Origin of the sequence: Paracoccus sp. J55, from assembly GCF_000513975.1 — a bacterium.
Taxonomy (GTDB): Bacteria; Pseudomonadota; Alphaproteobacteria; order Rhodobacterales; family Rhodobacteraceae; genus Paracoccus.
Genome location: NZ_AZVA01000002.1, coordinates 1 through 109,882, shown reverse-complemented (window position 1 = coordinate 109,882; position 109,882 = coordinate 1). Strand labels below are relative to the sequence as shown.

Here is a 109,882-nt window from a genome sequence, read left to right as displayed (position 1 = left end):
CCGGCTCCGATGCTTCTCGCAGCACAAAAGCGCGCAGTTCATCGTATGCGGCCCTTTGCCGGCGGCCGAGAGATCGCCGACGCTGCAGCGCGGCTTTCCCGGACCGGACGCCCGGCTTGCCGTTTCCCAGGCCAATGCCACCGATACGGGACAAAGCTTCCATTGACGCATCAGGATCTTCTACCCCTTCCGGGGCGCCCGGTGGCCGAGCCCTCTGCCAAGCGGCCGCCATCCGATCGCAGTGACCAGCGAGATACCGGCTGCGGCCACCCAGAATGGGGCGGTCAGGGCCGAGTCGCGGGCGACCACCGCCTCGGCTGCGCGCACGACAATGCCGGACAGCAGCAGGCCAAGCGGCATCATCCCCCAGGCCAGCAGCCGGTAGAGGCTGTTGACGCGGCCGAGCAGGCGGTCGGGGATCATCCGTTGCCGGGTCGAGACCGAAACCGTGTTCCACACCAGCCCGCAGAACTCGAAGATCGCAAGGATCAGGCCCAGCACCCACGCGCTCGGGGCCAAGGCGATGGCTGCAAAGGCGGGAATCGAGGCGAAGAGCATCCATTGGGCCGCCGCTCCGGCACCCATCCGCCGCACGACGCGCTCGCCGAGCAATCCGCCAGCGATGCCGCCGACCGCCCCCGCCGCCAGCACCAGCCCATAGCCGGTGGCGGACAGGCCGAGATTCTCCTGCACATGCAGGATCAGGCCGATCATCACCATCTGGAAAAACAGGTTCCAGAACCCGGTGAGCCAGGCGAGCAGCCCCAGGATCGGGGCAGCGCGCAGAAAAGCCATTGCCTCGGCCAGTTCACTGCGCCAGTTCCTCCTGTCCGCGTGGCGTGGCCGGAAGCCCCCCGCGATCCCCGCAACGATCAGCGCCGCAAGGCCGTGGCTCACGCCGTTGACGACGAACGGCAGCGGCAGCGCCATCGCCACCAGCACTGCGCCGAGCGGGGGGCCGACAAGCGCGTTGCCGGTCAGTTCCACGCTCCACAACCTGCCGTTTGCCGCCTCCAGCCGCTCATGCGGCACCAGCGAGGGCAGCATGGTCTGCGCGGCATTGTCGCGAAAGACCTCGGCCCCGCCAACGGTCAGGGCTGCAAGGATCAGCGCCGCGAAAGCAGGCATCGAGGAGACCCCGACCTGCGGCGCGTCCGCCAGCGGCAACGCCGACCAGAGCGCCACGGCCGCCCCGCCGAAACCCGCAGACCGAAGCACATCCATGCCGAGGATGAGCCTGCGCCGGTCGGCCCTGTCGGTGACGATCCCGGCCGGAATCGCGAAGATGGCCCAGGGCAACCGCAGCGCCACGGCAACCAGGGCGATCAGCAGCGGGTCACGCGTCAGCAGCGACGCCGTCCAGGCCCAGGCGACGGTAGCGATTCCGTCCGCCAGATTGGTCAGGCCGCTCGCCGCGATGAACCGCGGGAGCGGCCCGCCGCTGATCGTTGCGGGTGGCTGCCGAACATGCTGCCCCATGATCCCTCCCTCGCGCTTTCGGCCGGTTCCGCGGATCGTGCATCCTCAAGTCCCCTGGAAATCAAGCCGAATGTCGCAGGCAGAAGGCAAAAAATCCCGCGGGCCTGACCGTCGGGCAGATGTCGGCACGCTCATCCTCGATCGGGAGCGACCCCCGACATGAACGATGCATGCTCGCGGCTTGAGCGCCATGCTTTTGCGCTGGGGATAGTGGAGACAGAAACGGGGAAAGGCGGCAGGAAGCCCTCCCGCATCGGGCGTACCGCGTGCGGCATCGGTCGAAGCCTGATCGGCGGGCATTCACACGCATGCCGGATGGTTCTGCCACGCCTCTTGCCCGGGCAGGGCCAGCGTCCTATCTTCTGGGGCGAAAGGACGATTACATGCATCAGTCGATCCGCAAGCGCTAAGGACCCGGTTTCCGGTTTCGCCACCCTGCCTGCCGGCGGGGGGTATTCTTGCACTTGCTGGACTGATATCATGAAAACCTTTCAGACTTTCGACAATCCCGATGGCTGGGCTTCTGCCGCCGAGGCCTTCCGCGACGACTTCGCCGCCGGCGAGCGCATCCAGATCGCGCCATGGGGAGGTTATGCCATCCTGGGCCACCGGGAACTGGTCAGCCTTGCCCGCAATCCGCTGGCCGACGGCATGGCGCCCGATCCCGCCGCGATGGCGGAGACGCCCGCGCTGCTGGCGCTGCTCGACCGGGCGCTCTTCACCAAATCCGGCGAGGTCCATCGGACCGAGCGGGCCGCACTGATCGCCGCCTTCAACACCGTGCCGCTGGCCGGCATCACCCGCGAAGCGGTGCGGCGGGCGCTGCCCTCCGGCCCGGCCAGAATCGACCTGAGGACCGGGCTGATCGCGCCGGTCGTGCGCCGGGTCTGGGGCGAGATCATCGGTCTTGACGCGACTGCGGCCCTGCAGATGGAGGATGCGGTGCGCGACCTGGCCCATGTCCTGTCCCTCTCGCCCGATCCGGCAAAGGCCCATCTGGCCGAAGCGGCGGCCGGCAGGGTGCGGGACCTGTCGCTGGCGGCGCTGCAGGGCGGGGCGCCCTTCTCGCGGAACCTGCGGGACCGGCTGGGCGACGGGCTGGCCGCCGACCTGATCGCCGGCATGGCCTTCGACGCGATCGAGTCGGCCGCCACCGGGCTGGATGGGGCGCTGCGGGTGGCCTTTGCGCATCGGGACCAGGTCACGGCAACGGCGCAATGCGCCAATGAATGCCTGCGCCTGGCCAGCTCTACCCCGATGACCATGCGGCTGGCGACGGGCAGGATTGCCCTGGGCGATCTGGTGGTGGAGGCCGGGACCGTCCTGTCGATGGTCTGGGCGGCGGGCAATCACGACCCGCTGGCCTTCCCTGCGCCGGAACGGTTCGATCCCGATCGCGAGGGCGCGCGCCCGCTGATGTTCGGCATGGGCCAGCACGCCTGCCTGGGCCATGCGATCATCCGGGCGACCTTGGTGCAGCTGCTGGGCGTCCTGGAAACGCTCACCCCCGAGACCGGCACCCTGCCAGCGCGCTGGTCGCCATTTGCGAAGGACTATCTTCCCGTCCTCGGCATCCGTTTCGAGGGCTGATCGAGGGGGGGCGGGTCGCAGCTTGGCCGTGGTCTTTCCTTGGGGTGATGCAGATCGCGCCTTGCTTGCGCCGCACCTCGCCCGAGTGCCCGGCCTGACGGCTTTCGCCGCAGGGGCTGCGGCCGATGCGCGATTGGCAGCCCGCATCGGCCGTGCCAGAGTGAGAGCGGATGCGCCTTACAGTGGCCCCCGCCGGCCGGATGGGCGCCACGCTCGTGCGGCGGGCCCCGTCTCGTCGCCATCCTCATGCGTCAGGTCGAAGGGAAGGCGGATGAGCGAAACAGGAAGGATAGCATCATGAAGGAACTGCCGCTGAGCCGCGCCTTCACCCTGATCGAGCCGGGACCGGTGACGCTGGTCACCACGCATGACGGCGCAAGGAACAACGTGATGACCATCACCTGGACCATGGTGATGGATTTCACCCCGCGTTTCGCCATCACCACCGGGCCATGGAACCATTCCTGGACAGCACTGCGCGAGACCGGGGAATGCGTGATCGCCATCCCGACGCTGGACATGATCGACACGGTGATCGGCATCGGAACCTGCTCGGGCGCCGAGGTGGACAAGTTCCAGCGGTTCGGCCTGACGCGCCTGCCCGCAACGCATGTCCGCGCGCCGCTGATCCGCGACTGCCTTGCCAATATCGAATGCCGGGTGGTCGATATCGTCGAGCGGCACGGCATCGTCGTTCTGGACGGATTGGCGGCCTGGTTCGACACCAACCGCACGGAAACGCGAACCCTGCATGCGGTGGGCGACGGCACCTTCGTCATCGACGGAGACAGGCTCGACCGAAGGGAGGCGATGCGATCGAAGCTGCCCGAGGGGGTATAGGCAGAACCTTGCGGAGACAGTCGGCCCTGGCAGCAGGCCGCACGCGGTTTCTCCGCAACTGCCGCCTGAACCTGGCGCAGCGAAAGCGGTCCGAAGGTCACCGCCTGTCCGCACCGCTGTTAAGCCCGGCCGGTTACCCGTTGTTCGGCAAGGAAAGAATTGGTGACCAGCATCGTCGGAAAACCCGACGGCGCGCTCCCCGCCGTCCAGTTCCCGGGCGTTCGTTTTCGCTATGGTCTCATGCAGTCGCGAATGGGCGGATTGCCGTGCATCGAGCGCGCCACGGCCTGGTCGAGCGCCGTCTTGTCCAGCCCACCGAATTGAGGAGCCGCCTCCTTGATCGCCCAGTAGAGCCGGCGCATCACCGGGCTGTCGCCCCGGCGCGCATAGCCCCTGGCATAGCGCGGCATCCCTGCCTTCGACACATCGACATGGTGCTTTGCAGCCCCGGCGGCTGCAGGGTTTTGCAGCGCCTCGGGCATAGGGGTTCGCCGAAGGCACGAGCGCCAATGCAGCCCAAGAAGCGGATGCTGATATTCGAACAGGACCGCTCGCCTTGGCCCCGGCATGGGCTGCCGGTCCTGCAGCCAGCGCATCAGCGTGCCGTCGTCGCCTGCCTCGTCCGGCAGCTGCAGCGGTAGGCCGCCGGTCTGCTGGGGGGCAAGATCCATCGGCGACACAGAGCCCATCGCGCTGCCTTTCAGTTCCGGCAGATGCACCGCGACGGGCGTACGGACTGGCCGGACACCTGTACAGGGTCGAGGATTTTCTGTCGATGCACCGTGCGGCGCTGCATCATCCCTTGCGCGGACAGGATCGCGACGCTGGTCGGTGCCGTGGCGGGAACCTCCGCAGCCCGGGATAGGCTTGGCCTCTTTCCGGGAACGGATCGCCGAGCGGCGGCTGAAGCAGCCGCGGATGACGTCCGCGGACCGGGAGGATCCTCGCCTAGGAAGGTCGGCGCCGCAAGCCGGTGCGCCGGGTGCTCTCGCCGGGGCGATCCCGTTCCTGATCCCGAGGCAGATCGGCGGCTGAAGCAGGGAAGGGAGGGGAAATACCCCGGCCCATGGCGCGCGAAATGACCGCCCGCGGGCGTTTCGCCCGATCCCCTCCAGCCGAAGGCGCGACCGGCCGGCTTTCCCGGCATGGCGAAAAGGCGACCCGCCCAGGGCCGATGCCCGCGCCTTGCCGCCGCCGCTTCGGTCCGCCGGAAGCTGGCAGCGCGGTTTCTCGGCCCGGGGATGCCGGTGCCGGCCGGGGCAAGGCCGCCCCGCCCGCGGCCGGCCGGCGGCGCGTCAGCGCAGCTGCGCCTTGTGCGGGGGATTGAGCTTGAAGATCCGCTCTTGCGCCAGCCGCCAATGCGCCAGGTCACCGACGCATTTGCGCACCTCGCTCAGGCTGCCCTCGACCCGGATCGTGCCGGGCACGACCTCTTCGGCCGGCAGCGGCTTCAGATGGTCCAGCATCTCGGCCGTTTCCTCGCGGCTGGGATCGCGGTCGTCGGAATAGACGAGCATGCAGCTTTCGGTCTTCTTGCGTTGCGCCTTCATTGCCATCATCCTTGGCCCTGGTTCTGGTCGATCAGCCCCGCACCTTCGTATTCCGGGCCGAAGCCGATCGGAACGGCATGGCTGTTCGCCATCTTGATAATGTCGTCGGAACGCTGCTGGTTGCGCTCGGCCGACAGGAGTTCCGGGGTCGCGGACAGCAGCCGGGCAATCAGCCCCGCCACCGCGGGACAGGCCATCGAGGTGCCGTCCATCACCCCTTTCGAGGTCTTGCTGACCCAAGATATAATCCCCACGCCGGGCCCGATAAAGTCCACTTCCGGTCCGATATTGCTGAATCGGGCGAAAAAGCGGTCCCCGACGGGGGCGGGATCCGTTGCGACGTTGCGCCCGGTGACTGCGCCCTCGGGCCAGGCGTCCAGCACCCCGCCGGCCGAAACCGCCACCACCGTGCCCGAGCGCGCCGGGTATGAGACCGGCGACATGTAGTCGTTGCCCGAGGCGGCGACGCAGACCACGCCCATTGCCCGCGCCCGCCGCACCTCGCGCGAGATCGAGACCGGCTCGGAGCCCTGGCCGAGGCTGAGATTGATCAGGTCGCAGCCGTCGTCGACGGCCTGGCGGATGGCGCGGGCGATGGCGAATTCGCTGGCTCCGCCCGCATCCTTTTCGAAGACGCGATAGGAATGCAGCGCGACCTAGGGCGCGACGCGCGCCACGATGCCCGCGACATGGGTGCCGTGCCCGGTGCCGTTGTCGAACCATTCGTCGGCGGGCTCGGTGCCGGTGGTGTTCAGCCCGCGTTCGAGCTTCAGCCCCTTCGCGGGATCGACCCCGGTGTCGACGATGGCGACGCGGACGCCGCGCCCGTCGGCCTTTTCCGCCGGCGCCAGCATCCGCGCAAGCCCGTCGGGGAAATCCGCCCGGATGGGCGCCAGCGACAGGGTCAGCTCGGTCGGGCCCTTGTCCCTGACCGCGATATCCTCGGCCCCGCCCGGCCAATGGTCCGCGAAGGGCTGGCAGATCACCGCGTCGATGCGGGTCTGCCCGGCCGGCAGCGCGGTGCGGTAGCGCCCGTCCCGGTCCGTCACCCCGTCCGAGATGCCGAAGCCGCGCCGGCTGTCCAGCACCACCACGACCGAGGCCCCGGCGACCGGCTTGCCGCTGGCCGCATCGACGCAGCGCAACTCAAGCTCCTTGGCTGAGCGAAAGGCCGAGGGCTTGGCCTCCTTGCGGATGATGTCCATCTGGCCGTAGCGCAGCGGGTAAAGCCGCAGCTCGCGCCGCACGCGCAGGCCGGGATAGGCGCGCTGCAATTCGCGCGCCTGCTCGGGCCTCATGCAGACCAGCGATGCCTCGTTCTCGCCGATCGAATCGATCAGCCGGATGCGGCCGACCTCGGTGTCGAGCAATCGCAGGCGCGGCCGGATCGCGGGCGCCGAGCCCTCGCCGGCGCCCTGCGCCACGCTGCCCGCGGGCCGGGCGCCCGATGCCCGGAACAGCCGGTGATGCATGGCGCGGAACAGCCGGAAGCTGCTGGTCTCCATGCTGTCGTTGAAGACGTTGTCATCGGGGACGATGACATAGCGGGCGGTCTTTCGGGACATGCGCTTGTGCTCCTTCCTGCCACCGCAAGGCTACACCGCCCGGCCGGTTTCGCCAAAGAATTGTCCATCACGGCCCCGGCCGCCGCTTTCGCGGAGGGCCGGAACCATGGAACCGGGCTTGTCGAGGGGTGCCGACCGGGCGAAGGGCGGCGCGGGGGAATGAGGGCCCCGGCCGGACGGCGGCGGGTCCGGGTTCAGTCGGCGGGAGCGGGCTCCGGCACCGGCTTGCGGACGTATTTCGCGTTCATCCCGGCTTCGATGACCGCGATCTGCGCGGCGATCTCGTCCTCGGTCAGGTTGCGCCAGCCCGACGTGTCCTCGATGAGGCCGAGCGCCTTCAGTTCCTGCCCGACCTGCCCCAGATCCACCTCGCCCCAGGACGAGCGGCCGATGCGCGGCAGGCGTGCATGCACGTGATTGGCGACCAGACGGTCGATCACCGTCACCTGGCTGCCGCCGAAGGATTCGAGATGCTGCACGATGTCGTCGACCGCATTCATCGAGCGCCGCTTGATGATGGCGATCTGCTGATGGGGCTGGGCGACATAGGCCAGAAGATGCAGCGGCGAGGCGTCGACCGAGATGATCTGCCGGGCGGCGCGATATTGCGCGACCTGCTCCTCCTTGCTGCAGCGATGCGGCAGCCAGATCCGGTAGCCCTCGCGCTCCAGAAGCGCCTCGACCAGCGTTTCGCCCAGGATGGTGCCGCGGTCGAGGGGCAGGTCGCGGCGCGAGATGTAGAGCTTTTCCGCACCGGCCGGCGCGACCTTCTCCGCCGCGCTGCGGGCGAAGGCGACAAAGCGTCCGCTGCCCGAGATCAGGTCCGGGCCCAGGCCGAATTCCTGTCGCGGCACCACCAGCCGCTCGACCCGCGTCGGCCCCTTGGCGACCCGGATCTCGGCCGAGATGCCCAGGGCGGCAAGCAGCGCGGTCTGGGCCTTGATCGCCGCATCGTTCACCGGCCCGGCCTTGGGGATGTAGAGCGCCGAGCGGGTTCCGAAGGCCGGATCGTCCAGCGCCCAGAGCCTGCCGGTCGATTCCGTGATGAAATGGCCGAAATGGCCAAAGAAGATGCCGCCGAAGATATGGGTGCCCGGAATGAACTCCGGCGCCTCGGGGGCGCTGTATTCGACCGGGGCGTGCCGGGGGCGGCCATGGGTCAGCGAGACCGCGATGTCGACCGGCCTGCCGTCCCTGTCGAAAACGCCCGAGGCGTTTTGCAGGCGGCCGTTCTCATACTCGCTGGGCGGCAGAATTATCGCATCGTCAACAATGATATAATCAACTGATTCGGACATATGGGCACCTTGAACGGCTTTGGCGCCACATTAGCCACGCGCGCGGCCATCGGCCAGCGGTAAAGGGCCGCGCATGCCGGCACGCCCCCGGAAAGCCGCGGAACGTGCCGGCCCATAGGTCGGCGAAACTTGACCGTGCCGCGGGAATGCGGGATCAATCCTGACGGGTCCGGCCCCCAGCAGGGCACCATCTGGAGAAGAAACCTCTTGGCTAGCGGCGCACAATCGGTTCGGCGGACAGGCGATCGGCTGCGGACGATCGTCTGCACGGTGAAGAACGAGGGGCCATTCTTTCTGGAATGGCTGGCCTATCACCGCCTGATCGGCTTCAACCGCTTCGTCATCTTCTCGAACGACTGCACCGACGGCACGCACGAGATTCTGCAGGCCCTGGACGGCGCCGGGCTGATCCATCACTTCGACAACAGCGAGCTGTCCACAGACCTGCCCGAGGACCCGCAGGTCCGCGCCTATACCCGCGCCAACCGCATGGAGATCGTGCGCGAGTCGGACTGGATCATGGTGATTGACGGCGACGAGTTCCTGCAGGTCAAGGTCGGGGACGGCACGCTGGACGCGCTGTTCGCGGCCATGCCCGACAACGCCGATGCCATCGGCCTGCCCTGGCGGATCTTTGGCTCGGGCGGGGTGATCGAATTCAGCGACCGGCTGCAGATCGACACCTTCCGCCGCGCCGCGCCGCTGGACTTCGCGCCCAGCCCCAACCATCTGGCGATCAAGACGCTGTTCCGCCCCGACCTGGTGCAGCGTTTCGGCGTGCATCGCCCGGTCTACAAGGGCACATCGGGCACGCCGCGCAATCCGCTGCTGTTCGTCAACGGCTCGGGCCAGGACGTCACCGAGCATTTCCTGCGCGGGCGCTGGTGCATGCCGCCGGCGCTGGCGGGGTTCGATCTCGCGCAGGTCAATCACTACATGATCCGGTCGCACGAGGTCTTCCTGATGAAGAAATGGCGCGGCACGGCGAACAGCGCCAATGCGCAGCGGATCAATTTCGAATATTTCGACAAGTATAACAGCAATCACGACGTCGATCGCGGCATGCTGCGCTGGGTGCCCGCCGTGACGCAGGAAATCGCAAGCCTCACCGCCGCGCTGCCCGAGCTGACGGCGCTGGGCCGGTCGGCCTTCGATCTTTATGCCGGCCAGATCGCCGAGCTGAAATCCCGGCTGCTGCGGGAATCGCCGCAAGAGCACGACCGCCTCTTCGACCCCGAGGTGGTGCAGGCCGAGATCGAGGCGCAAGAGCGGCGGATCGCGAAGCTCCGCGCCACCGTGCCCGCCGCGGACCGGGTGCGGATGATGCCGCCCGAGCGCCCCTCGCAGGCCGGCCCGGCGCCGCAGGCCGGCAAGGGCGACGCCGCTGCCCGGGCCGCGGGCGGGGACGATGCCGCGCCGCCGCCCGTTCCGGCGGCACCCGGCTGGCTTCTGGAGCTGCGCGGCGATCCGGCGCGGCGCGGGTTCTTCCAGTCCTTCGAACAGACCGGGCTGCATTACGTCCAGCGCGACACCGACCAGCTGGTGATCAGCTTCGACAACCTGTCGGCGGTCAATATCGACCCGGTCGACCGCGAAAGCTGGGGCTACGGCTTCATCAGGAAGAACGGCTGGTCGCATCTGGGCGTCTTTGCCTATGCCGCGAAATGGTTCCGCGAGGATGCGCTGTTCGACTACCTGTCCGGGCTGGCGCGGGACGGGTTCTTTGCCCGGTTCCGGTCGGTGGCGCTGATCGGCACTTCGATGGGCGCCTATGCCGCCACCGCCCTGGCGCCGCTGGCTCCGGGCTGCACGGTGGTGGCGTTTTCCCCGCAATCGACGCTGAAGAAGGGGCTGGTGCCCTGGGAGAAACGCTTCAGCTCGGGGCGCAAGGCCGACTGGTCGGGCGATTTCGCCGACGGCGCCGAAGGCGCGCGGGCCGCGGGCAAGCTGTGGCTGGTCTACGATCCGCGCATCGAAGAGGACCGCCTGCATATCGAACGCTATCAGGGCGAGAACGTCTCGTTCCTGAAGGCGCGCTATGCCGGGCACAAGACGGCGCTGTTCCTGCGCCGGGCCGGCCTGCTCAGCACGGTGGTGCGCGAGGCGGTCACCGGCACGCTGACCGAAAGCCGGTTCTACGACCTCTATCGCCAGAGCCGCTCGATGCCCTGGTATCTGAACAGCACCGCGAACCGCATCGCCGAATCCGCGCATCCGCGGCGGCTGCAGCGGCTGGACGCCTATCTGAAGAAGGTCGAGAAGCCGCAGATTTCCCGCAACCTGCACGCCCGCTTCCCCGAGATCATGTCCTCGGCCTGATCCGCCGGGGCGGCGGCTTCGGCCAATGGCCGCCGTTCGTCACCAGGATCCGCGCGGTCTTGGCGTCCGGCGCCGCGACCATACCGGCTGCCGGCTCGCGCTGCCGAAGATGCGGCCGACCGTCTGGACATTTCCCCTGACCGGGCGAAGAGGTCGGATTGACAGGGCAGGGCGCAAAACCCAAGCTGGCCGGCGGGGTGACGCGGGTTCCCCGCCGCCGGAGCCCCTGCGCAACCGCCGCCATTCCGAAGGATCCATGGACCCCCGCAGCGCCCTTCCCTCGATCGACAGGCTTTTGCGCCAGGCCGAGGCGCGGGAAATGATCGCGCATCACGGGCGCGACAATGTCGTCGGGATGCTGCGCGAATTGCTGCGGGACCGGCGCATGGCGGCGGGCCGCGGCGATGCGGCGGCGGGCGAGGGCGTGCTGGAGGAATGCGCCCGGCGGCTGGCCGCGCAGGCCCGGCCCTCGCTGCGGCCGGTGCTGAACCTCACCGGCACGGTCAACCACACCAATCTGGGCCGGGCGCTGCTGTCGCGCCGCGCCGCCGAGGCCGCCTTTCAGGCCATGGTCAATGCCACGAACCTGGAATACGACCTCGACGGCGGCGCGCGCGGCGACCGTGACAGCCATGTCGAGGCGCTGATCTGCCGGCTGACCGGGGCCGAGGCGGCGACGGTGGTGAACAACAACGCCGCCGCGGTGATGCTGATGCTGAATACCCTGGCCCTGGGGCGCGAGGTCGTCGTCTCGCGCGGGGAGCTGGTCGAGATCGGCGGCGCCTTCCGGGTGCCCGACGTGATGGCCCGCGCCGGCTGCCGCCTGCACGAGGTCGGCACCACCAACCGCACGCATCTGCGCGACTATGCCAATGCGGTGAACGAGGACACCGCCGCCTTCATGAAGGTCCATGCCAGCAATTACGCCATCGAGGGCTTTACCGCCGAGGTGCCGCAGGCCGATCTGGCGGCGCTGGCCCGGCGGCACGGCATCCCCTTCCTGATCGACCTGGGCAGCGGCTCGCTGATCGATCTGGACGCCTTCGGCCTGCCGCCCGAGCCGACGGCGCGGCAGGCGATCCGCGACGGCGCCGATGCGGTGACCTTCAGCGGCGACAAGCTGCTGGGCGGGCCGCAATGCGGCATCATCGCCGGCTCGCGCGCGCTGGTGGACCGGATGCGGGCCAACCCGCTGAAACGGGCGCTGCGGGTGGACAAGATCATCCTGGCCGCGCTGGCCGAGACGCTGCAAAGCCATGGCGATCCCGAACGCGCCCTGGCCGAAATCCCGACCCTGCGCCTGCTGACCCGGTCCCGGGACGAGATCCGCGCCCTGGCCGAGCGGCTTTGCCCGCAGGTCCGCGCCGCGCTGCAGGGCGCGACCGAGGTCTCGGTCGTCGACTGCCTGAGCCAGATCGGCAGCGGCGCCCAGCCCGTGGACCTGCTGCCCAGCGCCGGGCTGGCCTTTGCCGAAACCGGCGCCGTCTCGGCCGCGCGCATCGCCCGGGCCTTCCGCGACCTGCCGCTGCCGGTGATCGGCCGCATCCACAAGGGGCAGTTCCTGCTGGATCTGCGCTGCCTCGAAGACCCGGCGCCCTTCCTGGCCCAGCTCGACCGGCTGCACTTCGGGGGGCCGGCCGCGTGAATGCGGGCCATGCGCGGCGGAGTGCGGGCCGGCGGCAAGCCGACCAGGCCCCCGGCGCCGCGCCTTGAGGCGGGCCGCCCGCCGTGGCAGGGAGGGCACGCCGCAAGGGATGACGAGATGACGCAACCCGGTCCTGGACAGGAGAACGAGCCATGGAATTCAGCCTGAAACGCCGACAAGTCATCGCGGGCCTCGCCGCCTGCGCCGCGATCGCCCCCGGCCTGGGCCGCGCCGCCGAGGTGCTGCGCTTCTCGGCCATCCCGGACGAGGACGCGACGAAGCTGATGGGCCGCTTTACCAAGGTGGCCGAATACCTGTCCGGCAAGCTGGGCGTTCCGGTCGAATTCGTGCCGGTGAAATCCTATCCCGCCGCCGTGGTGGCCTTTCGCAACGACCAGATCCAGCTGGCCTGGTTCGGCGGGCTGTCGGGCGTGCAGGCCCGGCTGGCGCTGCCCGGCTCGGTCGCCATCGCCCAGGGCGAGGAGGACGCGGCCTTCGTCAGCTATTTCATCGCCAACAAGGCGGCCGGCCTGACCGAGAGCCCGGATTTCCCGCAGGCGGCCCAGGGACGCAGCTTCACCTTCGGCGCCAAGACCTCGACCTCGGGGCGGCTGATGCCGGAATACGAGATCCGGCGCAACACCGGCATGGCGCCCGAGGCGTTCTTTTCCCGGGTCGGCTTTTCCGGCGATCACACCAAGACCGTCGAGCTGGTGCAGAGCGGCGCCTACGAGATCGGCGCGGTCAATTTCACCGCCTATGACGACATGGTGGCCAAGGGCCAGGTCGATCCCGCCGAAGTTCCGGTCATCTGGCGCACGCCCTCCTATCCCGACTACAACTTCACCCTGCGCGGCGATGCCGACGACCGGTTCGGCGCAGGCTTTACCGAGCGGCTGAAAGCGGCGATCCTCGGCATGGACGATCCGGAGATTCTCGGTGCCTTTCCGCGCAGCAAGTTCATCCCCGCCAGCAACGCGGATTATGAGCCCATCGAAGAGGTCGCCCGGCAGCTCGACCTGCTGGACTGAGGCCGGCTGATGGTGGAACTGCGCGGGCAGACGCTGGCCTACGGCCCGACCGTGGTGCTGGAGAACGTGACGCTGGCGATCCGGCCCGGCGAGCGGGTGGCGCTGCTTGGCCGCAGCGGGGCCGGGAAATCCACCCTGCTGGCGGCGATCCGCGACAGCGCCATGGCGGCGGGCGAGGATGTGGCGCTGGTGCCGCAGGAAAACGGGCTGGTGCCGCAGCTGAGCCTGTTCCACAATGTCCATATGGGCCGGCTGCACCGGCATTCGGCCTTCTACAATCTGGTCACGCTGCTGCGCCCCTTTCGCCGCGACCGGGCCGAGGTGGCCGCGCTGGCGCGCGAGCTGGGGCTGGAGCCGCTGCTCGACCGCCCGGTCGAGCGGCTGTCGGGCGGCCAGCGCCAGCGCACGGCGGTGGCCCGCGCCATCCATGCCGGCGGCGGCTTCCTGCTGGCGGACGAGCCGGTCTCGGCGCTGGACGAGATGCAGGCGCCCGAGGTGCTGCGGGCGCTGCTGTCGCGCTTTCCGACCAGCGTGATCTCGCTGCACGATATCGGGCTGGCGCTGGCGCATTGCACCCGGCTGGTCGGGCTGAAGGACCGGCGCATCATCTTCGACCTGCGCACGGGCGAGCAGAATGCCTCCGACATCGACCGTCTCTACGCCGCTTGAGCCGCCGCGGCCGCGCCGGCGCGACAGGCCGCTGCGGCGGCTGCAGGTGGTGTGGATCGCGCTGACGCTGGCGGCGCTGGCGCTGTTCGCGGCCGATCTGCAGGTCAGCGCGCCCTCGCCCGGGGCGGTGCTGAAGGCGCTGGCGCTGGGCTTCGCGCGTCCCGATTTCCTGGCGCTGGAGAATCTGGGCCAGGCGCTGCTGCTGACGCTGACCGTGGCCTTCGGCGGGGTCGCCATCGGCGCCGCGGCGGGCTTCGCCATGGCGCTGGCCTGGAACTGGCGGGCGGTCCGGGTGCTTTCGCTTTGCCTGCGCAGCGTGCACGAGCTGATCTGGGCGCTGTTCATCATCACCGTGACCGGCCCGGTGGCCATCGCGGCGGTGATGGCGCTGGCCCTGTCCTATAGCGGCATCTTCGCCAAGGTCTTCGGCGAGATCCTGGACGAGGCCGACCCCGCCCCGCGCGATGCCCTGCCGGGGCGCGGCCTGTCGCTGTCCGGGCTGATCTATGCCAAGCTGGTGCCCAGCCTGCCGGCCTTCTGGAGCTATTTCTGCTATCGCATCGAATGCGGCATCCGCTCCAGCGCGGTGCTGGGCTTCGTCGGCCTGCCGACCCTGGGCTTCGAGCTCGACACGCTGTTCAAGCAGGGCCGCTACGACGGCGCGGCGGCGGTGCTGCTGCTGACCTATGCGCTGATCATCAGCCAGTCGCTGTGGCTGCGGCGGCGGCTGGTGCCGCTCTATGTGCTGGGGGCGCTGGCCTATCTTGCCGCGCTGTCGCCCGGGCAGGTCTCAGGCTTCGGGCTGTGGCAGCTTCTGGCGGTGGACATGGTGCCCGCGCCGCTGCGCGACGCCGACCTGACGGCGGCGGGGACCTGGGGCGCCTTCGGCGACTGGCTCTGGCGGCTCGTCTCGCAGCAGGTCCTGCCGGGGGCCTGGGCCACGGTGCTGGTCAGCTACCTGGCCTTCGTGCTGTGCGGCATCGTCGCGCTTGTGGCATTCCCGCTGATCGTCACCGCGCTGGCCGGCCGGATCGGCGCCGGGCTGGGCCATGTGGCGCTGGTGATCATGCGCTCGACCCCGGAATACATGCTGGTCTTTGTCGGCGTGCAGGTGCTGGGCCCCTCGATGCTGCCGGCGGTGCTGGCGCTGGGGCTGCACAACGGCGCCATCATTGCCCATCTGGTCGGGCGGCAGGCCGAGGGCATGGTCCCGACCCTGCGCCCCGACCGGCCGGGCGGGGCCGGGCTTTATGCCTATGAGCTGGTGCCGCGCGTCTCCTCCGGGCTCATCGCCTATCTGTTCTATCGCGGCGAGATCATCCTGCGCGAAAGCATGATCCTGGGCATCCTGGGCATCGCCACGCTGGGCTTTTACGTGGACAGCGCCATCGCCACGCTGCGCTTCGATCGCGCCGCGCTGCTGGTGGTGGCGATGATCCTGCTGACGGCGCTGGCCGACTGGGCCTCGCGGGCGCTGCGCCGGCGGCTGAAGGTCGGCGCCGTCTCGACCCGGCCCTTCTGCTGAGGTCCTAGCCGGCGCCCGGGGCCGGAAAGCCGCTGATCCGCATGGCGGCAAAGCGTTCGCGCAGCCAGCGCGCGGCCGGGCCGCTGGGACGCTGCTTGTGCCAGACCAGTTCCAGCGCCACCGGCCAGTCGGCGCCGTCGAATTGCAGCGCCGGGGTGACCAGATCGTCCCGCACCGGCGATTCCTCGATGATGTGGTCGGGCACCAGCGCCCAGCCGATGCCGCGGCGCACCAGTTGCAGGATCACCCAGTGGCTTTCAACCCACCAGACCTCGGCCGCCGTGCGCAGGCGCTGCTTTTCCGGTCCCTCGCTGCGCACCGCGACCATCAGCTGGCGGTGGCGCTTCAGGTCCTCCCAGTCCACCACCGTATGGGCCAGCGGGTGGTCCTTGCCGCAGACCAGCTTCAGCGGCACCCAGCCCAGCGTGTGGAAGGCGATCTCGGTCGGCAGCACCTCTTGCCGCCACATCACGCCGATATCGGCCTTGCCGTCCAGCACCAGCCGGCTGACATCCTCCATCATCGGGAACAGCAGTTCCAGCTCGACATGCGGGAAGCGCGCGGCGAATTGGGCGAACAGCGTCGCCAGCGGCTCTTCGGGATAAAGCTCGTCGATGGCGACGACCAGCCGGTGCTCGACATGCGCGGTCAGGCTGGCGGCGACGCCGATCAGGTGCTCGCGGCGGTCCAGCACCACGCGGGCCTCGGCCAGCAGACGTTCGCCCGCAGGCGTCAGCACCGGGTTGCGTCCTTCGCGGCTGAACAGCGCCACGCCCAGGTCGTCCTCGAGATTCGAGACCTGGGTGCTGATCGCCGACTGCGCCTTGCGCAGCGCCCGGCCGGCGGCCGAGAACGAGCCGTGCTGCGCGGCGGCGACAAAGGCTTCCAGCTGGTCCAGCGTGACGGTCATCTATCCGCAAATCCGATGGTATCTAACTTTGTATTCTGGAAAATACAGATAGAAAGCGCAGCAAGCAACGATGAGGAATCACGATGACGATGCGCAGTTTCCCGGACCGGGTCCGCCACGCGGTAAGCTTCGAGCTGATCGGCCTGGCGATCGTCACCCCGCTGGCCGCCTGGATCTATGACAAGCCGGTGTTCGACATGGGCGTCGTCGGCGTCGGCGCGGCGACGCTGGCCACGGTCTGGACTTTTGTCTTCAACCTGGGCTTCGACCACGCCATGCGGCGCTGGGTCGGCCATGTCGGCAAGTCGCTGCGTCACCGGCTGCTGCATACCGCGCTGTTCGAGCTGGGCCTGCTGGTCATGCTGCTGCCGCCGATGGCCTGGTATCTGGGCATGACGCTGTGGCAGACGCTGCTGCTCGACCTGTTCATCGTGGCCTTCTATCTGGTCTACAACTTCGTCTTCAACATCGCCTATGACCGGATCTTCCCGCTGCCTGCCGCGCCGCAGGGTCGCGGGCGGGATCACGGGCGCCGCCAGCCGGCCTAGCCCGGATCGCAGGCGATCTCGTCCAGCAGGAAGGCGCGGAACTTGCGGATCGCGGGACGGTTGCGGCGGCCCTTGGGATAGACCAGCCAGAAGCTGCGGCCGTTCTGCGCCACCAGCGGAAAGGGCTGGATCAGGCTGCCGGTCGCCAGCTCGAAGCGGAAGAAGCGCGGCGTCAGCAGCGCCACGCCGTAACCCTCCAGCGCCGCCCGCGCCTCGTGCAGGTCGGTCGAGAGCGTCAGGCCGGGCTTGGGCGGGGCCTCCCAGAAATCCACCCCCGCCTCGCGCATCCAGACCGCCCAGTTCGGGTCCACCCGGTCCAGCAGCGGCAGCTTCAGCAGGTCGGCGGGCTCGCGCAGCTCGTGCTTCCTGGCCAGTGCCGGCGACAGCATGGGGGTGTATTCGATGGGCATCAGGAAATGCTCCTCGACCCCCGGCCAGCCGCCCTCGCCGGCGCGGATGGCGACGGTGATGTCCTCGCGCCCGAAATCGACCAGATTGTCGCTGGTCTCCAGCCGCACCGCCAGGTTCGGGTGGTTCATCTGGAACTTGCCCAGCCGCGGCGACAGCCAGGCCCCGGCGAAGGTCGGCACGGTCGAGATCGACAGGGTCGAGACCGAATCCGCCGAGGGGTCGGCAAAGGCTTCGCGCAGCATGTCGAAGGCGTCGATGGTCGGCCGGGCGAACAGCGCCCCGGTCTCGGTCAGCACGATCTCGCGCGGCTTGCGCAGGAACAGCGGCGTGCCGAGCCGTTCCTCGAGCAAACGGATCTGATAGCTGACCGCGGCCTGGGTCATGCCCAGTTCCTCGGCGGCGCGGGTGAAGTTCAGGTGCCGCGCCACCGCCTCGAAGGCGCGCAGGGCGGCAAGCGGGGGAATCGACATAAGCCTGCCTTATGGATGCTTGCCGAGGCTTTGTTGGTCATTGCCGTGGAAACCTAGCATGATCGAAGCGTGGATCAACCATGACCACCGAAAGGAGGGCAAAAATGTCCGATAATTCCGTATGCGATCGCCAACGCCCCTTCCTGCCGGGCCTGACCCGGCTGCTTTTCGGTGTGCTGCGCCGGGATAAGTCCAGCCTATCGCCATGCGAGGGGCGCATGGCGGCGCTGGACCATCCCGCGACCCGCAAGGCGCTGGCCGATCTGCCGGCGCATCTGCTGCGCGACATCGGCGTCGCCGACACGCGCAGCGACACGGCCGCCCCGCCGCAGGAAGGCGACGCGCTGCGCCGGCATCTGTGGTAAGGCGTCAGCCCGCCGCGCTTTTGCGCACGGTTTCCCCGAACTGCTTGCGATAGGCGCGCGCCAGCGTGGCGGGCGACGAGAACCCGGTGCGCGAGGCGATCTCGCCCAGCGTCAGCTTGGTCTCCAAGGCCAGCGCCCGGGCATGGGACAGCCGGATCTGCCGGTAATAGCCGCCGGCCGACAGGCCCAGATGGGCATGGAACAGCCGGTCCATGCTGCGCGGCGACAGCGCAGCGCGCTCGGCGATGCGGGGCAGGGGCAAGGGCTGCTCGGCGGTCTCGCGCATGGCGACGATGGCGCGCTGCAGCGACGGCGGCAGCGCGCTGTCGGTCATGCGGCTGGGCAATTGCCATTCCACCGGATCGGTGCTGCGCCCCATCACCCGGCCGAACATGTTCGCCACGTCGAAGCGCAGCGCCTCGCCCGCCTGCGCGCCGATCAGGTCCAGCGACCAGCTGAGCACGCTTTGCGCGCCGCCGCAGGTGACGATGTTGCCGTCCGCAACATAGGGGTCCGGCACCACGGTGATCTCGGGGAAAGCCTCGGCCAGTGCCCCGCGCTCCATCCAGTGGATCGCGGCCCGGCGCCCGGCCAGCAGGCCCATGCGGGCCAGCAGCCACGCCCCGGTATCAAGGCCCCCCACCACCGGTAGCCCCCGCGCCTTGCGCAGCACCGCCTGCGCCGAGTCGCGCTGCAGATGGTCGCGCATGCCATAGCCCGAAACCAGGATCAGCGCATCCGTCGCCCCCACCCGTTCCAGCGGCAGATCGACCGAGATCGCCAGCCGCGAGGAACTGGTCACCGCCCCGCCGTCCAGCGAAGCGACCTGCCAGGAAAACAGCCGCCGCCCCGACAGGTCGCGCGCCGCCCGCAGGGGCTCGATGGCGCTGGCCAGCACCATGTTCGAGAAGCCGTCGAACAGCAGGAAGGTCAGGTGCAGCGGCGATTTTGGCGACATAGGCAAAGATTATGGCGTAAATTGCACATCATGCCAGCCAAATAGCTGTCAGGCTGCGGTGAAATCACATATTGCCGGAGCCATGAATGAACCGTGACGTCTTCATCACCTGCGCGGTGACCGGATCGGGGCAGAGCCACAAGAAGTCCGACCTGGTGCCGATCACGCCCCGGCAGATCGCCGAAGCCTGCATCGAGGCGGCGAATGCGGGCGCGGCCATCGCCCATGTGCATGTGCGCGATCCCCAGACCGGCGCGCCCTCGCGCGATCCGGCGCTGTATCGCGAGGTGGTGGACCGGGTGCGTTCCGCGGGCACCGACGTGGTGCTGAACCTGACGGCGGGCATGGGCGGCGACATCGTGCTGGGCTCGGCCGAGGCGCCGCTGCCGCTGTCGCCGCAATCCGACCTGATCGGCGCCAGCGAGCGGCTGGTGCATGTCGAGGAACTGCTGCCCGAGATCTGCACCCTCGATTGCGGCACGATGAACTTCGCCGAGGCCGATTACGTCATGACCAACACCCCCGGCACGCTGCGCGCCATGGCGGCGCGTATCCAGGCGGCGGGGGTGCGGCCCGAGATCGAGGTCTTCGACACCGGCCATCTGTGGCTGGCCAAGACGCTGGTGGAGGAGGGGCTGATCGACGATCCGGTGATGATCCAGCTGTGCATGGGCATCCCCTATGGCGCGCCCGCCGATCCGAACAGCCTGATGGCGATGGTGAACAACATCCCGCCCGGCTGGGTCTATTCCATGTTCTCGATCGGGCGGATGCAATTGCCTTACGTCGCGCAGGCGGCGCTGGCCGGCGGCAATGTCCGTGTCGGGCTTGAGGACAATATCTGGCTGGACAAGGGCGTGCCGGCCCGCAACGGCGATCTGGTCGAGCGGGCGGCGACGATCCTGAATGCGATGGGCTGCTGCATCCTCGGCCCGCAGGAGGTGCGCGACACGCTGAAGCTGACCCGGCGCTGAGCCGCAGGCCGAACCAATCCATAACACAAGACAGGGGGTCCATCATGAGCATCAATCTGACGAGTCGGGGGCTGACAAGGCGGGGCTTGCTGGCCGGCGCGGCGGGCATGGCGGCGGCGGGGCTGATCCTGCCGCGCGGCGCGCGGGCGCAAGAGGCCAGGCGCGGCGGCAGGCTGCGCATCGGCCATCTGGGCGGCGCGACCTCGGACACGCTGGACCCGGCGACCTATGCCGCCGGCCCGGTGGTGACGGCGATGCTGGCGGTCTGCAACAACCTGGTCGAGATCGACGCCAAGGGCCAGGCCGTGCCCGAACTGGCCGAGTTCGAGCCCGATGCCGAGGCCCGGGTCTGGACCTTCCGCCTGCGCGACGGCGTCACCTTCTCGGACGGGCGCAAGGTCACGGCGCGGGACGTGATCGCGTCCTTCGACCACCATCGCGGTGCGGATACCAAGTCCGGCGCCAAGGGCTCGCTGGAGCAGGTCAAGGAGATCCGCGCCGATGGCGACAATGTGGTGGTGTTCGAGCTGACCTCGGGCAATGCCGATTTCGCCTATCTGACTTCGGACTATCACTTCGTCATCATGCCGGCGAACGAGGACGGCACGCTGGACTGGCAGTCGGGCCTGGGAACCGGCGGCTATGTGCTGGAGAATTTCGAGCCGGGCGTCCGCATCACGCTCAAGCGCCGCGACGATTACTGGAAGCCCGACCGCGCCTGGTTCGACGAGGCGGTGCTGCTGACCATCAACGACGCCACCGCCCGGCAGAACGCGCTGATGACCGGCGAGGTCGATGTCATCAACTCGCCCGACCTCGCCACGCTGCACCTGTTGCAGCGCCGTCCGGGCCTGCAACTGGTCGAGGTGACGGGGACCGCGCATTACACCATGCCGATGTTCTGCGACCAGGCGCCCTTTACCGATCCGAACCTGCGGCTGGCGCTGAAATACGCCATCGACCGGCAGGAGGTGCTGGACAAGGTGCTGCGCGGCCATGGCCAGATCGCCAATGACAGCCCGATCGCGCCGGCGAACCGCTTCTTTGCCGGCGACCTGCCGCAGCGGGCCTATGACCCGGACAAGGCGAAACATTACCTGAAACAGGCCGGCATGGAGGGGCTGAAGGTCGAGATTTCGGCCTCGGACGCGGCCTCGGTCGGGGCGCTCGACATGGTGCAGCTGTTCCAGCAATCGGCCAAGGCGGCCGGGATCGACCTGACCGTCAAGCGCGAGCCGGACGACGGCTATTGGTCCAACGTCTGGCTGAAGAAGCCCTTCTGCGTCAGCTACTGGAACGGCCGCCCGACCGAGGATGACATGTTCAGCCTGGTCTATGCCCGGGGCGCCGAGTGGAACGAGAGCCACTGGGACAACGAACGCTTCAACGAGTTGCTGCTGAAGGCGCGGGCCGAGCTGGACGACAGCCTGCGCGCCGAGATGTATCGCGAGATGCAGGGGCTGGTCTCCGAGGACGGCGGCACCATCATCCCGATCTTCGTGAACTATATCGACGTGGCCAATGACAAGGTGGCGCATGGCGAGGTGGCGTCGAACCGCTTCCTCGACGGCTGGAAGATCGTGGAACGGTGGTGGCAGGCATGAAGATCGCGGCAATCGGCGGCGGGGTCATCGGCGGCGGCTGGATCGCCCGCTTCATCCTCTCGGGGCATGACGTGGCGGTCCACGACCCGCATCCCGAGGCGCAGCGCATCGTCGGCGAGGTGCTGGCGAATGCCACCCGCGCCTGGGAAAGGCTGTTCCAGGCGCCGCCGCCCCGGCCGGGGCGCATCCTCTGGGCCGGCTCGGTCGCCGAGGCGGTCCGGGACGCCGATTACATCCAGGAAAGCGTGCCCGAGCGGCTGGAGCTGAAGCACCGCATCATCGCCGAGATCGAGGGCGCCGCGCCCGGGACGGCGCTGATCGGCTCCTCGACCTCGGGCTTCAAGCCGTCCGAGTTGCGGCAGGGGGCGCGGCATCCCGCCCGCATCCTCGTCGCCCATCCCTTCAACCCGGTCTACCTTTTGCCGGTGGTCGAGGTCGTGGGCGGCGGCGAGGCGGCGGATCGCGCCTGCGAGATCCTGACCGAAATCGGCATGAAGCCGGTCCGGATCGCGCGCGAGATCGACGCCCATATCGGCGACCGCCTGCTGGAAGCCGTCTGGCGCGAGGCGCTGTGGCTGGTCCATGACGGCATCGCCACCACCGAGGAGATCGACGACATCATCCGCTTCGGCTTCGGCCTGCGTTGGGCGCAGATGGGCCTGTTCGAGACCTATCGCATCGCCGGCGGCGAGGCCGGGATGCGGCATTTCCTCGGCCAGTTCGGCCCGGCGCTGAAATGGCCCTGGACCAAGCTGATGGAGGTGCCCGACCTCGACGAGGCGCTGATCGACCGTATCGCCGGCCAGTCCGACGCGCAGTCGGGCCGGCATTCGATCCGCGAGCTGGAGCGGATCCGCGACGACAACCTGGTCGGCATCTTCCAGGCACTCAAGGCGAACGACTGGGGTGTCGGCAAGACCGTGCGCGCGCAGGAGGACGGCTTCTATGCCCGCGCGCCCGTGCGGGCCGAGGGCTATCCGCTGCGCATCCATCAGGCCCGCGTGACCGGCGGCTGGGTCGACTACAACGGCCACATGACCGAGTTCCGCTATCTGCAGGTGCTGGGCGATGCGACGGACGCCTTCCTGATCCATATCGGGCTGGATGCCGATTACCGGGCGCAGGGCCGCTCGGCCTATACGGTCGAGACCCATATCCGCCATCTGGCCGAGGTGAGGGCCGGCGAATTGCTGACCGTCGAGACCCGGCTGCTGGGCCATGACGCGAAACGCTTCCGCCTGCATCACGTCATCCTGCGCGAGGACGGGACCGAGGCCGCGACCGGCGAACACATGCTGCTGCATGTCGATACCGGCGAGGGCCGCGCCATCCCGATGCCGCCGGCGCTGCTGGAGGCGCTGGACCGGGTGGCCGCGCAGGACGGCGCGCCGCATCCCGACCATGCCGGCGCCGGCATCCGCCCGATCCGCCAGAAGGAGGCCACCGCATGAGCGCCGCCGAGGCCCGGCGGCGGCCCATCCTGAGGATGATCGCGGGTCGGCTGGGCATCGGGGTCTTTACGCTCTTCGTCATCTCCGTGCTGATCTTCCTGGCCGTCAGCCTGCTGCCCGGCGACATCGCCCAGCAGGTGCTGGGCCAGTCCGCCACGCCCGAGACCGTCGCGGCCTTCCGGCGCGAGCTTGGCCTCGACCAGCCCTTGGCCTGGCGCTATCTCGACTGGGTCGGCGGGGTGTTGTCGGGCGATTTCGGCCGTTCGCTGGCCAATGGCCGGCCGGTGGCGGACCTGCTGGCCGCGCGGCTGGGCAACACCCTGTTTTTGGCCGCCTATGCGGCGGTGATCGCGGTGCCGCTGGCGGTGGGGCTGGGCCTGCTCGCCGCTTTGTGGCGCGGCAGCTGGTTCGACCGCATCGCCAATGTGGCAACGCTGTCGGCGATCTCGTTTCCGGAATTCTTCATCGCCTATATCCTGATGTTCTGGCTGTCGGTCAGGATGGGCTGGTTCCCCTCGATCGCCGATCCCGGCGCCTCGCCGCGGCTGGCCGAGATGCTGGGCCGCGCCTTCCTGCCCGCGATCACGCTGGTCCTGGTGGTGACCGCCCACATGATGCGGATGACGCGGGCGGCGGTGGTCAACGTGCTGGGCGCGCCCTATGTCACCATGGCGCGGCTGAAAGGGGTGTCGCGCTGGCGCGTCGTCACCCGCCACGCCCTGCCGAACGCGCTGGCCCCCATCGTCAACGTGGTGGCGCTGAACGTGGCCTGGCTGATCACCGGCGTCGTCATCGTCGAGGTTGTCTTCGTCTATCCCGGCCTCGGTCAGCTGATGGTGGACAGCGTCACCAACCGCGACATTCCGGTGGTGCAGGCCTGCGCGCTGATCTTCGCCGCGGTCTATATCCTGCTGAACCTGCTGGCCGACGTTCTGGCGATCGCCACGAACCCCCGCCTGCTGCATCCGAGGTAAGCCCATGATCCGGATGCTGAAAACCATGCCGCCGACTGCGATCCTGGGGGTTCTGGTCATCGCCGCCTATGCGGTGATCGCGCTCTTCGCGCCGCTGCTGGCCCCCCATGCCGAGGCGCAGATCGTCGGCGCCCAGTTCGAGCCGTGGAGCGCCGCCTATCCCCTTGGCACCGACACGCTGGGCCGGGACATGCTGTCGCGGCTGATCTGGGGCGCGCGCAATACCGTGGGCGTGGCGCTGGTCACCACGGCGCTGGCCTTCGGCATCGGCGCCATTGCCGGACTGCTGGCGGCGGCGCTTGGCGGCTGGGTCGATCTGGCGCTGTCGCGGCTGGTCGACGTGCTGATGGCGGTGCCGGCGCTGATCCTGACGCTGCTGGCCCTGTCGGCGCTGGGGCCGGGGGTGGCGAACCTGGTCGTGGTGGTGGCGATCCTCGATTCCACGCGGGTCTTTCGCCTGGCCCGCGCCACGGCGATGAACGTCATGGTGATGGACTATGTCGAGGCGGCGCAGCTGCGCGGCGAGGGCACCTGGTGGATCATCAGCCGCGAGGTGCTGCCGAACATCTCGGCGCCGCTGATCGCCGAGTTCGGGCTGCGGTTCTGCTTCGTGTTCCTGACCATCTCGGCGCTCAGCTTCCTGGGCCTCGGCCTGCCGCCGCCGATGGCGGACTGGGGCGCGATGGTGCGCGACAATGCGGCGCTGATCACCTTCGGCGACATCACGCCGCTGCTGCCCGCCGCCTGCATCGCCGTGCTGACGGTCTCGGTCAATTTCGTGGTGGACTGGATGCTGCACCGCGCCTCGGGTCTGAAGGACTGAACCATGCTGCTGAACATCGAAAAGCTGAAGGTCGAGGCGCGGGGCGAGGAAGGCTGGACCCCGATCCTGCACGGCGTCGACCTGCAGGTCGCCCGGGGCGAGGTCGTCGGGCTGATCGGCGAATCCGGGGCCGGGAAGTCCACGCTGGGCCTTGCGGCGCTGGGTTTCGCGCAGGGCGGGCTGCGCTTTGCCGGCGGGCGGGTGATCCTCGACGGCACCGACCTGCTGCAATTGCCCGAGCGCCGGCGCCGCGCCTTTCGCGGCCGCCGGGTGGCCTATGTCGCGCAATCGGCGGCGGCAAGCTTCAACCCGGCATGGCGGCTTCTGGACCAGTTCTGCGAAGGGCCGGCGATCCACCACACGGCGGACCGCGCGGAATCCGAAGCCTTCGCGCGCCAGCTCTACGCCGCCATGCACCTGCCCGACCCGGAGCATTTCGGGCTGCGCTTTCCGCATCAGGTCTCGGGCGGGCAGTTGCAGCGGGCGATGGTCGCCATGGCCATGGCCTGCAAGCCCGACCTGATCGTCTTTGACGAGCCGACCACGGCGCTGGACGTGACCACGCAGATCGGCGTGCTGGCGGCGATCCGGCAGGCGGTCGAGACCACGGGCACGGCGGCGATCTACATCACCCACGACCTGGCCGTGGTCGCCCAGATGGCCGACCGCATCAAGGTCATGCGCCACGGCCGCGAGGTCGAGGACGCACCGACCCGCCGGATGATCGAGGCGCCGGCGCAGGAGTACACCCGCTCGCTCTGGGCGGTGCGCGAGTTCCGCCGGCCGCCGCGCACCCTGCCGCAGGCCAGCGCGCCGACGATCAGCATCCGCGAGGTGACGGCGGGCTATTCCTCGCTGGACGTGCTCAGCGAGGTCAGCTTCGACATCCCGCGCGGCGCCACCGTGGCGGTGGTGGGCGAATCTGGCTCGGGCAAGTCCACCACGGCGCGGGCGATCACCGGGCTGCTGCCGCCGCGCGCCGGCAGCATCGCGCTGAACGGCACGCCCCTGCCGCCGCGCCTGGCGCAGCGCAGGCTGGAACAGAAGCGGGCGGTGCAGATGATCTATCAGATGGCCGACACGGCGCTGAACCCGCGCCAGACCATCCGGCAGATCCTGTCGCGGCCCCTGCAATTCTACCTGGGCCTGACCGGCCGCGCGCGCGAGACGCGGCTGCATGAGCTGATGGAGCAGATCGAGCTGGAACCGGCGCGCTTCCTCGACCGCCTGCCGGGCGAGCTGTCGGGCGGGCAGAAGCAGCGCATCGGCATCGCCCGCGCGCTGGCCGCCGATCCTGAATTCATCATCTGCGACGAGGTGACCAGCGCGCTGGACCAGCTGGTGGCCGAGGGCATCCTGCGGCTGCTCAGCAAGGTGCAGGACGAAACCGGCGTCAGCTACATGTTCATCACCCATGACATCGCCACCGTCCGCGCCATCGCCGACGAAGTGGTGGTGATGAAGGGCGGCCGGGTCATGGACAAGGGCTTGAGGTCCGAGGTGCTGGACCCGCCGCGCCATGCCTATACCCGCGAATTGCTGGCCTCGGTGCCGCAGATGGACCCGGACTGGCTGACGCGCCGCATCGCCGAGGGCCGCATCGCCGAGGGCGCGGCATGATCCGCGATCCGCAGGTGCTGGACTTCATCGCCCGGACCGAGGCCGCCTATCCGCCCGAGGCGAACGCGGCCAGCGCCGCCGAGAACCGCCGCTTCTACGATGCGATGTGCACTGTCTTTCGCGCCCCGCGCCCGCCCGGCCTGAAGGTCGAGGATCGCCGCATCGGCGGCGTGCCCTGCCGCGTCTATGGCGCGGAGACCCGCGTGGCCGTGGCCTATGTGCATGGCGGCGGTTTCGTGGTCGGCGGGCTCGACAGCCATGACGATATTTGCGCCGAGATTGCCGATGCCACCGGCTTGCAGGTCGTCGCGGTCGATTACCGGCTGGCGCCCGAGCATCGCTGGCCGGCGCAGATCGCGGATGTGCAGGCGGTCTGGGACGCGCTGGACCGTCCCGCCGTCATCGCGGGCGACAGCGCGGGCGGGTTGCTGGCCGCCGCGCTTTGCCTGTCGCGTCGCGGGGCGCGGCAGCCGCTGGGGCAGGTGCTGGTCTATCCCGGCCTTGGCGGCGACGGCAGCGCGCCCTCCTATCGCGAGAATGCCGAGGCGCCCCTGCTGCGGACCGAGGATCTGGCCGGCTATCACACCGCGCTGCATGGCAAAGGCCCCGTCGATCCGCTGGCGCGTCCCCTGCAGGCCGACAGCCTGGCCGGCTTGGCGCCGGGTTTCGTCGTCACCGCCGATGTCGATCCGCTGCGCGACGACGGGCGCGACTATGCGCGGCGGCTGCGGGTCGAGGGCGTCGCGGCGCATTGGCGCAACGAGCCGGAGCTGCCCCATGGCTATCTGCGCGCCCGCCGCCGCAGCGACCGGGCGCGGCGCAGCTTCCAGGCGATCCTGGTCGCGATCCGGCAATTCGCGGACCGGGCCTAGTCGCGCTTGCCTGCCAGCGCGACGATTTCCGAATGCGGGCGGTCCAGCCTCTGGTGCAGCCCGTCGCGGAAGGCGCGCTGCAGGATCCTGCGATAGCGCGCCGCGTCCGGGCCGTAATGCCGCGCCTTGCCGCGCCAGCGCAGCGCCAGCACCGGCAGAAGCGGCCAGAACCACGGTCCCGCCGCGACGCGATAGGCCAGAAGCGCGTTGCGATACATGTAATAGACCTTCCACATCGGCCGCAGCACCAGATGCCCGCCGGACTGGATCGAGCCGGTGTCATGCTCGAACCGGATCTCGGGCAGGAAGCCGATGCGCAGGCCCTTGCGGCGCATTTCCAGCGTATAAAGCTGGTCGTCGCCATAGATGAACAGCCGCTCGTCGGGATAGCCGGCGCGGGCGATGCTGGCGCGCGACAGGAACAGCCCGACAAAAGAGGTCATGTCGATCTCGACCGGTCCGCTTTCGGGGCCGTAATCGTCGTCGCCCAGGTGAAAGCCGCGCCGCCAGGCGCCGGCGAGGGTGCGCAGGAATTCCGGCAGCCGCCAGAACGGGTTGCGATAGGGCCGGTTCATCTCGCAGACCTGGCCCCCGGGCGTCAGCACCGCCGCCCCCAGCGCGTCCCAGCCCCGCAGGTCCAGGCTGCGGAAATGCGCGATCTGGCCCGGGGCGGGGCGGCCGTCGTCGTCCATCAGCACCACCCAGTCGGGGTCCAGCGTCTCGACCACCTGGCGCAGCCCGCGCGCGAAACCGCCGGCGCCGCCCAGGTTGACCGGGTGATGCACGGCGATCAGCCGGGGATCGTTGATGCCGCCCAGATAGTCCCGCGTGCCGTCGCCCGAGGCGTTGTCGAAGACCAGCACATGATCCAGGTCCTCGGCCAGCAGGCGCGAGAGCGTGACGCGCAGCCGCTCCAGCCGGTCATGCGTGACGACCAGCGCCGCGATGATCTGGCGTGCGGGGACCGCGCTGGCGGGCGGAATCTGGTCTGGACGCATATCCGGTTCGCTGTTCAGGACTACGCCACGGATCGCCGGCCTGCGCCCGCCCCGGATCGTAATGAACAGCATACATATCGAAGGATAGCGTCCGGAACAAGCGCGCCCGCACCAGAGCGACGGGTCCGGTTCAGGCCGGATCCGGCCGGCGAAGCCCCAGCGCCAGCATGGCCAGCGTCACGAGCCCCGAGCAGACATAAAGTCCAATCAGCCCGACAGGGCCGATGCCGGCCAGACATCCCGCCATGGCCGCAAGCTTGGCGATCAGCACGGCAAGGATCAGGATCGGCATGCCGCCCCGCGCCCAGCCGGCCGGTTCCGCCGGAGGCCATGCGTTCTTCCCGATGATCCCCGTCCCGATAATCCTCGCCCTTGGTCCTGCCGCATGCCGTTTCCCGTCGATTCGCCCGTGTGCGAATCAAGCTATATCGGCAAAAGATTGACGGAGTCCTGACGGCGTGGCGTCAGCAAGGGGGCGGTTGGCGTGAAACCGCCGAGTCCCGGGCCGCCCCGCGACCGGGCGGGGCGCCTGATCGGGCTTACAGGTGGATCGCGGCGAATTTGGCTTCGTCGATGCCCAGGCGGCGCAGGTCCGCGGCCGCCGGGCGGCGATGCGCTTCAGCCGCCGAGGCGACGGCGATGGCGGCCCGCAGGGTCGAAAGGGCCGAATGGATGGAATGGAAGGCGCGGTGCATTTTTCTGCCTGTCTGTATGATCGTTTCCGATGACAGACAGATGGGCGCCGCAGGCCCGTTCTGCAACGCAGCAAAAGGACAAGGCGGCCATGCCGCCAGAACATGGCAGGCCCCGGCCCTTGCGGGACCGGGGCGGTTTTTCGGTCAGTCCTCTTCGCCGGCGAGCTGGCTCAGCACCTCGCCCTTGCCGCGGGCGCGCAGGATCAGCGGCACGATCAGCGCCAGCGCGGCGATGCCCAGCAGCGCGGCCGCGATGGGGGACTGCACCAGCGTGGTCCAGTCGCCCTGGCTGATGGACAGCGCCCGGCGCAGCTGCTGCTCGGCCAGCGGGCCAAGGATCAGCCCGACCACGATCGGCGCGATCGGATAGCCGAAGAGCCGCATCACATAGCCCAGCACGCCGAAGCCCAGCAGCATCCCCAGCTCGAAGGCCGAGGGGTTGGCGCCGATGGTGCCCAGCGTCGCGAACAGCAGGATGCCGGCGTAAAGCCAGGGCTTCGGCACCGTCAGCAGCTTTACCCACAACCCGATCATCGGCAGGTTCAGCACCAGAAGCATGGCGTTCGCGATCAGGAGCGAGGCGATCAGCCCCCAGACCAGCGTCGGGTTGGTGGCGAAGAGCAGCGGGCCGGGCTGCAGCCCGAACTGCTGGAAGCCCGCCAGCATGATCGCCGCCGTGGCCGAGGTCGGCAGGCCCAGCGTCAGCAGGGGCACCAGCGTGCCGGCGGCGCTGGCGTTGTTGGCGGCCTCGGGTCCGGCCACGCCTTCGATGGCGCCGTGGCCGAATTCCTCGGGATGCTTGGTCAGCTTCTTCTCGGTGGCATAGGACAGGAAGGTGCCGATCTCGGCCCCGCCGGCCGGCATGGCGCCGATGGGAAAGCCGATGAAGGTGCCGCGCAGCCAGGGCTTCCAGGACCGCGCCCAGTCGCGCGCGCTCATCCAGATCGAGCCCTTGACGGCCGTCACCTCGTCCTCCTGCTGGTTGCGCTGGCCGGCGATGAACAGCGCCTCGCCCACGGCGAACATGGCGACGGCCATGGTGGTGACTTCGATCCCGTCCAGCAGCTCGGGCGTGCCGAAGGACAGCCGCGCCTGCCCGGTCAGCTGATCGATGCCGACGCAGGCCAGCGCCAGGCCCAGGAACAGTGAGGTCAGCCCGCGCAGCGCCGAATCGCCGAAGGCGGCCGAGACGGTGACGAAGGCCAGTACCATCAGCGCGAAATATTCGCGCGGACCGAAGACCAGCGCCAGCTTGACGATGCTGGGCGCCAGGAAGGCCAGAAGCAGCGTCGCGATGAGCCCGGCGATGAAGGACCCGATGGCCGCGGTGGCGAGCGCCGGCCCGCCGCGGCCCTTGCGGGCCATCTTGTTGCCTTCCAGCGCGGTGATGATCGAGGCGCTTTCGCCCGGCGTGTTCAGAAGGATCGAGGTGGTCGAGCCGCCATACATGCCGCCGTAATAGATGCCGGCGAACATGATGAGCGAGCCAGCCGGGTCCAGCCGGTAGGTGACGGGCAGCAGCAGCGCCACGGTCAGCGCCGGACCGATGCCCGGCAGCACGCCGACGGCGGTGCCCAGCGTCACGCCGATCAGCGCGTAAAGCAGCATCATCGGCTCGGCGGCGGTGCCGAGCCCCTGCAGCAGGAATTCGAATGCGCTCATGGTTCAGCCCCGCGGAAAGACCAGATGCTCAAGCGGCCCGGCGGGCAGGTGCAGCATCAGAAGTTGCGAGAAGACGACCCAGACCACGAAGGCGAAGACGATGCCGACGGGAATGGTCATCGCCAGGTTGCGCTTGCCGAAGGCCCGGGCGGTAAAGCCGAAGAGAATGCCGGTGGCGATGGAAAAGCCGGTCGTGTGCAGCAGCATCAGCTGCAGGGCCAGGCCCGCGACGATCCACAGCACCGGCGCGGCGTTCTGCGGCGGGCGTTCGGGGAAATCGCCGCGCAGCGCCTCGATGGCGGTCCAGACGGCCAGGCCCAGCAGGCCGAAGCCGACCACGCGCGGCACGCTGGCCGGGCCGATGCCGGAATAGCCGCCCAGATCGGCCAGGCGCGCGCTGTCCCACAGCATCACGCCGCCGGCCACCACCAGCCCGGCGGCGATGATCAGCGCCGCCGTATCCCGGCGGCGCGGCGGTTCATGGCGGGGCGCGCTCATTTCACCAGACCGATGTCCTTGAGGATCGCCTCGGTCGCGGCGACGTCCTGTTCCAGCTGGGCCTCGAATTCCGGGCCGGCCAGATAGGTGTCCATCCAGCCCTTGTCGGCCAGCTGCTTCTGCCAGCTTTCCGATTTCGCCATCTTCTCGATATCGGCGGTGACCTTGGCCTTCTGCTCGTCCGAGAGGCCCGGCGCGGCGGCGACCATGCGCCAGTTTTCCAGCACCACGTCCAGCCCGGCCTCTTGCAGGGTGGGCGCATCGACGCCCTCCAGCCGCTCGGGCGAGGTGACGGCCAGCAGCCGCAGCGTGCCGGCCTGGATCTGGGCCTCGAACTCGCCCAGCGAGGAGATGCCGGCCGTCACCTGGTTGCCCAGGATCGCCGCCAGCGCCTCGCCGCCGCCGGAATAGGCGATATAGTTGATCCTGGTCGGATCGACGCCCGCCGCCTTGGCAATCAGCCCCACGGCGATATGGTCGGTGCCGCCGGCCGAGCCGCCGGCCCAGCTGACCGCGCCGGGATCGGCCTTCAGCGCCTCGATCAGCCCGGCGATGTCCTGGATGGGCGAGGCGGCGGGGACCACGATCGCCTCATATTCGCCGGTCAGCCGGGCGATGGGCGTCACGTCCTTGAGCGAGACGGGCGAGTTGTTGGTCAGGATGGCGCCGACCATCACATAGCCGCCGACGATCAGCGCGTCGGGGTTGCCCTTGTTCTGGCTGGCGAATTGCGCCAGCCCGATGGTGCCGCCGGCGCCGGGCACGTTCTGCACCTGCACCGAGCGCGACACGCCCTCTTCCTGCAGCACGGTCTGCATGGTGCGCGCGGTCTGGTCCCAGCCGCCGCCGGGATTGGCCGGGGCGATGATGGTGTAATCGGCCATGGCGGGCAGGGCCGTGGCCGCCGCGAACAGGCTGGCGAGAACGAATTGCTTCATGGTCTTCCTCCGCATCGACCGGGCGCGTCCGCGCCGGTCCGGTTATCCGTTTTTCCGGTTCTGGCCCGCATCTCTCCCGGAATGCGGGCGGCTCCTCCGCGGGTCCGCGCGCAGGCGGGCCCGGTGCCTTTCCAGCACAGAAAGCTGTCACGGACCTGACATCGCGGCGAAAAACTATTCCCCGGCCAGCGCCTTGTTCCAGCGCGCAAGCAGCCTGGCCCGCGTCGCCTGGTCCAGATAGGCCAGAAGGCCGGGGCTGACCGGCACCGGCTTCAGCCGCAGCCCGGCCAGATCCTGCATGCCGCCCGCCGGGCCGGGCTGGCCGGCCACCTCAAGGCTGACGGCCGACAGCCGCAGCGTTCGGGACAGCAGGCTCTGGCCCTCGGGCGACATCAGGAAGGCCAGGAAATCCGTCCCCAGCCCCGGCTGGCGCGCCGCCGTCGGCACCAGCGCCACGCGCGAGACGACCACGGTGAAATCGCGCGGCAGGATCACGCCCACCTCGGGATGCTGGCGCGCCCAGTCGGCGGCATAGGAGCCGAGCAGGTTGTAGCCCACCGCCAGCCGCCCGTCGGCGATCCGCTCCAGCAGCTCGGCCGAGGTCGGGAATTGCTGCACGCCGGCGCGGCCCATCGCCTGCACCACCGACCAGATGCCGGGATAAAGCTCCTGGTCGCGGGCCAGGAACAGATAGCCCACGCCCGAGCGCGCCACGTCATAGGTGCCGATCCGGCCCTGCGCCTCGGCCGGATGTTCGGCCATCCAGCGGATCAAGGCGGCGCGGGTGGCGGGCGGCTCGTGATCGGCGAAGCTGGGCTTGTGATAGGCAAAGACCGCCGGCTCGAAGGTCAGCGCATAGGCGGTGTCGCGCCAGTTTGCCCAGTTGGGCCAGCCGGGCGTGTCCGGCGTCGCGACCGGCCGGGCGTAGCCGTCATTCGCCAGCTTGACCTGCAGGTCCATGGCCGAGGAAAAGGCGAAATCCGCCGTGCCGCCGCCCGCCTGCGTCTCGGCCACGATGCGGTCGTGCAGCTCGGTCGTCAGCAGGTTCTCGTAGCGCACGGCGACGCCGGGATGGATGCGCTGGAAGGCGGCGACCAGCGGCGCGGCCAGATCGTCGTCGAGCGAGGAATAGACCGACAGCTCGCGCCCGTCGCCGGCCGGGGCGGGAAACAGCGTCACCTGGGCCGATGCGTCGCCCGGCCACAGCGCAAGGGCGGCGGCGATGGCTGGCATAAGGCGGGCAAGCAGGCGCATGATCGGCGACTTTGCCAAAGCGGCAGCCCGTTCACAAGTCCGCCCCGCGCCGCTAGGCTGCAGGCGAGGGGGAAAACCATGCGCATCCTGCTTGTCGAGGACAACCTGTCGCTGGCCGAGGGGCTGACCGCCCTGCTGCGGCAATCGGGTTATGCGGTGGACGTGGTGCATGACGGCGCCTCGGCCGAGGCGCTGGCGGCGGCGGAAAGCTTCGACCTGGTGATCCTGGACCTGAACCTGCCGCAGATGGACGGGCTGGAGGTGCTGCGGGCGATGCGGGCGCGGCGCAATCCGGCGGCGGTGATGATCCTGACCGCGCGCGGCGCGCCCGAGGAGCGGGTGCGCGGCCTCGACCTGGGTGCCGACGACTATCTGATCAAGCCCTTCGACATCGGCGAGTTCGAGGCGCGCATCCGCTCGCTTCTGCGCCGTCAGGCGGGGCTGCGCAACTCCACCGTCAGCTTCGGCGATCTGGTTCTGGACCAGACGGCGCGCAGCTTCCTGCTGGCGGGGCAGCCGCTGGACCTGCCGGCGCGCGAACGCGGGCTGCTGGAGCTGCTGATCATGCGCGCCGGCAAGGTGGTGGCGCGCGAATCGATCGTGCAGTCGCTGACCTCGCTGGAGGACGACCTGTCCGCCAATGCCATCGAGCAATATGTCAGCCGGCTGCGCAAGCGGCTGGCGCCGGCGGGGCTGACGGTCCGGACGGCGCGCGGCATCGGCTATTTCCTCGACCGGGCGGTGCCTTGATCCGGCGGCCGTTTTCCCTGCGCCGCCGCCTGCTGGCCTGGCTGCTGCTGGCGACGCTGGTGCTGGGAACCGCCGCGCTGATCGACACCTGGCGCGAGGCGGTGCGCATGGCCAATGCGCTGGCCGACCGGGTGCTGGCCGGTTCGGCGCTGGTGATCGCCGAGCGCGCCTCGCTGGACGATCAGGGCCGCATCGCCATCGAAATCCCCTATGGCGCGCTGGAGATGCTGAGTTCCGCCGCGCAGGACCGGGTCTTCTATCGCGTGGACGGCCCGCCCGGCCATATCGTCACCGGCTATGGCGACCTGCCGATGGCCCCGGCGCGGCAGGGCGGCGAGCCCGCCTATGCCGACGGCGCGTTCCGGGGCGAGCCGGTGCGGGTCGCGAGCCTCGCCCGCGCCGCCTCGACCGGCATCGACGAGGTGCCCTTCGTGGTGACCGTGGCCGAGACCACCAATGCCCGGCGCGAGCTGACGCGGGCGATCCTGATGCGCTCGGCCCTGCGGCTGGTGCTGATGATCGCCGGCGCGGCGCTGATTGTCTGGATCGCGGTGACGGTGTCGCTGCGCCCGCTCTACCGGCTCAGCGAGGAAATCGCCGCGCGCAGCCCCGACGACCTGAGCCCTATCGGGACGCCGGTGCCTTCGGAGGTGCGGGGGCTGGTCGGCACGGTGAACTCGTTCATGCGGCGGCTGGGCGCGGCGCTGGACGGGATGCGCAACTTTACCGGCAATGCCGGGCATCAGCTGCGCACGCCGCTGGCCGTGGTGCGCACGCAGCTGGCGCTGGCGGCGCGGGCCGCCACCCTGTCCGAGGCGCAGGCCGCCGCCAGCAAGGGCGACGCTGCCGTGGCCCATGCCGAGCGCATCCTGGCGCAGCTTCTGCTGCTGGCCAAGGTCGATGCCGCCGAGGGCGCCGGCCGGGGCACGGTCCTGGACCTTGCGGCGCTGGCGCGCGACCTGACCGCCGAGCATATCCCCGCCGCCGCCGAGGCCGGCATCGACCTGGGCTTCGAGGGCGCGGGGCCGGTGATGGTCCGGGCCGAGCCCCTGCTGCTGGGCGAGGCGCTGAGCAACCTGATTTCGAACGCGCTTCTGCATGCCGGCCGCGCGGCGGTGGTGACGGTGCGCGTCCGGCGCGATGCCGGCGAGGCGGTGCTGGAGGTCGAGGACAACGGCCCCGGCATCCCGCCCGAGGCCCGCGCCGCCGCCGTCAGCCGATTCGCCCGCGGCCAGACCTCGGGGCCGGGCATGGGGCTGGGCCTGCCGGTGGCGCTGGAGATCGCCGGCCTGTTCGGCGGCCGGCTGACCCTGGCCGAGGGGGCCGACGGACGCGGGCTGCTGGCGCGCATCACCCTGCCGGCGGCGGCCCCGGCCCGGTCCGTGCAAGAAAATGCCGGGATCGGCACGGAACCCTTGCAATCGTGACCCGGATTCGCCATCTTTTGCGCGTTCGCGTCTTCGTGAACGCAGTTTGATGGCCGGGCCCCTCTGGCGGACGTGGCGGCACGTCCGTGATGTCGGCATCGATCTTTGACCAGCCGCCTGGACTTGTTCTTAACATGCAGCAAGGAAACAACCCGTCCGCGGGGGGCTCGACGAATGGAACCCATCGTCCGACCCTGCACTATTTCAAGTGGTCCTTCATCGTCACCGTGCTTGGCCTCGCCCTGGGCGCAGTGCTGGGATGGCAGACGACCGGAACCGTCGGCGGCACGCTGACGATCTTTTTCATCTGCGCCGTGCTGGCGGTGCTTGAAATCTCGCTTTCCTTCGACAACGCCATCGTCAACGCCAACAAGCTGAAAGAGATGACCCCGAAGTGGCAGCGCCGCTTCCTGACCTGGGGCATCCTGATCGCCGTCTTCGGCATGCGGATCGTCTTTCCGCTGCTCATCGTGGTCATCGCCGCCAATATCGGCCCCTGGCAGGCGATGGTCCTGGCCGCAAGCCAGCCCGACGAATATTCGCGCATCATGCACGAGGCGCATCTGCCCATCGCGGCCTTCGGCGGCACCTTCCTGATGATGGTCGGCCTCAGCTTCTTCTTCGACCACGAAAAGGACGTGCATTGGGTGCGCTGGCTGGAACATCGCATGCAGCGTTACGCCACCGTCCGCGGCATCGAGGTGGCGGTGGTGCTGGTCACGGTGCTGATCTTCTCGCGCTTCCTCGAAGGGGCCGATTCGCAGGTGTTCTTCCATTCCGCGATCTGGGGCCTTCTGACCTTCCTGCTGGTCGAGGTGCTGGGCGGCCTGCTCGACAGCTCGCAAGAGGCGATGCAGGCCGGCGCCAAGGGCGGTATCGGCGCCTTCCTTTATCTGGAAGTGCTGGATGCCTCCTTCAGCTTCGACGGCGTGATCGGGGCCTTTGCGCTGACGCATAACCTGTTCGTCATCGCCATCGGCCTGGGCATCGGCGCCATGTATGTGCGCTCGATGACCATCATGCTGGTCGAGCGCGGCACGCTGGCCGAATACCGCTTCCTGGAACACGGCGCCTTCTACGCCATCATCGCGCTGTCGGTGATCATGTTCGTGCAGCCCTTGGTGCATATCCCCGAGGTCATCACCGGCCTGGGCGGCGCGACGCTGATCGGCATCTCGTTCTGGTCCTCGATCCGCTGGAACCGCAAGAACCACGCGGTCGAGGCATAAGCACTGCCTGAAAAGCCTGTCGGCCGCCGCCTTTCGGGGCGGCGGCCTTTTTGCTATCCCTGATCCCGTGGTTCGGAACGAGGGATGGACATGCGTTACCTGCTTGCCCTGCTGGTCGTCGTCGCGCTTGCGGCGCTGTTCTACTGGCGCCATGCGCAAAGGGCCGGGGCGGTGCCGGATGACGGCGCCGATGTACAGGCGCTTTACCAAGCGGGCCGGGCGCTGCCGCAGGGACCGCTGCGGGTCTATCACCTGGGCCACAGCCTGGTCGGGCGCGACATGCCGGCGATGCTGGCGCAACTGGCCGGGCAGGGGCACGATTACGCGCTGCAGCTGGGCTGGGGCACGGCGCTGCGCGAGCATTTCCAGGGCCCCGACGCGATCAACGGCTACGAGCAGGAAAACGCCACCCCCCGCCACCGCGAGGCGCATGAGGCACTGCAAAGCGGCGATTACGACGCCTTCGTCATGACCGAGATGGTGCGGCTGCAGGACGCGATCCAATACAAGGAAAGCCGCCTCTATGCCGGGAAATGGGCGGCCGAGGCGGCGGCGGCCAATCCCGAAGCGCAGATCTTCCTCTACGAAAGCTGGCACGCGCTGGACGACCAGCCGGACTGGCTGTCGCGCCTTCCCGACGACTTGGAGACGATGTGGAAGCCCGCCCTGCTCTGGCCCGCCGCCCGCGCTGCAGACAGGCCTGTCTGGCTGATCCCCGTGGGGCAGGTCATGGCCCGGCTGGTGGCCGAAGCCGAGGGCAAGGGCGGCATCGCCGAGATGACCTCGCGCGAGGACCTGTTCGCCCGCAATCCCGACGGCTCGCTGGACAGCATCCATCCGAACGACCTGGGCGCCTACCTGGTGGCGCTGACGCATTACGCGGTGCTTTACGGCAAAAGCCCGGTCGGGCTGCCGCATCAGCTGCTGCGCGCCGATGGCAATCCGGCCGAGGCCCCCTCGCCCGAGCTGGCGCGGCGCATGCAGGAGCTGGTCTGGGAAGTGGTCAGCGCCGAGCCGCTGACCGGCCTCTGACCCGCACGGAACCCGAATTCTGCTTTTACAGATCGTTGAAAACATTCCCATTGATCCGGCGGCGATTCTGCCCTCTTGGCAGGCATGGCTGATCGCATTCCGGGCAATTGCCCGATCCGCGGTCAGGCTTGCGCAGGAGGTCCAATGCTTACCGGGTTCGTGCTGTTCTATGTCGGCGCCGTGCTGTTTCTCAACGGCCTCTGGCTGATGGGCCGGATCGCCGATCGCGAGATCGTGGTCATCAACATCGTCACCGCGCTGGTTTCGGGCGCGGCAGTCCTGCATGACGCCTTCGGCGCCGGGGCCGGCGCCGCCAGCATCCGCAACGGCGCGCTGAGCCTCTTGTTCTGCACCACCTATCTGTGGGTCGCCTATAACCGGTTCAGCGGCGCCGACGGGCGCGGCCTGGGCTGGTTCAGCCTGTTCGTCGCGGTGACGACCGTGCCGGTGTTCCTGCGCGGGCTGGCCGAAGCCGCGACTGCGACCGAGCTTTGGCTGGCGGCGAACTGGGCCGTCTGGGGCGTGCTGTGGTTCCTGTATTTCCTGCTGCTGGCGCTTGGCCGCCCGATCCAGCGGCAGACCGCCTGGGTCACGCTGCTGGCCGGGATCTTCACCGGCTGGCTGCCGGGCTTCCTGCTGCTGGACGGGCTGATCTGATCACCAGAACAGATGCGCCTCGTCGATGGCGCGGCGCCAGAAGGCGTCGCGGTCGGCCTCGGGCGCCCAGCCCAGCAGGCGCTTGGGCTTGGCATTGTCGAAACGCGACAGGTGCCCGCGCGACTTCCAGTCCGCCAGCGAGGCGGGCGCCGCACCCTTGCGGCGCAGGGCATGGCGCTTCAGCCCCTGCTTGACCGCATCGACCGCCCAAAGCGCGGTCAGGTTCGAGCCGCTGACCTTCAGCCGCGCCCCGGTGCGGCGGTGGATGGCGTCGAAATAGTCGCGGCCGGAAAACATCGGCTCGCCGATCAGGTTGAAGCTTTCGCCGATGGCCTCGTCGCGCTCCATCATCGCGATCAGCCCGTCCGAGACGTCGTCGGCCAGCACGAAGGGCAGGATGTTGCGGCCATTGCCCCACAGCCGCACCGCCCCCGCCCCGTGCCAGCGGCCGATGCCCCAATGCTGCAGGGGCCCGCCGTCGCCCAGCACGATGCCGGGCCGTGCGATCACCAGCCGCAACCCCTGCGCCTGCATCGCGATCAGCCGGCGCTCGCCCTCGGCCTTGGACCGGGCATAGATGTTGCGGCTGTCCATCTGGCCGAAATCGCTGGCCTCGGTGATGGCGCGGGCCGGGTCGGACATGTCGTATGAGGCGATGGTGCCGGTATGGACCAGCCGCCCGATGCCGGCGCGGATCGCGGCGCGGCCGATGCGCTCGGTCGTGGCCACGTCGTTTTCCAGCGCCGCCTGCCAGCTCTTGTCGGTGGATTTCGCCAGGTTGAAGACGCAATCCATGCCCTGCATGGCCTGGGCCAGCCCGTCCTCGTCGCGCAGCGACACGGCCAGCGTCTCGACATGGTCGGCGATGTCGGGAAAGGGACCGTTGCGGCCGCGCGACAGCACCCGCACGTCGTGGCCGCGCTGGACCAGCCGCCGGGTCAGGTTGCGGCCGATGAAGCCGGTGCCGCCGATCACCATGACGCGCGGCCGCGGCGTGCCCACGGGCCGAGCCGGGACCGGAGGCAGGGCGGGCAGGCTGACCAGCGCATCCTCGATCCCCTGCATCACCGCCCGGGCCGAGGCGGGCGCAAGGCGCGGGTCGGGTTGCCCGGCGCGGATACCGTCGTAGAAGGCGGCGATGGTGGCGCGGAAGCTCAGCCCATAGGGGCTTTTCTGGTTCAGCGAGGCGGCCTGGCGGAAGGCGTTGCGCAGCCCCTCGCGCAGATGCGCCCCGGCGCGGGACAGTTCCTTGATCAGCGGGTTCAGCACCAGATCGGCGGTGTTGTCGCGCGTGACCACCAGCGCATCCGCCGCATAGTCCAGCCGCGCCATGCCGGAGGAGCCGCGCAAGCTGACCGAACGGTCGTCGAAGGTCTCGACCAGCGACAGGGCGATGGTCACGTCCACCTTGCCGGCGCGGGCCAGGATGCGCCAGCTTTGCGGCCGCTCTTCGCCGCCGGGCAGGGTGATCCATTGGCCCAGGCTGACATGCTCGACATCCAGCGGGCCGAACAGGTCCACCGCGAACGAGAAGGGATGCGCGCCAAGCTCCAGCAGCAGGTTCTGCGTCTCGCGCAGCATCCACAGCCCGTAAGGCCCCGAGCGCAGGGGCACCAAGGGCAGCGCCCAGTTGATCTGCGCGGCCGAGACCAAGCCCAGATCGCCCGCCTGCACCGCCTGCTTGAGCCGGCCGTAGCCGGGCAGGCCCAGAAAGTTGTGGCAGGCGCCCAGCTGGCGGCCGGCGGCCCGGGCCGCGGCCTCCATCTCGTCGATCTCGGCGACGGAGAGCGCCACGGGCTTCTCGACCAGCACATGCAGGCCGGCGCCCAGGCATTTCACCGCCAGGTCGCGATGCAGGTTCGGCGGCGTCAGGATATGCACCAGGTCGCAGACCCCGGCGGCGATCATCTGGTCCAGGTCGGCAAAGGCGGCGACGCCATGGCTGGCGGCCAGCGCCTCGGCCGCGTCGATGGCGGGGTCGCAGATCGCGACCAGCCGCGCGCCCGGCGCGGCCTTGATCGCATCGGCATGCCACGAGGCGATGTAGCCGGCCCCGACAATGCCGACGCGCAGGTCCGAAGTCATGAAAAACTCCTATTTATACTCGATAATACGCATGGCGTCGCCCTTGCGGCGGCGCCGGTGGTAAGTCATCATTCCCAAAAGGTTAGGGATCTTGGCCAGCGTCAGCAGCGCGGCCTGCCCCGCCGCCATCGGCCGGCCCTTCAGCCCCTTGAGGGTCTTCCAGAAGGACAATGCGTAAAGCCCCAGCACCGCCAGCGAAAGCCAGAGGCTGGTAAACAGCCCCAGCAGGAAAAGCAGCGGCAGCGCCAGCCCATAGACCCAGACCCGCATCTGCTCGCGCCGGAAATGCGGCGGGTGCATGCGGCCCACCTGCGCGAAGCCGTGGCCGTTGCGGATGGTGCGCTGCCACCATTGGGAAAAGCGGGTCATGTCGGCATCGTGCCAGGTCATCTGCACCGGCAGGCGCTGCAGCTTCCAGCCGGCCTTGCCCAGGCGCAGGCAGAATTCGTCGTCCTCGGCCGCGATCACCGCCGGGTCGAAGCCGCCGATCTCGCGGAAAGCCGCGACGCGCACCATCATGTCGCCGCCGCAGGCCACGATCGGGCCGGCGGGCCGGTGCCAGTCCACCTCGCACATCTGGTTGTAGACCGTGGCCGTGGGGTGGATCTCGGAGCGCCAGCCGGTGACGAGGCCCAGCCCGGGGTCGTCCTGCATGGCGGCGATACCGGCCTCCAGCCAGCCGGGCTCGACCCGGCAGTCGCCGTCGACGAATTGCACCAGGTCCAGCGTGCCGCCGGCCAGCAGCGCGTCGAACCCGGCATTGCGGGCGCGGGCGGCGGTAAAGGGAACCGAGCTGTCCAGCTCGACCACGGTGACGCCCAGGCTGCGGGCGAAACCGACGCTGTCGTCGCGCGAGCCGCTGTCCACATAGACCACCCGCTCGCAAAGCGGCACCAGAGAGCGCAGGCAGGCTTTCAGCCGCTCGCCCTCGTTGCGGCCGATCGCCACGGCGCCGAGCGTGGGACGGGTCATGATTCCCCCAGGGTTGTTCCGGTCAGGGAAACCTATCCCTGCCGGGCCGCTTTCTGCAATGCGGCGCGGCCTGTCGTTATCGGCATGTCCGGGCGGGATCAGGGTGCAGGCAGGTCCTGCCGCAGGCTCTGGCGGGCCAGGGCCGAGATCAGGTCGGTCTGGGTGACGATGCCGACGATGCGCGGCCCGTCCAGCACCGGCACCGCGTCGCATTCGCCCGAGGCCAGCATCGGCAGCAGCGCCCCGATGGGGGTATCGGGCGCGACATGCGGCGGGTCGGTCTGCATGATCTCTCGCGCGCGGGTCGGCATGCCGCGCCTGGGGTTCAGCAGGTCCGACATGGCGACGGAAAACCGCCGGTCGTGGCGAAAGGCGTCGTCGCGGGCGCGGCGGATCAGGTGCAGCTGGAAGATCACGCCCAGGAACCGGTCGCCGTTCTCGACCACCGGAAGCGAGGTGAAGCCGTGCCTGCGGAAGATGTCGGCGACGCGCACCAGCCGGGTCTGCGGGCCGACGGTGACCAGGTCCCGCGACATCACGTCCGCTGCGGTCAGCGGTCCGGTGCGGTGGGTGGCGGCCTGCAATTCCGCGGCGCCGATCAGCCGGGCAAGGTCCTCGACGCCCAGGTTCAGCGACTGGCGATAGCGTTGCAGGATCTCGGTCAGCTCGTCCTTGGACAGGCCCAGCCGCTCCATCGCCGGATGGTCGGCGGTGCCATGCGGCCCCGGCTCGTCGAACTGGCGGAAGGGATAGCGCCGCCCGGTCAGCCGCGCATAGATCATCGCCAGGCCGACCAGGGCCAGCGTGCCGACCAGCACCGGCGCCAGCACGAAGTGGAAGCCGAGCTCGCGGATCGCCTCGGGGTTCAGCGCGGCGGTCATGGCGACCGCGCCGGCGGGCGGATGCACGGCGCGCAAAAGGATCATCGCGGTGATGGTGATGCCCACCGCCAGCGCGACGCAAAGCGCCGCGTTGGGCGTCATCATGCAGGCCAGCACCCCGACGGCCGCGGCGACGCCGTTGCCGACCACCGCCGACCAGGGTTGCGCCAGCGGGCTGTTCGGCACCGCGAAGACCAGCACCGAGGTCGCGCCGAAGGGCGCGATCATGTAAAGCCCCAGCCGCAGGTCGGTTGCCGGCGACAGCAGGAACAGGCCCGAGACGCCCAGCCCCACCAGCGCGCCGATCCCCGCCCGCAACGCCTCGCGCGGCGAGCCGGGCGCGATCGCCGGGCCGAGGGCCTGCGTGATCTGGTGCAGCACGGCCCCGGCCGGTCTGGTCATCTGATCTGTCCTTCGCGCCTGCCCGGAAAACGGGCTTCCGATGTGCTTAATTGTCGCAGGAACGGGCAGGGCGCAAGTCCCCGGTAAGGCTGACCTGCGGCGCCGTCAGCCCAGCCGGGCAAAGGCCTCCAGCACGGCGCGCTCGGACTGGGTCAGGTAATCCTCCAGCATGCGGGCGGCGCCGGCCGGGTCGCCGGCCTCCAGCCTGCCCAGAATCTCGGCATTGCGCGAGATATAGGGGCGGTGCAGCAGCTCGGGGCTGTCCAGCAGGCCGAAGGCCAGCCGCAGCTCGGCAATGATCTGGGTGAAGAACTGGATCAGCCGCGGGCTGTCGGTCAGCGCCACGATGGCGGCGTGGAATTCCATGTTGGCGCTGCCGACGCCGCGCCAGTCGGGGATCGCCTGCAGCGCCTCGGCCCGCGCGACGGCGGCGCGCATCCGGGCCACGGCGGCATGGCCGGGCCAGGCCTGGGCCAGGGCCGGCACCTCGATCAGCCGCCGCACCCGGTAGATGTCCAGGATCGAGGCCATCGAGGGCACGGCGACGAAGACCCCCCGGTTCGGCTCGTGCCGCAGGATGCCCTCGCGCGTGAGCAGGCGGAACACCTCGCGCAGCGTATTGCGCGAGATGTCCAGCTCGGCCGCCAGCCGGGCCTCGGACAGGCGCTGGCCGGGCACCAGCGTGCCGCCGGTGACCTGGTCGCGCAGCCGGGCGGCGATGCCTTCGGCGAGGCTGGCGGCGGGGCTGGGGGCGGGTTCGCGGGCTTCCGCCATCGCGGCAGGTTCCTTGGTCATGGGGGCGGATGTCGTCAGGGCGTCGGTGCGGTTTCGCGGATCGGCCGATCTTGGCCGAGAGGCCGGGGGCAAGGCAAGGCGGCCCGCGCCGATTCGTCCGGTTTTCGGCATCCTGAAGGGACGGTGGCCGCCCCCCGAGCGGGCAGGACGGGCCGGAACTGCCGATGATCCGGGCAGATTATCCCTGCTTTGCAAGCATGTTGTTCAACAATTTAATCATACATGTCAAATTATCGTTGACGGATTGTCTTGTTGAATTCACAGTCGAGCTATTCCCAAGACGCACTCCACCCTTGCAGCAGGAGCAGACCGATGGCCGAATCCGTCACCTCCCCCTCTGCCGCCTCGGCTGCCGCGCGCGGCGGTTTCATGGCGGCGATCTTCCTGATGGCGACTTCGGCCATCGGGCCGGGCTTCATCACCCAGACCGCGACCTTCACGGCAAAGCTGGGCGCCGCCTTCGCCTTTGCCATCCTCGCCTCGATCGTGATCGACTTCGTGGTGCAGCTGAATATCTGGCGCATCACCGCGCTGACCCGGCGCAACGCCTCGGACACCGCGAACGCGGCGATTCCCGGTGCGGGCTACCTGCTGGCGGTGCTGGTTCTGGTCGGCGGGCTGGCCTTCAACATCGGCAACATCGCCGGGGCCGGGCTGGGCCTGAACGCCATGTTCGGGCTGGACCCCAAGATCGGCGGCGCGCTGTCGGCGGCGCTGGCCATCGGCATCTTCCTGTCGCGCCGGGCCGGGCTGCTGCTCGACCGTTCGCTGATCGGGCTGGGCCTGCTGATGATCGGCATGACGCTGGTCGTCGCCCTGGTCTCGAACCCGCCGGTCGGCGATGCGATGCGGCAGATGGTGCTGCCCGAGATCGTCGATTTCGCCACCATCACCACCATCGTCGGCGGCACGGTCGGCGGCTACATCACCTATTCCGGCGCGCACCGGCTGCTCGACAAGGGGCTGGTGGGCGAGCAGAACCTCGCCGCCGTCACCCGCGCCTCGCTGACCGGGATCGCGGTCACGGGCGTCATGCGCTTCATCCTGTTCCTGGCCATCCTGGGCGTCGTCGCCTCGGGCGTGACGCTGGACCTGTCCGGGCAGGCCGCGAACCCCGCCGCGCAGGCCTTCGCCGTGGTGCTGGGCGAATGGGGCATGCGCATCTTTGGCCTGATCTTCTGGGCCGCCGCCATCACCTCGGTCATCGGCGCGGCCTATACCTCGGTCAGCTTCCTGGTCGCCTTCCGCACCATGGGCGACCGCGACCGCAACATCGCCACGGTGATCTTCATCGCCATCTCGCTGGCGGTCTATCTGTCGCTGGGCACCGCGCCGGCCGCCATCCTGGTCTTCGTCGGCGGCTTCAACGGGCTGATCCTGCCCATCGGCCTGACGATCTTTACCTATGTCGGCTTCGCGCGGGCCGACCTGATGGGCGGGCATGTCTATAACCGGCCGCTGCTGATCGCCAGCGCCGTGGTCTGTGCGCTGACCTGGTATATGGGCTTCAACTCCATCGGCCCGATCTTTGCCTTCCTGGCCGCCTGAGCCATGATCGCGGCAGGCCCCTCGCGGGCCCGCCGCCCAACGTCCCGGAGGAACACATGACCCGCAACATCGACCTGAACAGCGACCTGGGCGAGGGCTATGGCGCCTGGAAGATGGGCGACGACGCCACCATGCTGGGCATCGTCAGCTCGGCCAACGTCGCCTGCGGCTTTCATGCCGGCGACCCGCTGACCATCCTGGCCACCGTGCGCGAGGCGGCGGCGCGGGGCGTGGCGGTGGGCGCGCATGTCTCCTATCCCGACCGGGTGGGCTTCGGCCGCCGGCCGATGGACGTGACCCATGCCGAACTGGTCGCGGATGTGATCTATCAGATCGGCGCGCTGCAAGGCATCTGCGCCAGCGCCGGCACCCGCGTCAGCTATGTCAAGCCGCATGGCGCGCTTTACAACACCATCGCCGTGGACCCGAAACAGGGCGCGGCGGTGATCGAGGGCATCAAGGCCGTCGATCCGGGGTTGGCCATGATGGGCCTGGCCGGGACGCAGATCCTGCGGCAAGCGGCCGAGGCCGGCTTGCCCACCATCGCCGAGGCCTTCGCCGACCGCGCCTATCGTCCCGACGGCCAGCTGGTCTCGCGCCGCGAGGCCGGGGCGGTGCTGCACGACCCCGAGGCCGTCGCCGCCCGCATGCTGCGGCTGGCGACCGAGGGCGAGATCGAGGCGGCGGACGGCTCGACCCTGGGCCTGCAGGCCGACAGCATCTGCGTGCATGGCGACAGCCCCGGCGCCGTCGCCATGGCCGCCCGCATCCGCGAGGTGCTGCTGGCGGGCGGCGTCTCCATCGCCCCGGCTGCGGGGGGCGCGGCATGACCCTGCTGCCCGATCCCGCCTCCGCCCGCGCCGCCCGGCTGGCCTGCCGCGAAGGCGCGCCCCGTCCCACGGCGGGCATGGCGCCGGGCTTCACCCAGTGCAACATGATCTCGCTGCCCAAGGACTGGGCCTGGGATTTCCTGCTTTACGCGCAGCGCAACCCCAAGCCCTGCCCGGTGCTGGACGTGACCGATCCCGGCAGTCCCCGCACCGCGCTTGCGCCGGATGCCGACCTGAGGACCGACATCCCGCTTTATCGCATCTGGCGCGACGGCGTGCTGGCCGAGGAGACCCCCGACGCCAGCGCGGCCTGGGCCGAGCATCCCGATCTGGTGACCTTCCTGATCGGCTGCTCGTTTACCTTCGAGACGCCCCTGCAACAGGCCGGGATCGAGATCCGCCACATCGCCGAAGGCTGCAACGTGCCGATGTTCCTGACCGACCGCGACTGCCGGCCGGCGGGGCGGCTGCATGGCAAGATGGTGGTCTCGATGCGGCCGATCCCGGCGGGGCGGGTGGCCGAGGCGGCGATGATCTCGGGCCGCACGCCGGCGGTTCACGGCGCCCCGGTGCATATCGGCGCGCCCGAGGCCCTGGGCATTGCCGACCTGTCGCGTCCCGATTTCGGCGACCCGGTGCCGATCCGGCCGGGCGAGGTGCCGGTGTTCTGGGCCTGCGGCGTGACCCCGCAGGCGGCGCTGATGGCGTCGAAACCGCCCTTCGCCATCACCCATGCGCCGGGCTACATGTTCATCACCGACGTGCCCGACACGCATTGGCAGGTGTGACCATGCGCTTCCTGCCCATCGGACCCCGGACCCTGCTGGCGGAACTGGACGACCTGGACCAGACGCTGGCGCTGTTCGACGCGCTCGTGGCCGATCCGGTGCCCGGCGTGGCCGAAATCGTCCCGGCCGCCCGCACGCTGATGATCCGCACCGCGCCGGGCACCGCCGCCGACGCGCGGTTGGCCGGCGCGGTCCTCGCCCGCCAGCCCGCCCCCGGCACGCCGCCCAATGCGCGCGCCAGCGAGACGGTCGAACTGCCCGTGACCTATGACGGCGAGGATCTGGCCGATGTCGCGGCCCATATGGGCGTGACCGCGGCCGAGGTGATCGCCGCCCATCAGGACACCACCTGGCAGGTGGCCTTCTGCGGCTTCGCGCCCGGTTTCGCCTATATGACCTGCGACGATGCCCGCTTCGACCTGCCGCGCCGCCCGGCGCCGCGCACCCGCATCCCGGCGGGTTCGGTGGCGCTGGCCGGGCGCTTCTGTGGCGTCTATCCGCAGGAGACCCCGGGTGGCTGGCAGCTGATCGGCCGCACCGAGGTGCCGATGTGGGACCTGTCCCGCGACCCGCCGGCGCTGCTGCGCCCCGGCGTGCGCTGCCGCTTTGTCGCGCGCAGGGCCGAGGTCCACGCCTCGGCCGCCGTCCCGCAATCGCAGCCCCAGCAGGGCCTGCGCGTGCTGTCCACCGCCTTTCCCATCGTCTTTCAGGACGAGGGGCGGCCGGGGCAGGGCGGGCAGGGTGTCTCGGCCTCGGGCGCGCTGGACATGGGCGCGGCGCGCCGGGCCAATCGCGCCGTCGGCAACCCTTCGGACGCGCCGGTGCTGGAGATCACGCTGGGCCCCGTCCGCCTGCAAGCCGACCAGCCGATGACTCTGGCCCTGACCGGTGCGGCGCAGGCCAGCATCGCCGGCCATGCCGTGCCACGCGGCGCGGCCTTCGCCGTCGATGCGGGCGACGAGATCGCCATCGACCCGCCCGGCGCGGGCATGCGCAGCTATCTCGCCCTGCGCGGCGGGTTCCGGGTCGCGCCGGTCCTGGGCTCGGCCGCCACCGATACGCTGGCCCATGTCGGGCCGGGGCCGATCACGGCGGGCGCGGTGCTTGCCCCTGCGAACCGTCCCGCCGTCGCTGCTGCCGCCGCGGAAGCCGAACCCGCCTTGCCGAAACCCGGCGATCTGGTCGAGCTGCCGGTGACGCTCGGCCCCCGCACCGACTGGTTCACGCCCGAGATGGTCCGGCATTTCCTGACACAGGAATGGCTGGTGACGCCGCAAAGCTCGCGCGTCGGCATCCGCCTGCAGGGCGATGCGGTGACGCGCGAGGATGCGACCGAGCTGCCCTCGGAAGGGACCGAGACCGGCGCCATCCAGATCCCGCATTCCGGCCAGCCGGTGCTGTTCCTGGCCGACCATCCGCTGACCGGCGGCTATCCGGTCATCGCCACCCTGCGCCCCGAGGCGCTGGACCTGGCCGGGCAGATCCCGCCCGGTGCCCGCATCCGCTTTACCGCCAGCGCCGATTTCGCCCCCATCACGCCAGAGAGGCCCGCATGACCATCTTTGCCACCGGCCCCACCCGCCCCATCCGCCGCCTGCTGATCGCCAACCGGGGCGAGATCGCCGTCCGCGTGATCCGCGCCTGCCGCGACGAGGGTATCGAAAGCGTCGCCGTCTATGCCGATGCCGACCGCGACGCGATCTTCGTGCGCATGGCCGACCAGGCGCGCGCTCTGGGGGGCGACAAGCCCGCCGAGACCTATCTGGATGCCGGCAAGATCATCGCCATCGCCCAGGCGGCGGGGGCCGACGCCATCCATCCGGGCTATGGCTTCCTGTCCGAGCGTGCCGAATTCGCGCAGGCGGTGCAGGATGCCGGGCTGATCTGGATCGGCCCCGATCCCAAGGTGATCGAGGCTCTGGGCGACAAGATCGAGGCCCGCCGCATCGCCGAGGCCGTCGGCGCGCCGCTGGTCGCCGGCACCCCCGGGCCGGTCGAAAGCGCCGCCGAGGCGCTGGCTTTCGCCAAGCAGCATGGCCTGCCCATCGCCATCAAGGCCGCTTTCGGCGGCGGCGGGCGCGGCATGAAGGTCGCCTGGCGGCTGGAGGAGGTCGAGGAGCTGTTCGAATCCGCCACCCGCGAGGCGCTGACCGCCTTCGGCCGTGGCGAATGCTTCATCGAGCAGTTCCTCGACCGTCCGCGCCATGTCGAGGCGCAGGTGCTGGCCGACAAGCACGGCACCGTCAAGGTGATCGGCACCCGCGACTGTTCCCTGCAGCGCCGCAACCAGAAACTGGTCGAGGAAGCGCCGGCGCCCTTCCTGACCGACGAGCAGCGCGCCCGCATCCACGACTCGGCCCGCGCCATCTGCGCCCATGCCGGCTATTCGGGGACGGGGACGGTGGAATACCTGCTCTCGGCCAATGGCACGATCTCGTTTCTGGAGGTGAACACCCGGCTGCAGGTCGAGCATCCGGTGACCGAGGAAACCACCGGCATCGACCTGGTGCGCGCCATGATCCGCGTGGCGCAAGGCGCAAGGCTGGCCGACGAGACGGTGCCCGAACCGCGCGGCCACGCCATCGAGTTCCGCATCAATGCGGAAGACCCGGCCCGGGGGTTCCTCCCCACTCCCGGGCCGGTCGAGGTCTTCGATGCGCCCTCGGGGCCGGGCATCCGCATGGATAGCGGCGTGGCGCAGGGCTCGGCGGTGCCGGGCAGCTTCGATTCGCTGATGGCCAAGCTGATCGTCACCGGCGCGACCCGGCAGGAGGCCCTGCAGCGCGCCGAACGGGCGCTGCGCGAGTTCCGCATCGAGGGCGTGGCCTCGGTGCTGCCCTTTGCCCGCGCCGTGCTGGCCCAGCCGGATTTCCGCGCCGAGGACGGGGATTTCCGCGTCCATACCCGCTGGATCGAGACCGATTTCGCCGAGGCGCTGGCCGAGGCGGTCGCCCCCCATGCCCGCGTCGCGCCGGCCGCGCCGGCGCCGCTGCTGCGCCTTGCCGTCGAGATCGACGGCAAGCGGCACGTGCTGGGCCTGCCCGCGAACCTGCTTTCGGCGCTGCCCGCGGGCGGCGGCGGACCCGCCCCGCAACCCGCGTCCGAGGCGGATGAGGCGCTGCTGACCGCCCCGGTCCCCGGCACGCTGACGCTGTGGCAGGCCGAGGACGGGGCCGAGGTCGAACAGGGCCAGGTCGTCGCCGTCATCGAGGCGATGAAGATGGAGACCCGCATCGAGGCGCATCGCGCGGGCAAGCTGACCCGCATCGCCGCGCAGGGCGAGGTGCTGGGATTCGGCGCGGCCCTGGCGCGGATCGGCTGAGCCGCTTTGACATTCCCCGGCGGGCCGTGCCAATTCGGCCTGCCGGCGCGCGGGCGCCGGATGCCTGCCGGGAATGACGATGAGCTTGCCGAAACGCCGTATCCTGACCTTCGTTCTGGCCGCCCTGGGCGGCGCGGCCTTCCTGCTGCTGCATCTGCCGCTGCCCATGCTGCTGGGGCCGATGCTGGCCTGCCTGATCGCGGCGCTGGCCGGTGCGCCCCTGGCCGGGGCCGGCCAGTTCGGCATCTTCATGCGCACCATCCTGGGGGTGGCGGTCGGTGCCTCGATCACGCCCGGCGTGCTGGCGGAGCTGCCGGATGTGGCGGCATCGCTGCTGTTCGTGCCGGGCTTCATCGGCGTGATCGCGCTGGTCGGCTATCCGCTGTTCCGCCGCGCCTTCGGCTTCGACCATGCGACGGCCTGGTATGGCGCCATGCCCGGCGGCTTGCAGGACATGCTGGTCTTTGGCGAAGAGGCCGGGGGCGACATCCGCGCGCTGTCGCTGATCCATGCGACGCGGGTGCTGGTGATCGTCACCGTCGCGCCGCTGATCATGACCGGCTGGTGGGGCGTGGACCTGTCGCAGCCGCCCGGCGCGCCGATGCGCGCCACCGGCGCGGCCGAGATCGCGCTGATGCTCGCCGCCGGGCTGGTGGGCTGGAAGGGGGCCGAGCGGCTGGGCGTCTTCGGCGCCTCGATCCTGGGGCCGATGGTGCTGACGGCGGCGCTGTCGCTGTCGGGCCTGATCACCCATCGCCCGCCGGCCGAGATGATCCAGGCCGCGCAATTCTTCATCGGCATCGCCGTCGGGGTGAAATATGCCGGCATCACCCTGCGCGAGCTGCGGCTGCATGTCACGGCGGGGCTGGTCTATGCGCTGCTGCTGGCCGCGATCAGCCTGGTCTTCATCGAGGTGATCGTGCATCTGCGGCTGGCGCCGGGGCTCGACGCCTTTCTGGCCTTCCTGCCGGGCGGGCAGGCCGAGATGGTGGTGATCGCGCTGATCGCCGGGGCGGACCTGGCCTATGTGGTCAGCCATCACCTGCTGCGCATGGTCATCGTCATCGTGCTGGGGCCGGTGGTGGGCAAGGTCCTGGGCCGGCGCATCTAGGCCCCGTGCCGCAACCAGAGGAGGAGGAGACGCATGAGCCATCGCATCCTGAAAGCCGCCGACCATCGCCGCATGCCGTGGAAGAACGGCCGCGGCGAGACGGTCGAGATCGCGGTTTACCCTGAAGGCGCGGGTCTGGCCGATTTCGGCTGGCGCGTCAGCATGGCGGGCGTGACCGAGGACGGCGATTTCTCGCTCTTTCCGCAGATCGACCGCACGCTGGCGGTGCTGACCGGCGAGGGGATCGAGCTGCAGGTGCAGGGGCAGCCCACGCAGCGGCTGACCCCGGAAGCCGAGCCGCTGGCCTTTCCGGCGGATGTGCCGAGCTCGGCGCGGCTGCTGGCGGGGCCGATCACCGACCTGAACGTGATGACCCGGCGCGGCGCCTTCACGCATCGGCTGGTGCGGTCGACCGAGGCGGACGGGGGCGCGGCGGAATGGCGGCTGCTGCTGGCGACCGCGCCGGTGGTGCTGGATTTCGCAGGCGAAACCGTGGTGCTGGAGCCGCTCGATGCGCTGTTCTGCGAAGGCCCCGAGGCGGCGCTGCCCCTTGGCCCGGTCCCGGATGCCTGGCTGATCGAGATCGACCGCGCCTAGTCCCGGCGGTTGCCGAGCAGCAGGTCGCGGCCGGCGAACAGGCCGCCGACGCATTCCATCTGAAACCGCTCCATGTCGCGGCCGCGGATCTCGGCCATGACCTCCTCGACCTCGTCCGGGTCGTCGCCAAGCTGCAGCAGCGCCTCGCGGCCCATGGCGAAGGCGCTTTCCAGCGTCTCGCGCAGCTGATAGTCGGCGCCGGCCTCGACCAGTTCCCGCGCATGTTCGCGGTCGAAGGCGCGGGCGATGACCGGAACCAGCGGGAATTCGTGCTTGACCAGCGCGACGATGCGGGTGGTGGCCTGGCGGTCGCCGGGCACGGCGACGATCAGGCTGGCATTGCCGGCCCCGGCGGCGTGCAGGATGTCCAGCCGCGCGCCGTCGCCATACCAGACCTTGAAGCCGAATTCGTCGGCATCGCGGATGGTTTGCGGATCGCTTTCGATGATCGAGATGGAATGCCCGCGCGCGATCAGCGGCTGGCTGACGATCTGGCCCATGCGGCCGAAGCCGATCATCAGCACCCGCGCCTCCAGCCCCTCGGCCGCCTCGACCCCGTCGAGCGAGGGGGCGGGTTTCGGCGCCAGCCGGTCGTGCAGGATGATCATCAGCGGCGTCAGCACCATCGAGACGATGACGATGGCGGTCAGCACGGCATTGTCCTGGCCGCTGATGATGCCGAACTGCATGGCGCTGGAATACAGCACGAAGGCGAACTCGCCGCCCTGCGCCATCAGCACCGCGCGCTCCAGCGCCTCGGCGCGGCTGGCGCGCAGCACCCGGCCGACGGTATAGATCACCAGCATCTTCAGCAGCATATAGGCCGGCACGCAGATCGCGATCAGCGCCCAGTTGGCGGCGATGATCCGCAGGTCCAGCGCCATGCCGACGCCCAGGAAGAACAGGCCCAGCAGCAGGCCGCGAAAGGGTTCGACATCCGCCTCGAGCTGGTGGCGGAAGCTGGATTCCGACAGCAGCACCCCGGCCAGGAAGGCGCCCATCGCCATGGACAGCCCGCCCCATTGCATCAGCAGCGCCGCGCCCAGCACCACCAGAAGCGCGGCGGCGGCCATCACCTCGCGCCCGCCGAACCGGGCAAGCAGGCCGAACAGCGGGTTCAGCAGATAGCGCCCGGCCGCCACCAGCACGGCGATGCAGCCCAGCCCGACGGCGATGCCCAGAAGGCGCTGGGGCAGGGTCACTTCCTCGCCTCCCGGCGCGAGAAAGGCGACCAGCGCCAGCAGCGGCACGATGGCCAGGTCCTCGAACAGCAGGATGGCGATGATGCGGCGGCCCTTGGGCAGCGCCATCTCGCCCCGCTCGGCCAGCATCTGCATGACGATGGCGGTCGAGGTCAGCACGAATCCGGTCCCCGAGACGAAGCTGGCGGCGACCGGAAAGCCGAGCGCCAGCCCGACGCAGGTCAGCGCCGCGATGGCCAGCAGCACCTGGGCAAGGCCCAGCACGAAGATCTCGCCCCGCATCGCCCAAAGCCGCGAGGGCTGCATCTCCAGCCCGATCACGAACAGGAACAGCACCACGCCCAGCTCGGCGACATGGATGATCGCCTGCGGGTCGTGGAAAAAGCCCAGCCCGAAGGGCCCGATCGCCAGTCCCGCCGCCAGATAGCCCAGCACCGAGCCCAGCCCCATCCGGCGAAACAGCGGCACCGCCAGAACCGCCGCCGCCAGCAGCACGACCACGCTCAGCAGCGGCACCCCGCCGCCATGTGCCGCCGCCCCGGCGGCGGCCGTCACCTCTGTCGCCATCCGTCCCCCGTTCGCGCTGGTTTCCGGGGCAAAGCCTATACCCCGTCCCCGCGATCACAAAGCCCCCCGCTCAGCGCCAGCCGAGCGCGGGCGCGACGTGTTTCAGCACCGCCTCGATCACATGGGCGTTGTAATCGACGCCCAGCTGGTTCGGCACGGTCAAGAGCAGCGTGTCGGCCTCGGCGATGGCCTCGTCCTCGCGCAGCTCCTCGACCAGCCGGTCCGGCTCGCCGGTATAGCCGCGGCCGAAGATCGAGCGGGTCTCCTCGATGAAGCCGATCTGGTCGCCTTCCTTGCCGCCGCGGCCGAAATACATCCGGTCGCGGTCGTCCATCAGCGGAAAGATCGAGCGGCTGACCGAAACCCGCGGCGCGCGCTCGTGCCCCGCCGCCGCCCAGGCCTCGCGATAGGCGCGGATCTGCTCGGCCTGCTGGATGTGGAAGGGCTTGCCGTTCTCGTCCGTCTTGAGGGTCGAGCTTTGCAGATGCATGCCCAGCTGCGCCGCCCAGCGGGCGGTGGCGTTCGAGGCCGCGCCCCACCAGATGCGGTCGCGCAGGCCCGGCGAATGCGGCTCGATCCGCAGCAGGCCGGGCGGGTTCGGGAACATCGGCCGCGGGTTCGGCCGGGCGAAGCCGTGCCCCTCGATCACGTTCAGGAACACCTCGGCATGGCGGCGCGCCATGTCGGCGTCGCTTTCCCCCTCGGCCGGGGAATAGCCGAAATAGCGCCAGCCCTCGATCACCTGCTCGGGCGAGCCGCGCGAGATGCCAAGCTGCAGCCGCCCCTGCGCGATCAGGTCGGCCGCCCCGGCATCCTCGGCCATATACAGCGGGTTTTCATAGCGCATGTCGATGACCGCCGTGCCGATCTCGATGCGGCTGGTGCGCGCCCCCACCGCCGCCAGCAGCGGGAAGGGCGAGGCGAGCTGGCGGGCATAGTGATGGACGCGGAAATAGGCGCCGTCCGCGCCCAGTTCCTCGGCGGCGACGGCCAGCTCGATGGATTGCAGCAGCACGTCCTGGGCGCTGCGGGCCTGCGAGGCGGGCTCGTCCGACCAATGGCCGAAGGACAGGAAGCCGATCTTCTTCACGCCAGGTTTCATCAGGGGGCGACCTTTGGGGTTGTGGGTTCCCGGGATATGGGGTCGCGGCGGCCCGATCCCCAGCCCGCCTGCCAGGCCGGGCTGTGCAGTTCCGCGGCCAGATGGTCGATGAAGCGGCGCAGCTTGGCCGGCATGGGCTGGACTGGCGGCCAGACCGCGACGATGGGCAGCGGCCTGGTGCCGAAGCCGGTCAGCACCCGTTCCAGCCGCCCCTCGGCCAGCGCGGGCGCGACGATGAAGCCGGGCAGGATGGCCAGCCCCAGCCCCTCGATGGCCATGTCGCGGATCGCCTCGCCGTTGTTCATCGACAGCCGCCCCTGCACCAGGGGCGAAACGAAGCGGTCGCGGTCCTGGAACTGCCAGAGCTGGCTGTTCGGCAGGTGGCTGTAGCCGATCACCTCATGCTCGCGCAGGTCGGCCAGGGACTGCGGGCGGCCCCTGCGGTCCAGATAGGCGGGGCTGGCGCAGGCGACGCTTTCATCCTCGCACAGCTTGCGCTGCATCAGCGCCTTGTCGCGCATCTTGCCGATGCGGATGCCGATGTCGAAGCCCTCGCGCGCCAGGTCGCGGCTGCGGTCGTCGTAATCGACGCTGATCTCCAGCTCGGGGTTCTGGGCGGCGAAGCGGGCGATGATCGGCCCCAGATGCAGCACGCCGAAGCTCATCGGCGCGGCGATGGACAGGCTGCCGCGCAGCGGCGCCAGCCCGTCCATGTCCCAGGCGGTGCTTTCGGCAGCCGCGACCAGCTCGGCCAGCGCCGGGCGCAGCCGCTCGGCCAGGCGCAGCGCCGCCTCGGTGGGGGTGATGCGGCCGGCATTGCGGCGAAACAGCGCCGCGCCCAGCGTCGCCTCCAGGTCGGTGATGCGCTTGCTGACCACGGATTTCGACAGGTTCAGCCGCGCGGCGGCGGCGGTGACGGTGCCCAGCTCCATCACCGTCAGGAAGGTTTCCAGATCGTTCAGGTCGTAACGCATGGCCCGAGCTTACCCGGTCCCGCGCCGTTCGCAATCGGCGAACGCAAGGTTCGCGGCCGCTCCGGTGGCGGAAACGGCCGCGATGCCCGATATTGATGCCAAGAGAGAAAGGAGGCCCATCATGGAGCTGACCGGAATTCACCACCTGACGGCGATCACCGCCGATGCGCCCGGCAACAAGCGGTTCTATACCGACACGCTGGGGCTGCGGCTGGTCAAGAAGACCGTCAACCAGGACGACACCAGCGCCTATCACCTGTTCTATGCCGACGGGCTGGCCCGGCCCGGCACCGACCTGACCTTCTTCGACTGGCCGGCGGCGCCCGAGCGGCGCGGCACCCATTCGATCAGCCGCACCGGGCTGCGGGTCGCCGGCGACAGCCTCGACTACTGGGCCGGGCGGCTTGCGGATCGCGGCCTGACCCTGGGGCGGATCGCCGAGATCGACACCCGCGCCAGCCTCGATTTCGAGGACCCCGAGGGCCAGCGTTTCCGCCTGACCGCGGATGCGCCCGATGCCGAGCCCGCGCCCTGGGCGAAAAGCCCGGTGCCGGTGCAGCACCAGATCCACGGGCTGGGGCCGATCACCATCTCGGTGCCGGACCTGGCCCCGACCGAGTCGGTGCTGACCCGGGTGATGGGCATGCGCAAGGTCCGCGACTATGCCAGCCCCGACGGGCATGGCACGGTTCATGTCTACGAGATGGGCCGCGGCGGCCCCGCGGCCGAGCTGCATGTCGCGGTCCAGCCCGACCTGCCCACGGCGCGCCAAGGCGCGGGCGGGGTGCATCATGTCGCCTTCCGCGTGCCCGACAAGCCGGCCATTCACGAATGGGCCAAGCGGCTGACCGGGATGCGGGTGCCCAATTCGGGCGAGGTCGAGCGTTACTATTTCCGCTCGCTCTATTTCCGCGAGCCGGGCGGCAACCTGTTCGAGATCGCCAGCGACGAGCCCGGCTTCGCCGTAGACGAGCCGCTGGAGAGCCTGGGCGAGACGCTGTCCCTGCCGCCCTTCCTGGAAGGGCAGCGCGCGCAGATCGAGGCGCGGCTGAAGCCGCTGGACTGAGCCCTGCCGAACCGAAGGAAAGGCCGCCGGAGCGATCCGGCGGCCTTTTCCCTGCGCGCGGGAATCCGCCAGCAGCCGGCGGGCCTGTTGCCGCATCGGCGATTTCGCCCCATGCTCCCGACCGCGGCAGGACGGAAGGGAGCGACACGGCATGAGCCAGCCGGAAACGGAACAGCCCGCCTCGCAGCTGATCGATGCGCGGATCAAGGAACTGGGCGATTGGCGCGGCGAGACCCTGGCGCGGCTGCGCACCCTGATCCACGAGGCCGATCCCGAGGTGGTCGAGGAATGGAAATGGCGCGGCGTGCCGGTCTGGTCGCATGACGGCATCCTCTGCACCGGCGAGACCTACAGGCAGGTGGTCAAGATGACCTTCGCCAAGGGCGCGGCGCTGGAAGATCCCGCGGGCCTGTTCAACGCCAGCCTGGAGGGCAATACCCGCCGCGCCATCGACCTGCGCGAGGGCGACCGGATCGATGCCGGGGCGCTGAAGGCGCTGATCCGCGCCGCCGTGGCGCTGAACACGGCCAGCAAGAAAAAGGGGCGGTCGAAGTGACCGCCCCCCTGCGCTGCGTGACCCGGATGCCTCAGGCGGTCCTGGCGCGCTGCGCCATGGTCGCTTCGGCCCACCAGCGCAATTCGTCCAGCATGGCGTTCAGCGCCGGCAGCAGGTTCGCCTCGACCTCGGCCATCTCGCCATTGGCGCCCAGCGGCGAGACCTTGAAGAAATCGCCGCCGCCCAGATGCACGGCATTGCGCAGCGGCACCATCTGCAATTCGACGGCGATGCCGCGCAGGTGCTCGATGGCGCGGGCGGCGCCGACGCCGCCATAGCCCATGGCCGCCGCCGGCTTGTGGTTCCACTCCTTGTAGGCCTGGTCCAGCGCGTTCTTCAGCGAACCGCTGACCGAATGGTTGTATTCCGAGGTCAGGAAGACATAGCCGTCGAACCCGGCCAGCTTCTGCTGCCATTTCACCGCCCGCGGGTCCTGCGACGGCACCCAGAGGTTCGAGGCGACCTCGTCGAACAGCGGCAGGTCGTAATCGCGCAGGTCCACCAGCTCGAAGCTCATGTCCTCGCGCTTTTGCGCGTTTTCCAGCAGCCAGGCGGCGGGCTTGTCGGCAAAGCGCGCGGCGCGGGTCGAGCCGATGATGATGGCGATATGCGGCTTCTTGCTCATGGGGTCAGGTCCTTCGTGATGGTCTTGCAGGCCGTCGCGGCCTCGGGATCGGATGTCGTGCCCTCAAACTGGCCCTCGCGGGGCTTTCGGGCAAGCCAACCGGAATCGGAAGCGGCGTTCGAAAATCGGAAACAAGTCCTCGGAAAGGAACGGGCGGGCCTCGCGACCCGCCTGTCCGCCTTCTCTGTTTGCCAAATACCCATGCGGCAGCGCGGAGGGTCGCCGCGCTGCCGGTCCGGCCCTCAGCCGCGGCCCAGCCAGTCGGCGGCCAGCGTCAGGTCCTCGGGCTGAAGCTCGTGCCCCGCCTCGACGGCCCGCGCTTCCAGCGCCGCGCCGCCGTCCTGCAAGGCGCGCTCCAGCGCCGGGGCCATGCGGGCGAAGGGATCGCGGGCGCCGGTCAGCATCAGCACCCGGCTGCCGGCCAGGGCCTGCGGCTCCAGCGCCGGCGGCTCCTCCAGCACCTGCACGGCGCGCAGCAGAACCGCGCGGCCGATCAGGCCGGGATGCAGCTGCATGACCGCGCCCAGCAGGTTCGCGCCGTTGGAATAGCCCAGATAGGCCAGCGCCGCGGGGTCCAGCCCGTAGGCCCGCGCCGCCTCGTCGATGAAGCCGGCAAAGGCCCCGGCCTCGGCGCGGACATCGGTCTGGTCATAGGTCACCGCGTCAAAGCGGCGGAACCAGCGATTGATGCCTTCCTCGGTCGAGCGGCCGCGGACGCCCAGCAGCGTGGCGCGGGGCGCGATCCGATGCGCCAGCGGCATCAGGTCGGATTCGTTGCCGCCGGTGCCGTGCAGCAGGACGATGGTGCTGCCGTCCGGGTTTTCCGGCCGGTGGAAACGGTGGATGAAATGCAGATCGCGCATCGGGCTCCTTTCCTCGCCCGGCAGGGCGAATTGCGGCAGGATCACGCGCAGGTCCTCGGCGCGGGCCGCGTCATGGGGCGGGACGAACAGCGTCTCGCCCAAGTGCTCGGCCGCCTCGTCCACGGTGAACCCGGGGGCGTCGGTGGCATATTCCAGCAGCGTCCCCGCCGGCTCGCGTACATAGAGCGACAGGAAATATTTCCGGTCATGCACGCTGGTCGCGTCGGTATCCTGCAGCGCCAGCCGCATCCGGCGCACGGCATCGGCGTCCGGCGCCCGGAAGGCGACGTGATCCAGGATGCCGGTGCCGGGAATGCCCGGAAAGAAGCCGGTGGCGTCGCGGATGTCGACGACATCCGTGTCGGATTCCATGCGCTGCACCGCGCCCTCGGCCGCGCCGGGGCGATAGCCGAAGCGGGTCAGGAAATCGCGCGTTGCCGCGGGCTGCTCGGTCAGGATGGTGAAGCCGCGCAGCCGCGTCGGCGCGATCGGATCGGGCAGGGGTGCCGCGGCCGGCAGCTCCGCCCCCACCAGCTTGACGATCACGCCGTCGGGATCCTTGAGGCGCAGCACCGTCTCGCTCCGCTCGCGCAGCGGTCCCTCGACCGGCACGCGCGCGGTCATGGCGCGGGTCAGCCAGTCGCCGATGCTTTGGGGCGGCACGGCCAGCGCGATCTCGGCAACCTGGCCATGGCCGACCCGGCCCGGCGCCCCGTCCTCCCACACCAGGAAGGTGACGAGCGAGCCGGGCGAGCCGAGCGCGTCGCCATAGAACAGGTGCAGTTGCTCGGCATCCTCGAAGCCGCCGGTGCGCTTGACCAGCCGCAGGCCCAGGAAGCCGGCGTAGAAATCGACATTGGCCTGCACCCGGCGGGTGATGCCGGTGACGTGATGGATGCCGGTGGGCATGGGTCTATCTCCTTATGCGCCCTCTTCGCGGGCAAGGACGGTCTGCACGGCCGGATCGGCCGCGATGCGGTCATGCAGGGCCTGCACATTGGCCCAGCCATCGGTCCCCTCGGGCAGCAGCTTCGCCGCCCAACGCAGCATCGGAAAGGCATAGGCGTCGATCACCGAGCGGCGGCCCAGGATCCAGTCGCGCCCCTCCAGATGCGCGTCCAGCAGCGCCAGCCGCTTGCGGACCAGCTTGCGCGCGGCCTCCTGCACCGCCTCGCGGTCGGCCTGCTCGCGGCTGGTGGTATAGCGCTGCGGCGTGAACAGCGGAAAGAAGGCCGGATGCAGGTCGCCGGTGAAGAAGCTCGACCAGCGGTCGAGTTCCGCCTGTGCCCGCAGGTCGTCGCCGCCGGCCAGATCGGCCTTGGGATGCTTGCGCGCCAGGTGGTGCAGGATCGCGCCCGCCTGGGTCAGGATCCAGCCGTCATCCTCGCGCAGCACCGGCACGGCGCCGGCCGGGTTCACCGCCAGCAGTTCGGCCGAGCCGAATTCGACCGCCACCGCCTGATAGGGCGCGCGGGTCCATTCCAGCACGATATGGGGCGCGAGCGAGCAGGCGCCGGCATGGTAGAACAGGGTGGGCATGAAATCCTCCGTCTTGCGATGCGTCCAAGATAGCGCCGCGCCGCGTTTCCCCAACCGGCAAAGCCGGGAACGCGGCGTTCTGCACTGTCGAACGCGCCGGGCGGAGGATCGGTTCAGGCGCTGTGCGCCCCCCGGGCAAGATCGGCGACGAAGGACAGGATCTCGGGCACCGGCCGGCCCTCGCCGATCAGCTTGACGATGGCCGAACCCACGACGCAGCCATCGGCCACGCCCGCGACCGCCTGCGCCGCCTCGGGGGTCGAGATGCCGAAGCCCACCACGACCGGCAGTTTCGCGCTGGCGCGGATGCGGGCCACCTCGGGCGCGACCTCGGCCGCGTTCGCCGCAGGACCGCCGGTGATGCCCGTGACCGAGACGTAATAGACGAAGCCCGAGGTGTTCTTCACCACCGCCGGCAGGCGGCGGTCGTCGGTGGTCGGCGTTGCCAGGCGGATGAAGTTCAGCCCGGCCTCGCGCGCCGGCAGGCACAGCTCGGCATCCTCCTCGGGCGGCAGGTCGACGACGATCAGCCCGTCTACCCCGGCCGCGGCGGCCTCGGACAGGAAGCGGTCGACACCGCCCGCGCGGGCATAGATCGGGTTGTAATAGCCCATCAGAACGATCGGCGTGGCGTTGTCGGTTTCGCGAAAGGCGCGCACCATGTCCAGCACCCGGCTGACGCTGCCGCCCGCCGCCAGCGCCCGCTGGCCCGCCGCCTGGATGGTGGCGCCGTCGGCCATCGGGTCGGTGAAGGGCATGCCCAGCTCGATGACGTCCACGCCCGCGCCGGGCAGGCCGCGCATGATCTGCAGCGAGGTGTCGAAATCCGGGTCGCAGCCCATCATGTAGGCGACGAAGGCCTTGCCGCCGGTTTCGGCCAGCCGCGCGAAAGTGTCGTCGATTCTGCTCATGCGCCCCGTTCCCTCTTGTTCCGCCCAGCCCTAGCCCGCGCCCGGGGCAAGATCAACGGCCCGCCACTGGACTCGGGCGACGCCGCCCCATAATAAGCGCGGAAATCCGGGAAAAGGGGTGCATCATGGGCTTTCGCATGGGGATCGTCGGCCTGCCGAACGTGGGCAAATCGACGCTGTTCAACGCGCTGACGAAAACCGCCGCCGCGCAGGCCGCGAACTTCCCCTTCTGCACCATCGAGCCGAACGTGGGCGAGGTCGCCGTGCCCGATCCGCGGCTGGACAAGCTGGCCGAGATCGCGGGCAGCAAGCAGATCATCCCGACCCGCATCACCTTCGTCGACATCGCCGGGCTGGTGAAGGGCGCGAGCAAGGGCGAGGGCCTGGGCAACCAGTTCCTGGCCAATATCCGCGAGGTCGATGCCATCGCCCATGTCCTGCGCTGCTTCGAGGATGGCGACGTCACCCATGTCGAGGGCCGCGTCGATCCCATCGCCGATGCCGAGACCATCGAGACCGAGCTGATGATCGCCGACCTGGAATCCGTCGAGCGGCGGCTGGCCAATATCCAGCGCAAGCTGAAGGGCGGCGACAAGGAGGCCGTGGCGCAGGAAAAGCTGCTCAGGGCCGCGCAGGCGGCGCTGGAATCCGGCAAGCCCGCCCGGACCGTGCAGGTCGCGGACGAGGACCGGAAAGCCTGGGACATGCTGCAGCTGCTGACCGCCAAGCCGGTTCTGTTCGTCTGCAATGTCGAGGAAGACAAGGCCGCCACCGGCAACAGCCAGTCCGAGCGCGTGGCGCAGATGGCGGCCGAGCAGGGCGCCGGCCATGTGGTGATCTCGGCCCGGATCGAGGAAGAGATCAGCCAGCTTCCCGCCGAGGAAGCGACGATGTTCCTTGAGGAAATGGGCCTGCACGAGGCGGGCCTCGACCGGCTGATCCGCGAGGGCTACAAGCTTCTGGGCCTGGAGACCTATTTCACCGTCGGGCCCAAGGAAGCGCGCGCCTGGACCATCCACAAGGGCACGCTGGCCCCGCAGGCGGCGGGCGTGATCCATGGCGATTTCGAGCGCGGCTTCATCCGCGCCGAAACCATCGCCTATGACGACTACGTCACCTACAGGGGCGAGGCCGGCGCGCGCGAGGCCGGCAAGTTCCGCGTCGAGGGCAAGTCCTACGAGGTCAAGGACGGCGACGTCCTGCATTTCCTCTTCAACGCCTGATTGCCCGGATTTCCAGAAGACGCCGCCTAGGACCGGTCCTGCAAGGACGGGTCCTGTCGCCGCGCGTCCCCCGGGCCGTTCAGTGCAGGCCGAACTTGCCCATCAGCCGCTTGCGCAGCTGCACGAATTCGGCCGAGTTGCGGTCGCGCGGCCTGGGCAGCTCTACCGGAATCGTCGTCGGGGCCGCGCCGTCGGTGGACAGCACCAGAACCCGGTCCGCCAGGAAGATCGCCTCTTCCAGATCGTGGGTGACCAGGATCGTGGTGACGTTCTCCTCGGCCCAGATGCGGGTCAGCTCTTCCTGCATGGTCAGCTTGGTCATCGCGTCCAGCGCGCCCAGCGGCTCGTCCAGCAGCAGGATCTCGGGGCGGATGGTCAGGGCGCGGGCGATGCCCACGCGCTGCGCCATGCCGCCGGAAAGCTGGCGCGGATAGGCGTTCTGGAAATCGGTCAGGCCGACCAGATGGATGTAATGCCGCGCCTGCTCGCGGGCCCGGGATGCGGGCAGGCCGCGAACGTCCAGCCCGAAGGCCACGTTGTCCAGCACCGTCAGCCAGGGCAGCAGCCGCGGCTCCTGATAGATCACGGCGCGTTCGGTGCCCACGCCCGAGACCGGGCGGCCGTCGATCAGCACCTCGCCCCGGTCCGGGGTCTCCAGCCCGGCCAGCAGCCGCAGCAGCGTGGTCTTGCCGCAGCCGCTGGGGCCGACGATCGCCAGCGCCTCGCCGCTGCGGATATGCAACGAGAGGTCGCGCAGGACCGGCCGCATCGCGCCCTGCAGCGGAAAGGATTTCGACAGGTTGCGCACCGCAACCTCGCCGCGGATGCTGTCGGCCGCCCGGGTCATTTCGCCGCCACCGTGCTGCCCGGCGCGAAGAGCACCTTTTCGGCCGAGAGCTGGCCGGGTTGCAGCTTGCCCTCGCGTTCCAGCACCTCGATCCAGAACTCGACGTCTCGCGGCACGGCGCGGCCGCCCTCGCGCACGCCGAACCCGGCGAAGAAGGCGGCGACGGCGGGATTCTCGCCGCGCTCCTCCAGCGCCCTGGCGATCGCGGCGCGGGTTTCCTCGGGATGCTCGCGGGCATAGTCCAGCGCCCGGGCGGATTGCTCGACATAGGTGCGGGCGGCCTCGGGATGGGCCTCGACCCAGTCGCGCCGCAGCACGGTGAAGCCGCCGGCGATCTCGCCCAGCACGTCGGTGTCGTCGAAGATCGCCCGCAGCCCGCCGGCCTCGCGCGCCACGCCCTCGAAGGTGGTCTGCCAGTAGCCGAAGGCGGCCACGTCGACCTGCCCCGAGCGCAGCACCTGTTCCAGCTGCGGCCCCGGCACCGTCACCAGATTGGCGGCGTTCTGCGCCAGGCCCTTCTGATGCAGGGCCTCGCGCACGGTATAGTCCAGATGCGCGCCCAGCGTGTTCACGGCGACGGTCTTGCCGGGCAGGTCCTCGATGCCTTGGATCGGGCTGTCTTCGAGCACGTAGAAGATCGACTGGACCTGATCGTTGATGCCGTTCGTCGGATAGGCGGCGACGAAATCGTTGCCGCCGGCGATCGAGTTCAGCACCGCCGCGGTCGCCGCGCTGCCGATCTCGATCGAGCCGCCGGCCAGTGCCATCAGCGATTCCGGGCCGCCCGAGGCATAGCCGACGTTTTCCAGCGTGATGCCGGTGCCCTCGAAATAGCCCAGCTCCCAGGCCAGCTCATGGGCGTTCAGCCCGCCATGGCTGGCCATGAAGCGCATGGTGACCTCTTCGGCATGGGCGGCCGTGGACAGAAGCGCGGCAAGGGCAGAGCCCAGGGCGATGCGGGTAAGGGGATGGGTCATCGTTTCGTTTCCTTGGAATTGCGTCGCGAGAAGGGGGTCAGGCCTGGTCCAGCGACCAGCGGCACAGCCGCCGCTGCAGCCAGATCAGCACCGCATTGGCGGCCAGCCCCAGCCCGGCCATCAGGAAGATCGCCGCGAACATCAGCGGAATCTGGAAATTGTACTGGGCATTCATTACCTGAAAGCCGATGCCCTTGTTCGCGCCGATCATCTCGGCCGCGATCAGCAGCAGCAGGGCGGTGGTGGCCGACAGCCGCAGCCCGACGAAGATCGCCGGCACCGAGGCGGGCAGCACGACGCGGCGGAAGATCTGCAACTGGCTGGCGCCGTAGCTGCGCGCCATCTCGATCAGCTTGCGGTCCACCTCCTTCACGCCGCCGATGGTGGCCAGAAGGATCGGGAACAGCGTCGCCCAGAAGATGACAAAGACCTTCGAGGCCTCGCCCAGCCCCAGCAGCAGGATGAAGACCGGATAAAGCGCCAGCGCCGAGGTCTGGCGGAACAGCTGCAGGATCGGGTCCAGCGCGCGCTCGGCCGGGCGCAGCTGGCCCATCAGCAGGCCAAGCGGGATGCCCAGCCCCACGGCGCCGAAAAAGGCCAGCCCGGCGCGCTGCAGGCTGATGGCGATGTCGTCGACCAGCGCCCCGCTGGCCAGCCCCTGCCAAAGCGCGGCCGCGATCCGGTCCAGCGGCGGAAACACCGCCGGGCTGATCCAGCCCAAGGTGCTGGAGAGCTGCCACAGCACCAGGAAAACCAGCACGAGGCCATAGCGGGACAGGAAGCCGGCCACCGGCGGCATGGGCAGGCCGCGGCGCGGGCTGCCGCTGCGGCGGCGGGGCAGGTCCAGGGTTTCCAGGCTCATGGTGCTACTCCGCGGCATTGGCGGCCGCGCGGATGGCGGCGTGCCGGTTGACGGGGAAGGGCAGGCCCAGGTTCTCGCGCAGGGTCCGGCCCTCGTATTCGGTGCGGAACAGGCCGCGGCGCTGCAGTTCGGGAATGACCAGGTCGACGAAATCGCTCAGCCCGGTGGGCAGCCAGGGCGGCAGGATGTTGAACCCGTCCGCGCCCTCGTTCTCGAACCATTCCTGCAGCGTGTCGGCGATCTGCACGGCGCTGCCGATGATGGTGAAATGCCCGCGCGCCGAGGCGATCCATTGGTAGAGCTGGCGGATGGTGAAGCCGTTCTCGTCGGCGATCTGCCGGATCAGCGCCTGGCGCGACTTCATGCCCTCGGTCGGGTCCAGCGGCGGCAGCGGGCCGTCGAGATCCGCCCCGGTCAGGTCCAGCGTGCCGCCGGTCAGCCCCCTGATCAGCGCGGTGCCGTCCTCTTCCAGGATCAGGCTGGTGAGACGCTCGTATTTCTCGCGCGCCTCGGCCTCGGTCCGGCCGACGAAGGGCGCGACGCCGGGCATGATGAGCACATGCCCGGGATTGCGGCCCTGCCCGCGGGCGCGGGCCTTGATGTCGCGATAGAATTCCTGCGCGGTGTCAAGGCGCTGATGGGCGGTGAAGATCACCTCGGCGGTGGCGGCGGCAAGGCCGCGCCCGTCCTCGGACTGGCCCGCCTGCACGATGACCGGATGGCCCTGCGGCGAGCGCGGGACGTTCAGCGGCCCCCTGATCTTGAAATGCTCGCCCTCGTGATCGGTGAAATGCACCTTGCCGGTGTCGAAGAACACGCCGGTTTCCTTGTCGCGGATGAAGGCGTCGTCCTCGAAGCTGTCCCACAGCTTGCGGACCACCTCGACATGCTCGGCCGCGCGGCGATAGCGCCAGGCATGGGGGTGCTGCCGGTCGAGGTTGAAGTTATGCGCCGCGCTTTCCGTGGCGGTGGTCACCACGTTCCAGCCGGCGCGCCCGCCCGAGATCAGGTCGAGCGAGGCGAACTTGCGGGCCAGGTTGTAGGGCTCCTCATAGGTGGTCGAGGCGGTGGCGATGAAGCCCAGGTTGCGGGTCAGCGGCGCCAGCGCCGAGAACAGCGTCACCGGCTCGAACCCGGCGACCTTGGCGTTGCCGCCCTCGATGCCGCCGCCGAAGGCGATGGCCAGGCCGTCGGCCAGGAAATAGGCGTCGAACAGGCCGCGCTCGGCCTCTTGCGCCAGCTTCACATGGAAGTCGAAGCTGGTCGCGCCCTCGGCCGGCTGGTCGGGGTGGCGCCAGGCGGCGATGTGCTGGCCGCCGCCGGGAAGAAAGGCGCCTAGGCGGATCTTGCGGGTCATCTCGTCATCACTCCTTGCTGCGGCCTTGGGCGCGGGGCTTGGTCAGGGCGGTGCTGGGCCGGCCGTCCGGTCCGACCGGAATGTCGCCCTGGATCGTCACCCGGCGCACGACGCGCGGCGCATCGCCGTAGTCGTTCACCGCGACATGCTGGGTGGCGCGGTTGTCCCAGATCACCACGTCGCCGGCCTGCCAGCGCCAGCGCACGGTGTTTTCTGGCGCGGTGACATAGGATTGCAGGATCTCCAGTATCTTCTGCGATTCCTCGCGCGAGAGCCCGGCGATGCGCTGCACGAAGCTGCCCAGCACCAGCACCTTTTCTCCGGTCTCGGGATGGATGCGGACCACGGGGTGCTCGGTCTCGTAGACCTCCGAGGCGAAGACCTCGGCATGGTGCCGCCTGTCGGCCTCCGAGGCCCGGGGGCGTTGCCCGGCATAGTCATAGGCGTTCGAATGCACGGCGCGCAGCCCGTCGGCCAGCACGCGCAGCGGCTCGGGCAGGTCGGAATAGGCGGTGGCGGTATTGGCCCAGATCGTGTCTCCGCCCACCGGCGGGATGACGACCCCGCGCAGCACCGACGCCTTGGGATAGGCCTCGACGAAGGTCACGTCGGTATGCCAGCGATCCGCGCGCCCGCCGCCGCGCCGGGAATCCAGCTCCAGCACCGAATCCGTGCCGGTCACCACCGCCTGGGTCGGATGCGGGACCAGCGCGCCCAGGCGCCGGGCAAAGGATTCTTGCGCCGCATTGTCCAGATGGGTCTGCCCGCGAAAGAACAGCACCTTGTGGCGCAGAAGCAGGGCCTCGATGGCGAGGACGGTTTCTTCCAGCAGGTCGCCGGCAAGGGCGACGCCGCGGATCTCGGCGCCGATGCGCGGGGTGACGGGATGCACCCGCTCGGCGGGGATGGCGAGGCTGAAGGTTTCGTGGCGTGTCATGGGAAATCCTTTCCAAAGCCATGCAGGGGCCGGTCCCGGTCCGGCCGGGCCTTCCTGTCAGGGCTCATGTCTGTCAGTGCGAGGAGGGCGGGCGGCTCAGCGGATGCGACACCGGCGCGGGCCGGCCGGCATGCCGGGCATGGCCGGCATCGCGGGGCGCGTGGCGGGGGCTGGCATTCGGATGGACATGTCCGTCTCCTTATCACGACTGCGTTGGTAGATATTTAGGCTGCTTTGCGGCTTTCGCCGATTCCAAACTTCTCCGGGAAAAGAGAAACGATTGCTCGCAGACCCCCGCTGCGCAGCATGAAATTTCCGCCGACCTTCCGGCAGGTCCGGCCGCCGCGCGGCAGGACCGGCCTGCCGGGAACAGGGGGCGGGGCTTCGTCTCACCCCCGTTCCGGGCCGAAAGAACCGGGCGGACAAGGCCCTGTCGCGGATTTTTGCGGCGCGGGCCGTCCGGGGTTTCCTGAAGCAGGCAGCGACCGGCGTCGCCGGCGCAGGCCGCCCGAATCGGGCCTTGGGCGATGAGCCCGGCTGACCGCGCTGCGCGACGCGTTGCGGCGCATGCTGGATCATTGCGCCAGCCATACCATCGCCGATTGCCGGGTGATCGAAGTTCTGGGCGACCACGCGCTTTGCGCCCAGGACCACGACATGCCGCAAGAGAGGGCATGGCCGGGGATTGAGCGCGGCGGCGCCTCCGGTCGCCTCTTCCCCCCGTCGCGCCGAAGCCCTAGATTGCCGCCATGCGCTGGACCTTGCCCAATCTCCTGACCGTTCTGCGACTTGCGGCCGCGCCGCTGGTGCCGCTGATGTTTTTCTTCCTCAGCCGGCCCTTCGCCGATTTCGCGGCGCTGGCGCTGTTCCTGATCGCTGCCGTGACCGACTGGTTCGACGGCTACCTCGCCCGGGCCTGGGGGCAGGAAAGCCGCTTCGGCGCCGCCATGGACCCGATCGCCGACAAGGCCATGGTCATCATCGCCGTGGTGGTCATCACCGGCTATTCCGGCATGAACCCCTGGCTGATCCTGCCCGCGACGGTGATCCTGTTCCGCGAGGTCTTCGTCTCGGGCCTGCGCGAATTCCTGGGCGACAAGGCCCGGCTGCTCAAGGTCACCAAGCTCGCCAAGTGGAAGACCACGGCGCAGATGGTGGCCATCGCCGTGCTTTTCCTGGGCACCGGCCTGAACTATTATGAGACCGGCCACCCGCCCCTGGTGGGCGAGACCAGCCTGCCCTGGTCCGACAGCTGGGCGGATCTGGCGACGCAGGCCGGGCTGGCGCTGATCTGGATCGCCGCGGTGCTGACCGCGATCACCGGCTGGGACTATTTCGCCAAGGCCCGGCCCTTCCTGAGGGATGACCATGGCGCTTGACGTGCTTTACTTCGCCTGGCTGCGCGAGCGCATCGGCCAGCCGCGCGAGCGGATCGAGACCGAGGCCGCGACCGTGCGCGAACTGGTCGCGCAGCTTGCCGCCATGGACGAATGGCACGCCGCGGCGCTGGCGGATCTGTCTGCGGTGCGCGTCGCCGTCGATCAGGAGCTGGCCGATCTGGACGCGCCGCTTTCCGGCGCGCGCGAGGTCGCCTTCTTTCCGCCGATGACCGGGGGCTGAGATGTCGGCCCGGGTCCAGAGCGCGCCTTTCGACCTTGGCGCCGAACTGGCGGGTTTCGGCGCGGGCTCCGGCGCGGTCGTCACCTTCACCGGCCTGGTGCGCGACGAAGGCGGCCGGCTGCAGGCGCTGGAGATCGAGCATTACCCCGGCATGACCGAAAAGGCGCTGGCCGCCTATGGCGAGCAGGCGGCGCGGCGCTTCGGGCTGGACGACTGGCGCATCCTGCATCGCCACGGGCGGCTGGCGGCGGGCGAACCGATCATGATGGTCGCCACCGCGGCCCGCCATCGCGAGGCGGCCTTCCAGGCGGCGGAATACCTGATGGACTGGCTGAAATCCCGCGCGCCGTTCTGGAAGCGCGAGATCGGCCCGGACGGCCCCGGCGCCTGGGTCGAGGCCCGCGCCGAGGACGAGGATGCATTGTCGCGGTGGCAAGGCTGACGTTGCAATCCGGGACTGCCGCAAGCATATAGACCGCAACCAGACCGGATGACAGCGCGGAGCCCTGAATGACTTACCTGGAGTTCGAGAAGCCCCTTGCCGATCTTGAGGGCAAGGCCGAGGAACTGCGGGCACTGGCCCGGAAGGGCGAAGGCGTCGATCTGGAGAAGGAGGCGGCGGCGCTGGACCGCAAGGCCGAGGAGATGCTGCGCGACCTCTACAAGCAGCTCGATCCCTGGCGCAAGACGCAGGTCGCCCGCCACCCGGAACGGCCGCATTGCCGCGACTATATCGAGCAGCTCTTCACCGAATACACGCCGCTTGCCGGCGACCGCGCCTTTGGCGAGGACCACGCGGTGATGGGCGGGCTGGCGCGCTTCAAGGACCAGCCCTGCGTGGTGATCGGCCATGAGAAGGGCAACGAGACCAAATCGCGGATCTTTCACAATTTCGGCATGGCCCGGCCCGAGGGCTATCGCAAGGCGATCCGGCTGATGGACATGGCCGACCGCTTCCGCCTGCCGGTGATCACCCTGGTCGACACGCCCGGCGCCTATCCCGGCAAGGGCGCCGAGGAACGCGGGCAAAGCGAGGCCATCGCGCGCGCGACCGAGAAATGCCTGCAGATCGGCGTGCCGCTGGTCTCGGTCATCATCGGCGAGGGCGGCTCGGGCGGCGCCGTGGCCTTCGCCACCGCGAACCGCATCGCCATGCTGGAACATTCCATCTATTCGGTGATCTCGCCTGAGGGCTGCGCCTCGATCCTGTGGAAGGATGCCGAGAAGATGCGCGAGGCGGCGCATGCGCTGAAGCTGACGGCGCAGGACCTGAAGAAGCTGGAGGTGATCGACCGCATCATCTCCGAGCCGGTGGGCGGCGCGCAGCGCGCGCCGGCCGAGACCATCGCGGCGGTGGGCGAGGCGATCGCCGCCATGCTGGGCGAGCTGGCCGGCAGGAAACCCGCCGAGCTGATCAAGGACCGGCGGCAGAAGTTCCTGAACATGGGCGCGAAGGCCCTGGGCTGAGCGCCCGGCCGCTCCCTCGCACGGGGATTCGGGAAACGGAAAAAACGAACGACACTGCCCGGCGCGGTTGCGCCAGGATCCGGGCCTTTGCGTCTTCTCTGTTGCCCAAATACCCCTGCGACGGTGCAAGCCGGCGCTGCCGCATGGGTATTTGTGCAGCGAAGAAGCGCCGGGAAGAAGCGCCGGGCGCGCCGCGGTTTGCGTGGCGGTTCTTTCCGTTTTCCGAATACCCAAGCGACGCTTCCCCTGGGCGCGGCCGCGGGAGTATTTGCGAAACGGTGAAGACGCGCGATCAGCCGCGGGCGGCCCGGATCGACTCCTCGAGGATGTCGAGCGCCTCGTCGAAGACGTCTTCCTGGATGGTCAGCGGCGCAAGAAAGCGGATCACGTTGCCATGGACGCCGCAGGTCAGCAGGATCAGCTTGCGGGCGAGCGCCTCTTCGCGGACGCGGTTGGCGAAATCCGGGCTGGGCCTGTCGGTGCCGGCGATGTTGAATTCCACGGCGTTCATGAAGCCGGGACCGCGGATGTCGACGATCTCGGGCACCCCGTCGGCGATGCCGGCCAGGCGCTGCTTCAGCCGCTGGCCGAGGCGGGTGGCGCGGTCGCACAGCCCTTCCTCCTCGATCACGTCCAGAACGGCATGGGCGGCGGCGACGGCCAGCGGGTTGCCGGCATAGGTGCCGCCAAGGCCCCCGGGGGCCGGGCTGTCCATCACCTCGGCGCGGCCGGTCACGGCGCTGATCGGCAGCCCGCCCCCCAGCCCCTTGGCCATGGTGGTCAGGTCGGCCGCCGCGCCGTGGTGTTCCATCGCGAACAGCTTGCCGGTGCGGGCGAAGCCGGTCTGCACCTCGTCGGCGATCAGCAGGATCGAATACTGGTCGCAGATCTGCCGCAGGCGCTGGATGAAGCCGGCCGGCGCCTCGTAGAAGCCGCCCTCGCCCTGCACCGGCTCGATGATGATCGCGGCGACGCGCGAGGGGTCGATATCGGCCTTGAACAGCCGGTCGAGCGCCGCCAGCGCCTCCTCGGCCGTGACGCCGTGCAGCGGGTTCGGAAAGGGCAGGTGCCAGATATCGTTCATCATCGGCCCGAATCCGGCCTTGTAGGGCTGGACCTTGCCGGTCAGCGACATGCCCAGGAAGGTGCGGCCGTGGAAGCCGCCGGCGAAGGCCACCACCCCGGCGCGGCCGGTATGGTGGCGGGCGATCTTGACCGCGTTTTCGACCGCCTCGGCCCCGGTGGTGTAGAAGGCGGTCTTTTTCGGTCCCTCGCCGGGCACCAGCCGGTTCAGCCTTTCGGCCAGGGCCACGTAATTCTCATAGGGCACGACCTGGTGGCAGGTATGGGTGAAGCGGTCGAGCTGGGCCTTGACCGCCTCAATCACCCGCGGATGGCGATGGCCGGTATTGACCACGGCGATGCCGGCGGCGAAGTCGATATAGCGGTTGCCGTCCTTGTCCCAGATTTCGGCATTCTCGGCGCGCTCGGCATAGATCTGGGTGGTCATCCCCACCCCGCGCGAGATGGCGGCGTTCTTGCGGTCGGTCAGGCTGGTCATCGGCCCCTCCTCGATGCGATTCGGGGCCGATGCTATACGCGGGCCAGCGATCCGAACAGGGCCGCTTGCGCGCGCCCATGCGATGCTTCAGGCTGTGGCCATGTTCCCGATCCGCGACCATAATCCTTCCGAGCGCACGCCCTATGTGACCAACGGGCTGATCTTTCTGAACCTGGTCATGTTCCTGGTCACCATGCCCTGGGCCGGCGGCCAGGTCGGGCTGTGGGACCGGCTGGCGCTGTATCCGGTCGCAATCATGCATGGCGAATGGCTCTGGGGCCTGGCCACGCATATGTTCCTGCATGCCGGGATCATGCATATCGCCGGCAACATGCTGTTCCTGTGGGTCTTCGGCGACAATCTCGAGGACCAGATGGGCCATGCCGGCTTCCTGGTCTTCTATCTGGCCTGCGGGCTGGCGGCGGCGGCGGGCCAGATCGCCACCGATCCGATGAGCGACATTCCCATGGTCGGCGCCTCGGGCGCCATCGCCGGGGTGATGGGCGGCTATCTGCTGATGTTTCCGCGCGCCCGCGTCGACGTGATCGCGATCATCATCGTCATCATCCGCCGCTTCACCATGCCGGCCTGGGTGCTGCTGCTGGCCTGGTTCGGCATCCAGCTCTTGTCGAGCGCCGGCATGGTCGACGACGGCGTGGCCTATGTCGCCCATGCCGCCGGGTTCCTTGCGGGGATGGTGCTGGCGGTGCCGGTCTTCCTGCGCCGGGGCGGGCCGGATTTCTGGCGCCGCACCCATGGCCGCCCGCCGCATGCGCCGACCTATGCGCCCTCGCGCATCCCGCCGGTCCGGCGCTAGAGCCGGCCGCGGCTCATGTGGCGCTTGCCCGCGAAACCGGGCGCGCGCGTGACTTCGAACCCCGCCGCCGCCAGCGCCCGGCGCACATGGCCCGCTGCCGTATAGGTGGCGAAGGTGCCGCCCGGCGCGGTGTGGCGGGCGACTTCGGCCATCAGCGCCTCGCCCCAAAGCTCGGGGTTCTTGGCGGGGGAAAACCCGTCCAGGAACCAGGCATCGGCAAGGCCGTCCCAGCCGGGCAGCGCCTTGCGGGCATCGGCCTCGATGATCTCGGCCTCGACCAGGCCCACGGAAAGGCGGCGTTGCGGCCATCCGTCGCGCAGCTGTTTCGCCAGCGGCGCCAGCTCGGGGAAGGCGGCATGGGCCCGGGCCAGTTCCCCGACGCCCATCGGGAAGGCCTCGAAACTGGTGAAACGGACCGGCACCGTGGCGACCTGCGCCAGCGCCAGCAGGTTCAGCCCGGTGCCGAAGCCCAGTTCCGCCACATGGAAGCCGGGCCGCAGCCGCGCCGGCAGGTCGTTGCCGGCCAGGAAGACATGCCGCGTCTCGTCCAGCCCGCCGTTCAGGCTGAAATAGGGATCGTCGAAACGGCGCGAGACCGGAATCGCCCCCTCGCGCCAGTCCAGGTCGGCGCTGCTCTGGTCGCGCTCATCCATCCGCGCTAACTCCTTTTTGCAGGCAGATGCGGCAAGGGGCGGCGGAATGGCAAGCGAAATCACGGTGGCGGGCGCGGGCATCTTCGGCCTTTCCTGCGCATGGGAGCTGGCGCGGCGCGGCGCCCGCGTGCGGGTGTTCGAGGCCGCGCGGATCGGCGCCGGCGCCTCGGGCGGGCATGTCGGCGCGCTGGCCCCGCATGCGCCGGAAAACTGGAACGCCAAGAAGCAGGTGCAGCTGGAGGCGCTGGTCGCGGCGGCCGGTTGGTGGGCCGAGGTGGCGGCGGCGGGCGGCATCGACCCCGGCTATGCCCGCCATGGCCGCATCCAGCCGGTGCCCGAAGGGGCCGCGCCGCGCCTGGCCGAGCGCATCGCCGCCGCCCGCGCGCATTGGCCCGCCTGGGCCGGGATGGAACTGACCGACAAGCCGCAGGGGGCGCTGGTGCCGGCCTCGCCCTCGGGCCTGTGGCTGGTGGACCGGCTGACGGCGCGGATCAGCCCGCGCCGGGCCGGCGCCGCGCTGGCCGCCGCCATCCGCGCCCGGGGGGGCGAGATCGCCGAGGGGCGGCCTGCCCCCGATGCTCCGGCGATCTGGGCCACCGGCGTCGCGGGGCTTGCGCCCTTCGGCGGCAGCGGCGTCAAGGGCCAGTCGGCGCTGCTGGCTTTCGCCGCCCCCGACGCGCCGCAGGTCTTTGCCGACGGGATCCATGTCGTGCCCCATGCCGACGGCACGGTGGCCATCGGCTCGACTTCGGAACGCGACGCCATGCACACCGGCACCGACGCGCAGCTGGAGGCGCTGATCGACAAGGCGCGCGCGCTTTGCCCGGCGCTTGGCGATGCGCCGGTCGTGGACCGCTGGGCCGGCATCCGGCCGCGCGCCCGCTCTCGTGCGCCGCTGGTCGGACCATGGCCCGGACGGCCGGGCCATTACGTCGCGAATGGCGGCTTCAAGATCGGCCTGGCCATGGCGCCGGCCTGCGCGGTCCTGCTGGCGGACCTGATCCTCGACGGGCGCGACCGCATCCCCGAGGGCTTCAGGGTGCCCGAGCCTAAGGCCGGGGACTGACCCCGATCACCAGCGGATGCAGGTGGAACAGCGCCAGCCAGACCAGCACCGCCAAGGCCAGCCGCGGCCAGGTCCAGCGCAGCGCCACGCCGCGGCGCAAGCCCACCGCCAGCCCGAACAGCGCATAGGCCAGAAGCAGGCCGAACAGGATCACATGCGCCAGATCGCCATTCGCGACCAGATGCGCCGCGCCCCAGAGCGTGAAGCCTGCCATCAGCCCCGCCATGCCGCCCACCGCCGCCGCCAGCACCGCGACGGGCATGGCGATATTCACCAGCCAGCGCATCCAGCCCCATTGCGGCCACAGCTCGACATGGGGCGCCCCCCCCGCCGCCAGGATCAGCCAGTAAAGCAGCGCCAGCGACAGCAGGCTGTAGCCGATGACATAGCCCCGCCGCCCCAGCGCTGCGACCAGCGGCTCGCGGAACCGCGCCGGGATCACATGCGAGCCCAGGAAGGCCGCCAGCGCCAGGATGAATTCGCCCCATTCCATGCCGGCAGCCTAGCCCCGGTCCGGCGCGGCGGCAATCCGCGTTGACGCGGCGCCCCGCTGCGGCATGATGGCGCAAAGAGAGGATGCCATGACCCGCCTTCAGACCGCTTTCGACGCCATCGACAAGGCCAATTCCGCCGATCCGCACCTGGACCCCGAGGGCCGGCCCGAGGCGCTGCTCTACGGCCAGCGCATGACGGCCGAACAGCAGGCGCTCTATCCCGACGCCTCCGAGCCCCTGCGCATCGCCTGCCGCGGCCAGCATGTCGAGCGTTTCCTGCTGCCCCGCGACGCCTATCCGATGGACCGCGCCGGCTATCTGGCCTGGCGCACCGAACAGGGCCGCCGCCACGCCGCCCGCATCGCCGGCATCATGCGCGATGCCGGCTATGGCGACGAGGACATCGCGGCAGCCGGGAAGATGCTGACCAAGCAGGGCATCAAGCGCGACGGCGAGGTGCAGGCGCTGGAAGACGTGGCCTGCTTCACCTTCATCCGCTGGTATATGGGGCCCTTTGCCGAAGGCCGCGACCCGGACGAGCTGCAGCGCATCGTGGAAAAGACCGCGCGCAAGATGTCCGCCATGGCCCGCGCCCGGGCGCTGCAGGAATTCGCCATCCCCGAGCCCTTCGCCGCTGCCTTCCGTGCGTAACGTCCTTATCGTCGCCCATGGCCAGCCCGGCGACCCCGCCCCGCAGCAGCAGGCCATCGAGGCGCTGGCCGCCCGCATCCATGTCCCCGCTGCGCAGGTCAGGGGCGCGACGCTGGCCATGCCCGGCGCGCTGGACCGCGCCGATGACGAGACGCTGATCTATCCGCTGTTCATGGCATCGGGCTGGTTCACCCGCAGCGAATTGCCCCGCCGCCTGCGGCTGGCCGGCGCGCCGAATGCCCGCATCTTGCCGCCCTTCGGCAGCGATCCGCGCCTGCCCGCGCTCTGCCTCGCGCTGGTCGTCAAGGCGGCCGAGGCGCAAGGCTGGCGGCTGGCCGAAACCCATCTGCTGATCGCCGCCCATGGCTCGGGCCGTTCGCGCGCACCCTCCGAAGCGGCGCGCGAGATGGCCGCCGCCCTCGCCCCCCATGCCGCCGCGACAAGTTGCGGCTTCATCGAGGAAGCGCCCTTCATCGCCGAGGCCGCCCGCGACCTGCCCGCGCAGGCGATCTGCCTGCCGCTTTTCGCCACCCGGGCGGACCACGTCACCGACGACCTGCCCGCGGCGCTGGCCGATGCAGGCTTTCGCGGCCTCCTCCTGCCCCCGGTGGGCCTCGCGCCGGAGGTTCCGGCGATGATCGCCGAAAGCATTAAGGCCGCCCTGTCCGAGCGGCCCTGATCTTCTCTGTTTCTCAAATACCCTGCGACCGCGCCACCGGCACGGCGCAAAAGCCAGGGATCACATCGCCGCCAGCTGCGCCAGCGCCGCGCGGATTCGCGCCAGGTCGTCCTCCAGCGCGGCAAGCTTCTCGCGCGTCTCCTCGATCACCTCGGGCTCGGCATTCTCGACGAATTTCGGATTGCCCAGCCGCCCGCGCAGGCCCGAGGCGTCCTTCTCGGCCTTCCCCGCCGCCTTTTCCAGCCGTGCCGTTTCGGCCGTCACGTCGATCATCTCGCCGACCGGCAGCGCGAAGCTCGCCCCCAGTGCCGCGACCGAGATCATGCCCGGCCCCATGGCGCCCTCGGCAGGCGCGTTCACCCGCGCCAGCCGCTCGATCAGCGGCGCGTTGGCGGCCAGTGCCGCCCGCGCCGCATCGTCGGCCTCGGTCACGATCAGGTCGGGACGGGCGCCGGCCGGCACGCCGATCTGGGCGCGGGCCGAGCGGATGGCCTCGATGAGCTGGATCACCCAGTTCATCTGCCGGTCGGCCTCGGCGTCGATCAGCTCGGGCCCGTATTCCGGCCAGTCGCCATGCACCAGCATCCGCTGGCGATCCCCGGTCAGTGCCCAAAGCTCCTCGGTCACGAAGGGCATGATCGGGTGCAGCATCGTGTAGCACTGGTCCAGCACCCAGCCCATGGTGGCCCGGGTTTCCTCGCCATATTCGCCGTCGAACAGGGGCTTGGAGAACTCGACATACCAGTCGCAGACCTTGCCCCAGACGAAGGCGTAAAGCCCGGTCGCGGCGTCGTTGAAGCGGAACGTTTCCAGCGCCTCGTCGGTGGCCTGCCGGATGCGGGCGACCTCGCCGATGATCCAGCGGTTCACCACATGCCGCGGCTGGGGCCGCGCCACGCCGCCGCGCACGCCGTTCATCTCGGCAAAGCGGGTGGCGTTCCAGATCTTGGTGACGAAATTGCGGTTCGCCTCGACATGCTTCGGCCCCAGCTTGGGGTCGCGGCCCATGGCGGCCATGCTGGTCAGGGTAAAGCGCAGCGCGTCGGCGCCGTATTCGTCGATCAGGGTCAGCGGGTCGATGACGTTGCCTTTCGACTTCGACATCTTGGCGCCCTTTTCGTCGCGCACCAGCCCATGCACATAGACGGTGCGGAACGGCACCTGCCCGACCACGGCCAGCTGCATCATCATCATCCGGGCCACCCAGAAGAAGATGATGTCGAAGCCGGTCACCAGCACCGAGGTCGGGAAATACCTGCGCAGCTCGGCCGTATCCTCGGGCCAGCCCAGCGTGCCGATGGGCCAGAGCCCCGAGGAAAACCAGGTGTCCAGCACATCCGGGTCGCGCCAGACCGGATAGACCAGCTTCGTCGGGTCCTGGGTCAGGTTGTAATCGGCCAGCCCCTGGGCGAAGGCATCCACCGCCGCCTCGCGGTCGGCGACCTCGACCACCCGGGCCATTTCCAGCGGCACCGGCAGTTCGGCGATGGAATCGCGGAACTGTTCGGCCACCTCGGCAAAGCTCGGGGCGGCGTGGTGGATCTCGTCGCGATGCACCAGCCCTTCTTCCAGCAGGGCGAAGATCTCGACCTCGTCCAGCACGCCGTCATGGTCGTCCTCGACCTGGCCCTCCAGCCGCAGGTCGAGCCCGTACCAGACCGGGATCTGGTGGCCCCACCACAGCTGCCGGCTGATGGTCCAGGGCTCGATATTCTCCAGCCAGTGGAAATAGACCTTTTCATGCTGCTCGGGCAGGATGCGGGTCTGGCCCGAGCGCACCGCCTCCAGCGCCGGGCCGACGATCTTGGCGGTGTCCACGAACCACTGGTCGGTCAGCATCGGCTCGATCACCACGCCCGAGCGGTCGCCGAACGGCTGCATGATCGGCTTGGCATCGACCAGCGGCCGGCGTTCCAGATGCTCGGCGCCGGTCTCCTTGTCGATGGACTTGTGCAGATAGGTGACGGCCAGCCCTTCCTCGGTGATCGCCTCGACCACCCGCGCCCGCGCCTCGTAGCGGTCGAGGCCGCGCAATTCCTCGGGCACCAGGTTCACGTTCGAGACGTCGCCCACATCCTCGCCCCGTGCCGCGCGGGTGGCGATCTCGGCGCTTTCCTCGTAGCTCAGCCCGTCGGCGCGCATCTGGCCCTTGCCGTCCATCAGCGCGTAAAGCGGGATGCCGTTGCGCATGGCGACGGCATAGTCGTTGAAGTCATGCGCGCCGGTGATCTTGACCGCACCCGAGCCGAAATCCGGGTCGGGATATTCGTCGGTGATGATCGGGATCAGGCGGCGGTGTTCCTTGGGTCCGACCGGGATCTCGCAAAGCTTGCCGACGATGGGGGCATAGCGGGCGTCGTCCGGATGGACCGCGACCGCGCCGTCGCCCAGCATGGTTTCGGGCCGGGTGGTGGCGATGCTGATATAGTCCCGCATCTCGCGCAGGGTGACGTTGCCGTCGGCGTCGCGCTCGACATATTCATAGGTCTCGCCGCCGGCCAGCGGATATTTGAAATGCCACATATGGCCGGGCACCTCACGGTTCTCGACCTCGAGGTCGGAAATCGCGGTCTCGAAATGCGGGTCCCAGTTGACCAGCCGTTTGCCGCGATAGATCAGGCCCTTCTCATACATGTCCACGAAGACCTTGATGACGGCATCGTGGAAATTGCCCTCTTCGCCCGCGGGGGCGCCGGGGGCGCCGGACATGGTGAAGGCATTCCTGGACCAGTCGCAGGAAGCGCCCAGGCGTTTCAGCTGCTCGACGATGGTATGGCCGGATTCCTGCTTCCAGGCCCAGACCTTCTGCAGGAAGGCTTCGCGCCCGATCTCGCGGCGGTTCGGTTCCTGCCGCTCGGCCATGCGGCGCTCGACCACCATCTGCGTGGCGATGCCGGCATGATCCTGCCCCGGCTGCCAGAGCGTGTCAAAGCCGCGCATCCGGTGCCAGCGCACCAGGATGTCCTGCAGCGTGTTGTTCAGCGCGTGGCCGATATGCAGGCTGCCGGTCACGTTCGGGGGCGGGATCACCACCGAGAAGCTTTCCGCCCCCGGTTTCGCATTGGCGCCCGCGGCGAAGGCATTGCTTGCCGCCCATTCCCGCGCGATCCGCGCCTCGGCGGTCCCGGCGTCGAAATTCTTGTCCATGGCCATGTCGCTTACCCCTCGAATCGAAAAGGGGATAGCGAAACCACGGCGAAAGGCCAAGAGGCGCTAGAGAAACCGCGCCGCGATCCCGTCCTTGAACGGGAACCAGCCATAGAAGGGCCGCGCGCCCTCGATCACCCGCTGGACCGAGGGCCGCGCCACCAGCCGCTCGAAATACCCGGTCAGGCGCGGATGATCCGCGAAGGGATGGATGGCGCCGGCATAGAACAGCGCCGGCATGGCGGCGCAATCCGCCAGGCCGAAGCCGCCCGCGATCCAGTCGCGCCCGTCCAGACGGCGGTCGAGCGCGGCATAGGCCAGGTCCAGCTTGCCGCGGGCAAAGGGCGCGACCCGTTCCTCGGCCCCTTCGGCCATGAAGATGCGGGCATCGACGATCTGCTGCATCATCTGCATCACCTGGAAATCCAGGAAGCGGTCCCATTGCCGCGCCGGCAGCGAGGCGTCGGGGTCGGGGTCCAGCAGGCGCTGCGGCCCGGGATGGTGCCGGTCCAGCCATTCGATCATCAGCGAGCTTTGCGACAGCACCAGATCGCCCTCGCGCAGCGCCGGCATCCGGCCCATCGGCTCGACCGAGAGCATCAGCGCCCGGTCGCCCTCGTCACCCAGGTCGATATGGCGAAACTCGAAATCCGTCCCCAGCTCGTAAAGCGCGATCAGCACCTTCTGCGTATAGGAGGACAGCGGGTGGCCATAGAGCGTCAGCATCACGCGGCCTGCGCGAAATGCGCGAGCTGCGCGGCATGGGCGCGCCGGAAGGCCGGGCGGGTGGTGATGCGGTTCATGTAGGCGGAAAGCTCCGGATGGGCGGCCAGCTCGCCCACGCTGTCCACCACGCGCAGCACATCGGCCAGCAGGAGGTCGGCGATGGTGAAGCGGCCGGCGGCGATGAAGTCCCGCCCTTCCAGCACCGGGACCAGCTGCCCCAGACGCTCGTGCAGGCGCGGCAGGGCCAGTTCCTCGGCCCGCGCGTCCTGATCGAAGATCCGCGCCAGCACCATGGCCATCACCGCCGGTTCAAGGCTGTTGAGCGCGGCGACCAGCCATTGCTGCGTTTCGGCCCGCGCGGCGGCCTCGCGCGGCATCAGCGCCTCGGAGCGTTCGCCGAGATAGAGCAGGATGGCGCCGCTTTCGAACAGCGACAGTTCGCCGTCCCGCAGGATCGGCACCTGCCCGAAGGGTTGGCGGGCGAAATGCTGCGGCGTCTTTTCGCGCACGCTGGTGGTCTCGATCTCGTAGGGCAGGCCGGCTTCCTCGCAGGCCCAGCGGATGCGCAGGTCGCGGACATAGCCGACGGCAAAGGGCGGCACCCAGTCATAGGTCGTGATCACGATTGTCATGGCTTACTCCTGCCGGGCGAACTCGGCGTCGATTTCGATGGTGATCGGATCGGTGAAGAATTCGTTCATGCCATGGGCCTGCGGGTCGATCTCGGTCCGGGCGTGGATGCCGATCAGGTCGCGGATGATCGGATTGCCGGCTTCGTCGCCGGTATAGCCCTTGCCCGCGCCGATCAGCGTCACCTCGAATGTCGCGGGCTGGGTCTTGCCCAGCAGGGTCAGCTGGCCCGAAACCGTGCCCTTGGTCGGGCTTTCCGCCGTGAAGCTGTCAGCGGTGAAGCGCGCGGTGGGGTTCGCCGCGCTGTCCAGATAGTCCGGGCCGGTCAGGATCTCGGCAAAGCCCGCGACCGGGGTCATGACCGAGGCGATCTCGACCTCGGCTTCCAGCCGGCTTTGCGCCGGGTCGTCCGGGTTCCAGTCGAGCTGGCCCGAGACGGTGCCGAAGCGGAAGACGCTGACCGAAAAGCCCATATGCGGCACGCGGGCCTGCACCGCCGAATGCGCCGGGTCCAGGCGATAGGCCCCGGCGGCTGCGGCATGAAAGTCCTGCTGGCCGCGCGGGATGCTCTCTGGCGTCACCTCCTGGGCCGCAGCGGGTGCGGCCCAGAGGGCGAGCGCGATCAGGGATGCGCGGATCATGGCGTTTCGTCCTTGGGCCCGACCACGGCGAAATGCGCGCCCTGCGGGTCGCGCGCCACCGCGATGAAGGCCGGACCGGGCACCTCGACCGGGCCGTGCAGCACCTCGCCGCCGCCGTCGCGGATGCGGGCGATGGCGGCATCGACGCCGTTCACGCCGAAATAGGGCAGCCAGCAGGGCACCGGCGCATTGCCCAGGCCCATCATGCCGCCGATATCGGTGCCCTGCCAGGCGAACAGCTGGTAGGTGCCCATCTCGCCCATGTCCATGGCGGTGGACTTTGTCCAGCCGAACAGCTCGGCATAGAAGTCGAAGCCCGCGCCGGGATCGGTCGACATCAGCTCGATCCAGTTGCCGCGGCTTTCCTTGCCCTGGTTCCAGGCCCCGGATTCGACAGGGGGCTGGGGGTCCATCGGCGCCGGCTGCAGGATGCCGAAGGTGGCGCCCTGCGGGTCGGTGACGACGGCGAACCGCCCGGTGCCGGGAATGTCGGCCGGCTCGCGGAAGACCGAGCCGCCCAGCGTTTTGATCTTGGCCGCCGTGGCATCGGCATCGTCCACGTCGAAATAGATCATCCAGAAGGGCGGCACGTCGGCGCAGTCCTCGGGCATCTCCATCAGCCCGGCGATCATGTCGCCGCCATGGCTGGCCAGGTGATAGGTAAAACCCTCCATCCCGGAATCGGCGGTCGTCCAGCCGAGCACCTTCTCATAAAAGGTCCCGGCCGCGTCGAGCCCGCCCCTTGCGGTGGAGAGCTCGAACCAGCAGGGTTTGCCGCGATACATGGCCGCCCCCTTCAGGCTTTCTCGTCCACGATGGGCTCGAAGCCGCCCCACATCATCCGCATGCCGTCGAAGGGCATCTCGGGCGGCCCCTGCATCTCGGGGTCGGACATCATCTTCTCGAAGCCCGCATCCGCGGTCGCCTTGTCGGGCCATTCGATCCAGGAAAACACCACGGTCTCGTCGTCCTTGGCCTGGGTGGACATGTAGAAATCGTTGACCTTGCCGCGGGGCACGTCCACCCCCCATGCCTCGACCATGCGCAGCGCACCGTAACGCTTGAACATGGACCAGGCCCCCTGGGCCATGTCGATGTATTTCTGCTTGTTCGCCGTCGGAACCGGCAGCAGGAAACCGGAGTAGTAGGTCATGTCTCTTCCTCCTCATCGGGCGCGGCATGCGCCAATGAGTCGCAGGCTGACAGTTGCAGTATGAAAAAGCAACTGTTAATATCGAAATATGACTGACACTGGCAAGATCTCGCGACTGCGCTATGAAGAAGGGTGCCTTGGCGCCCATGCGCTGAATTTCATCGGCGACCGCTGGGCGCTTCTGGTGGTGCGCGAACTGATGTTCGCGCCCAAACGCTTCCAGATGATCCGCGCCGGGCTTCCCGGCGTCACGGCCAGCGTCCTGACCCAGCGCCTGACCCAGCTGGTGCAGGCGGGGGTGGTGACGCATGACGATGTGCTGGGGGTCTACGCGCTGACCGAGGCCGGCCGGGCGCTGCATCCGGTGCTGCGCGAGCTGTGCCGCTGGGCGCTGGTGATGCCGGGGCACGATCCGCGGAAATTCATCAGCCTTTCCGCGCTGATGATCTCGATCTCGGCCACGGTGGACAGCGCGGCCGCCGCCGGGTCACCGCTGCGCGCCGGCTTCGTTTCGGGCAAGGAGGGGTTCGAGGTCACGCTTTCCGCGGACGGGATGCCGCAGGTCCGGGCGGCGCGGGCGCCGGCGGCGGATTTCGTGCTGGAGGGTTCGGGCAATGCGCTGGCGGCGGCGGTCTATGGGCCGGGGCCGGTGGCGCTGGCCTCGGCCGGGCTGATCGCGCTGCGCGGCGACCGCAGCGCCGCGCAGCAGTTCACGGCGCTGTTCCGCCTGGCGACTCAGACGAGGTCCAGGAGCGAATCGCCCGAGGAGACCGAGCAGGCGCCGGGCGTTTCCTCGACCTGAAGCTCCTCCACCGTGCCGTCATTGACCAGCATGGCATAGCGTTTCGAGCGGCCGTTGACCCAGCCCGCGCCCTCGATGTTCATCCCCAGCGCCTTGGTGAAGCTGCCATCGGCATCGGCCAGCACCTCGATCCCGGCATCGGTCGCGCCGGTATCCGCGGCCCATTTCCCGGCGACGAAGGGATCGTTCACCGTGATGCAGACCACGCGCGACACGCCCTTGTCGCGGAACTTGTCGGCGTTCTTCACGAAGCTGGGCATATGGGCATTGGTGCAGGTCGGCGTATAGGCGCCCGGCACGGCAAAGATCGCCACGCGGCCCTTGGCCAGATCGGCGGCGGCCACTTCCTCGGGGCCGTTGGCGCCCGGTTTCAGCAGCTTGCCTTCGGGCAGCTTGTCGCCTTTCGAGATGGACATGCGCGGTTCCTCCGTCAATTGCATCGTTCCGGGGGCGACTATAGGCTCTGCGCCGCAGGCAAACCAGCGAGGGCGAAGAATGAACATCGTGATCCTTGGCGCGGGACAGGCGGCGGCCTCTCTGGCGGCGAAACTGCGCGCGCTGGGGCACGAGGGCGGCATCGCCGTCATCGGCGACGAGCCCGCGCCGCCCTATCAGCGCCCGCCGCTGTCCAAGGCCTATCTGCTGGGGCAGATGGGGCTGGACCGGCTGACGCTGCGCACCGCGGACTGGTGGGAGGAGCAGGGAATCGCCCTGCATCTGGGCGAGCGCGCGACGCGCATCGACCGCGACCGTCGCGCGGTGGTGACGGATCGCGGCGAGCATCCCTATGACCAGCTGGCCCTGACGCTGGGCGCCGCGCCGCGCCGCCTGCCCGCCGCGATGGGCGGCGACCTGCCCGGCGTGCATGTGGTGCGCAACCTGGCCGACATCGCGGGGCTGCGGCCGGCGCTGGTCGCCGGGCGCCGTCTGGTGGTGATCGGCGGCGGTTATATCGGGCTGGAGGCCGCCGCGGTGGCCCGCAAGCTGGGGCTGGAGGTGACGCTGGTCGAGGCGGCGCCGCGCATCCTGGGCCGCGTCGCCGCGCCCGAAACCGCGGAGATGATCCGCGCCCTGCACCGCGCCCATGGCGTCGAAATCGTCGAGGGCACCGGCATCGCCCGCATCACCGGCGACACGGCCGCGGACGGGGTCGAACTGGCCGACGGCCGCCGCCTGCCGGCCGATCTGGTGATCTGCGGCATCGGCATCGCGCCCGAGACGTCGCTGGCCGAGGCGGCGGGGCTGGCCATCGACAACGGCATCGCCACCGATGCGCTTGGCCGCAGCTCGGACCCGGCGATCTGGGCGGCGGGCGATTGCGCCAGCTTTCCGGCAGCGGGGGGAAGGCTGCGGCTGGAAAGCGTCGGCAATGCCATCGACATGGCCGAGGCGGTGGCGGCGAATATGCTGGGCGCGAACGTCGCCTATGTGCCGAAGCCGTGGTTCTGGTCGGACCAGTTCGACGCGAAATTGCAGATCGCCGGGCTGAACCTGGGTTACGACCGGGTGGTGACGCGGCCGGCGGCGAATGGCGGCTCGGTCTGGTATTTCCGCGACGGCCGGCTGATCGCCGTGGACGCGCTGAACGACGCCCGCGCCTATATGATCGGCAAGCGGCTGATCGAGGGCGGCCGCTCGCCCAGCCCCGGGGCCGTGGCCGAGGCGGTCGAGTTGAAGGCGCTGATGGCATGAGAATCGTGGGCGGCACCCTGCGCGGGCTGAAACTGGCCGAGATCGGCGCCGGCGATCCGGCGGCGCATCTGCGTCCGACCACCGACCGGGTGCGCGAGTCGATCTTCAACCTGCTCATCAACGGCACGCATGGCAATCCGATCCCCGGCGCGCGGGTGCTGGACCTGTTCGCCGGCACCGGCGCGCTGGGGCTGGAGGCGCTGTCGCGCGGCGCGGCCCGCGTGGCCTTCGTCGATGACGGCGTGGTGGCGCGCGGGCTGCTGCGCACGAATATCGAGAAGGCCCGCGCCATGGGGGTGACCGATGTCTGGCGCCGCGACGCGACAAGCCTGGGCGAGAATCGCGGCGCGCCCTATGGGCTGGTGTTCCTGGACCCGCCCTATGGCAAGGGGTTGGGCGAGCGCGCGCTGGAATCGGCGCTGGCCGGCGGCTGGATCGCCCCGGGCGGCATGGTGGTCTGGGAGGAATCGGCCCCGCCCGGCCCGGTCGCGGGGCTGGAACGGATCGACCAGCGCAAATACGGCGACACGTTTGTCACATTGTTGCGCGCGGGACACGATCAGGTGGCGCGATCCAGCTTCGTGGACAGGTGAATCAGGCTCTCGCTGGAGCGCACGCCGGTCAATCCGCCGATCTGATCCAGCACATCGTCCAGCTGGCTGGTCGATATGGCGGCCAGTTGCAGCAAAAGATCGACGCGGCCGCTGGTGGTATGGATGCGCTCGACCTCGGGCAGGCTGCGCAGCCGGGCCAGGATCGCGGCCTGGGCGCGGGGTTCGATGGTCAGCATGCAGGTGGCGCGGATGCGATGCTCGCGCGCGGAATCGCCCAGCCGCAGGGTGTAACCGGCAATGGCGCCCGAGGTTTCCAGCCGCTCCAGCCGCGCCTGCACGGTCGAGCGCGCCACCTTCAGCCGCCGCGCCAGAACCGCGACCGACATGCGCGCGTCCTGCGCCAGATGGGCCAGAATGCCGCGATCAAGTTCGTCCACCTGGCCACCCGTCGATTTGCCGAAACTTTCGTCATATTAACGAAGCTGCGGCCCATTTCCACCCTTTTCATTGCAGCAATCGGAACCCATAGGGCGCAGACTTGTTTCCACCCACACGCGCACAGGAAGGATATGCCGATGGGACTGACCGAGGGCCGCGGCCCCAAGACCGTCTGGAACAATCCCGCCGAGATCATCCGCAGGCTGAGCCCGGAAAATCCGGTGATGGTCTTTGCCCCCTCGGTCCTGCGCGCCACGGCGCAGCGGTTCCTGCAAGGCTTTCCCGGCCTCGTGACCTATGCGGTCAAGTCGAACCCGGACGAGGCGGTGATCCGCACGCTTTCCGCTGCCGGGATCAAGGGTTTCGACGTGGCCTCGCCCTATGAGATCGACCTGATCGGCCGGCTGGCCCCGGATGCGGCGCGCCATTACCACAACCCCGTGCGCTCGCAGGCCGAGATCGTCCATGCGGTCGAGGCAGGGATCAAGTCCTGGTCGGTGGACAGCCGCTCGGAGCTGGACAAGCTTTTCGCCCGCGTGCCGGCCGAGAATTGCGAGATCTCGCCGCGCTTCAAGCTGCCGGTGCTGGGCGCGGCCTATGACTTCGGCTCGAAATTCGGGGCCACGCCGGAACTGGCGGCGGAACTGCTGCGCGCGGTGGCGGATCGCGGCTACATCCCTTCGCTGACCTTCCACCCGGGCACGCAATGCACCGATCCGCATGCCTGGGAAAGCTATATCACCACCGCGGCCGAGATCTGCGCCATGGCGGGCGTCAAGGCGCGGCGGCTGAACGTCGGCGGCGGCTTCCCCTCGCATCGCGTGACCGGGGTCGAGCCCGACCTGGCCGCGATCTTCGCGCTGATCCGCCGCGTGACCGACGAGGCCTTCGGTCCCGAGGCGCCGCAGCTGGTCTGCGAGCCCGGCCGCGGGCTTTGCGCCGATGCCTTTTCGCTGATCACCCGCGTCAAGGCGGTGCGCGACGGCCAGAACGTGTTCCTGAACGACGGCGTCTATGGCGGGCTGTTCGAACTGCCCATCGTCGGCAATCTCGACCGGCTGCAGGTGCTGACCCCCGAGGGCACCCCGCGCGAGGACGAGCCGATGCCCCGCATCATCTTCGGCCCGACCTGCGATTCGGTGGACCGTCTGCCGGGCGAGCTGACTTTGCCCGCCAATATCCGGGAAGGCGACTATGTCGTCTTCCACGGCGCCGGCGCCTATTCGACCGTCACCAACACCCGCTTCAACGGCTTCGGGCTGATGGCACACCTGACCGTGAACGCGCTTGAATAGGCATTAATCGACGCTTCGCTTTTCCGTGCTAGCGTCGGCGCATGGAATCAACGCCTCCGCCGATATGCCAGATCGTCCTGATGGACGGCACCTTCGCCTCGCTGACCGAGGGGCGAAGGTCCTCCATCGCCCGCATCCATGCCATGCTGTCGGGCGAATACGGGGCGCTGCCGGCGCCGGTCCGGATGCATTACGCCCCCGGCCAGCAATGGGACGCCTGGCGCACCCTGCCCGAACTGACCATGGGTTCGGCGCTGGAGCGGCATATCTGCAACGCCTATGCCTGGCTCGCCCGCGAATGGCGGCCGGGCAATCCGCTGTTCTTCTTCGGCTATTCGCGGGGGGCCTTCGCGGTGCGGTCGCTGGCCGGGATGATCGGCCGGGTGGGGCTGCTGACCCATGCCCATGCGACGCGCCGCAACGTGCAGCTGGCCTGGCAGCTTTACCGCAACGGCGGCGACAGCTTGGTGCGAAGGCTGGATCCCGGGCTGTGCCATCCGACGGTGCCGATCCGGATGATCGGGGTTTTCGACACGGTGATGGCGCTGGGGATCCGGCTGCCGCTGCTGTGGATCCTGACCGAGCCGCGCTTTCGCTTTCACGACGCGCATCTGGGGGCCGAGGTCGAGCACGGCGTCCAAGCGCTGGCGCTGGACGAGACGCGGGCCGCTTTCCAGCCCCTGATCTGGGACAGCGCCTCGGCCCCCGGCCGGGTCGAGCAGATGTGGTTTCGCGGCTGCCACCCCGATGTGGGGGGCCAGCTTTCCGGGCTGGAATATGCCCGGCCGCTGGCCAATATCCCGCTGGTCTGGATGATGACGCGGGCCGAGGCATTCGGCCTGCCGCTGCCCGAAGGCTGGGGCCGGCATTTCCCCTGCGACGCCACCGCGCCCTCGGTCGGGTCCTGGCGCAGATGGGGCAAGGCGTTTCTGGCCCGCGCGCCGCGGCTTGCCGGCGCCGACCCCTCCGAGATGCTGCATCCTTCCGTGCCGCGGCCCTATACCGGCCCGGCGCTGCTGGCGGGGGCGCTGGCCGAGGCGGCACCGCCGCGTCCGCATCGCCGGCGGCGGCTGGTGCGGTTCGGATCGCCTGCTCCGCCGGTTCCCGGACCTCCGATGCCGGGGCTGGGCGGGGAATCGGCCGGGGCTGCGCTGCCGGTCATGGTGCAGCCCGAAGGAATGGCTTCCGCCGGGCCGGCCGTTTCGCCCGCTCTGCGCCCCGAGCCTCCGGCGCAGGGCAGGGACGGACCCGAGCCGGCGGCGCCGGCCGACGGCATGGCGCAGACCGGCCGGAACGGCGATGGCTGATCCGTTGCCGGCACAAGGGACCACTGCGGGCCGGGAAACGCCTGCCGCTCCTGCCGGCCCGCGGCCCGACCCGGGGACGCTGGCGGCCCTGGCCGATCGCGGCCGGTCAGGCCACGCGCGAGAATTCGCCCTTGGGCTCGATCCCCAGCGCGGCGCAGACCTTCAGAACCAGTTCGGGCTTGTTCAGCGTGTAGAAATGCAGCCTGTCCACGCCGCCCTCGACCAGCCGCTCGCACAGGCGAACGCAGATATCCAGCGCCAGCTGGGCCTCGCCCTCCTTGCCGGCGGCGGCGAAGGCCTCCTCGGCCCATTGCGGGACCGAGGTGCCGCAGCGTTCGGCAAAGCGGCGGGTGCCGGCCCAGCTCTGGATCGGCAGGATGCCGGGGATGATCGGCGCCTCGATCCCCGCCGCGACACAGGCGTCGCGAAAGCGGAAATAGGTCTCGGCGTCGAAGAAGAACTGCGTCATTGCCGAGCTGGCGCCGGCATCCACCTTGCGCTTGAGCCAGGCCACGTCGGCGGCGGTGTCGGGGCTTTCCGGATGCGGCTCGGGATAGGCGCCGCAGCGAATGGTCATGTCGCCGCGGGCCGCGATGGCCTCGATCAGCTCGACCGAATTGGCGAAACCGTCGGCATGGGGGGTGAACCGCTCTTGCCCCTGGGGCGCGTCGCCGCGCAGCGCCACGATCTCATGCACGCCGGCGGCCGCGTATTCCTGGACGATCTGCAGCGTCTCCTCGCGCGTGGCGTCGACGCAGGTCAGATGCGCGGCCACGTTCAGCCCGTAATGGCTGGCCAGCGCCGTCACCGCCTCATGCGTCAGCTGCCGGGTGGTGCCGCCGGCGCCGTAGGTGACCGAAACGAAATCGGGACCCAGGGGGGCAAGCGCGCGCGCCGTTTCCCACAGTCGAAACGACTGGTCCAGGTTCCGGGGCGGAAAGAATTCGAAGCTGGTCGCGGGCACGGGCATGGCACTCATCCTTTTGTCGCAGGACTTGTGACATGCGCCGCGACGTGAGACAAATTCATAATCTTCAAGATCGTGATGAGCGCCAATCAAGATGCACCTCGAGCTTCGCCACCTGCGCAGCGTGCGCGCCATCCATGAGCAGGGCGGCCTGGCCCGCGCCGCCGAGGTGCTGAACCTGACGCAATCGGCGCTGTCCCATCAGATCAAGGCGCTGGAAGAGCAGGCGGGGGTCGAGCTTTTCCTGCGCAAGACCAAGCCCTTGCGGCTTTCGGCGGCGGGCATGCGGCTCTTGCGCACCGCCGAGCAGGTGCTGCCGCTGGTCGAGGCCGCCGAGGCCGAGTTCCGCGCCGTCGAGCTGGGCCGCGCCGGCCGGCTGCATATGGCGATGGAATGCCATCACTGCTTCGACTGGCTTCTGCCGGTGCTGGACCAGTTCCGCCGCGCCTGGCCCGAGGTCGATCTGGACATCCGCTCCAGCCTGGCGCTGAAGGCGCTGCCGGCGCTGGAGCGGGGCCAGGTCGATATGGTGATTTCCTCTGACCCCGAGGAGATCGCCGGCATCACCTTCCAGCCGCTTTTCGACTATGCCCCGACCATGGTGGTCGGCGCCGGCCATCCGCTGGCCGCCAAGGGCTATGCCGAGCCGGCGGATCTGGCGGGCGAGACGCTGATCACCTATCCGATGGACCGGGCGCGGCTGGACGTGTTCTCGCAATTCCTCGATCCCGCCGGGGTCGAGCCCGCCCATGTCCGGCAGGTCGAGCAGACGGCCATCGCCCTGATGCTCATCGCCTCGGGGCGCGGGGTGGCGGTGATGCCCGACTGGGTGCTGCGCGCCCAGGCCGGCAATCCCGAGCTGGCGCTGCTGCCGCTGGGCCGGCAGGGCATGCTGCGCCGGCTTTACGCCGCGCTGCGCACCGAGGATCTGCAGCAGCCCTATATGGCGCATGTGCTGCGCCTGGCCCGGACCGAGCCGGTCAGGATGATGCGGGCGCTGGCGCAGGGCTGAACGCGGCGGCGCAGGGGGCGGTCATCCTCGGGATCATCGTTACAATGGCACTCTTTGAGCCAGATCCCGAGGAGTCCTTCCCCCGGCAGGGCCTTGACCGGGCCATGCCGCAAGCGATTTTCTTCATCACGACGCGCGCCAGGATGCGTATCCGAAGCGGTTTTCGGGCCGGTCTGACCGGATGGCTGCCGCCATTCCTGCATGAAGAAGCAATGCGTGGCTAACTAAACCTTAACGTGCATTTGGTCAATATATCCAATGCGAAAATCTGTAACAAAAATCGTTGTAAATCCGCCCGCCCTCCGGGTTCCGGCAGCGGGCCTTCAGCTCGGCCCGCATGTTGCGGCGCGGGGCCGATCCGCCACAGCGGCGGGGCGGAAATGCTGCGCGGATTTGACAAACCCCCGCAATCGCCGGATGAATCCGATTCATCCGTTGCGATCAGGACCGTCATGGCCAGCCTTCCCGACGACCCCAAGCTTAGCGCCACCGTTTCGGACGGCGTGCTGCGGCTGTCGGGAGAGTTCAGCGTCTGGACGCTGGGCCAGCTGCCGCCCGAGGCCGGGACCGCGCCCCGGCTGGAGCTGTCGGGGCTGACCCGGCTGGACACCGCCGCCGCCTGGTATCTGACCGGGCGCGAGCGCGAGGGCGCGCGGCTGGACGGGCTGACCGAGGCGCAGGCCCGGCTGCTGGACACCGTACGGCAGGCGCTGCCCCGCCGCGATGCCGAGGCCGGGGGGCCCGCGGGCTGGCGGCTGATGCTGGAACAGACCGGCCGCCGCGTGGTCGCCGCGCTGGTGTTCCTGCGCGAGATCGCCGAGTATCTGGGCCGCTTCCTGGCCGCCCTGGCGCGCGGCCTGCTGCATCCGCGCGATTTCCGCTTCACCTCGCTGGTGTATCATTGCCAGGAAACCGGGCTGCGCGCCGTGCCCATCGTGGCGCTGATGTCCTTTCTGATCGGCGTGGTGCTGGCCTTCCAGGGCGCGGCGCAGCTGCGCCAGTTCGGGGCCGAGGTCTTTGTCATCGACCTGATCGCCATCTCGATCCTGCGCGAACTGGGCATCCTTCTGACCGCGATCATCGTCGCCGGACGCACCGCCTCGGCCCTGACCGCCTCGATCGGCTCGATGAAGATGAACGAGGAAATCGACGCCATGCGCACCCTGGGGCTGGACCCGGACATGGTGCTGATCCTGCCGCGGGTGCTGGCGCTTGTGATCACATTGCCGATCCTGGGGCTGGTCGCCAATCTTGCCGGGCTGGTCGGCGGCGCATTGATGTCCTGGATCGAGCTGGGCATCTCGCCCTCGATGTTCCGCTATCGGCTTTTGGCGGATACCAGCGTCGACCATGTCATCGTCGGCCTGTCCAAGGCGCCGGTCTTTGCGCTGATCATCGGCGTCATCGGCTGCCATGCCGGGATGAAGGTCGGCAAGGATGCCGAATCGCTGGGCGCCGAGACCTCGCGCGCCGTGGTCAACGCCATTTTCGCGGTGATCGTGGTCGATGCGCTGTTCTCGGTCTTCTTCGCCGAGGTGGGGCTGTGAGCGAAAACCTCATCGAGGTCAGGGGCTTGCGCACCCAGTTCGGCCGCCATGTCGTGCATGACGGGCTGGACCTCGACTTGCGGCGGGGCGAGATCCTGGGCGTGGTCGGCGGCTCGGGCACCGGGAAATCGGTGCTGCTGCGCACCATCGTCGGGCTGAACCGGCCGACCGCCGGGACGGTGCGGGTCTTCGGCCAGGACGTCGGCGCGCTGACCGGCCCGGCGCGCGAGGCGCTGGAGCGGCGCTGGGGCGTGATGTTCCAGGGGGGCGCGCTGTTTTCCTCGCTGACCGTGCGCGAGAATGTCGAGGTGCCGCTGCGCGCCGTGCCGGATCTTTCGCCCGAGGCGCGGCAGGGGCTGGCCGAGCTGAAGGTCTCGATGGCCGGGCTGCCGTGGAGCGCGAATGACAAATACCCCTCGGACCTGTCGGGCGGCATGAGAAAGCGCGCCGGTCTGGCGCGGGCGCTGGCGCTGGACCCCGAAATCGTGTTCCTGGACGAACCTACCGCCGGGCTCGATCCCATCGGCGCCGACGCCTTCGACCGGCTGATCGTCGAGCTGCGCGATGCGCTGGACCTGTCGGTGTTCCTGGTCACGCATGACCTGGATACGCTGCATGCCTGTTGCGACCGCATCGCGGTGCTGGCGGAAAATCGGGTGCTGGTGACCGGCACCATGGCCGAGATGCTTCAGGTCGATCACCCTTGGGTGCATGAATATTTCCACGGCCCGCGCGCCCGCGCCGCCATGACCACCGGCCGCGCCAAGGAGTAGCCCTATGGAGACCAAGGCCAATTACGTCCTGATCGGAGCCTTCACCATCGCCGGCTTCCTGGGGATGCTGCTGTTCCTGATGTGGTTCGCCAAGCTTCAGCTGAACCGGCAATTCGCCTATTACGACATCTATTTCCCGGAAGTGTCGGGGCTGGGCGTGTCTTCCGAGGTGCTTTTCGCCGGGCTTCCCGTCGGGCGGGTCGTGGACATGCAGCTGTCGCCCAGCATCAACGGCGCCGTGCGGGTGCGGGTCGAGCTGGCCGAGGACACGCCGGTGCGCACCGATTCCCGCGCCGCGATCGAGATCCAGGGCGTCACCGGCGTCTCGAACGTGGCGATCTCTGCCGGCCGGCCGGATTCGCCGCTGCTGCGCGATGCCGACCCGGATTCGATCCCGGTGATCGCCGCCAGCCGCTCGGCCCTGCAGACGCTGTCGGAGCAGGGCCCCGAGATGCTGTCGCGGCTGAACACCGTGGCCGAGCAGCTGACCCAGCTTCTGGGCGACGAGAACCAGAGCCGGGTGCGCAACATCCTGGACAATGTCGAACGCTCCAGCGCCAATCTGGACAAGGCGCTGGCCGACGTGACCACGGCCACCGAATCCATCGCCTCGGCCGCTTCGGACATCTCGGGTTTCGGCGAGCGGCTGGACGGGCTCAGCGCCGCGGCCGAGGCGACGCTGGGCAATGCCGACACGGCGCTGGCCAAGTTCAACGAAAGCGCCGCCAAGGTCGACACGGCGCTGGATTCCGGCACCGCGACGCTGGACGAGGTGCGCGCCTATGTCTCGGGCGACCTGAAGGCGCTGACGCAGCGGCTGGACCAGACCGCCGCCACGCTGGAATCCGACCTGACCCGGCTGGCCGGGCGCGCGGACCAGAGCCTCGACAATCTCGACGCCGCGCTCGCGGTCGGGCAGCGGACGCTGGCCTCGGCCGAGCGGGCCTTCGACGGCGCCGACCGGGTCATCAACAGCAATGTCGAGCCGGTGGTGGCCGACCTGCGCGTGACGCTGGGCAAGGCGAACGAGGCCATCGACCGCGTGGTCGCCGACCTGCCCGAGATCACCGACCGCCTGCGCAATGCCGCCGACAGCGCCGATACCGCCTTTGCCAGCCTGCGCGGCATGCTGGACAGCGCCCGCGCCCCGGTGCAGGCTTTCACCCGCGAGGGGCTGCCGCAATTCACCCGCATGGCCAGCGATCTGCGCGGGCTGGTGGGCAATGTGAACGAGCTGGTCTCGGCGCTGAGGCGCAATCCGTCGCAAGTCCTCTCGGGCCCGCGCGTGCCCGAGTTCCGCCGCTGAGGGAGTCCATGATGCGCATCACCGCCGCCCTGCTTGCCCTGACCCTGACCCTGCCGGGTTGCGCCGCGCTGCGGGTGCTGGAGGGCGAGCCCGACCGCGACGTCTTCGAGCTGCGCCCGCCCTCGGACGTGCCGCGGAGCTGCGGCCGCGGCCGGCTGGCCGAGCTGGTGATCGAGCCGCCCAAGGCGCGCGGCACGCTGGACACCGACCGCATCATGATCCGGCCGAACGAGCTGCAGACGCAATACCTGCCCGATGCGCGCTGGGGCGACACGGTGCCGGTGACGCTGCAGACACTGCTGGTGCGCGGCTTCGGGGTCTATGACGCCTTCACCCATGTCGGCCGCGCGCCGCTGGGCACGGCGGGCGATTACGCGCTGATCAGCGAGATCAACGATTTCAACGCCGAGGTGGCGGGCAAGGGCGCGATCATCAAGCTGACGGTCGATGCCCAGATGGTGCGCGAGATGGACGCCCGCGTGGTGGCGCGCGGGCATTTCGCCGCCACGGCCCAGGCGCCGACCACCCGGACCGCGGATCTGGTCCCGGCCTTCGACGCGGCCGGGCAGCAGCTTGTCGCGCAGATGACCGATTGGGGGCTGCGCGCGGTGGGCGTGAACCCGGCGCGCTGCCGCTAGGGCCGCCGCGCCTCGGAGGGACGGCCGCGGCGGAACAGGCTGGCGCGGTCGTAAAGCTCTTCCAGCCGCTTCATGCGCGGCTCGGTCTCGGGCCAGGTATGTTCCAGAACCGCGGCCAGCAGCGTCTCGACCAGCAAGAGGGCCGCCAACGTGCTGTCCCAGGGCGAGGGCACCTCGACCTGCGCCGAGAAGCGGAAGCGGGCATGGGCCGAAACCGGGCTGACCCAGGGATCGGTGATCAGCACGATCTCGGCGCCCTGCTCGGCGGCCAGTTCCGCCAGCTGCAGGATGGCGCCTTCATAGCGGCGGATGTCGAAGACGATCAGCACGTCGCCCGGCCGCAGCTCCAGCAGCGCCGGCGGCCAGGCGCTGGACAGGACGGGCAGCGCCGTGACGCCCGGGCGCACGATGCCCAGCTGCGTGACCAGATAATCCGCCAGCGCATGGGTGATGCGGCCGCCGATGACCAGCACGCGCCGCGCCGGATCGGCCAGAAGCGCGGCGCAGGCGTCGAATTCGGCATGGTCGATCCGCCCCAGCGTCACCGACAGGTTGGTCAGCACCGCATCGGCAAAGCGGTTCAGGATATGGGTGCGCGGCACGCCCTGGGTCCAGCGCGCTTGTTTCGACAGCGGCGATTCCAGCCGCGCCTCGACCTCGGCGCGCAGCTGGGTCTGGAAGTCGGGATAGCCGCGAAAGCCCAGCTTCTGCACCAGCCGCAGCACCGTGGGGGTCGAGACCCCGGCCTCTTTCGCCAGTTGCGGCATCGACCCCAGGCCCGCCACCGGGTAGTGCCGGGTCAGGTGGCCGGCCAGCAGCCGCTCGGAAGGGGTCGGGGCCTCGAACCGCTGCGCCAGGCGGTCCTCGATCATCTCTGGCGCGGCCGATTGCTGCGGCATCTGCCCGTCCCCCCTGCCGCATTGTTTCTGCGAGTGGTAACCATTGCGGCAGGCTGCGTCCATGGCGGAATATTATTGACAGAATCCAGCGCCTTGCCGCAGCCTGTGATCACAGGGCGCGCAGGGACCGCCCGTCCTGCCGGAGTAGGCCATGCCCGCGAACCTGACTTTCGAGGCCCTGGAAACCGCCGTGCTGTCCGGCGAGATCGACACTGTGATCGTGGCGCTGGCGGACATGCAGGGCCGGCTGATGGGCAAGCGCTTCCACGCCGCGCATTTTCTGGAGAATCCGGGCGAGACGCATTGCTGCAACTATCTGCTGGCCACCGATCTGGAGATGGCGACGGTGCAGGGCTATCGCGCCACGGGCTGGGCCGCGGGCTATGGCGATTACGCCCTGAAGCCCGACCTTTCGACCCTGCGGCGCCTGCCCTGGGCACCGGGAACCGCGCTGTGCATGGCCGATCCCTGCGACCATGATGGCCACCAGCCGGTGCCGCATGCGCCGCGCAACATCCTGCGCCGCCAGATCGCGCGCGCCGCCGCCCTGGGTTTCCAGCCGATGATGGCGACCGAGCTGGAGTTCTTTCTGTTCGAGGGCGATTACCGGCAGCTGCACGATGCCGGCTATCGCGGCCTGGTGCCCACGGCGCGGCACAATATCGACTATGCCCTGACCGGCACCGCCGCCGACGAGCCGGTGATGCGGGCCTTGCGCAACGGGCTTCACGGCGCCGGCATCCCGGTCGAGAATTCCAAGGGCGAGGCCGAGGCGGGCCAGCACGAGATCAATGTCCGCTATTCCGACGCGCTGGACACCGCCGACATGCATGTGCTGGTCAAGGCCGCCACCAAGGAAATCGCGCAGGCGCATGGGCGGTCCGCGACCTTCATGGCGAAATACGCCCATGGCCGCGCCGGTTCTTCCAGCCATGTGCACCAGTCGCTGTTCCGCGACGGGCTCAACGCCTTCCACGATCCGGGGGCCGAGCATGGCATGTCGGCGCTGATGCGGCACTATCTGGCCGGCCAGCTTGCCCATGCCGGGGCGCTGACCTATTTCCTGGCGCCCTATGTCAACAGCTACAAGCGGTTCGTGACCGGGCTGTTCGCTCCGACCAGGGCAGTCTGGGCGCTGGACAACCGCACCGCCGGTTTTCGCGTCTGCGGCGCGGGCAGCGGCGCCATCCGCATCGAATGCCGCATTGGCGGGGCGGACCTGAACCCCTATCTGGCCTGCGCGGCGCTGCTGGCGGCCGGGCTGGACGGGGTCGAGCGCCAGCTGGAGCTGGGCCCCGCCTTTGCCGGCGACGCCTATGCGGCGCGGGACCTGCCCGGGGTCCCCCGCACGCTGGGCGATGCGGCAAGGGCGCTGGACGCGTCGGCCATGCTGCGCGCGGCCTTCGGCGATGCGGTGATCGAGCATTACCTGCACGCCGCCGCGTGGGAGCTTGAGGAACAGAATCGCGTCGTCACCGATTGGGAGCTCGCCCGCGGCTTCGAACGCGCCTGACAGCCCAGAGAGGAGCAGATGACCCAGACCATCCGGCTGATTTCCCCCGTGGACGGCGCGGTCTTTGCCGAAAGGCCGCTGCTCTCTGGCGAAGAGGCCCGCGCCGCCGTGACCCGCGCCCGGGCCGCGCAGCCCGCATGGGCCCGCCGTCCGCTGGCCGAGCGCATCGCCCGGGTCCGGGCCGGGATCGAGGCGCTGAACGCGATGCAGGACCGGATCGTGGCCGAGCTTGCCGGGCAGATCGGCCGCCCGGTGCGCTATGGCGGCGAGCTGTCGGGCGTGAACGAGCGCGCGGATTACATGGCCCGGATCGCGTCCGAGGCGCTGGCCCCGACCGAGATCGAGGACAGCGACCGCTTCCGCCGCGAGATCCGGCGCGATCCGCTGGGCGTGGTGCTGGTCGTCGCGCCCTGGAACTATCCCTATCTCACCGCGATCAACACCATCGTCCCGGCGCTGATCGCCGGCAATGCGGTGGTGTTGAAACATGCCAGCCAGACCCTGCTGGCCGGCGAGCGGCTGGCCGAGGCCATGGCGTGGGGCGGCGTGCCCGCCGACGTGTTCCAGAACCTGGTGCTGGACCACCCCACCACCGAGGCGCTGATCGCCGAGCGCCGTTTCGGCTTCGTCAACTTCACCGGCTCCGTCCGGGGCGGGCGGGCCATCGAGCGCGCCGCCGCCGGCACCTTCACCGCCATCGGGCTGGAGCTGGGCGGCAAGGACCCCGGCTATGTCCGCGCCGATGCCGATCTGGATGCGGCGGTCGAGGGGCTGATGGACGGCGCCATGTTCAACTCGGGGCAATGCTGCTGCGGGATCGAGCGGATCTATGTCCATGCCTCGCTGTTCGACGCCTTCGTCAGGCGGGCGGTGGACTGGGTGCTGCGGCAAAGGCTGGGCGATCCCTACGATCCCGGCACCACGCTGGGCCCGATGGCGCAGCGCCGTTTCGCCGATGCGGTGCGCGGCCAGATCGCCGAGGCGGTGGCGCAGGGCGCGCGGCCGCTGATCGACCCGGCCGCCTTTCCGCAGGACGACGGCGGCGCCTATCTGGCGCCGCAGCTTCTGGTCGGCGTGACCCATGACATGCGGGTGATGCGCGAGGAAAGCTTCGGCCCCGTCGTCGGCATCATGCCCGTTCGCGACGACGACGAGGCGGTGGCGCTGATGAACGATTGCGACTACGGGCTGACCGCCTCGATCTGGACCGCCGATGCCGATGCCGCCATGGCCATCGGCGCGCGGCTGGAAACCGGCACGGTGTTCATGAACCGCTGCGACTATCTGGACCCGGCTTTGTGCTGGACCGGCTGCAAGGATACCGGCCGCGGCGCGGCGCTGTCCGGGCTGGGCTATCTGGCCGTGACCCGACCGAAATCCTATCATCTGCGAAAGGTGCAGAAATGACGCTTCGCGGGAACTGGTCCTATCCGACCACCATCAAATTCGGCGCGGGCCGCGTCACCGAACTGGCCGAGCATTGCAGGGCCGCGGGCATCGCGCGTCCCCTGCTTGTGACCGACAAGGCGCTGGCCGGCCTGCCGATCACCGCGCGGGCCCTGGATATCCTCAAGGCCGGCGGGCTGGGCCGCGCGGTCTTTTCCGAGGTCGATCCGAACCCGCACGAAGGCAATATGGAGGCCGGCATCGCCGCCTACAAAGCCGGCGGGCATGACGGGGTGATCGGCTTTGGCGGCGGCTCGGCGCTGGATTTGGGCAAGATGATCGCGCTGATGGCGGACCAGACCGTATCGGTTTGGGATCTGGAAGACATCGGCGACTGGTGGACCCGCGCGGATGCCGACAGGATCGCGCCCATCATTGCCGTGCCGACCACGGCCGGCACGGGCTCCGAGGTCGGGCGCGCCGGGGTGCTGACCGATGCCCGGACCCATCGCAAGAAGATCATCTTCCATCCCAAGCTGATGCCCACGGTCACGATCTGCGATCCCGAACTTACCGTGGGCATGCCGAGGTCCATCACCGCCGGCACCGGCATGGACGCCTTTGCCCATTGCCTCGAAGCCTTCTGCTCGCCCCATTACCATCCGATGAGCCAGGGCATCGCGCTGGAGGGGCTGCGGCTGGTCAACGAATACCTGCCGCGCGCCTATGCCGTGCCGGACGATCTGGACGCCCGCGCGCAGGTGATGAGCGCCGCCGCCATGGGTGCCGTCGCCTTCCAGAAGGGGCTGGGGGCGATCCACAGCCTCAGCCATCCGGTCGGTGCGGTCTATGGCACCCATCACGGCACCACCAATGCCGTGGTCATGCCCATGGTGCTGGACTTCAACCGACCGGCCATCGAGGACCGGCTGGCCCGCGCCGCCGCCTATCTTGGCATCGGGGGCGGCTTCGACGGGTTCCGCGCCCGGGTGATCGAACTGCGCGCCCTGCTGGGCATTCCCGAGACCCTGACCGCCTTGGGCGTCGGGCGCGACCGGCTGGACGAGCTGACGGCCATGGCGCTGGAGGACCCGTCCTGCGCCGGCAACCCGGTCGCGATGACGCGCCAGAACACCCACGCGCTGTTCGAGTCCTGCCTGTGACCGCGGCGGGTCAGATGATGCCGTGCTGCTTCAGCAGCGCCTGCTCGTCCCCCGCCACCCAGCCAAAGACCCTGGGCGTGCCGTCGAGGACCTGCACGAGGTAATGCACCTCGAACCCGATCGCGATTTCGGGCGCGTCGCCCCGGTCATAGGTCGCGGTCCAGCCGACATGCGCAAGGCAATGCAGCGCGTCCATCGGCGACAGCCGGATCTCGCGGATCGTTATGTTCCTGGTGCCGATGGCGCGGTAATGCGCATAACCCTGGGCCATGGCCTGCCGGAAGGCGTCGTCGTTGCGCCCCGCATTCACCCCGGCCGGAGAGGCGGCGATGAATTCCGGGGCGTAGAGCGCGGCGACCTCCTCCATATCCGCCTCGCCGGCCAGCGCCTGCGCGAACAGTTGCTCGTAGCGGGCGAAGAATGCGCGAATGATGTCCTCCATGCCTCCCTCCTGTCAGCCCTTGTGGAAATGGTCGACGATCTTCTGCGCCATGGATTCGCTGATGCCCTCGACCGCGACCAGATCGGCGAGCCCGGCGCGGCTGACCGCCTTGGCGCTGCCGAAATGCTGCAGCAGCGCGCGCTTGCGGGCGGCGCCGATGCCGGGGATCTCGTCCAGCGGATTGGCCATCACGGCCTTGGCCCGCTTGGCGCGATGGGTGCCGATGGCCCAGCGATGCGCCTCGTCCCGCAGGCGCTGGACGAAATACAGCACCGGGTCGTTCATCCGCAGGGCGAAGGGCCGCTGGCCGTAGCGGTGGAACTCTTCCTTGCCGTGGTCGCGGTCCTCGCCCTTGGCGACGCCGACCATGGGGATGTCCTCGACCCCCATCTCGGCCATGATCTCGTGCACGGCCGAGACCTGCCCGGCGCCGCCGTCGATCAGCAGAAGGTCGGGCCAGGTGTCGGTCTGGCGGTCCGGGTCCTCTTTCAGCAGGCGCGAGAAGCGGCGGGTCAGCACTTCCTTCATCATGCCGAAATCGTCGCCCGGCGTGATCTCGGTGCCCTTGATGTTGAACTTGCGATACTGGCTTTTGATCCAGCCCTCGGGGCCGGCCACGACCATGCCGCCGACGGCATTGGTGCCCTGGATATGGCTGTTGTCATAGACCTCGATGCGCTGCGGCACGGCGGGCAGGTCCAGGGCCTCGGCCAGCCCCTCCAGCAGACGCTGCTGCGCCGCGCTTTCCGACATGCGGCGCGCCAGGCTTTCGCGGGCGTTGCGCAGGGCGTTTTCGACCAGCTCGGCCTTTTCGCCGCGCCGGGGCACGCCCAGCGTGACCTTGCGCCCGGCCTTTTCCGACAGCGCCTCGGTCATCAGGTCGGGATCCTCGATGCCATGCGACAGCAGGATCAGCCGCGGCGGCACCTTGCCGTCGTAGAACTGCGCCAGGAAGGCCTGCATCACCTCGTCGGCCGATTCAACGCCGTTGAGCTTGGGATAGAAATCGCGGTTGCCCCAGCTCTGGTTGCCGCGGATGAAGAAGACCTGCACGCAGGCCTGCCCGCCCTCCATGTGCAGCGCGATCACGTCAGCCTCGGGCACGCCGCGCGGGTTGATCGCCTGCACCGATTGCACGGCGGTCAGCGCCTTGATGCGGTCGCGAAGGGCGGCGGCGCGTTCGTATTCCATCGCCTCGGCCGCCTCGGCCATCTCGCGCGCCAGGTCGGCCTGGATACGGGTGGTCTTGCCCTGCAGGAACAGCTCGGCATCGGCGACCAGGCTGTTGTATTCCTCCAGCCCGATGCGGCCGACGCAGGGCGCGCTGCATCGCTTGATCTGGTAAAGCAGGCAGGGCCGCGTCCGGCTGGAGAAGGTCGCGTCCGTGCAGCTGCGCAGCAGGAACACCCGCTGCAGCTGGTTCAGCGTCCGGTTCACCGCCCCGGCGCTGGCGAAGGGGCCGTAATAATCGCCCTTTTCCGCCTTGGCGCCGCGATGCTTCTTGATCTGCGCAAAGGGATGCGACTTGGCGACCAGGATGTTCGGAAAGCTCTTGTCGTCGCGCAAGAGCACGTTGTAGCGCGGCTTGAGCTGCTTGATCAGGTTCTGCTCCAGCAGCAGCGCCTCGGTCTCGGTGCGCGTGGTCAGGAACATCATCGAGCAGGTCTCGCGGATCATCCGCGCGATGCGCGCCGAATGCCCGCTGCCGCGCGCATAGTTCGAGACCCGCGCCCGCAGGTTCCGCGCCTTGCCGACGTAAAGCACCGCCCCTTGCGCATCCAGCATCCGATAGACCCCCGGCGAGCCGTCGAGCGTCTTCAGATAGTCCTGGATCAGCGCATGGCCCGTCTTGGCGGGCCGCTTTTCTGGGGTGGAGTCGGTCATGCTGCTAACGAAATGATTCTCGGGCTCGGCTGCAAGTTCGGACGCGAAAGTTCAAGCTGAATCCTGTCCACGGAATCTGTGGATAACTCTGTGAATCAGCTTGGGAGTATCACGCGTTCAATTAGCGTTTCTTGGGGTTTCATTGCTTTGCACAAATTCTAGGCAGTATTGCAAGGTGTTGATTGCAGGAGATATTTTTTCTCTCTTGCGCAATCCCCTGAATTTCTTGCCAGAATCGTGAAGATTGCGTGAACGCCTTGCGCAAGGTGGACAACTTGGCGGGGACCGGCGGTTTTTTGCTCTATTCGACGCCCAGCACGTCGGGGGTGCGCCAGGCCAGATGCTGGCCTCCGTCCACGCAGATCAGCTGCCCGGTGACCGAGGGCGCGTCGATCAGATAGCCAAGCGCGGCGCAGACATCCTCGGGCCCGGCGCCGCGTTGCAGGATGGTCGCGGCGCGCTGATTGGCGAAATGGCTGTCGGACTGGCGGATGCCCTGCATGGTCGGGCCGGGGCCGATGGCGTTGACGCGGATGTCCGGCGCCAGCGCTTGGGCCGAGGTGCGCGTCAGCCACCACAGCCCGGCCTTGGCCAGGGAATAGGTCATGAATTCCGGCGTCGGCTTCAGCACCCGCTGGTCGATCATGTTGACGATCAGGCCGCGGGCCACCGGCTCGGCGCCGCTGCGGTCCGCCTTGGGCGCCTGGCGCGCGAAGGCTTGGGTCAGCAGGAAGGGCGCCCGCAGGTTCGAGCCCATATGCCGGTCCCAGCTGTCGCGCGTCGCCGTGGCGATATTGTCGTATTCGAAGATCGAGGCGTTGTTCACCAGCAGCGTCAGCGGCCCCAGGGCGGCATGGGCGCGATCCACCAGCGCCTCGCTCTGGTCCAGATCCAGAAGGTTGGCGCCGAAGATCTCGGCCCGGACGCCCAGGGCGCGGGCTTCGGCCGCGGTGGCCCGGGCCTCCGCCTCCGAGCTTTGGTAATGGATCGCCACATCCAGCCCGCGCCGCGCCAGATACAGGGTGATGGCCCGCCCCAGGCGGCGGGCGCCTCCGGTTACCAGCGCCGTCATTTCCGCCCGATCCCCAGCAGCCTGGCGATGATCCGCCGCACCCCGGGTCCGGCGGCCAAAGCCAGCGCGCAGATGATGAGCAGGCACAGGATGACGACCTTGATCATCCGCGTCCCGCCCCGAAACGCGCAAAGGCGGCGCGTTCCTCGATGCCGTCGATGAAATCATCGGCGGACAGGCCGAAGCGGCGCAGCAGCGGCACGCGCTGGCCATAGGTCAGGAAGCGCACCTTGTCGCCGTAAAGTTCGCGCATCTTCGGCACCAGATGGGCGATGCCGTCCGCCAGCCCCAGCCCGACCGCCTCGCGGCCGGTCCAGATCTCGCCGGTGAACAGGTCGCGATCCTCGGGCAGGCGGCTGCCGCGGCGGGTGCGCACCTGTTCCTTGAAGGCCTCGTGGATCGGGCCCAGCAAGCGGTTCAGCCGCTCGATATCCTCGGGGGTCTGGGGCCGGAACGGGTCCAGCATCGATTTCGAGCGGCCGGCGGTATGCACGCGGCGCTCGATGCCGTGGCGCTGGATCAGCTCGACGAAGCCGAAGCCCGAGGAAATCACCCCGATCGAGCCCAGCACCGAACTGTCGTCGGCCCAGATGTAATCCGCCGCCGTCGCCAGCCAGTAGCCGCCCGAGGCCGCCACATCCTCGACGAAGGCATGGACCGGGATCTCGCGCTCTTCGGCGAGGCGGCGGATGCGGGCGCCGATCAGGCTGGACTGGACGGGCGAGCCGCCGGGCGAGTTCAACGCCAGCGCCACGGCGGCGGGCTTGCGCCGCTTGAAGGCGCGTTCCAGCAGCGGCGCCAGCGCGGCATCGGACAGGCCGGGGCCGCCGCGGCCGGCAACCCCGATGGCGCCTTGCAGGCGCAGGACGGCGACGGTGGCCGGGCGGTTCATGAATGGAATTCTCATGGGCTCCAGATAGGCGGATGCGGGGCTGCGGGCAAGCTCTCAGCCGCGGGCTTTCAGAAAGGCCAGCACCTCGGCGCGGTCGGGCATGGCATCGCCGGCGCCCCGGCGGGTGACCTGCAGCGCGGCGGCGGCAGCGGCGTGGCGCAGCGCGGTCGGCGCGTCCTCGCCCCGCGCCAGCCCGGCGGCGAACCAGCCGGCAAAGCAATCTCCGGCGCCGGTCGTGTCCACTGCCTGCACCGCGAAGGCCGGCTGGCGCCAGACCTGGCCGCCGCGCAGGTCGCGGAACTCGGCGCCATCGGCGCCGCGGGTGATCAGCAGCGCCTCGACCGGCAGGTCCTCGCCCAAGGCAGCGAAGGTATCGCGGGCCTCGATCGCGTTCACCGCCAGGATCGAGACCTGCGGCAGGACCTCGCGCAGCGCGGCGATGCTGAAGGGCGCGGCGGAATAGATCACCCGCGCCCCGGCCTTGCGGGCCAGCGCCGCCGTCTTGGCCTGCAGGCTGGTTTCGTTCTGCATCAGCAGGATGTCGCGGGGGCGGAAATCCGCCCGCTCCGCCAGCTCGGGCGGCAGGGCCAGGTTCGCGCCGCCATGCAGCACGATCGAGTTCTCGCCGTCGGCATCGACCAGGATGATGGCATGGCCGGTAGCCACCTCCGGCAGCCGAAGAATGCCGCCGGTCTGCACGCCGGCGGCGGCCAGCCGCTCCAGCACCCAGTCGTCGCCCATGCCCATGGCGCCCAGATGCACGACGCTGGCCCCGGCGCGGGCGGCGGCGACCGACTGGTTGGCGCCCTTGCCGCCCAGGCCCAGGGCATGGGATCGCGCGTGCAGCGTCTCGCCGGCGCGGGGCAGGGCCGGCAGGCGGTAGACATGGTCGATGTTGATCGAGCCGAGATTGTAGATCGTCATGTCCGTCCCCGTCCTGTTCCGCCCATCTGAGCGGGGCGCGGCCGGCTTGTCCATATCGGGCGCGGCAAAACCGGCGGCCGCGAACGAAAAACGCGCCCCGGGGGGCGCGCTTCAAGTTCAGGTCCGGCGGATCAGTCCGGCTTGCGCCGATGCTTTATCGGCCACCACAGCTTCTTGTTGGTCAGGTAGAGCAGCACCGTCAGCACGATCAGGAAAAGCACCGAGACGAAGCCGACCTGCTTGCGGTCCATCATCTTCGGCTCGGCGGTCCACATCAGGAAGGCGGCCACATCGCGGGCCATCTGGTCGACGGTCGCCTCGGTGCCGTCCTCATAGGTGACCTGGTCGTCGCTGAGCGGCGGCGGCATCTGGATCCAGCCGCCCGGGAAGGCGGTGTTGTGATAGAGCACCGCGCCCGCCTCTTCCTTTTCCTCGCCGTCATAGCCGGCCAGGATGGCATGGATGTATTCCGGGCCGCCGATGCCGTTGAACAGCTGCGAGATGCCGGTGCCATAGGGCCCGTGGAAGCCGGCGCGCGCCTTGGCCATCAGCGACAGGTCCGGACCCATGCCCTCGCCCGAGACGGTCGGGAAATGGTCGGTCGGAACGCGCGGACGATCCTCGCCGGTTTCCGCATCGGTGATGTCGAAATTCGCGGCATAGGCGCGGACCTGATCCTCGGGCAGCTGCGGGCCGCCCTCGTCCGCCAGGGTGCGCAGCGGCACGTAGCGCAGGCCGTGGCAGGCGGCGCAGACCTCGGTATAGACCTGCAAGCCGCGCTGCAGCTGGAACTGGTCGAACTTGCCGAAGGGACCCTCGAAGCTGAACGAGATGTCCTCGATATGCCCGGCGGCATGGCTGTCGCCGGCCTCTTCGGCCGCGGCATCGCCGTGGCCTTCTTCGGCGGCGGCCTCGGCCTCCTCGACGGGCGCCTCCTCGGCCGGGGCTTCCTCGGCTGCCGCGTCCTCCGCCGGGGCTTCTTCCTCGGCGGCTTCCGGTTCCTCGGCGGCCGGCTCTTCCTCGGCCGGGGCGGCGGCTTCTTCCGCCGCAGGCTCGACTGCGGCCGGCTCGTCGGCGGCCGGAGCAGCCTCCTCCGCCGGTTCCTCCGCAGCAGGTTCTTCCGCAGCGGGTTCCTCTGCGGCCGCGGGATCCTCTGCCGCCGGCTCCTCTGCCGCGGGTTGCTCCGCGGCCGGTTCTTCCGTCGCCTCGGCCGCGGGTTCGGCCTCGCCCTCGGCCGGCTCGGCCTCGGTGGCGGCCGGCTCGTCGGCCGGTTCGGCGGCGGTTTCAGCCGCCGGGGCCGCATCGGCCGCCGGGGCGGCCGTGTCGTTCGCTTGATAGCTCGAGCCCGCAGGGGCTGTGGTGCCGGGCGCGGTGCTTGCGTCCTGCGCCACGGCGCCGCCTGCCAGGGCAACGGTCAGGGCCGCAACAGCCGTGAGCGATGCGTTTCTCAGGGTCATTGTTGCCTCTCCTTACTCGGCAGGATGGGTTTCGGGCCCGTAATGGGCGTTGAAGTCTTCCTCGATGGTCTGCGGCATCGGATCGGGCTTCTCGATGATGCCCAGCAGCGGCAGGATCACGAGGAAATAGGCGAACCAATAGGCCGAGCCGGCCAGCGCGATATAGGGATAGATCCCCTCGGCCGGCATGGCGCCCACCCACATCAGGACCACGAAGTCCACCGCCAGCAGCCAGAACCACCACTTGAACTGCGGCCGATACTGGCCCGACCGCACGCGCGAGGTGTCCAGCCACGGCACCAGCGCCATGACCAGAATGGCGCCGAACATCGCGATCACGCCGAAGAACTTGGCGTCGATGATGCGGAAGGACAGCCAGTTCACCAGCTGCACCAGCCAGACATCGGCGGTGAAGGCGCGCAGGATGGCGTAGAAGGGCAGGAAATACCATTCCGGCACGATATGGGCCGGGGTCGCCAGCGGGTTCGCCTCGATATAGTTGTCGGGGTGGCCGAGATAGTTCGGCATGAAGCCGACGACGGCGAAGAACACCACCAGCACCACGGCCAGCGCGAACAGGTCCTTGATCACGAAATAGGGCCAGAAGGGCAGGGTGTCCCTTTGCGCCTCTTCCTTCGAGCCGCGGCGGACCTCGACGCCGGTCGGGTTGTTGTTGCCGGTGGTGTGGAAGGCCCAGATATGGACGATCACCAGCGCGGCGATGACGAAGGGCAGCAGGTAATGCAGCGAGAAGAAGCGGTTCAGCGTCGCGTTGTCCACGGCCGGGCCGCCCAGCAGCCAGGTCTGGATCGCTTCGCCGACCCCCGGGATGGCGCCGAACAGGCCGGTGATCACGGTGGCGCCCCAGAAGGACATCTGGCCCCAGGGCAGCACGTAGCCCATGAAGGCGGTGCCCATCATCATCAGATAGATCAGCATGCCGACGATCCAGGTCACCTCGCGCGGGGCCTTGTAGGAGCCGTAATAGAGGCCGCGGAAGATGTGGATATAGACGGCGAAGAAGAACAGCGAGGCGCCGTTCGCATGCAGGTAGCGCAGCATGTAGCCGCCGTTCACGTCGCGCATGATATGCTCGACCGAGGCGAAGGCCAGGTCGACATGCGGCGTGTAATGCATGACCAGCACGATGCCGGTCGCGATCTGCAGCACCAGGCAGAAGGCCAGCACGATGCCCCAGATCCACCACCAGTTCAGGTTCTTGGGGGTGGGGATCATCAGGGTGTCGTAAAGCAGGCTGACGATGGGCAGGCGGCGATGCAGCCAGCGCTCGAAGCCCGTCTTGGGCTCGTAATGGTCGTGGGGAATACCGGCCATGTGCGCCTCCTCAGCCCAGCTTGATGGTGGTTTCGTTGACGAATTCGGCAACGGGAATGTGCAGGTTCTGCGGCGCCGGCCCTCTGCGGATGCGGCCCGAAGTGTCGTAATGCGAGCCGTGGCAGGGGCAGAACCAGCCGCCGAAATCGCCGGCGCCGTCGCCGATCGGCACGCAGCCCAGATGGGTGCAGACGCCGATCATCACCAGCCATTCGCCGGCCTCGTCCAGGCTGCGGTTTTCGTCGGTGGCGGGCTCGCCCGGCTTGTTGGCGTTCTCGGCGTTCTGGTCGATGAGCTCGCCAAGCTGCACCTCGCGCGCCGCGGCGATCTCGTCCTCGGTGCGGCGGCGGATGAACACGGGCTTGCCGAGCCATTTCACCGTCAGCTGGGTGCCGGTTTCGACGCCGCTGACATCGACCTGGATCGAGGCGAGCGCCTGGACGTCGGCCGAGGGGTTCATCTGGTTGACAAGGGTCCAGGCGGCGGCCCCGGCCGCGACGGTGCCGGCTCCGGCCGTCGCGTAATAGAGGAAGTCCCTCCGGGTGGCGCCGTGATCGCCTGCGTGTTCGTCTGCGTGGGACACGGGTCTGATCTCCATTTATGCCCCGGAATCGGGGCGATACGACGGAACGGGCCGTGTCGTTGCACAGCCCTCGCCGGGCGGTTCTAGCGATCAAATCCCCGTCAGTCCAGCGGGCCCGGCGCGGCCGCGCGCCGCAAATCGCCGCAGGTGTGGGATTTTGGCTGCGCGATTAGAGGCGCCTTTTCGGGTGATTGCGCTAAAGCAGCCCCTCGCTGCGAAAGCTGAGCTCGCGCGACCGGCCGATGATCAGGTGATCGTGGACCGCGATTCCCATCACCTCGGCCGCGGCGACGATGCGGGCGGTCATGCCGATATCGGCCTGCGAGGGGGTCGGGTCGCCCGACGGGTGGTTGTGGAACTCTCCACTAAAGAAATATAAGTTGTTGATAGAAAGCGTTTTTTCATGTGATCGTTGCTTTCCTGGGGACGCTAATTGGGGGTGGTTTCGAGTGCTCATTCGTGCTTAGCCCGCAACGTCATCCCCATCCACGCAGCGACCCGGAGATGCACGGCAAGTCACGACATTGGACTTGTCCCATGCGTCCAACGAATCCACAGGATAGAGGACAGCTTTCCCGATCTTAACGAAGGATGGGCCGATTCGCATCCCGCGCCAGTTTCGTAAGGTTCCTACGCTGATGCTTCCACGGTAGCGTTCGGCCACTTCTTCGGGCGTCAAGAATTTCGATTCCGGCATGGCGATCTCTCCCGATGCGGGACGGCAATGCGCTCGCTGGAGCGTCGTGCCGTTCCTGATGAACGACGGGCCTGCCGAAGGCATGTACGTTCAGCATATGCCTTCACGAGAACGCAGAACCTGTCACGCTTGAGAACGGCGGTGAGAAATTCGTCCACGGTAGCGGTGGCTTGGTGCTGCTGCGGGCGGCGTAAAAGTCGTCCACCTATTCCCTTTCTGCGGCGGCAGGGAGGGCGTGAGGATTTACAGCGTGGACCTATATCTGAGAGTTCGCCAGGCTTGCGCGGAAGGCATGAGCCAGCGGGAAGCGGCGCGGGTGTTCAACATCTCGCGTGACACGGTTGCGAAGATGATGACCTTCTCGGTGCCACCGGGCTACCGACGGACGGCCGAGGTCAGGCGGCCAAAGCTTGATCCTTTCATCCCGAT

At 69.2% G+C, this 109,882-nt stretch carries 103 protein-coding genes and 4 pseudogenes; 53 read left to right on the top strand and 54 right to left on the bottom strand.

From position 1 onward, the window contains the following. Window positions 1-180 precede the first annotated feature (180 nt). Window positions 181-1,479, bottom strand: coding sequence for an MFS transporter (locus PARJ55_RS0102590; protein WP_156929412.1), 1,299 nt, complete (start codon window positions 1,477-1,479; stop codon window positions 181-183). A gap of 480 nt (window positions 1,480-1,959) precedes the next feature. On the opposite strand from PARJ55_RS0102590, the gene PARJ55_RS0102585 reads away from it, so the two are divergent. Both PARJ55_RS0102585 and PARJ55_RS0102580 read left to right on the top strand, forming a co-directional pair. Beyond that, window positions 1,960-3,069 (top strand): cytochrome P450, encoded by a 1,110-nt coding sequence (locus PARJ55_RS0102585; RefSeq protein ID WP_028711569.1) that lies wholly within the window; start codon window positions 1,960-1,962, stop codon window positions 3,067-3,069. 297 nt (window positions 3,070-3,366) lie between these two features. Next, complete coding sequence (locus PARJ55_RS0102580) at window positions 3,367-3,909, top strand: flavin reductase family protein (RefSeq protein WP_028711568.1); 543 nt, start codon at window positions 3,367-3,369, stop codon at window positions 3,907-3,909. A 230-nt stretch (window positions 3,910-4,139) separates the two neighbouring features. On the opposite strand, the gene PARJ55_RS24255 is transcribed toward PARJ55_RS0102580, so the two are convergent. The 4 genes and pseudogenes from PARJ55_RS24255 to PARJ55_RS21400 form a co-directional block, all read right to left on the bottom strand. After that, window positions 4,140-4,598 (bottom strand): hypothetical protein, encoded by a 459-nt coding sequence (locus tag PARJ55_RS24255; RefSeq protein WP_028711567.1) that lies wholly within the window; start codon window positions 4,596-4,598, stop codon window positions 4,140-4,142. Window positions 4,599-5,204: 606 nt separating this feature from the next. After that, window positions 5,205-5,459 carry a hypothetical protein gene (locus PARJ55_RS0102570; protein WP_028711566.1) on the bottom strand — a complete coding sequence of 85 codons (255 nt, stop codon included), beginning with the start codon at window positions 5,457-5,459 and terminating at the stop codon, window positions 5,205-5,207. 5 nt (window positions 5,460-5,464) lie between these two features. Further along, a pseudogene (locus PARJ55_RS24460) lies at window positions 5,465-6,664 on the bottom strand (S8 family serine peptidase). Window positions 6,665-7,218: 554 nt separating this feature from the next. After that, window positions 7,219-8,322 (bottom strand): glycosyltransferase 61 family protein, encoded by a 1,104-nt coding sequence (locus tag PARJ55_RS21400; protein ID WP_051416135.1) that lies wholly within the window; start codon window positions 8,320-8,322, stop codon window positions 7,219-7,221. 270 nt (window positions 8,323-8,592) lie between these two features. Here PARJ55_RS21400 and PARJ55_RS22925 point away from each other — a divergent pair, with 270 nt between their 5' ends. The 5 genes from PARJ55_RS22925 to PARJ55_RS0102530 all read left to right on the top strand — a co-directional run bounded on the left by PARJ55_RS22925 (window position 8,593) and on the right by PARJ55_RS0102530 (window position 15,511). Further along, window positions 8,593-10,641 (top strand): glycosyltransferase family 2 protein, encoded by a 2,049-nt coding sequence (locus PARJ55_RS22925; RefSeq protein ID WP_051416134.1) that lies wholly within the window; start codon window positions 8,593-8,595, stop codon window positions 10,639-10,641. Between the two features lie 256 nt (window positions 10,642-10,897). Then, window positions 10,898-12,286 (top strand): L-seryl-tRNA(Sec) selenium transferase, encoded by a 1,389-nt coding sequence (gene selA, locus PARJ55_RS0102545; RefSeq protein WP_028711565.1) that lies wholly within the window; start codon window positions 10,898-10,900, stop codon window positions 12,284-12,286. A gap of 152 nt (window positions 12,287-12,438) precedes the next feature. Next, window positions 12,439-13,317: a putative selenate ABC transporter substrate-binding protein gene (locus PARJ55_RS0102540; RefSeq protein ID WP_028711564.1), complete on the top strand. Its 879-nt coding sequence runs from the start codon at window positions 12,439-12,441 to the stop codon at window positions 13,315-13,317. 9 nt (window positions 13,318-13,326) lie between these two features. Next, complete coding sequence (locus PARJ55_RS0102535) at window positions 13,327-13,986, top strand: ATP-binding cassette domain-containing protein (RefSeq protein WP_028711563.1); 660 nt, start codon at window positions 13,327-13,329, stop codon at window positions 13,984-13,986. Continuing rightward, entirely contained in the window at window positions 13,952-15,511 is a 1,560-nt protein-coding gene (locus PARJ55_RS0102530; RefSeq protein WP_051416133.1) for an ABC transporter permease, read from the top strand. Before PARJ55_RS0102535 ends, PARJ55_RS0102530 begins: the two co-directional genes overlap by 35 nt. Before the next feature lie 4 nt (window positions 15,512-15,515). On the opposite strand, the gene PARJ55_RS0102525 is transcribed toward PARJ55_RS0102530, so the two are convergent. Next, entirely contained in the window at window positions 15,516-16,421 is a 906-nt protein-coding gene (locus tag PARJ55_RS0102525) for a LysR family transcriptional regulator (protein ID WP_028711561.1), read from the bottom strand. An 83-nt stretch (window positions 16,422-16,504) separates the two neighbouring features. Between PARJ55_RS0102525 and PARJ55_RS0102520 the strand changes: the two genes are divergently transcribed. Continuing rightward, window positions 16,505-16,969 (top strand): PACE efflux transporter, encoded by a 465-nt coding sequence (locus PARJ55_RS0102520; protein WP_028711560.1) that lies wholly within the window; start codon window positions 16,505-16,507, stop codon window positions 16,967-16,969. On the opposite strand, the gene PARJ55_RS0102515 is transcribed toward PARJ55_RS0102520, so the two are convergent. Continuing rightward, window positions 16,966-17,850: a LysR substrate-binding domain-containing protein gene (locus tag PARJ55_RS0102515; RefSeq protein WP_028711559.1), complete on the bottom strand. Its 885-nt coding sequence runs from the start codon at window positions 17,848-17,850 to the stop codon at window positions 16,966-16,968. The two genes, PARJ55_RS0102520 and PARJ55_RS0102515, sit on opposite strands and share 4 nt — an antisense overlap. 104 nt (window positions 17,851-17,954) lie before the next feature. Here PARJ55_RS0102515 and PARJ55_RS0102510 point away from each other — a divergent pair, with 104 nt between their 5' ends. Continuing rightward, window positions 17,955-18,215: a DUF1127 domain-containing protein gene (locus PARJ55_RS0102510; protein ID WP_028711558.1), complete on the top strand. Its 261-nt coding sequence runs from the start codon at window positions 17,955-17,957 to the stop codon at window positions 18,213-18,215. A 4-nt stretch (window positions 18,216-18,219) separates the two neighbouring features. Here the strand turns inward: PARJ55_RS0102510 and PARJ55_RS0102505 are convergent, their stop codons facing one another. Further along, complete coding sequence (locus PARJ55_RS0102505; RefSeq protein ID WP_028711557.1) at window positions 18,220-19,173, bottom strand: GlxA family transcriptional regulator; 954 nt, start codon at window positions 19,171-19,173, stop codon at window positions 18,220-18,222. Between the two features lie 86 nt (window positions 19,174-19,259). Here PARJ55_RS0102505 and PARJ55_RS0102500 point away from each other — a divergent pair, with 86 nt between their 5' ends. The 7 genes from PARJ55_RS0102500 to PARJ55_RS0102470 are packed head-to-tail and all read left to right on the top strand — an operon-like array spanning window position 19,260 to window position 27,491. After that, window positions 19,260-20,147, top strand: coding sequence for a 3-keto-5-aminohexanoate cleavage protein (locus PARJ55_RS0102500; protein ID WP_028711556.1), 888 nt, complete (start codon window positions 19,260-19,262; stop codon window positions 20,145-20,147). A 44-nt stretch (window positions 20,148-20,191) separates the two neighbouring features. Further along, on the top strand, window positions 20,192-21,751 hold the full coding sequence (locus PARJ55_RS0102495; RefSeq protein ID WP_028711555.1) for an ABC transporter substrate-binding protein: 1,560 nt from the start codon (window positions 20,192-20,194) through the stop codon (window positions 21,749-21,751). Then, on the top strand, window positions 21,748-23,202 hold the full coding sequence (locus tag PARJ55_RS0102490; RefSeq protein WP_028711554.1) for a carnitine 3-dehydrogenase: 1,455 nt from the start codon (window positions 21,748-21,750) through the stop codon (window positions 23,200-23,202). The genes PARJ55_RS0102495 and PARJ55_RS0102490 overlap by 4 nt, the downstream gene beginning before the upstream one ends. Next, a complete protein-coding gene (locus PARJ55_RS0102485; protein ID WP_011751292.1) occupies window positions 23,199-24,176 on the top strand; it encodes an ABC transporter permease in 978 nt (325 codons plus the stop codon). Before PARJ55_RS0102490 ends, PARJ55_RS0102485 begins: the two co-directional genes overlap by 4 nt. A gap of 4 nt (window positions 24,177-24,180) precedes the next feature. Beyond that, complete coding sequence (locus tag PARJ55_RS0102480) at window positions 24,181-24,999, top strand: ABC transporter permease (RefSeq protein WP_028711553.1); 819 nt, start codon at window positions 24,181-24,183, stop codon at window positions 24,997-24,999. Between the two features lie 3 nt (window positions 25,000-25,002). After that, window positions 25,003-26,619: an ABC transporter ATP-binding protein gene (locus PARJ55_RS0102475; RefSeq protein ID WP_028711552.1), complete on the top strand. Its 1,617-nt coding sequence runs from the start codon at window positions 25,003-25,005 to the stop codon at window positions 26,617-26,619. Continuing rightward, the gene (locus PARJ55_RS0102470) at window positions 26,616-27,491 is read left to right on the top strand and encodes an alpha/beta hydrolase (protein ID WP_028711551.1); all 876 of its coding nucleotides are present in this window, start codon (window positions 26,616-26,618) and stop codon (window positions 27,489-27,491) included. Before PARJ55_RS0102475 ends, PARJ55_RS0102470 begins: the two co-directional genes overlap by 4 nt. Here the strand turns inward: PARJ55_RS0102470 and PARJ55_RS24810 are convergent. The 7 genes from PARJ55_RS24810 to PARJ55_RS0102435 all read right to left on the bottom strand — a co-directional run bounded on the left by PARJ55_RS24810 (window position 27,488) and on the right by PARJ55_RS0102435 (window position 33,536). Next, complete coding sequence (locus tag PARJ55_RS24810; protein WP_036713722.1) at window positions 27,488-28,489, bottom strand: glycosyltransferase; 1,002 nt, start codon at window positions 28,487-28,489, stop codon at window positions 27,488-27,490. The two genes, PARJ55_RS0102470 and PARJ55_RS24810, sit on opposite strands and share 4 nt — an antisense overlap. 130 nt (window positions 28,490-28,619) lie before the next feature. Continuing rightward, a complete protein-coding gene (locus PARJ55_RS23830; protein WP_156929410.1) occupies window positions 28,620-28,781 on the bottom strand; it encodes a hypothetical protein in 162 nt (53 codons plus the stop codon). A gap of 247 nt (window positions 28,782-29,028) precedes the next feature. Further along, window positions 29,029-29,184, bottom strand: a complete 156-nt coding sequence (locus PARJ55_RS24250; RefSeq protein ID WP_198019304.1) for a hypothetical protein — start codon at window positions 29,182-29,184, stop codon at window positions 29,029-29,031. A 144-nt stretch (window positions 29,185-29,328) separates the two neighbouring features. Next, window positions 29,329-30,846, bottom strand: a complete 1,518-nt coding sequence (locus PARJ55_RS0102450) for a tripartite tricarboxylate transporter permease (protein ID WP_028711549.1) — start codon at window positions 30,844-30,846, stop codon at window positions 29,329-29,331. A gap of 3 nt (window positions 30,847-30,849) precedes the next feature. Next, window positions 30,850-31,344, bottom strand: coding sequence for a tripartite tricarboxylate transporter TctB family protein (locus PARJ55_RS0102445; RefSeq protein ID WP_028711548.1), 495 nt, complete (start codon window positions 31,342-31,344; stop codon window positions 30,850-30,852). Continuing rightward, window positions 31,341-32,282 carry a tripartite tricarboxylate transporter substrate binding protein gene (locus PARJ55_RS0102440; protein WP_028711547.1) on the bottom strand — a complete coding sequence of 314 codons (942 nt, stop codon included), beginning with the start codon at window positions 32,280-32,282 and terminating at the stop codon, window positions 31,341-31,343. Before PARJ55_RS0102440 ends, PARJ55_RS0102445 begins: the two co-directional genes overlap by 4 nt. Window positions 32,283-32,456: 174 nt before the next feature. Further along, on the bottom strand, window positions 32,457-33,536 hold the full coding sequence (locus PARJ55_RS0102435; RefSeq protein ID WP_232215653.1) for an ABC transporter substrate-binding protein: 1,080 nt from the start codon (window positions 33,534-33,536) through the stop codon (window positions 32,457-32,459). 78 nt (window positions 33,537-33,614) lie between these two features. Between PARJ55_RS0102435 and PARJ55_RS0102430 the strand changes: the two genes are divergently transcribed. The 5 genes from PARJ55_RS0102430 (at window position 33,615) to PARJ55_RS0102410 (ending at window position 38,631) form a co-directional block, all read left to right on the top strand. Further along, window positions 33,615-34,286: a response regulator transcription factor gene (locus PARJ55_RS0102430; protein WP_028711545.1), complete on the top strand. Its 672-nt coding sequence runs from the start codon at window positions 33,615-33,617 to the stop codon at window positions 34,284-34,286. Further along, a complete protein-coding gene (locus PARJ55_RS0102425) occupies window positions 34,283-35,713 on the top strand; it encodes a sensor histidine kinase (RefSeq protein WP_028711544.1) in 1,431 nt (476 codons plus the stop codon). Before PARJ55_RS0102430 ends, PARJ55_RS0102425 begins: the two co-directional genes overlap by 4 nt. A 134-nt stretch (window positions 35,714-35,847) precedes the next feature. After that, the gene (locus PARJ55_RS0102420; protein ID WP_051416132.1) at window positions 35,848-36,942 is read left to right on the top strand and encodes a DUF475 domain-containing protein; all 1,095 of its coding nucleotides are present in this window, start codon (window positions 35,848-35,850) and stop codon (window positions 36,940-36,942) included. 90 nt (window positions 36,943-37,032) lie between these two features. Next, complete coding sequence (locus tag PARJ55_RS0102415) at window positions 37,033-37,974, top strand: hypothetical protein (RefSeq protein WP_028711542.1); 942 nt, start codon at window positions 37,033-37,035, stop codon at window positions 37,972-37,974. Window positions 37,975-38,118: 144 nt separating this feature from the next. Further along, a complete protein-coding gene (locus PARJ55_RS0102410) occupies window positions 38,119-38,631 on the top strand; it encodes an AmiS/UreI family transporter (protein WP_028711541.1) in 513 nt (170 codons plus the stop codon). Here the strand turns inward: PARJ55_RS0102410 and PARJ55_RS0102405 are convergent, their stop codons facing one another. The 4 genes from PARJ55_RS0102405 to PARJ55_RS0102390 all read right to left on the bottom strand — a co-directional run bounded on the left by PARJ55_RS0102405 (window position 38,632) and on the right by PARJ55_RS0102390 (window position 43,745). Continuing rightward, window positions 38,632-40,716: an NAD-dependent epimerase/dehydratase family protein gene (locus PARJ55_RS0102405; protein WP_028711540.1), complete on the bottom strand. Its 2,085-nt coding sequence runs from the start codon at window positions 40,714-40,716 to the stop codon at window positions 38,632-38,634. It lies immediately after the preceding gene. 9 nt (window positions 40,717-40,725) lie between these two features. After that, entirely contained in the window at window positions 40,726-41,688 is a 963-nt protein-coding gene (locus PARJ55_RS0102400; protein ID WP_028711539.1) for a glycosyltransferase family 2 protein, read from the bottom strand. A gap of 98 nt (window positions 41,689-41,786) precedes the next feature. Continuing rightward, window positions 41,787-42,971: an HPP family protein gene (locus PARJ55_RS0102395; RefSeq protein ID WP_028711538.1), complete on the bottom strand. Its 1,185-nt coding sequence runs from the start codon at window positions 42,969-42,971 to the stop codon at window positions 41,787-41,789. 105 nt (window positions 42,972-43,076) lie between these two features. Further along, window positions 43,077-43,745, bottom strand: coding sequence for a GntR family transcriptional regulator (locus tag PARJ55_RS0102390; protein WP_036713719.1), 669 nt, complete (start codon window positions 43,743-43,745; stop codon window positions 43,077-43,079). Between the two features lie 333 nt (window positions 43,746-44,078). Here PARJ55_RS0102390 and PARJ55_RS0102385 point away from each other — a divergent pair, with 333 nt between their 5' ends. From PARJ55_RS0102385 to PARJ55_RS0102355, 7 genes are all read left to right on the top strand, one after another. After that, a complete protein-coding gene (locus PARJ55_RS0102385) occupies window positions 44,079-45,314 on the top strand; it encodes an NRAMP family divalent metal transporter (protein WP_028711536.1) in 1,236 nt (411 codons plus the stop codon). A gap of 56 nt (window positions 45,315-45,370) precedes the next feature. Continuing rightward, entirely contained in the window at window positions 45,371-46,144 is a 774-nt protein-coding gene (locus PARJ55_RS0102380) for a LamB/YcsF family protein (protein WP_028711535.1), read from the top strand. Next, window positions 46,141-46,932 carry a putative hydro-lyase gene (locus tag PARJ55_RS0102375; protein WP_028711534.1) on the top strand — a complete coding sequence of 264 codons (792 nt, stop codon included), beginning with the start codon at window positions 46,141-46,143 and terminating at the stop codon, window positions 46,930-46,932. The genes PARJ55_RS0102380 and PARJ55_RS0102375 overlap by 4 nt, the downstream gene beginning before the upstream one ends. Window positions 46,933-46,934: 2 nt before the next feature. After that, entirely contained in the window at window positions 46,935-48,488 is a 1,554-nt protein-coding gene (locus PARJ55_RS0102370; protein ID WP_036696954.1) for an urea amidolyase family protein, read from the top strand. Beyond that, window positions 48,485-50,254 (top strand): biotin carboxylase N-terminal domain-containing protein, encoded by a 1,770-nt coding sequence (locus PARJ55_RS0102365; RefSeq protein ID WP_084637759.1) that lies wholly within the window; start codon window positions 48,485-48,487, stop codon window positions 50,252-50,254. The genes PARJ55_RS0102370 and PARJ55_RS0102365 overlap by 4 nt, the downstream gene beginning before the upstream one ends. 79 nt (window positions 50,255-50,333) lie before the next feature. Next, entirely contained in the window at window positions 50,334-51,365 is a 1,032-nt protein-coding gene (locus PARJ55_RS0102360) for an AbrB family transcriptional regulator (protein WP_028716166.1), read from the top strand. 33 nt (window positions 51,366-51,398) lie between these two features. Beyond that, complete coding sequence (locus PARJ55_RS0102355) at window positions 51,399-51,962, top strand: HutD family protein (protein WP_028711530.1); 564 nt, start codon at window positions 51,399-51,401, stop codon at window positions 51,960-51,962. Here the strand turns inward: PARJ55_RS0102355 and PARJ55_RS0102350 are convergent. The 3 genes from PARJ55_RS0102350 to PARJ55_RS21385 form a co-directional block, all read right to left on the bottom strand. Further along, window positions 51,959-53,731, bottom strand: a complete 1,773-nt coding sequence (locus PARJ55_RS0102350; protein WP_028711529.1) for a monovalent cation:proton antiporter-2 (CPA2) family protein — start codon at window positions 53,729-53,731, stop codon at window positions 51,959-51,961. The two genes, PARJ55_RS0102355 and PARJ55_RS0102350, sit on opposite strands and share 4 nt — an antisense overlap. A gap of 70 nt (window positions 53,732-53,801) precedes the next feature. Beyond that, window positions 53,802-54,821, bottom strand: coding sequence for an LLM class flavin-dependent oxidoreductase (locus PARJ55_RS0102345; protein ID WP_028711528.1), 1,020 nt, complete (start codon window positions 54,819-54,821; stop codon window positions 53,802-53,804). 11 nt (window positions 54,822-54,832) lie between these two features. Further along, entirely contained in the window at window positions 54,833-55,807 is a 975-nt protein-coding gene (locus PARJ55_RS21385) for a LysR family transcriptional regulator (protein ID WP_028716167.1), read from the bottom strand. 121 nt (window positions 55,808-55,928) lie between these two features. Here PARJ55_RS21385 and PARJ55_RS0102335 point away from each other — a divergent pair, with 121 nt between their 5' ends. Next, window positions 55,929-56,873, top strand: a complete 945-nt coding sequence (locus tag PARJ55_RS0102335) for a ring-cleaving dioxygenase (RefSeq protein ID WP_028711527.1) — start codon at window positions 55,929-55,931, stop codon at window positions 56,871-56,873. Between the two features lie 151 nt (window positions 56,874-57,024). Beyond that, window positions 57,025-57,429 carry a DUF1801 domain-containing protein gene (locus PARJ55_RS0102330; RefSeq protein WP_028711526.1) on the top strand — a complete coding sequence of 135 codons (405 nt, stop codon included), beginning with the start codon at window positions 57,025-57,027 and terminating at the stop codon, window positions 57,427-57,429. 31 nt (window positions 57,430-57,460) lie between these two features. Here PARJ55_RS0102330 and PARJ55_RS0102325 read toward each other — a convergent pair whose 3' ends face one another. The 4 genes from PARJ55_RS0102325 to trpA form a co-directional block, all read right to left on the bottom strand. Continuing rightward, window positions 57,461-58,054: an NADPH-dependent FMN reductase gene (locus PARJ55_RS0102325; protein ID WP_028711525.1), complete on the bottom strand. Its 594-nt coding sequence runs from the start codon at window positions 58,052-58,054 to the stop codon at window positions 57,461-57,463. A gap of 242 nt (window positions 58,055-58,296) precedes the next feature. Beyond that, window positions 58,297-59,826 carry a VOC family protein gene (locus PARJ55_RS0102320; RefSeq protein ID WP_028711524.1) on the bottom strand — a complete coding sequence of 510 codons (1,530 nt, stop codon included), beginning with the start codon at window positions 59,824-59,826 and terminating at the stop codon, window positions 58,297-58,299. 12 nt (window positions 59,827-59,838) lie between these two features. Further along, window positions 59,839-60,456, bottom strand: coding sequence for a glutathione S-transferase family protein (locus tag PARJ55_RS0102315; protein WP_028711523.1), 618 nt, complete (start codon window positions 60,454-60,456; stop codon window positions 59,839-59,841). A gap of 113 nt (window positions 60,457-60,569) precedes the next feature. After that, window positions 60,570-61,367 carry a tryptophan synthase subunit alpha gene (gene trpA / locus PARJ55_RS0102310; RefSeq protein WP_028711522.1) on the bottom strand — a complete coding sequence of 266 codons (798 nt, stop codon included), beginning with the start codon at window positions 61,365-61,367 and terminating at the stop codon, window positions 60,570-60,572. Between the two features lie 125 nt (window positions 61,368-61,492). On the opposite strand from trpA, the gene ychF reads away from it, so the two are divergent. Further along, complete coding sequence (gene ychF / locus PARJ55_RS0102305) at window positions 61,493-62,590, top strand: redox-regulated ATPase YchF (RefSeq protein ID WP_028711521.1); 1,098 nt, start codon at window positions 61,493-61,495, stop codon at window positions 62,588-62,590. 79 nt (window positions 62,591-62,669) lie between these two features. Here the strand turns inward: ychF and PARJ55_RS0102300 are convergent, their stop codons facing one another. Genes PARJ55_RS0102300 through PARJ55_RS0102280 form a run of 5 tightly spaced genes read right to left on the bottom strand, consistent with a single transcriptional unit; the run spans window position 62,670 to window position 67,570 of the window. Continuing rightward, window positions 62,670-63,437, bottom strand: coding sequence for an ABC transporter ATP-binding protein (locus PARJ55_RS0102300; protein WP_028711520.1), 768 nt, complete (start codon window positions 63,435-63,437; stop codon window positions 62,670-62,672). After that, entirely contained in the window at window positions 63,434-64,414 is a 981-nt protein-coding gene (locus PARJ55_RS0102295) for an ABC transporter substrate-binding protein (protein ID WP_028711519.1), read from the bottom strand. Before PARJ55_RS0102295 ends, PARJ55_RS0102300 begins: the two co-directional genes overlap by 4 nt. Window positions 64,415-64,451: 37 nt before the next feature. Continuing rightward, on the bottom strand, window positions 64,452-65,276 hold the full coding sequence (locus tag PARJ55_RS0102290; RefSeq protein ID WP_028711518.1) for an ABC transporter permease: 825 nt from the start codon (window positions 65,274-65,276) through the stop codon (window positions 64,452-64,454). A 4-nt stretch (window positions 65,277-65,280) separates the two neighbouring features. Then, window positions 65,281-66,633 (bottom strand): LLM class flavin-dependent oxidoreductase, encoded by a 1,353-nt coding sequence (locus tag PARJ55_RS0102285; RefSeq protein ID WP_028711517.1) that lies wholly within the window; start codon window positions 66,631-66,633, stop codon window positions 65,281-65,283. A gap of 7 nt (window positions 66,634-66,640) precedes the next feature. Next, on the bottom strand, window positions 66,641-67,570 hold the full coding sequence (locus PARJ55_RS0102280) for a TauD/TfdA family dioxygenase (RefSeq protein ID WP_028711516.1): 930 nt from the start codon (window positions 67,568-67,570) through the stop codon (window positions 66,641-66,643). Window positions 67,571-68,104: 534 nt separating this feature from the next. Here PARJ55_RS0102280 and PARJ55_RS24445 point away from each other — a divergent pair. From PARJ55_RS24445 to PARJ55_RS0102260, 5 genes and pseudogenes are all read left to right on the top strand, one after another. Next, window positions 68,105-68,224 (top strand): annotated as a pseudogene (locus tag PARJ55_RS24445) (MerR family transcriptional regulator); the annotation flags it as partial. A gap of 95 nt (window positions 68,225-68,319) precedes the next feature. Next, window positions 68,320-68,949: a CDP-diacylglycerol--glycerol-3-phosphate 3-phosphatidyltransferase gene (gene pgsA, locus PARJ55_RS0102275; protein WP_028711515.1), complete on the top strand. Its 630-nt coding sequence runs from the start codon at window positions 68,320-68,322 to the stop codon at window positions 68,947-68,949. Further along, window positions 68,939-69,190, top strand: a complete 252-nt coding sequence (moaD, locus tag PARJ55_RS0102270; RefSeq protein WP_028711514.1) for a molybdopterin converting factor subunit 1 — start codon at window positions 68,939-68,941, stop codon at window positions 69,188-69,190. Before pgsA ends, moaD begins: the two co-directional genes overlap by 11 nt. A 1-nt stretch (window position 69,191) precedes the next feature. Beyond that, a complete protein-coding gene (locus PARJ55_RS0102265) occupies window positions 69,192-69,632 on the top strand; it encodes a molybdenum cofactor biosynthesis protein MoaE (RefSeq protein WP_028711513.1) in 441 nt (146 codons plus the stop codon). A 68-nt stretch (window positions 69,633-69,700) separates the two neighbouring features. Continuing rightward, window positions 69,701-70,657: an acetyl-CoA carboxylase carboxyltransferase subunit alpha gene (locus tag PARJ55_RS0102260; RefSeq protein WP_028711512.1), complete on the top strand. Its 957-nt coding sequence runs from the start codon at window positions 69,701-69,703 to the stop codon at window positions 70,655-70,657. 292 nt (window positions 70,658-70,949) lie between these two features. Here the strand turns inward: PARJ55_RS0102260 and PARJ55_RS0102255 are convergent, their stop codons facing one another. Next, entirely contained in the window at window positions 70,950-72,218 is a 1,269-nt protein-coding gene (locus tag PARJ55_RS0102255; RefSeq protein WP_028711511.1) for a 4-aminobutyrate--2-oxoglutarate transaminase, read from the bottom strand. 100 nt (window positions 72,219-72,318) lie between these two features. Between PARJ55_RS0102255 and PARJ55_RS0102250 the strand changes: the two genes are divergently transcribed. Then, window positions 72,319-73,035 (top strand): rhomboid family intramembrane serine protease, encoded by a 717-nt coding sequence (locus PARJ55_RS0102250; protein ID WP_028711510.1) that lies wholly within the window; start codon window positions 72,319-72,321, stop codon window positions 73,033-73,035. Here PARJ55_RS0102250 and mnmD read toward each other — a convergent pair. Beyond that, window positions 73,032-73,688, bottom strand: coding sequence for a tRNA (5-methylaminomethyl-2-thiouridine)(34)-methyltransferase MnmD (gene mnmD / locus PARJ55_RS0102245; RefSeq protein ID WP_028711509.1), 657 nt, complete (start codon window positions 73,686-73,688; stop codon window positions 73,032-73,034). The genes PARJ55_RS0102250 and mnmD overlap by 4 nt on opposite strands. A gap of 46 nt (window positions 73,689-73,734) precedes the next feature. Between mnmD and PARJ55_RS0102240 the strand changes: the two genes are divergently transcribed. Next, window positions 73,735-74,754 (top strand): FAD-binding oxidoreductase, encoded by a 1,020-nt coding sequence (locus PARJ55_RS0102240; RefSeq protein ID WP_028711508.1) that lies wholly within the window; start codon window positions 73,735-73,737, stop codon window positions 74,752-74,754. On the opposite strand, the gene PARJ55_RS0102235 is transcribed toward PARJ55_RS0102240, so the two are convergent. Further along, entirely contained in the window at window positions 74,738-75,247 is a 510-nt protein-coding gene (locus PARJ55_RS0102235) for an NnrU family protein (protein ID WP_028711507.1), read from the bottom strand. The two genes, PARJ55_RS0102240 and PARJ55_RS0102235, sit on opposite strands and share 17 nt — an antisense overlap. A gap of 88 nt (window positions 75,248-75,335) precedes the next feature. Between PARJ55_RS0102235 and PARJ55_RS0102230 the strand changes: the two genes are divergently transcribed. After that, the gene (locus PARJ55_RS0102230; protein WP_028711506.1) at window positions 75,336-75,899 is read left to right on the top strand and encodes a DUF4202 domain-containing protein; all 564 of its coding nucleotides are present in this window, start codon (window positions 75,336-75,338) and stop codon (window positions 75,897-75,899) included. Next, on the top strand, window positions 75,892-76,578 hold the full coding sequence (locus PARJ55_RS0102225; RefSeq protein WP_028711505.1) for a sirohydrochlorin chelatase: 687 nt from the start codon (window positions 75,892-75,894) through the stop codon (window positions 76,576-76,578). Before PARJ55_RS0102230 ends, PARJ55_RS0102225 begins: the two co-directional genes overlap by 8 nt. Before the next feature lie 60 nt (window positions 76,579-76,638). Here PARJ55_RS0102225 and PARJ55_RS0102220 read toward each other — a convergent pair whose 3' ends face one another. The 6 genes from PARJ55_RS0102220 to PARJ55_RS0102195 are packed head-to-tail and all read right to left on the bottom strand — an operon-like array spanning window position 76,639 to window position 82,875. After that, window positions 76,639-79,731, bottom strand: a complete 3,093-nt coding sequence (locus PARJ55_RS0102220) for a valine--tRNA ligase (RefSeq protein WP_028711504.1) — start codon at window positions 79,729-79,731, stop codon at window positions 76,639-76,641. 60 nt (window positions 79,732-79,791) lie between these two features. Continuing rightward, complete coding sequence (locus PARJ55_RS0102215) at window positions 79,792-80,451, bottom strand: glutathione S-transferase family protein (RefSeq protein ID WP_051416131.1); 660 nt, start codon at window positions 80,449-80,451, stop codon at window positions 79,792-79,794. Beyond that, window positions 80,451-81,083, bottom strand: a complete 633-nt coding sequence (locus PARJ55_RS0102210; RefSeq protein WP_028711502.1) for a glutathione S-transferase family protein — start codon at window positions 81,081-81,083, stop codon at window positions 80,451-80,453. Before PARJ55_RS0102210 ends, PARJ55_RS0102215 begins: the two co-directional genes overlap by 1 nt. Before the next feature lie 3 nt (window positions 81,084-81,086). Beyond that, the gene (locus PARJ55_RS0102205) at window positions 81,087-81,722 is read right to left on the bottom strand and encodes a YceI family protein (RefSeq protein ID WP_028711501.1); all 636 of its coding nucleotides are present in this window, start codon (window positions 81,720-81,722) and stop codon (window positions 81,087-81,089) included. Further along, window positions 81,719-82,507: a VOC family protein gene (locus tag PARJ55_RS0102200; protein WP_028711500.1), complete on the bottom strand. Its 789-nt coding sequence runs from the start codon at window positions 82,505-82,507 to the stop codon at window positions 81,719-81,721. Before PARJ55_RS0102200 ends, PARJ55_RS0102205 begins: the two co-directional genes overlap by 4 nt. Before the next feature lie 11 nt (window positions 82,508-82,518). Continuing rightward, a complete protein-coding gene (locus tag PARJ55_RS0102195; protein ID WP_011748611.1) occupies window positions 82,519-82,875 on the bottom strand; it encodes a DUF1428 domain-containing protein in 357 nt (118 codons plus the stop codon). Window positions 82,876-82,963: 88 nt separating this feature from the next. Between PARJ55_RS0102195 and PARJ55_RS0102190 the strand changes: the two genes are divergently transcribed. Continuing rightward, window positions 82,964-83,677, top strand: a complete 714-nt coding sequence (locus tag PARJ55_RS0102190) for a helix-turn-helix domain-containing protein (protein ID WP_028711499.1) — start codon at window positions 82,964-82,966, stop codon at window positions 83,675-83,677. On the opposite strand, the gene PARJ55_RS0102185 is transcribed toward PARJ55_RS0102190, so the two are convergent. Then, a complete protein-coding gene (locus PARJ55_RS0102185; RefSeq protein ID WP_028711498.1) occupies window positions 83,611-84,093 on the bottom strand; it encodes a peroxiredoxin in 483 nt (160 codons plus the stop codon). The genes PARJ55_RS0102190 and PARJ55_RS0102185 overlap by 67 nt on opposite strands. A 79-nt stretch (window positions 84,094-84,172) precedes the next feature. Here PARJ55_RS0102185 and PARJ55_RS0102180 point away from each other — a divergent pair, with 79 nt between their 5' ends. Next, entirely contained in the window at window positions 84,173-85,369 is a 1,197-nt protein-coding gene (locus tag PARJ55_RS0102180) for an NAD(P)/FAD-dependent oxidoreductase (protein WP_028711497.1), read from the top strand. After that, the gene (rsmD, locus tag PARJ55_RS0102175) at window positions 85,366-85,962 is read left to right on the top strand and encodes a 16S rRNA (guanine(966)-N(2))-methyltransferase RsmD (RefSeq protein WP_028711496.1); all 597 of its coding nucleotides are present in this window, start codon (window positions 85,366-85,368) and stop codon (window positions 85,960-85,962) included. Before PARJ55_RS0102180 ends, rsmD begins: the two co-directional genes overlap by 4 nt. Here rsmD and PARJ55_RS0102170 read toward each other — a convergent pair. Next, on the bottom strand, window positions 85,929-86,360 hold the full coding sequence (locus PARJ55_RS0102170) for an Lrp/AsnC family transcriptional regulator (protein WP_028711495.1): 432 nt from the start codon (window positions 86,358-86,360) through the stop codon (window positions 85,929-85,931). The genes rsmD and PARJ55_RS0102170 overlap by 34 nt on opposite strands. 138 nt (window positions 86,361-86,498) lie before the next feature. Between PARJ55_RS0102170 and PARJ55_RS0102165 the strand changes: the two genes are divergently transcribed. Both PARJ55_RS0102165 and PARJ55_RS21380 read left to right on the top strand, forming a co-directional pair. Then, window positions 86,499-87,656, top strand: coding sequence for a type III PLP-dependent enzyme (locus PARJ55_RS0102165; RefSeq protein WP_028711494.1), 1,158 nt, complete (start codon window positions 86,499-86,501; stop codon window positions 87,654-87,656). 80 nt (window positions 87,657-87,736) lie between these two features. Further along, window positions 87,737-88,963, top strand: a complete 1,227-nt coding sequence (locus PARJ55_RS21380) for a DUF2235 domain-containing protein (protein ID WP_230377717.1) — start codon at window positions 87,737-87,739, stop codon at window positions 88,961-88,963. A 106-nt stretch (window positions 88,964-89,069) separates the two neighbouring features. Here PARJ55_RS21380 and metF read toward each other — a convergent pair whose 3' ends face one another. After that, on the bottom strand, window positions 89,070-89,933 hold the full coding sequence (metF, locus tag PARJ55_RS0102155; protein ID WP_028711493.1) for a methylenetetrahydrofolate reductase [NAD(P)H]: 864 nt from the start codon (window positions 89,931-89,933) through the stop codon (window positions 89,070-89,072). Window positions 89,934-90,024: 91 nt separating this feature from the next. Between metF and PARJ55_RS0102150 the strand changes: the two genes are divergently transcribed. Continuing rightward, a complete protein-coding gene (locus PARJ55_RS0102150) occupies window positions 90,025-90,942 on the top strand; it encodes a LysR family transcriptional regulator (RefSeq protein WP_028711492.1) in 918 nt (305 codons plus the stop codon). Between the two features lie 220 nt (window positions 90,943-91,162). Here the strand turns inward: PARJ55_RS0102150 and PARJ55_RS23825 are convergent, their stop codons facing one another. Then, the gene (locus tag PARJ55_RS23825; protein ID WP_156929407.1) at window positions 91,163-91,396 is read right to left on the bottom strand and encodes a hypothetical protein; all 234 of its coding nucleotides are present in this window, start codon (window positions 91,394-91,396) and stop codon (window positions 91,163-91,165) included. On the opposite strand from PARJ55_RS23825, the gene PARJ55_RS0102145 reads away from it, so the two are divergent. From PARJ55_RS0102145 to PARJ55_RS0102130, 4 genes are read left to right on the top strand one after another with little or no spacing between them, the layout of a single operon-like run. Then, complete coding sequence (locus PARJ55_RS0102145) at window positions 91,395-92,489, top strand: ABC transporter permease (protein ID WP_028711491.1); 1,095 nt, start codon at window positions 91,395-91,397, stop codon at window positions 92,487-92,489. The two genes, PARJ55_RS23825 and PARJ55_RS0102145, sit on opposite strands and share 2 nt — an antisense overlap. Further along, window positions 92,486-93,262, top strand: a complete 777-nt coding sequence (locus PARJ55_RS0102140) for an ABC transporter ATP-binding protein (protein ID WP_028711490.1) — start codon at window positions 92,486-92,488, stop codon at window positions 93,260-93,262. Before PARJ55_RS0102145 ends, PARJ55_RS0102140 begins: the two co-directional genes overlap by 4 nt. A gap of 4 nt (window positions 93,263-93,266) precedes the next feature. Beyond that, window positions 93,267-94,568, top strand: a complete 1,302-nt coding sequence (locus PARJ55_RS0102135; protein WP_028711489.1) for an MlaD family protein — start codon at window positions 93,267-93,269, stop codon at window positions 94,566-94,568. 8 nt (window positions 94,569-94,576) lie between these two features. Continuing rightward, window positions 94,577-95,206, top strand: coding sequence for an ABC-type transport auxiliary lipoprotein family protein (locus tag PARJ55_RS0102130; RefSeq protein ID WP_028711488.1), 630 nt, complete (start codon window positions 94,577-94,579; stop codon window positions 95,204-95,206). On the opposite strand, the gene PARJ55_RS0102125 is transcribed toward PARJ55_RS0102130, so the two are convergent. After that, window positions 95,203-96,105, bottom strand: a complete 903-nt coding sequence (locus PARJ55_RS0102125) for a MurR/RpiR family transcriptional regulator (RefSeq protein ID WP_036713711.1) — start codon at window positions 96,103-96,105, stop codon at window positions 95,203-95,205. The genes PARJ55_RS0102130 and PARJ55_RS0102125 overlap by 4 nt on opposite strands. 151 nt (window positions 96,106-96,256) lie before the next feature. On the opposite strand from PARJ55_RS0102125, the gene PARJ55_RS0102120 reads away from it, so the two are divergent. The 3 genes from PARJ55_RS0102120 to PARJ55_RS0102110 are packed head-to-tail and all read left to right on the top strand — an operon-like array spanning window position 96,257 to window position 100,167. After that, complete coding sequence (locus PARJ55_RS0102120) at window positions 96,257-97,618, top strand: glutamine synthetase family protein (RefSeq protein ID WP_028711486.1); 1,362 nt, start codon at window positions 96,257-96,259, stop codon at window positions 97,616-97,618. An 18-nt stretch (window positions 97,619-97,636) separates the two neighbouring features. Further along, window positions 97,637-99,025, top strand: coding sequence for an aldehyde dehydrogenase family protein (locus tag PARJ55_RS0102115; RefSeq protein WP_028711485.1), 1,389 nt, complete (start codon window positions 97,637-97,639; stop codon window positions 99,023-99,025). Then, window positions 99,022-100,167, top strand: a complete 1,146-nt coding sequence (locus PARJ55_RS0102110; protein WP_028711484.1) for an iron-containing alcohol dehydrogenase — start codon at window positions 99,022-99,024, stop codon at window positions 100,165-100,167. The genes PARJ55_RS0102115 and PARJ55_RS0102110 overlap by 4 nt, the downstream gene beginning before the upstream one ends. Window positions 100,168-100,177: 10 nt before the next feature. Here PARJ55_RS0102110 and PARJ55_RS0102105 read toward each other — a convergent pair whose 3' ends face one another. The 9 genes and pseudogenes from PARJ55_RS0102105 to PARJ55_RS23185 all read right to left on the bottom strand — a co-directional run. Continuing rightward, window positions 100,178-100,609 carry a hypothetical protein gene (locus PARJ55_RS0102105; RefSeq protein WP_028711483.1) on the bottom strand — a complete coding sequence of 144 codons (432 nt, stop codon included), beginning with the start codon at window positions 100,607-100,609 and terminating at the stop codon, window positions 100,178-100,180. A 12-nt stretch (window positions 100,610-100,621) separates the two neighbouring features. Further along, complete coding sequence (gene uvrC / locus PARJ55_RS0102100; RefSeq protein ID WP_028711482.1) at window positions 100,622-102,493, bottom strand: excinuclease ABC subunit UvrC; 1,872 nt, start codon at window positions 102,491-102,493, stop codon at window positions 100,622-100,624. 301 nt (window positions 102,494-102,794) lie between these two features. Then, window positions 102,795-103,565: an SDR family oxidoreductase gene (locus tag PARJ55_RS0102095; RefSeq protein WP_028711481.1), complete on the bottom strand. Its 771-nt coding sequence runs from the start codon at window positions 103,563-103,565 to the stop codon at window positions 102,795-102,797. 103 nt (window positions 103,566-103,668) lie between these two features. Next, window positions 103,669-104,472 (bottom strand): S49 family peptidase, encoded by an 804-nt coding sequence (locus PARJ55_RS0102085; protein ID WP_028711480.1) that lies wholly within the window; start codon window positions 104,470-104,472, stop codon window positions 103,669-103,671. Window positions 104,473-104,511: 39 nt separating this feature from the next. After that, on the bottom strand, window positions 104,512-105,381 hold the full coding sequence (locus PARJ55_RS0102080) for a ribokinase (RefSeq protein ID WP_028711479.1): 870 nt from the start codon (window positions 105,379-105,381) through the stop codon (window positions 104,512-104,514). A gap of 131 nt (window positions 105,382-105,512) precedes the next feature. Further along, window positions 105,513-106,265: pseudogene (locus tag PARJ55_RS24850) on the bottom strand (cytochrome c1); the annotation flags it as partial. A 585-nt stretch (window positions 106,266-106,850) separates the two neighbouring features. Beyond that, a complete protein-coding gene (gene petB / locus PARJ55_RS0102070; RefSeq protein WP_028711477.1) occupies window positions 106,851-108,173 on the bottom strand; it encodes a cytochrome b in 1,323 nt (440 codons plus the stop codon). Between the two features lie 10 nt (window positions 108,174-108,183). Next, window positions 108,184-108,771, bottom strand: a complete 588-nt coding sequence (gene petA, locus PARJ55_RS0102065; protein ID WP_036696959.1) for a ubiquinol-cytochrome c reductase iron-sulfur subunit — start codon at window positions 108,769-108,771, stop codon at window positions 108,184-108,186. Between the two features lie 181 nt (window positions 108,772-108,952). Next, window positions 108,953-109,111, bottom strand: a pseudogene (locus PARJ55_RS23185) (JAB domain-containing protein); the annotation flags it as partial. Window positions 109,112-109,882 lie beyond the last annotated feature (771 nt).

Bases quoted from the DNA above. Each gene is read 5' to 3' on its own strand.
- PARJ55_RS0102295 (WP_028711519.1), bottom strand. From the start codon at position 64,414: ATGACCCATCCCCTTACCCGCATCGCCCTGGGCTCTGCCCTTGCCGCG.
- PARJ55_RS0102365 (WP_084637759.1), top strand. From the start codon at position 48,485: ATGACCATCTTTGCCACCGGCCCCACCCGCCCCATCCGCCGCCTGCTG.
- PARJ55_RS0102490 (WP_028711554.1), top strand. From the start codon at position 21,748: ATGAAGATCGCGGCAATCGGCGGCGGGGTCATCGGCGGCGGCTGGATC.
- PARJ55_RS0102240 (WP_028711508.1), top strand. From the start codon at position 73,735: ATGGCAAGCGAAATCACGGTGGCGGGCGCGGGCATCTTCGGCCTTTCC.
- PARJ55_RS0102145 (WP_028711491.1), top strand. From the start codon at position 91,395: ATGGCCAGCCTTCCCGACGACCCCAAGCTTAGCGCCACCGTTTCGGAC.
- PARJ55_RS0102210 (WP_028711502.1), bottom strand. From the start codon at position 81,083: ATGACAATCGTGATCACGACCTATGACTGGGTGCCGCCCTTTGCCGTC.
- PARJ55_RS0102470 (WP_028711551.1), top strand. From the start codon at position 26,616: ATGATCCGCGATCCGCAGGTGCTGGACTTCATCGCCCGGACCGAGGCC.
- PARJ55_RS0102095 (WP_028711481.1), bottom strand. From the start codon at position 103,565: ATGACGGCGCTGGTAACCGGAGGCGCCCGCCGCCTGGGGCGGGCCATC.
- PARJ55_RS0102265 (WP_028711513.1), top strand. From the start codon at position 69,192: ATGTCGGCCCGGGTCCAGAGCGCGCCTTTCGACCTTGGCGCCGAACTG.
- PARJ55_RS0102420 (WP_051416132.1), top strand. From the start codon at position 35,848: ATGCAGCAAGGAAACAACCCGTCCGCGGGGGGCTCGACGAATGGAACC.
- PARJ55_RS0102450 (WP_028711549.1), bottom strand. From the start codon at position 30,846: ATGAGCGCATTCGAATTCCTGCTGCAGGGGCTCGGCACCGCCGCCGAG.
- PARJ55_RS21385 (WP_028716167.1), bottom strand. From the start codon at position 55,807: ATGCGTTACGACCTGAACGATCTGGAAACCTTCCTGACGGTGATGGAG.
- PARJ55_RS0102335 (WP_028711527.1), top strand. From the start codon at position 55,929: ATGGAGCTGACCGGAATTCACCACCTGACGGCGATCACCGCCGATGCG.
- PARJ55_RS0102130 (WP_028711488.1), top strand. From the start codon at position 94,577: ATGATGCGCATCACCGCCGCCCTGCTTGCCCTGACCCTGACCCTGCCG.
- PARJ55_RS0102115 (WP_028711485.1), top strand. From the start codon at position 97,637: ATGACCCAGACCATCCGGCTGATTTCCCCCGTGGACGGCGCGGTCTTT.
- PARJ55_RS24255 (WP_028711567.1), bottom strand. From the start codon at position 4,598: ATGGGCTCTGTGTCGCCGATGGATCTTGCCCCCCAGCAGACCGGCGGC.
- PARJ55_RS0102390 (WP_036713719.1), bottom strand. From the start codon at position 43,745: ATGGCGGAAGCCCGCGAACCCGCCCCCAGCCCCGCCGCCAGCCTCGCC.
- PARJ55_RS21380 (WP_230377717.1), top strand. From the start codon at position 87,737: ATGGACGGCACCTTCGCCTCGCTGACCGAGGGGCGAAGGTCCTCCATC.
- PARJ55_RS0102320 (WP_028711524.1), bottom strand. From the start codon at position 59,826: ATGCCCACCGGCATCCATCACGTCACCGGCATCACCCGCCGGGTGCAG.
- PARJ55_RS0102405 (WP_028711540.1), bottom strand. From the start codon at position 40,716: ATGACTTCGGACCTGCGCGTCGGCATTGTCGGGGCCGGCTACATCGCC.
- PARJ55_RS0102495 (WP_028711555.1), top strand. From the start codon at position 20,192: ATGAGCATCAATCTGACGAGTCGGGGGCTGACAAGGCGGGGCTTGCTG.
- PARJ55_RS0102515 (WP_028711559.1), bottom strand. From the start codon at position 17,850: ATGTCGATTCCCCCGCTTGCCGCCCTGCGCGCCTTCGAGGCGGTGGCG.
- PARJ55_RS0102185 (WP_028711498.1), bottom strand. From the start codon at position 84,093: ATGTCCATCTCGAAAGGCGACAAGCTGCCCGAAGGCAAGCTGCTGAAA.
- PARJ55_RS0102410 (WP_028711541.1), top strand. From the start codon at position 38,119: ATGCTTACCGGGTTCGTGCTGTTCTATGTCGGCGCCGTGCTGTTTCTC.
- petB (WP_028711477.1), bottom strand. From the start codon at position 108,173: ATGGCCGGTATTCCCCACGACCATTACGAGCCCAAGACGGGCTTCGAG.
- PARJ55_RS0102125 (WP_036713711.1), bottom strand. From the start codon at position 96,105: ATGCCGCAGCAATCGGCCGCGCCAGAGATGATCGAGGACCGCCTGGCG.
- PARJ55_RS0102255 (WP_028711511.1), bottom strand. From the start codon at position 72,218: ATGACCAGCCTGACCGACCGCAAGAACGCCGCCATCTCGCGCGGGGTG.
- PARJ55_RS0102400 (WP_028711539.1), bottom strand. From the start codon at position 41,688: ATGACCCGTCCCACGCTCGGCGCCGTGGCGATCGGCCGCAACGAGGGC.
- ychF (WP_028711521.1), top strand. From the start codon at position 61,493: ATGGGCTTTCGCATGGGGATCGTCGGCCTGCCGAACGTGGGCAAATCG.
- PARJ55_RS0102315 (WP_028711523.1), bottom strand. From the start codon at position 60,456: ATGCCCACCCTGTTCTACCATGCCGGCGCCTGCTCGCTCGCGCCCCAT.
- PARJ55_RS0102110 (WP_028711484.1), top strand. From the start codon at position 99,022: ATGACGCTTCGCGGGAACTGGTCCTATCCGACCACCATCAAATTCGGC.
- PARJ55_RS0102120 (WP_028711486.1), top strand. From the start codon at position 96,257: ATGCCCGCGAACCTGACTTTCGAGGCCCTGGAAACCGCCGTGCTGTCC.
- PARJ55_RS0102190 (WP_028711499.1), top strand. From the start codon at position 82,964: ATGACTGACACTGGCAAGATCTCGCGACTGCGCTATGAAGAAGGGTGC.
- PARJ55_RS0102080 (WP_028711479.1), bottom strand. From the start codon at position 105,381: ATGACGATCTACAATCTCGGCTCGATCAACATCGACCATGTCTACCGC.
- PARJ55_RS0102395 (WP_028711538.1), bottom strand. From the start codon at position 42,971: ATGACCAGACCGGCCGGGGCCGTGCTGCACCAGATCACGCAGGCCCTC.
- PARJ55_RS0102355 (WP_028711530.1), top strand. From the start codon at position 51,399: ATGAGCCATCGCATCCTGAAAGCCGCCGACCATCGCCGCATGCCGTGG.
- PARJ55_RS0102330 (WP_028711526.1), top strand. From the start codon at position 57,025: ATGAGCCAGCCGGAAACGGAACAGCCCGCCTCGCAGCTGATCGATGCG.
- PARJ55_RS0102530 (WP_051416133.1), top strand. From the start codon at position 13,952: ATGCCTCCGACATCGACCGTCTCTACGCCGCTTGAGCCGCCGCGGCCG.
- PARJ55_RS0102300 (WP_028711520.1), bottom strand. From the start codon at position 63,437: ATGACCCGGGCGGCCGACAGCATCCGCGGCGAGGTTGCGGTGCGCAAC.
- PARJ55_RS0102285 (WP_028711517.1), bottom strand. From the start codon at position 66,633: ATGACCCGCAAGATCCGCCTAGGCGCCTTTCTTCCCGGCGGCGGCCAG.
- PARJ55_RS0102435 (WP_232215653.1), bottom strand. From the start codon at position 33,536: ATGCGCCTGCTTGCCCGCCTTATGCCAGCCATCGCCGCCGCCCTTGCG.
- PARJ55_RS0102250 (WP_028711510.1), top strand. From the start codon at position 72,319: ATGTTCCCGATCCGCGACCATAATCCTTCCGAGCGCACGCCCTATGTG.
- PARJ55_RS0102200 (WP_028711500.1), bottom strand. From the start codon at position 82,507: ATGTATCGCGGCAAACCCTGCTGGTTCGAGCTCTCCACCGCAAGGGGC.
- PARJ55_RS0102430 (WP_028711545.1), top strand. From the start codon at position 33,615: ATGCGCATCCTGCTTGTCGAGGACAACCTGTCGCTGGCCGAGGGGCTG.
- PARJ55_RS0102380 (WP_028711535.1), top strand. From the start codon at position 45,371: ATGACCCGCAACATCGACCTGAACAGCGACCTGGGCGAGGGCTATGGC.
- PARJ55_RS0102375 (WP_028711534.1), top strand. From the start codon at position 46,141: ATGACCCTGCTGCCCGATCCCGCCTCCGCCCGCGCCGCCCGGCTGGCC.
- rsmD (WP_028711496.1), top strand. From the start codon at position 85,366: ATGAGAATCGTGGGCGGCACCCTGCGCGGGCTGAAACTGGCCGAGATC.
- PARJ55_RS0102215 (WP_051416131.1), bottom strand. From the start codon at position 80,451: ATGCTGACGCTCTATGGCCACCCGCTGTCCTCCTATACGCAGAAGGTG.
- PARJ55_RS0102440 (WP_028711547.1), bottom strand. From the start codon at position 32,282: ATGAAGCAATTCGTTCTCGCCAGCCTGTTCGCGGCGGCCACGGCCCTG.
- PARJ55_RS0102135 (WP_028711489.1), top strand. From the start codon at position 93,267: ATGGAGACCAAGGCCAATTACGTCCTGATCGGAGCCTTCACCATCGCC.
- PARJ55_RS0102445 (WP_028711548.1), bottom strand. From the start codon at position 31,344: ATGAGCGCGCCCCGCCATGAACCGCCGCGCCGCCGGGATACGGCGGCG.
- PARJ55_RS0102475 (WP_028711552.1), top strand. From the start codon at position 25,003: ATGCTGCTGAACATCGAAAAGCTGAAGGTCGAGGCGCGGGGCGAGGAA.
- PARJ55_RS0102485 (WP_011751292.1), top strand. From the start codon at position 23,199: ATGAGCGCCGCCGAGGCCCGGCGGCGGCCCATCCTGAGGATGATCGCG.
- pgsA (WP_028711515.1), top strand. From the start codon at position 68,320: ATGCGCTGGACCTTGCCCAATCTCCTGACCGTTCTGCGACTTGCGGCC.
- PARJ55_RS0102370 (WP_036696954.1), top strand. From the start codon at position 46,935: ATGCGCTTCCTGCCCATCGGACCCCGGACCCTGCTGGCGGAACTGGAC.
- PARJ55_RS0102280 (WP_028711516.1), bottom strand. From the start codon at position 67,570: ATGACACGCCACGAAACCTTCAGCCTCGCCATCCCCGCCGAGCGGGTG.
- PARJ55_RS0102325 (WP_028711525.1), bottom strand. From the start codon at position 58,054: ATGAGCAAGAAGCCGCATATCGCCATCATCATCGGCTCGACCCGCGCC.
- PARJ55_RS0102505 (WP_028711557.1), bottom strand. From the start codon at position 19,173: ATGTCGCCAAAATCGCCGCTGCACCTGACCTTCCTGCTGTTCGACGGC.
- PARJ55_RS0102350 (WP_028711529.1), bottom strand. From the start codon at position 53,731: ATGGCGACAGAGGTGACGGCCGCCGCCGGGGCGGCGGCACATGGCGGC.
- PARJ55_RS0102290 (WP_028711518.1), bottom strand. From the start codon at position 65,276: ATGAGCCTGGAAACCCTGGACCTGCCCCGCCGCCGCAGCGGCAGCCCG.
- PARJ55_RS0102180 (WP_028711497.1), top strand. From the start codon at position 84,173: ATGAACATCGTGATCCTTGGCGCGGGACAGGCGGCGGCCTCTCTGGCG.
- PARJ55_RS0102540 (WP_028711564.1), top strand. From the start codon at position 12,439: ATGGAATTCAGCCTGAAACGCCGACAAGTCATCGCGGGCCTCGCCGCC.
- PARJ55_RS0102510 (WP_028711558.1), top strand. From the start codon at position 17,955: ATGTCCGATAATTCCGTATGCGATCGCCAACGCCCCTTCCTGCCGGGC.
- uvrC (WP_028711482.1), bottom strand. From the start codon at position 102,493: ATGACCGACTCCACCCCAGAAAAGCGGCCCGCCAAGACGGGCCATGCG.
- PARJ55_RS0102230 (WP_028711506.1), top strand. From the start codon at position 75,336: ATGACCCGCCTTCAGACCGCTTTCGACGCCATCGACAAGGCCAATTCC.
- PARJ55_RS24250 (WP_198019304.1), bottom strand. From the start codon at position 29,184: ATGCACCGCGCCTTCCATTCCATCCATTCGGCCCTTTCGACCCTGCGG.
- PARJ55_RS0102480 (WP_028711553.1), top strand. From the start codon at position 24,181: ATGATCCGGATGCTGAAAACCATGCCGCCGACTGCGATCCTGGGGGTT.
- moaD (WP_028711514.1), top strand. From the start codon at position 68,939: ATGGCGCTTGACGTGCTTTACTTCGCCTGGCTGCGCGAGCGCATCGGC.
- petA (WP_036696959.1), bottom strand. From the start codon at position 108,771: ATGGAGATCAGACCCGTGTCCCACGCAGACGAACACGCAGGCGATCAC.
- PARJ55_RS0102520 (WP_028711560.1), top strand. From the start codon at position 16,505: ATGACGATGCGCAGTTTCCCGGACCGGGTCCGCCACGCGGTAAGCTTC.
- PARJ55_RS0102500 (WP_028711556.1), top strand. From the start codon at position 19,260: ATGAACCGTGACGTCTTCATCACCTGCGCGGTGACCGGATCGGGGCAG.
- PARJ55_RS0102535 (WP_028711563.1), top strand. From the start codon at position 13,327: ATGGTGGAACTGCGCGGGCAGACGCTGGCCTACGGCCCGACCGTGGTG.
- PARJ55_RS0102360 (WP_028716166.1), top strand. From the start codon at position 50,334: ATGAGCTTGCCGAAACGCCGTATCCTGACCTTCGTTCTGGCCGCCCTG.
- PARJ55_RS0102235 (WP_028711507.1), bottom strand. From the start codon at position 75,247: ATGGAATGGGGCGAATTCATCCTGGCGCTGGCGGCCTTCCTGGGCTCG.
- PARJ55_RS0102260 (WP_028711512.1), top strand. From the start codon at position 69,701: ATGACTTACCTGGAGTTCGAGAAGCCCCTTGCCGATCTTGAGGGCAAG.
- PARJ55_RS0102570 (WP_028711566.1), bottom strand. From the start codon at position 5,459: ATGAAGGCGCAACGCAAGAAGACCGAAAGCTGCATGCTCGTCTATTCC.
- PARJ55_RS0102525 (WP_028711561.1), bottom strand. From the start codon at position 16,421: ATGACCGTCACGCTGGACCAGCTGGAAGCCTTTGTCGCCGCCGCGCAG.
- mnmD (WP_028711509.1), bottom strand. From the start codon at position 73,688: ATGGATGAGCGCGACCAGAGCAGCGCCGACCTGGACTGGCGCGAGGGG.
- PARJ55_RS0102195 (WP_011748611.1), bottom strand. From the start codon at position 82,875: ATGACCTACTACTCCGGTTTCCTGCTGCCGGTTCCGACGGCGAACAAG.
- PARJ55_RS0102580 (WP_028711568.1), top strand. From the start codon at position 3,367: ATGAAGGAACTGCCGCTGAGCCGCGCCTTCACCCTGATCGAGCCGGGA.
- PARJ55_RS21400 (WP_051416135.1), bottom strand. From the start codon at position 8,322: ATGTCCGAATCAGTTGATTATATCATTGTTGACGATGCGATAATTCTG.
- PARJ55_RS0102585 (WP_028711569.1), top strand. From the start codon at position 1,960: ATGAAAACCTTTCAGACTTTCGACAATCCCGATGGCTGGGCTTCTGCC.
- PARJ55_RS0102105 (WP_028711483.1), bottom strand. From the start codon at position 100,609: ATGGAGGACATCATTCGCGCATTCTTCGCCCGCTACGAGCAACTGTTC.
- metF (WP_028711493.1), bottom strand. From the start codon at position 89,933: ATGCCCGTGCCCGCGACCAGCTTCGAATTCTTTCCGCCCCGGAACCTG.
- selA (WP_028711565.1), top strand. From the start codon at position 10,898: ATGGACCCCCGCAGCGCCCTTCCCTCGATCGACAGGCTTTTGCGCCAG.
- PARJ55_RS0102150 (WP_028711492.1), top strand. From the start codon at position 90,025: ATGCACCTCGAGCTTCGCCACCTGCGCAGCGTGCGCGCCATCCATGAG.
- PARJ55_RS0102205 (WP_028711501.1), bottom strand. From the start codon at position 81,722: ATGATCCGCGCATCCCTGATCGCGCTCGCCCTCTGGGCCGCACCCGCT.
- PARJ55_RS0102165 (WP_028711494.1), top strand. From the start codon at position 86,499: ATGGGACTGACCGAGGGCCGCGGCCCCAAGACCGTCTGGAACAATCCC.
- PARJ55_RS24810 (WP_036713722.1), bottom strand. From the start codon at position 28,489: ATGCGTCCAGACCAGATTCCGCCCGCCAGCGCGGTCCCCGCACGCCAG.
- trpA (WP_028711522.1), bottom strand. From the start codon at position 61,367: ATGAGCAGAATCGACGACACTTTCGCGCGGCTGGCCGAAACCGGCGGC.
- PARJ55_RS0102590 (WP_156929412.1), bottom strand. From the start codon at position 1,479: ATGGGGCAGCATGTTCGGCAGCCACCCGCAACGATCAGCGGCGGGCCG.
- PARJ55_RS23830 (WP_156929410.1), bottom strand. From the start codon at position 28,781: ATGCCGATCCTGATCCTTGCCGTGCTGATCGCCAAGCTTGCGGCCATG.
- PARJ55_RS0102385 (WP_028711536.1), top strand. From the start codon at position 44,079: ATGGCCGAATCCGTCACCTCCCCCTCTGCCGCCTCGGCTGCCGCGCGC.
- PARJ55_RS23825 (WP_156929407.1), bottom strand. From the start codon at position 91,396: ATGACGGTCCTGATCGCAACGGATGAATCGGATTCATCCGGCGATTGC.
- PARJ55_RS0102085 (WP_028711480.1), bottom strand. From the start codon at position 104,472: ATGAGAATTCCATTCATGAACCGCCCGGCCACCGTCGCCGTCCTGCGC.
- PARJ55_RS0102415 (WP_028711542.1), top strand. From the start codon at position 37,033: ATGCGTTACCTGCTTGCCCTGCTGGTCGTCGTCGCGCTTGCGGCGCTG.
- PARJ55_RS0102220 (WP_028711504.1), bottom strand. From the start codon at position 79,731: ATGGCCATGGACAAGAATTTCGACGCCGGGACCGCCGAGGCGCGGATC.